Annotated in this window: 117 protein-coding genes, 2 tRNA genes and 2 pseudogenes; 72 read left to right on the forward strand and 49 right to left on the reverse strand. The window is 64.2% G+C overall.

Translation table 11 applies throughout. The features are described 5' to 3' along the window. The 6 genes from M3N53_13045 to M3N53_13070 form a co-directional block, all read right to left on the reverse strand. The coding region (locus tag M3N53_13045; GenBank protein MDP9069255.1) for a hypothetical protein at positions 1–906 on the reverse strand (906 nt) is incomplete at its 3' end. A gap of 235 nt (positions 907–1,141) precedes the next feature. Then, positions 1,142–1,876: a winged helix-turn-helix domain-containing protein gene (locus M3N53_13050; protein MDP9069256.1), complete on the reverse strand. Its 735-nt coding sequence runs from the start codon at positions 1,874–1,876 to the stop codon at positions 1,142–1,144. A gap of 49 nt (positions 1,877–1,925) precedes the next feature. Next, on the reverse strand, positions 1,926–2,735 hold the full coding sequence (locus tag M3N53_13055) for a hypothetical protein (protein MDP9069257.1): 810 nt from the start codon (positions 2,733–2,735) through the stop codon (positions 1,926–1,928). A 15-nt stretch (positions 2,736–2,750) separates the two neighbouring features. Further along, positions 2,751–3,047, reverse strand: a complete 297-nt coding sequence (locus M3N53_13060) for a hypothetical protein (GenBank protein ID MDP9069258.1) — start codon at positions 3,045–3,047, stop codon at positions 2,751–2,753. Positions 3,048–3,104: 57 nt separating this feature from the next. After that, on the reverse strand, positions 3,105–4,535 hold the full coding sequence (locus tag M3N53_13065; protein ID MDP9069259.1) for a heme peroxidase family protein: 1,431 nt from the start codon (positions 4,533–4,535) through the stop codon (positions 3,105–3,107). A 134-nt stretch (positions 4,536–4,669) separates the two neighbouring features. After that, positions 4,670–5,983: a helix-turn-helix transcriptional regulator gene (locus M3N53_13070; GenBank protein ID MDP9069260.1), complete on the reverse strand. Its 1,314-nt coding sequence runs from the start codon at positions 5,981–5,983 to the stop codon at positions 4,670–4,672. A 478-nt stretch (positions 5,984–6,461) separates the two neighbouring features. Between M3N53_13070 and M3N53_13075 the strand changes: the two genes are divergently transcribed. Together M3N53_13075 and M3N53_13080 are read left to right on the forward strand one after the other, a co-directional pair. Next, on the forward strand, positions 6,462–7,319 hold the full coding sequence (locus M3N53_13075; GenBank protein MDP9069261.1) for a hypothetical protein: 858 nt from the start codon (positions 6,462–6,464) through the stop codon (positions 7,317–7,319). 54 nt (positions 7,320–7,373) lie between these two features. Beyond that, a complete protein-coding gene (locus tag M3N53_13080; protein ID MDP9069262.1) occupies positions 7,374–8,894 on the forward strand; it encodes a hypothetical protein in 1,521 nt (506 codons plus the stop codon). Between the two features lie 13 nt (positions 8,895–8,907). Here M3N53_13080 and M3N53_13085 read toward each other — a convergent pair whose 3' ends face one another. Next, entirely contained in the window at positions 8,908–9,171 is a 264-nt protein-coding gene (locus M3N53_13085) for a hypothetical protein (protein MDP9069263.1), read from the reverse strand. Then, complete coding sequence (locus M3N53_13090; GenBank protein ID MDP9069264.1) at positions 9,168–9,575, reverse strand: helix-turn-helix domain-containing protein; 408 nt, start codon at positions 9,573–9,575, stop codon at positions 9,168–9,170. The genes M3N53_13085 and M3N53_13090 overlap by 4 nt, the downstream gene beginning before the upstream one ends. Positions 9,576–9,652: 77 nt before the next feature. Here M3N53_13090 and M3N53_13095 point away from each other — a divergent pair, with 77 nt between their 5' ends. Next, the gene (locus M3N53_13095; protein MDP9069265.1) at positions 9,653–9,928 is read left to right on the forward strand and encodes a hypothetical protein; all 276 of its coding nucleotides are present in this window, start codon (positions 9,653–9,655) and stop codon (positions 9,926–9,928) included. 599 nt (positions 9,929–10,527) lie between these two features. Here the strand turns inward: M3N53_13095 and M3N53_13100 are convergent. Further along, positions 10,528–10,809, reverse strand: coding sequence for a hypothetical protein (locus tag M3N53_13100; protein MDP9069266.1), 282 nt, complete (start codon positions 10,807–10,809; stop codon positions 10,528–10,530). Between the two features lie 1,447 nt (positions 10,810–12,256). Between M3N53_13100 and M3N53_13105 the strand changes: the two genes are divergently transcribed. From M3N53_13105 to M3N53_13120, 4 genes and pseudogenes are all read left to right on the forward strand, one after another. Then, positions 12,257–12,673, forward strand: coding sequence for a hypothetical protein (locus M3N53_13105; protein MDP9069267.1), 417 nt, complete (start codon positions 12,257–12,259; stop codon positions 12,671–12,673). Positions 12,674–13,404: 731 nt separating this feature from the next. Beyond that, positions 13,405–13,509: pseudogene (locus M3N53_13110) on the forward strand (single-stranded DNA-binding protein). A gap of 385 nt (positions 13,510–13,894) precedes the next feature. Beyond that, positions 13,895–14,347: a hypothetical protein gene (locus tag M3N53_13115; protein MDP9069268.1), complete on the forward strand. Its 453-nt coding sequence runs from the start codon at positions 13,895–13,897 to the stop codon at positions 14,345–14,347. A 32-nt stretch (positions 14,348–14,379) separates the two neighbouring features. Then, the gene (locus tag M3N53_13120) at positions 14,380–14,973 is read left to right on the forward strand and encodes a hypothetical protein (GenBank protein ID MDP9069269.1); all 594 of its coding nucleotides are present in this window, start codon (positions 14,380–14,382) and stop codon (positions 14,971–14,973) included. A 297-nt stretch (positions 14,974–15,270) separates the two neighbouring features. Here the strand turns inward: M3N53_13120 and M3N53_13125 are convergent, their stop codons facing one another. Both M3N53_13125 and M3N53_13130 read right to left on the reverse strand, forming a co-directional pair. Then, positions 15,271–16,296: a hypothetical protein gene (locus M3N53_13125; GenBank protein MDP9069270.1), complete on the reverse strand. Its 1,026-nt coding sequence runs from the start codon at positions 16,294–16,296 to the stop codon at positions 15,271–15,273. Beyond that, positions 16,293–16,718 (reverse strand): SigE family RNA polymerase sigma factor, encoded by a 426-nt coding sequence (locus tag M3N53_13130; protein MDP9069271.1) that lies wholly within the window; start codon positions 16,716–16,718, stop codon positions 16,293–16,295. Before M3N53_13130 ends, M3N53_13125 begins: the two co-directional genes overlap by 4 nt. 339 nt (positions 16,719–17,057) lie before the next feature. Here M3N53_13130 and M3N53_13135 point away from each other — a divergent pair, with 339 nt between their 5' ends. Both M3N53_13135 and M3N53_13140 read left to right on the forward strand, forming a co-directional pair. Then, the gene (locus M3N53_13135) at positions 17,058–17,471 is read left to right on the forward strand and encodes an ArdC family protein (protein MDP9069272.1); all 414 of its coding nucleotides are present in this window, start codon (positions 17,058–17,060) and stop codon (positions 17,469–17,471) included. After that, on the forward strand, positions 17,453–17,914 hold the full coding sequence (locus M3N53_13140; protein MDP9069273.1) for an ImmA/IrrE family metallo-endopeptidase: 462 nt from the start codon (positions 17,453–17,455) through the stop codon (positions 17,912–17,914). Before M3N53_13135 ends, M3N53_13140 begins: the two co-directional genes overlap by 19 nt. Here M3N53_13140 and M3N53_13145 read toward each other — a convergent pair. Both M3N53_13145 and M3N53_13150 read right to left on the reverse strand, forming a co-directional pair. After that, entirely contained in the window at positions 17,885–18,715 is an 831-nt protein-coding gene (locus M3N53_13145) for a hypothetical protein (protein MDP9069274.1), read from the reverse strand. The two genes, M3N53_13140 and M3N53_13145, sit on opposite strands and share 30 nt — an antisense overlap. Positions 18,716–18,909: 194 nt before the next feature. Continuing rightward, positions 18,910–19,518, reverse strand: a complete 609-nt coding sequence (locus tag M3N53_13150) for a hypothetical protein (protein MDP9069275.1) — start codon at positions 19,516–19,518, stop codon at positions 18,910–18,912. 308 nt (positions 19,519–19,826) lie between these two features. Between M3N53_13150 and M3N53_13155 the strand changes: the two genes are divergently transcribed. Together M3N53_13155 and ssb (M3N53_13160) are read left to right on the forward strand one after the other, a co-directional pair. Beyond that, positions 19,827–20,390 carry a hypothetical protein gene (locus M3N53_13155; protein ID MDP9069276.1) on the forward strand — a complete coding sequence of 188 codons (564 nt, stop codon included), beginning with the start codon at positions 19,827–19,829 and terminating at the stop codon, positions 20,388–20,390. Positions 20,391–20,589: 199 nt separating this feature from the next. Beyond that, positions 20,590–20,955: a single-stranded DNA-binding protein gene (gene ssb / locus M3N53_13160; GenBank protein ID MDP9069277.1), complete on the forward strand. Its 366-nt coding sequence runs from the start codon at positions 20,590–20,592 to the stop codon at positions 20,953–20,955. Positions 20,956–22,083: 1,128 nt separating this feature from the next. Here the strand turns inward: ssb (M3N53_13160) and M3N53_13165 are convergent. Then, positions 22,084–22,728 (reverse strand): hypothetical protein, encoded by a 645-nt coding sequence (locus M3N53_13165; protein ID MDP9069278.1) that lies wholly within the window; start codon positions 22,726–22,728, stop codon positions 22,084–22,086. Between the two features lie 54 nt (positions 22,729–22,782). After that, complete coding sequence (locus M3N53_13170; GenBank protein MDP9069279.1) at positions 22,783–23,505, reverse strand: hypothetical protein; 723 nt, start codon at positions 23,503–23,505, stop codon at positions 22,783–22,785. 523 nt (positions 23,506–24,028) lie between these two features. Here M3N53_13170 and M3N53_13175 point away from each other — a divergent pair. Beyond that, the gene (locus M3N53_13175) at positions 24,029–24,181 is read left to right on the forward strand and encodes a single-stranded DNA-binding protein (protein ID MDP9069280.1); all 153 of its coding nucleotides are present in this window, start codon (positions 24,029–24,031) and stop codon (positions 24,179–24,181) included. Positions 24,182–24,520: 339 nt separating this feature from the next. Here the strand turns inward: M3N53_13175 and M3N53_13180 are convergent, their stop codons facing one another. Then, complete coding sequence (locus M3N53_13180; protein ID MDP9069281.1) at positions 24,521–25,687, reverse strand: pentapeptide repeat-containing protein; 1,167 nt, start codon at positions 25,685–25,687, stop codon at positions 24,521–24,523. A 215-nt stretch (positions 25,688–25,902) separates the two neighbouring features. Here M3N53_13180 and ssb (M3N53_13185) point away from each other — a divergent pair. Together ssb (M3N53_13185) and M3N53_13190 are read left to right on the forward strand one after the other, a co-directional pair. Beyond that, a pseudogene (ssb, locus tag M3N53_13185) lies at positions 25,903–26,184 on the forward strand (single-stranded DNA-binding protein). A gap of 898 nt (positions 26,185–27,082) precedes the next feature. Next, the gene (locus tag M3N53_13190; protein MDP9069282.1) at positions 27,083–28,408 is read left to right on the forward strand and encodes a M20/M25/M40 family metallo-hydrolase; all 1,326 of its coding nucleotides are present in this window, start codon (positions 27,083–27,085) and stop codon (positions 28,406–28,408) included. Between the two features lie 248 nt (positions 28,409–28,656). On the opposite strand, the gene M3N53_13195 is transcribed toward M3N53_13190, so the two are convergent. After that, positions 28,657–29,502 carry an LLM class flavin-dependent oxidoreductase gene (locus M3N53_13195; protein ID MDP9069283.1) on the reverse strand — a complete coding sequence of 282 codons (846 nt, stop codon included), beginning with the start codon at positions 29,500–29,502 and terminating at the stop codon, positions 28,657–28,659. Positions 29,503–29,600: 98 nt separating this feature from the next. After that, complete coding sequence (locus M3N53_13200; protein ID MDP9069284.1) at positions 29,601–30,413, reverse strand: membrane protein; 813 nt, start codon at positions 30,411–30,413, stop codon at positions 29,601–29,603. 109 nt (positions 30,414–30,522) lie between these two features. On the opposite strand from M3N53_13200, the gene M3N53_13205 reads away from it, so the two are divergent. After that, complete coding sequence (locus M3N53_13205) at positions 30,523–31,020, forward strand: MarR family transcriptional regulator (protein MDP9069285.1); 498 nt, start codon at positions 30,523–30,525, stop codon at positions 31,018–31,020. A gap of 112 nt (positions 31,021–31,132) precedes the next feature. Further along, complete coding sequence (locus tag M3N53_13210; GenBank protein MDP9069286.1) at positions 31,133–31,801, forward strand: thioesterase family protein; 669 nt, start codon at positions 31,133–31,135, stop codon at positions 31,799–31,801. 25 nt (positions 31,802–31,826) lie between these two features. Here the strand turns inward: M3N53_13210 and M3N53_13215 are convergent, their stop codons facing one another. From M3N53_13215 to M3N53_13225, 3 genes are all read right to left on the reverse strand, one after another. Then, positions 31,827–32,471 (reverse strand): LysE family translocator, encoded by a 645-nt coding sequence (locus M3N53_13215; GenBank protein MDP9069287.1) that lies wholly within the window; start codon positions 32,469–32,471, stop codon positions 31,827–31,829. Between the two features lie 193 nt (positions 32,472–32,664). Continuing rightward, complete coding sequence (locus tag M3N53_13220; protein MDP9069288.1) at positions 32,665–33,063, reverse strand: response regulator transcription factor; 399 nt, start codon at positions 33,061–33,063, stop codon at positions 32,665–32,667. After that, entirely contained in the window at positions 33,063–33,812 is a 750-nt protein-coding gene (locus tag M3N53_13225; GenBank protein MDP9069289.1) for an alanyl-tRNA editing protein, read from the reverse strand. Before M3N53_13225 ends, M3N53_13220 begins: the two co-directional genes overlap by 1 nt. Before the next feature lie 48 nt (positions 33,813–33,860). Between M3N53_13225 and M3N53_13230 the strand changes: the two genes are divergently transcribed. The 11 genes from M3N53_13230 (at position 33,861) to M3N53_13280 (ending at position 41,616) form a co-directional block, all read left to right on the forward strand. Beyond that, positions 33,861–35,003, forward strand: a complete 1,143-nt coding sequence (locus tag M3N53_13230) for an acyl-CoA dehydrogenase (GenBank protein ID MDP9069290.1) — start codon at positions 33,861–33,863, stop codon at positions 35,001–35,003. Further along, positions 35,000–35,920 (forward strand): helix-turn-helix domain-containing GNAT family N-acetyltransferase, encoded by a 921-nt coding sequence (locus M3N53_13235; protein MDP9069291.1) that lies wholly within the window; start codon positions 35,000–35,002, stop codon positions 35,918–35,920. The genes M3N53_13230 and M3N53_13235 overlap by 4 nt, the downstream gene beginning before the upstream one ends. A 20-nt stretch (positions 35,921–35,940) precedes the next feature. Next, positions 35,941–36,672 (forward strand): maleylpyruvate isomerase family mycothiol-dependent enzyme, encoded by a 732-nt coding sequence (locus M3N53_13240; GenBank protein MDP9069292.1) that lies wholly within the window; start codon positions 35,941–35,943, stop codon positions 36,670–36,672. 385 nt (positions 36,673–37,057) lie between these two features. Then, positions 37,058–37,501 (forward strand): hypothetical protein, encoded by a 444-nt coding sequence (locus tag M3N53_13245; GenBank protein ID MDP9069293.1) that lies wholly within the window; start codon positions 37,058–37,060, stop codon positions 37,499–37,501. 74 nt (positions 37,502–37,575) lie between these two features. Beyond that, the gene (locus M3N53_13250) at positions 37,576–38,412 is read left to right on the forward strand and encodes an ATP-binding cassette domain-containing protein (GenBank protein ID MDP9069294.1); all 837 of its coding nucleotides are present in this window, start codon (positions 37,576–37,578) and stop codon (positions 38,410–38,412) included. Further along, positions 38,409–39,134 (forward strand): hypothetical protein, encoded by a 726-nt coding sequence (locus M3N53_13255; GenBank protein ID MDP9069295.1) that lies wholly within the window; start codon positions 38,409–38,411, stop codon positions 39,132–39,134. Before M3N53_13250 ends, M3N53_13255 begins: the two co-directional genes overlap by 4 nt. 224 nt (positions 39,135–39,358) lie before the next feature. Continuing rightward, positions 39,359–39,745 carry a single-stranded DNA-binding protein gene (gene ssb / locus M3N53_13260; protein MDP9069296.1) on the forward strand — a complete coding sequence of 129 codons (387 nt, stop codon included), beginning with the start codon at positions 39,359–39,361 and terminating at the stop codon, positions 39,743–39,745. 94 nt (positions 39,746–39,839) lie between these two features. Continuing rightward, positions 39,840–40,073 carry a DUF2188 domain-containing protein gene (locus M3N53_13265; protein ID MDP9069297.1) on the forward strand — a complete coding sequence of 78 codons (234 nt, stop codon included), beginning with the start codon at positions 39,840–39,842 and terminating at the stop codon, positions 40,071–40,073. After that, the gene (locus M3N53_13270) at positions 40,074–40,562 is read left to right on the forward strand and encodes a hypothetical protein (GenBank protein MDP9069298.1); all 489 of its coding nucleotides are present in this window, start codon (positions 40,074–40,076) and stop codon (positions 40,560–40,562) included. 179 nt (positions 40,563–40,741) lie between these two features. Continuing rightward, positions 40,742–40,969 (forward strand): hypothetical protein, encoded by a 228-nt coding sequence (locus M3N53_13275; protein ID MDP9069299.1) that lies wholly within the window; start codon positions 40,742–40,744, stop codon positions 40,967–40,969. Further along, positions 40,966–41,616 carry a hypothetical protein gene (locus tag M3N53_13280; protein ID MDP9069300.1) on the forward strand — a complete coding sequence of 217 codons (651 nt, stop codon included), beginning with the start codon at positions 40,966–40,968 and terminating at the stop codon, positions 41,614–41,616. The genes M3N53_13275 and M3N53_13280 overlap by 4 nt, the downstream gene beginning before the upstream one ends. Positions 41,617–41,620: 4 nt before the next feature. Here the strand turns inward: M3N53_13280 and M3N53_13285 are convergent, their stop codons facing one another. From M3N53_13285 to M3N53_13300, 4 genes are all read right to left on the reverse strand, one after another. Continuing rightward, positions 41,621–41,980: a hypothetical protein gene (locus M3N53_13285; GenBank protein MDP9069301.1), complete on the reverse strand. Its 360-nt coding sequence runs from the start codon at positions 41,978–41,980 to the stop codon at positions 41,621–41,623. Between the two features lie 57 nt (positions 41,981–42,037). Beyond that, a complete protein-coding gene (locus M3N53_13290) occupies positions 42,038–42,646 on the reverse strand; it encodes a hypothetical protein (protein ID MDP9069302.1) in 609 nt (202 codons plus the stop codon). Positions 42,647–42,856: 210 nt separating this feature from the next. Next, complete coding sequence (locus M3N53_13295) at positions 42,857–43,996, reverse strand: DPP IV N-terminal domain-containing protein (GenBank protein ID MDP9069303.1); 1,140 nt, start codon at positions 43,994–43,996, stop codon at positions 42,857–42,859. Further along, positions 43,986–44,486: a sigma-70 family RNA polymerase sigma factor gene (locus M3N53_13300; GenBank protein ID MDP9069304.1), complete on the reverse strand. Its 501-nt coding sequence runs from the start codon at positions 44,484–44,486 to the stop codon at positions 43,986–43,988. Before M3N53_13300 ends, M3N53_13295 begins: the two co-directional genes overlap by 11 nt. A gap of 244 nt (positions 44,487–44,730) precedes the next feature. Between M3N53_13300 and M3N53_13305 the strand changes: the two genes are divergently transcribed. The 6 genes from M3N53_13305 to M3N53_13330 all read left to right on the forward strand — a co-directional run bounded on the left by M3N53_13305 (position 44,731) and on the right by M3N53_13330 (position 47,587). Then, positions 44,731–45,009, forward strand: a complete 279-nt coding sequence (locus M3N53_13305) for a hypothetical protein (protein MDP9069305.1) — start codon at positions 44,731–44,733, stop codon at positions 45,007–45,009. Next, the gene (locus tag M3N53_13310) at positions 45,006–45,176 is read left to right on the forward strand and encodes a hypothetical protein (GenBank protein MDP9069306.1); all 171 of its coding nucleotides are present in this window, start codon (positions 45,006–45,008) and stop codon (positions 45,174–45,176) included. The genes M3N53_13305 and M3N53_13310 overlap by 4 nt, the downstream gene beginning before the upstream one ends. After that, positions 45,173–45,595, forward strand: a complete 423-nt coding sequence (locus tag M3N53_13315) for a hypothetical protein (protein ID MDP9069307.1) — start codon at positions 45,173–45,175, stop codon at positions 45,593–45,595. Before M3N53_13310 ends, M3N53_13315 begins: the two co-directional genes overlap by 4 nt. Beyond that, positions 45,592–46,473, forward strand: coding sequence for a bifunctional DNA primase/polymerase (locus M3N53_13320; protein ID MDP9069308.1), 882 nt, complete (start codon positions 45,592–45,594; stop codon positions 46,471–46,473). The genes M3N53_13315 and M3N53_13320 overlap by 4 nt, the downstream gene beginning before the upstream one ends. A 39-nt stretch (positions 46,474–46,512) precedes the next feature. Next, entirely contained in the window at positions 46,513–47,106 is a 594-nt protein-coding gene (locus tag M3N53_13325; GenBank protein MDP9069309.1) for a hypothetical protein, read from the forward strand. A gap of 82 nt (positions 47,107–47,188) precedes the next feature. After that, positions 47,189–47,587 carry a hypothetical protein gene (locus M3N53_13330; protein ID MDP9069310.1) on the forward strand — a complete coding sequence of 133 codons (399 nt, stop codon included), beginning with the start codon at positions 47,189–47,191 and terminating at the stop codon, positions 47,585–47,587. A gap of 263 nt (positions 47,588–47,850) precedes the next feature. On the opposite strand, the gene M3N53_13335 is transcribed toward M3N53_13330, so the two are convergent. The 4 genes from M3N53_13335 to M3N53_13350 all read right to left on the reverse strand — a co-directional run bounded on the left by M3N53_13335 (position 47,851) and on the right by M3N53_13350 (position 49,209). Next, positions 47,851–48,246, reverse strand: coding sequence for a hypothetical protein (locus M3N53_13335; protein ID MDP9069311.1), 396 nt, complete (start codon positions 48,244–48,246; stop codon positions 47,851–47,853). A gap of 65 nt (positions 48,247–48,311) precedes the next feature. Continuing rightward, positions 48,312–48,707, reverse strand: coding sequence for a single-stranded DNA-binding protein (ssb, locus tag M3N53_13340; protein MDP9069312.1), 396 nt, complete (start codon positions 48,705–48,707; stop codon positions 48,312–48,314). Positions 48,708–48,822: 115 nt separating this feature from the next. Continuing rightward, positions 48,823–49,023: a hypothetical protein gene (locus tag M3N53_13345; GenBank protein MDP9069313.1), complete on the reverse strand. Its 201-nt coding sequence runs from the start codon at positions 49,021–49,023 to the stop codon at positions 48,823–48,825. Positions 49,024–49,029: 6 nt separating this feature from the next. Then, positions 49,030–49,209: a hypothetical protein gene (locus tag M3N53_13350; GenBank protein MDP9069314.1), complete on the reverse strand. Its 180-nt coding sequence runs from the start codon at positions 49,207–49,209 to the stop codon at positions 49,030–49,032. Positions 49,210–49,416: 207 nt separating this feature from the next. On the opposite strand from M3N53_13350, the gene M3N53_13355 reads away from it, so the two are divergent. Next, complete coding sequence (locus M3N53_13355) at positions 49,417–52,650, forward strand: relaxase domain-containing protein (protein ID MDP9069315.1); 3,234 nt, start codon at positions 49,417–49,419, stop codon at positions 52,648–52,650. Between the two features lie 3 nt (positions 52,651–52,653). Here M3N53_13355 and M3N53_13360 read toward each other — a convergent pair whose 3' ends face one another. Further along, a complete protein-coding gene (locus M3N53_13360) occupies positions 52,654–53,871 on the reverse strand; it encodes a hypothetical protein (protein MDP9069316.1) in 1,218 nt (405 codons plus the stop codon). Beyond that, entirely contained in the window at positions 53,868–55,121 is a 1,254-nt protein-coding gene (locus tag M3N53_13365; protein ID MDP9069317.1) for a winged helix-turn-helix domain-containing protein, read from the reverse strand. The genes M3N53_13360 and M3N53_13365 overlap by 4 nt, the downstream gene beginning before the upstream one ends. A 466-nt stretch (positions 55,122–55,587) precedes the next feature. On the opposite strand from M3N53_13365, the gene M3N53_13370 reads away from it, so the two are divergent. The 11 genes from M3N53_13370 to M3N53_13420 all read left to right on the forward strand — a co-directional run bounded on the left by M3N53_13370 (position 55,588) and on the right by M3N53_13420 (position 67,834). Beyond that, positions 55,588–56,016: a hypothetical protein gene (locus M3N53_13370; GenBank protein MDP9069318.1), complete on the forward strand. Its 429-nt coding sequence runs from the start codon at positions 55,588–55,590 to the stop codon at positions 56,014–56,016. Beyond that, positions 56,013–56,309, forward strand: coding sequence for a DUF6112 family protein (locus M3N53_13375; protein ID MDP9069319.1), 297 nt, complete (start codon positions 56,013–56,015; stop codon positions 56,307–56,309). The genes M3N53_13370 and M3N53_13375 overlap by 4 nt, the downstream gene beginning before the upstream one ends. Positions 56,310–56,359: 50 nt before the next feature. Continuing rightward, a complete protein-coding gene (locus tag M3N53_13380; GenBank protein ID MDP9069320.1) occupies positions 56,360–56,956 on the forward strand; it encodes a hypothetical protein in 597 nt (198 codons plus the stop codon). Then, a complete protein-coding gene (locus M3N53_13385; protein MDP9069321.1) occupies positions 56,940–58,262 on the forward strand; it encodes a hypothetical protein in 1,323 nt (440 codons plus the stop codon). The genes M3N53_13380 and M3N53_13385 overlap by 17 nt, the downstream gene beginning before the upstream one ends. Then, entirely contained in the window at positions 58,262–59,749 is a 1,488-nt protein-coding gene (locus M3N53_13390; protein MDP9069322.1) for a type VII secretion protein EccE, read from the forward strand. The genes M3N53_13385 and M3N53_13390 overlap by 1 nt, the downstream gene beginning before the upstream one ends. Continuing rightward, a complete protein-coding gene (locus M3N53_13395; protein ID MDP9069323.1) occupies positions 59,746–60,978 on the forward strand; it encodes an ATP-binding protein in 1,233 nt (410 codons plus the stop codon). The genes M3N53_13390 and M3N53_13395 overlap by 4 nt, the downstream gene beginning before the upstream one ends. Next, the gene (locus tag M3N53_13400; GenBank protein ID MDP9069324.1) at positions 60,978–62,645 is read left to right on the forward strand and encodes a type IV secretory system conjugative DNA transfer family protein; all 1,668 of its coding nucleotides are present in this window, start codon (positions 60,978–60,980) and stop codon (positions 62,643–62,645) included. The genes M3N53_13395 and M3N53_13400 overlap by 1 nt, the downstream gene beginning before the upstream one ends. Positions 62,646–62,651: 6 nt before the next feature. Further along, positions 62,652–63,575, forward strand: a complete 924-nt coding sequence (locus M3N53_13405; GenBank protein ID MDP9069325.1) for a lytic transglycosylase domain-containing protein — start codon at positions 62,652–62,654, stop codon at positions 63,573–63,575. A 190-nt stretch (positions 63,576–63,765) separates the two neighbouring features. Then, positions 63,766–65,730, forward strand: a complete 1,965-nt coding sequence (locus M3N53_13410) for an ATP-binding protein (GenBank protein MDP9069326.1) — start codon at positions 63,766–63,768, stop codon at positions 65,728–65,730. Between the two features lie 162 nt (positions 65,731–65,892). Next, a complete protein-coding gene (locus tag M3N53_13415; GenBank protein MDP9069327.1) occupies positions 65,893–66,651 on the forward strand; it encodes a hypothetical protein in 759 nt (252 codons plus the stop codon). 43 nt (positions 66,652–66,694) lie between these two features. After that, positions 66,695–67,834 (forward strand): DUF4338 domain-containing protein, encoded by a 1,140-nt coding sequence (locus tag M3N53_13420; protein ID MDP9069328.1) that lies wholly within the window; start codon positions 66,695–66,697, stop codon positions 67,832–67,834. Positions 67,835–67,981: 147 nt separating this feature from the next. On the opposite strand, the gene M3N53_13425 is transcribed toward M3N53_13420, so the two are convergent. The 3 genes from M3N53_13425 to M3N53_13435 all read right to left on the reverse strand — a co-directional run bounded on the left by M3N53_13425 (position 67,982) and on the right by M3N53_13435 (position 70,541). Further along, positions 67,982–69,079, reverse strand: coding sequence for a site-specific integrase (locus M3N53_13425; protein MDP9069329.1), 1,098 nt, complete (start codon positions 69,077–69,079; stop codon positions 67,982–67,984). 111 nt (positions 69,080–69,190) lie between these two features. Then, a tRNA-Arg gene (locus M3N53_13430) sits at positions 69,191–69,263 on the reverse strand. A 66-nt stretch (positions 69,264–69,329) separates the two neighbouring features. Beyond that, positions 69,330–70,541 carry a hypothetical protein gene (locus M3N53_13435; protein ID MDP9069330.1) on the reverse strand — a complete coding sequence of 404 codons (1,212 nt, stop codon included), beginning with the start codon at positions 70,539–70,541 and terminating at the stop codon, positions 69,330–69,332. Between the two features lie 300 nt (positions 70,542–70,841). Here M3N53_13435 and M3N53_13440 point away from each other — a divergent pair, with 300 nt between their 5' ends. From M3N53_13440 to M3N53_13480, 9 genes are read left to right on the forward strand one after another with little or no spacing between them, the layout of a single operon-like run. Then, entirely contained in the window at positions 70,842–72,941 is a 2,100-nt protein-coding gene (locus M3N53_13440) for a hypothetical protein (GenBank protein MDP9069331.1), read from the forward strand. Continuing rightward, positions 72,938–73,927 (forward strand): ABC transporter ATP-binding protein, encoded by a 990-nt coding sequence (locus M3N53_13445; protein ID MDP9069332.1) that lies wholly within the window; start codon positions 72,938–72,940, stop codon positions 73,925–73,927. The genes M3N53_13440 and M3N53_13445 overlap by 4 nt, the downstream gene beginning before the upstream one ends. After that, positions 73,924–75,003 (forward strand): ABC transporter permease subunit, encoded by a 1,080-nt coding sequence (locus M3N53_13450; protein MDP9069333.1) that lies wholly within the window; start codon positions 73,924–73,926, stop codon positions 75,001–75,003. The genes M3N53_13445 and M3N53_13450 overlap by 4 nt, the downstream gene beginning before the upstream one ends. Then, on the forward strand, positions 75,000–76,604 hold the full coding sequence (locus tag M3N53_13455; GenBank protein ID MDP9069334.1) for a hypothetical protein: 1,605 nt from the start codon (positions 75,000–75,002) through the stop codon (positions 76,602–76,604). The genes M3N53_13450 and M3N53_13455 overlap by 4 nt, the downstream gene beginning before the upstream one ends. After that, positions 76,601–77,626 carry an AAA family ATPase gene (locus tag M3N53_13460; GenBank protein MDP9069335.1) on the forward strand — a complete coding sequence of 342 codons (1,026 nt, stop codon included), beginning with the start codon at positions 76,601–76,603 and terminating at the stop codon, positions 77,624–77,626. The genes M3N53_13455 and M3N53_13460 overlap by 4 nt, the downstream gene beginning before the upstream one ends. A 12-nt stretch (positions 77,627–77,638) precedes the next feature. Continuing rightward, complete coding sequence (locus M3N53_13465; GenBank protein ID MDP9069336.1) at positions 77,639–78,502, forward strand: DUF58 domain-containing protein; 864 nt, start codon at positions 77,639–77,641, stop codon at positions 78,500–78,502. Beyond that, positions 78,502–80,349 carry a VWA domain-containing protein gene (locus M3N53_13470; protein MDP9069337.1) on the forward strand — a complete coding sequence of 616 codons (1,848 nt, stop codon included), beginning with the start codon at positions 78,502–78,504 and terminating at the stop codon, positions 80,347–80,349. Before M3N53_13465 ends, M3N53_13470 begins: the two co-directional genes overlap by 1 nt. Then, positions 80,346–83,237 carry a VWA domain-containing protein gene (locus tag M3N53_13475; GenBank protein MDP9069338.1) on the forward strand — a complete coding sequence of 964 codons (2,892 nt, stop codon included), beginning with the start codon at positions 80,346–80,348 and terminating at the stop codon, positions 83,235–83,237. The genes M3N53_13470 and M3N53_13475 overlap by 4 nt, the downstream gene beginning before the upstream one ends. 58 nt (positions 83,238–83,295) lie before the next feature. Then, positions 83,296–84,672, forward strand: a complete 1,377-nt coding sequence (locus M3N53_13480) for an FAD-dependent oxidoreductase (GenBank protein MDP9069339.1) — start codon at positions 83,296–83,298, stop codon at positions 84,670–84,672. Between the two features lie 10 nt (positions 84,673–84,682). Here the strand turns inward: M3N53_13480 and M3N53_13485 are convergent, their stop codons facing one another. Both M3N53_13485 and M3N53_13490 read right to left on the reverse strand, forming a co-directional pair. Beyond that, entirely contained in the window at positions 84,683–86,020 is a 1,338-nt protein-coding gene (locus M3N53_13485; protein ID MDP9069340.1) for a prenyltransferase, read from the reverse strand. Continuing rightward, positions 86,021–86,506, reverse strand: a complete 486-nt coding sequence (locus tag M3N53_13490) for a pyridoxamine 5'-phosphate oxidase family protein (GenBank protein MDP9069341.1) — start codon at positions 86,504–86,506, stop codon at positions 86,021–86,023. An 81-nt stretch (positions 86,507–86,587) separates the two neighbouring features. On the opposite strand from M3N53_13490, the gene M3N53_13495 reads away from it, so the two are divergent. The 4 genes from M3N53_13495 (at position 86,588) to M3N53_13510 (ending at position 90,864) form a co-directional block, all read left to right on the forward strand. After that, positions 86,588–87,355, forward strand: coding sequence for an inositol monophosphatase (locus M3N53_13495; GenBank protein ID MDP9069342.1), 768 nt, complete (start codon positions 86,588–86,590; stop codon positions 87,353–87,355). Positions 87,356–87,359: 4 nt separating this feature from the next. Continuing rightward, positions 87,360–88,010 carry a class I SAM-dependent methyltransferase gene (locus M3N53_13500; protein MDP9069343.1) on the forward strand — a complete coding sequence of 217 codons (651 nt, stop codon included), beginning with the start codon at positions 87,360–87,362 and terminating at the stop codon, positions 88,008–88,010. 148 nt (positions 88,011–88,158) lie between these two features. Then, positions 88,159–90,048, forward strand: coding sequence for an ABC transporter ATP-binding protein/permease (locus M3N53_13505; protein MDP9069344.1), 1,890 nt, complete (start codon positions 88,159–88,161; stop codon positions 90,046–90,048). Between the two features lie 48 nt (positions 90,049–90,096). Continuing rightward, positions 90,097–90,864: a 3-hydroxyacyl-CoA dehydrogenase gene (locus tag M3N53_13510; protein MDP9069345.1), complete on the forward strand. Its 768-nt coding sequence runs from the start codon at positions 90,097–90,099 to the stop codon at positions 90,862–90,864. 72 nt (positions 90,865–90,936) lie between these two features. On the opposite strand, the gene M3N53_13515 is transcribed toward M3N53_13510, so the two are convergent. Next, the gene (locus M3N53_13515) at positions 90,937–91,164 is read right to left on the reverse strand and encodes a hypothetical protein (protein MDP9069346.1); all 228 of its coding nucleotides are present in this window, start codon (positions 91,162–91,164) and stop codon (positions 90,937–90,939) included. Positions 91,165–91,374: 210 nt separating this feature from the next. On the opposite strand from M3N53_13515, the gene M3N53_13520 reads away from it, so the two are divergent. Together M3N53_13520 and M3N53_13525 are read left to right on the forward strand one after the other, a co-directional pair. Then, complete coding sequence (locus tag M3N53_13520; GenBank protein ID MDP9069347.1) at positions 91,375–92,763, forward strand: TldD/PmbA family protein; 1,389 nt, start codon at positions 91,375–91,377, stop codon at positions 92,761–92,763. After that, entirely contained in the window at positions 92,760–94,109 is a 1,350-nt protein-coding gene (locus tag M3N53_13525; GenBank protein ID MDP9069348.1) for a TldD/PmbA family protein, read from the forward strand. Before M3N53_13520 ends, M3N53_13525 begins: the two co-directional genes overlap by 4 nt. Here the strand turns inward: M3N53_13525 and M3N53_13530 are convergent, their stop codons facing one another. Continuing rightward, positions 94,110–94,916, reverse strand: a complete 807-nt coding sequence (locus tag M3N53_13530; GenBank protein MDP9069349.1) for an undecaprenyl-diphosphate phosphatase — start codon at positions 94,914–94,916, stop codon at positions 94,110–94,112. A gap of 106 nt (positions 94,917–95,022) precedes the next feature. On the opposite strand from M3N53_13530, the gene M3N53_13535 reads away from it, so the two are divergent. Next, positions 95,023–95,691 carry a hypothetical protein gene (locus M3N53_13535; GenBank protein ID MDP9069350.1) on the forward strand — a complete coding sequence of 223 codons (669 nt, stop codon included), beginning with the start codon at positions 95,023–95,025 and terminating at the stop codon, positions 95,689–95,691. 139 nt (positions 95,692–95,830) lie between these two features. Then, a complete protein-coding gene (locus M3N53_13540) occupies positions 95,831–96,502 on the forward strand; it encodes a hypothetical protein (GenBank protein MDP9069351.1) in 672 nt (223 codons plus the stop codon). Between the two features lie 59 nt (positions 96,503–96,561). Here the strand turns inward: M3N53_13540 and M3N53_13545 are convergent, their stop codons facing one another. Continuing rightward, positions 96,562–97,356, reverse strand: coding sequence for an S-methyl-5'-thioadenosine phosphorylase (locus M3N53_13545; GenBank protein ID MDP9069352.1), 795 nt, complete (start codon positions 97,354–97,356; stop codon positions 96,562–96,564). Continuing rightward, complete coding sequence (locus M3N53_13550) at positions 97,356–97,700, reverse strand: FmdB family transcriptional regulator (GenBank protein MDP9069353.1); 345 nt, start codon at positions 97,698–97,700, stop codon at positions 97,356–97,358. Before M3N53_13550 ends, M3N53_13545 begins: the two co-directional genes overlap by 1 nt. Positions 97,701–97,805: 105 nt before the next feature. Between M3N53_13550 and M3N53_13555 the strand changes: the two genes are divergently transcribed. Then, positions 97,806–99,818, forward strand: a complete 2,013-nt coding sequence (locus tag M3N53_13555; GenBank protein MDP9069354.1) for a diguanylate cyclase — start codon at positions 97,806–97,808, stop codon at positions 99,816–99,818. 28 nt (positions 99,819–99,846) lie between these two features. Then, complete coding sequence (gene galU, locus M3N53_13560; protein MDP9069355.1) at positions 99,847–100,746, forward strand: UTP--glucose-1-phosphate uridylyltransferase GalU; 900 nt, start codon at positions 99,847–99,849, stop codon at positions 100,744–100,746. On the opposite strand, the gene M3N53_13565 is transcribed toward galU, so the two are convergent. After that, positions 100,743–100,928 carry a DUF4177 domain-containing protein gene (locus M3N53_13565; protein ID MDP9069356.1) on the reverse strand — a complete coding sequence of 62 codons (186 nt, stop codon included), beginning with the start codon at positions 100,926–100,928 and terminating at the stop codon, positions 100,743–100,745. The genes galU and M3N53_13565 overlap by 4 nt on opposite strands. 77 nt (positions 100,929–101,005) lie before the next feature. Between M3N53_13565 and M3N53_13570 the strand changes: the two genes are divergently transcribed. Continuing rightward, a complete protein-coding gene (locus M3N53_13570) occupies positions 101,006–101,356 on the forward strand; it encodes a DUF192 domain-containing protein (GenBank protein MDP9069357.1) in 351 nt (116 codons plus the stop codon). Here the strand turns inward: M3N53_13570 and M3N53_13575 are convergent. From M3N53_13575 to M3N53_13585, 3 genes are read right to left on the reverse strand one after another with little or no spacing between them, the layout of a single operon-like run. Beyond that, positions 101,351–101,554 (reverse strand): hypothetical protein, encoded by a 204-nt coding sequence (locus M3N53_13575; GenBank protein MDP9069358.1) that lies wholly within the window; start codon positions 101,552–101,554, stop codon positions 101,351–101,353. The genes M3N53_13570 and M3N53_13575 overlap by 6 nt on opposite strands. Positions 101,555–101,560: 6 nt before the next feature. Further along, positions 101,561–101,878 carry a hypothetical protein gene (locus M3N53_13580; protein ID MDP9069359.1) on the reverse strand — a complete coding sequence of 106 codons (318 nt, stop codon included), beginning with the start codon at positions 101,876–101,878 and terminating at the stop codon, positions 101,561–101,563. Then, positions 101,875–103,341, reverse strand: coding sequence for a leucyl aminopeptidase (locus M3N53_13585; GenBank protein MDP9069360.1), 1,467 nt, complete (start codon positions 103,339–103,341; stop codon positions 101,875–101,877). The genes M3N53_13580 and M3N53_13585 overlap by 4 nt, the downstream gene beginning before the upstream one ends. A gap of 161 nt (positions 103,342–103,502) precedes the next feature. On the opposite strand from M3N53_13585, the gene M3N53_13590 reads away from it, so the two are divergent. From M3N53_13590 to M3N53_13610, 5 genes are all read left to right on the forward strand, one after another. Then, a complete protein-coding gene (locus M3N53_13590) occupies positions 103,503–104,027 on the forward strand; it encodes a hypothetical protein (GenBank protein MDP9069361.1) in 525 nt (174 codons plus the stop codon). 34 nt (positions 104,028–104,061) lie between these two features. After that, the gene (locus M3N53_13595) at positions 104,062–104,688 is read left to right on the forward strand and encodes a haloacid dehalogenase (protein MDP9069362.1); all 627 of its coding nucleotides are present in this window, start codon (positions 104,062–104,064) and stop codon (positions 104,686–104,688) included. Continuing rightward, positions 104,685–105,284: a hypothetical protein gene (locus M3N53_13600; protein ID MDP9069363.1), complete on the forward strand. Its 600-nt coding sequence runs from the start codon at positions 104,685–104,687 to the stop codon at positions 105,282–105,284. Before M3N53_13595 ends, M3N53_13600 begins: the two co-directional genes overlap by 4 nt. 153 nt (positions 105,285–105,437) lie before the next feature. Next, positions 105,438–106,445 carry a hypothetical protein gene (locus tag M3N53_13605; GenBank protein MDP9069364.1) on the forward strand — a complete coding sequence of 336 codons (1,008 nt, stop codon included), beginning with the start codon at positions 105,438–105,440 and terminating at the stop codon, positions 106,443–106,445. Beyond that, positions 106,421–107,323, forward strand: a complete 903-nt coding sequence (locus M3N53_13610; protein MDP9069365.1) for a hypothetical protein — start codon at positions 106,421–106,423, stop codon at positions 107,321–107,323. The genes M3N53_13605 and M3N53_13610 overlap by 25 nt, the downstream gene beginning before the upstream one ends. A 266-nt stretch (positions 107,324–107,589) precedes the next feature. Here the strand turns inward: M3N53_13610 and M3N53_13615 are convergent, their stop codons facing one another. The 3 genes from M3N53_13615 to M3N53_13625 form a co-directional block, all read right to left on the reverse strand. Then, positions 107,590–108,573 carry a hypothetical protein gene (locus M3N53_13615; protein ID MDP9069366.1) on the reverse strand — a complete coding sequence of 328 codons (984 nt, stop codon included), beginning with the start codon at positions 108,571–108,573 and terminating at the stop codon, positions 107,590–107,592. A gap of 606 nt (positions 108,574–109,179) precedes the next feature. Beyond that, positions 109,180–109,407, reverse strand: coding sequence for a ribbon-helix-helix domain-containing protein (locus M3N53_13620; protein MDP9069367.1), 228 nt, complete (start codon positions 109,405–109,407; stop codon positions 109,180–109,182). A gap of 137 nt (positions 109,408–109,544) precedes the next feature. Next, positions 109,545–109,700, reverse strand: coding sequence for a hypothetical protein (locus tag M3N53_13625; GenBank protein ID MDP9069368.1), 156 nt, complete (start codon positions 109,698–109,700; stop codon positions 109,545–109,547). Positions 109,701–109,857: 157 nt separating this feature from the next. On the opposite strand from M3N53_13625, the gene M3N53_13630 reads away from it, so the two are divergent. Next, on the forward strand, positions 109,858–110,445 hold the full coding sequence (locus M3N53_13630) for a hypothetical protein (GenBank protein ID MDP9069369.1): 588 nt from the start codon (positions 109,858–109,860) through the stop codon (positions 110,443–110,445). Positions 110,446–110,575: 130 nt separating this feature from the next. Here the strand turns inward: M3N53_13630 and M3N53_13635 are convergent. Then, positions 110,576–110,648 (reverse strand) — tRNA-Ala (locus M3N53_13635). An 85-nt stretch (positions 110,649–110,733) separates the two neighbouring features. Between M3N53_13635 and M3N53_13640 the strand changes: the two genes are divergently transcribed. Beyond that, entirely contained in the window at positions 110,734–111,216 is a 483-nt protein-coding gene (locus M3N53_13640; protein MDP9069370.1) for an FKBP-type peptidyl-prolyl cis-trans isomerase, read from the forward strand. Positions 111,217–111,319: 103 nt separating this feature from the next. On the opposite strand, the gene M3N53_13645 is transcribed toward M3N53_13640, so the two are convergent. Next, the gene (locus tag M3N53_13645) at positions 111,320–112,855 is read right to left on the reverse strand and encodes a phospholipid carrier-dependent glycosyltransferase (protein ID MDP9069371.1); all 1,536 of its coding nucleotides are present in this window, start codon (positions 112,853–112,855) and stop codon (positions 111,320–111,322) included. Between the last annotated feature and the right edge of the window lie 39 nt (positions 112,856–112,894).

Below are 112,894 nucleotides of genomic sequence, written 5' to 3' on the forward strand. Positions count from 1 at the left end.
GTCCCAGGTCGAGTAGTTGTCGCAGGTGACGGGGTCGTCCACCGCAGGCAGGCACTTCGCGAGCCCGTCGTAGTCGTCGCAGGTGAGCGGGTCGTCCACCGGCGGCACGCAGTCCCAGGTCGAGTAGTTGTCGCAGGTGACGGGGTCTTCGATCGGCGGCACGTCGCAACCGCTATCGAGTATCACGCACGGGTCCGGGATCTGGCATTCACCGATGAGCGAGCAAGGCTCCGGGATCTGACATTCGCCGATGAGCTCGCAAGGGTCCGGGATCGCGGCTGCAGACGTCGTCGTCCCGGTCTCCCCGATGGTTGTGACCTCGAGCGTGCCAGCGTGGTCCGTAAGAGCCGCTTCGCCAGAATCCGTGGATCCGTCAGACGGTGGGGCGTCAGCGGACGGCGTGGTGTCTCCAGACGGCGGGGTGTCCCCGACGGGCGCGGTCTCTCCAGAGAGCGTGCTTTGATCAGCCGGCGAGGGTTCAGCAGACGGCGACGGTTCGACAGAGTTCAGCCCGGTAGGGGTGGGTTCACTAGACGGTGTCGGCTCGGCATTCGGCGAGGGCGAAGATCCAGCCTCCGGAAGCGCTTCCACGAAGCTCCCGCTTGGGTGACTCACGGGATTCGTCCGCACGATACCCACCAGCCGGTCGATTCCGTCTGTTCCCGAATAGGTGAAACGCTCTTCTGCCGGCGTTCCGGGTTCGAAGATCGCATCCCCACCCGAGGGATCGAATCCGGAAACGTCCTCGAGACGGATCTGCCCGTCCTTTGCAGGATCGGTCGGCGTCACCTCATGCACGAGGTTCGATCCAGTTCCCTGCGCCAAGGAGGTTGACTGGTCAAACGCCACCACACCGAATACCAAAGCCACCGCGACAATCAGCGCGCCGATGCGCCTTCCACCCATAGGTTCCCCGCCCTTTCCGCGTTCCGCCACATGGCGGAGATGGGATGACTACGCAGAAATGCGTAGTGCTACGGCAGGAGACAACGGGAGCAGTGGGAGAGTCGAGTCCAGAACGGGTCCAGTTCAGGTCCAGAACGGGTCCAGTTCAGGTCCAGAACGGGTTCGGCCACGAGGGAGCGGAACAGCGGCGGAGCCCGGGGCCGTACGAGAAACGGCTCGAACCTGTTTGCGACCCCTAGGTGTCTAGCGCCTCGGCGCTGGCGTCCGCGAGGCGGAACCCGCGACCGCGCACGCGCACCAGGAACTTCGGCGTCGACGGATCGTCCTCGATCAGCTGCCTGATACGTCTTACGTGCGATTTGAGGGCACCGAACTCGCCCACGCTGGATTCTCCCCAAACCCTGCGGCAGAGTTGCTCGGTGGTCACGACCGCGCCGGCGGCCAGTATCAAGATCTCCATGATCTTGAACTGGGACTCGGTGAGGTGAAGCGGTGACGAGTTCCACCTCGCGAGATGAGTCCGCGTGTCTAACTTCAGCGACCCCCACCGGATGGGATACGGGAGTGGCACCGGGCGAGCCATCTCCACCAGCGCCGTTCCTCTCTCCACGATCTGGCTAGGTGGCTGCTGCGGATCGAGAGCTAGGTCGACGACGCCATAGTCGTCCTCGTCGACATCGCCCAGAGCCAGGACGGGGGCGCCCGACGCGGCTCGTACCTCTTCGAGGCATCCTGAATCTTTGTCATGAGCGAAACAGGCGCCTAGCAGCACGAGGGCGTAGGTCTCGTTTCGCACCTGGTCGATCACCTCGGCGCAGGAGAAGGCGAGGCTGGGGGCGATGCGCGCGTTGCTGAACTCCCGGGCGAGCCTGCCGGCCGCGCCTGGATCTTCGAGGGCCACCAAGACACGCCTCCCCGGCGCCCCCGCCTCATCCGCGATCCTGCGCTTGAGATCTCCCTCTCGGGTCACGGGGAACACCTCCTCGCTCGGCTGTCGAGTCTTGCTCCGAGGCGTGCCATCAGTAAGCGACGACCGCATGGATCGACAGGTGATCCGACCACCTACCTGCGTCGTCTCCTGCAGGCAACGTCCCCGCCTGTTCGACCGTCACTGGACCTGTCCGCCTCTTCACGAGGAGGTAGTCGATCCTGTTGCCACCCTCCCGCGTGACGTGCTTCTTCAGAAGCTTCGGGTCCCCGTCGCAGACTTCGAAGACTGGATCGCAGTAGCCGAGATTCTGCGCCCCACGGGCCAGCCGAACGTTGACCCCGGAGTACCACGATGACCAGCCACGGCCCGTGCGATCGGACTCGTTAGCGTCGCTGCCCATGATCATGAGATCACCCGACCAGCTGGGTTCGAGCATCGCCGTGTTGGCCTTGGTGAAGTTCGACAACGGACGCGTAGGCGGCGCTTTCGGCTCGGTCTTGAAACTCGCGCATGTGACCCACCGCTTGGCGAGTCGATCGAACAGCCGCACCTGCACGGCGGGAGAACCGTCCGAGTCGGCGGCGCAACCCGGTCCTCCGAAGCCTCGCCAAGCGCGATGCCTCGCTCTCTCGAAGCGCTCCTTCCGCCACACCACCGCCGGATGCCAGCTTTCCGCGTAGCCGCGACCGTCCCAGGTGCCGCCGAGCTGCTTTCGTAGGGTTTCGAGGAAGAGCTCGCGCTGGCGGCGATCGGCGAAGTCCTGGATCAAGACGATGTCGGGCTTCAGCAGGGCCCCCCTCTTGATGTAGTCGACCCACCCCTCCCAACGATCCTCCATCTTGTGGATGTTGAAGTCGTAGAGCGAGAGCTTCTTGCCGCTGGGGTTGATGCGTCCCACGTGAGTCAGCCGTACCTAATCGGTTGGCGCGCGGGTCAGAAGCGCGTGCATTGGTTCGGCACGGCCACCCGAAGGAGGTCCGCCATGTCGAAGGATGCCGGGTCGCCAGCCTTGGTCGGCAACGTCGGCTGCTACGTCGATGTGTCGCTCGATGCGGGCGTCACCGTTCTCCTTCGCGGTCTTTTCGATCCGTATCCGCTGGCGGCCCTTGTTGATCCAGTGCTTATAACCCCCACCCGGGAAGTCCCACCAGCCGGTGAGCTGACAGCCCTTGGCGACCGCCTCGTCGTCGCACTCATCGAACCGCTTCATGTTCAACTCACTCCGACAGCGATGCTTCACGATGCGCACGTGTCTGGTTGACGCACCTCAGGCGCGGGCGAATGTCAGGAGGTCATGGATGCCGACGATGCCGTCCCCATCAGCGTCGGGGACAGTGGGATCCCAGGTAGGCCTTGCGTTCAACCAGCTCTGCTTGTCAAGCTCGATCAGGCCGAGCAGCACTTCACCAACGATGCGACCCCCCACCGCTCCGAGATGACGGCCGTCCGCCCGTTTCTCCGCTTCCTTGAGGATGTAGAACCACAGTGGCGTCGGGTCGGGTGCGCCCTCGAGCTCATCGCTTCGCAGAACCTCCTCGCTCATCGCGCGCGCGACATCCTGACCTGAGGGAAGCTTCAAGAGCTGGCCTTTCACAAGGTTGAGAAGCGCTAACGAGTCTCCTCCTGGAATCTGAGCAAGTGCGCGAACAAGTTTCGTGTTGATGAGGCGGCTTGGTTGCGCGGCACCGGCGGCGAAGAACAGAGACCAGTCCACAGTCCAGGGCGCCGGAAGCTCTCGCCGCCCGCGCAGATCCTGGAGTTCGTTCTGCAGGGGACCCGGAGTGAACAGTGGAACGCCTGTGGCATCTCCGTTCAGGTCGTAGACGCCGCGGATCATGCTGTGCCCGAACCTGTAAGCCGCTCCCGAGAACTCGATCGGCATGTAGGGGTTGTTCCTGGGTTCGTAGTGGCGACGGATGAAGTTGTCGATCCTGCCCTCGGGCCCGCCGCGTTCGACGAGTTTCTCGAATAGATCCGGACCGATGATTCGTGGCACGAAGTCATGAACCACGGCCCATTGGTAGTGCCACCGCACCCGCAGTTGGGCTTCCTCGAACTTGGCGTCAGCCGGGACCGACGGGTCCTGCATCACTTCCGCCGCGATCTTGTTGTGCAGCCGCAGGAAAGCAAGATGGAGCTGACCGATGATCGTGTTCTCGTCGTTACGGGGGTCGCCGAGCAGCGCCGTCTGATGCGAGTTTCGAGGCAGGTCCTCAACGCCCCTGCTGTTGGTCTCCACGAGCATCTGCATCCCGTGGGTATCCGGCACGTACTGGAACGGCTCGTCGATCGGACCTGAGCCGTATACGGAGTCCAGGTCGAGCGCCGGTGAGCGAAAGTTCCGAAGAGCGTCGCGATCGTTGACCCTCTGTGCACTCGTGACGGGGTCGAACGTGATGTCGTGATCCAGGAACTGTCCAAAGTACGTGTAGCCGGCCGGGAGGTCTGGGTTGTCCTGATCGGTCGGGGTCGGATTCGTACCCCAGCCTCCTGGTGCGGGGTCCTCGCCGACCATCTGTTCCGCAAGAGCCTTGAGAACGTCTAGCGGAAGCTCCGGCATCGGAGATAGCCGCCTGAACATGCGGCCGAAGACTCCCTCATGGATGGGCGACAGCGAGACCCGTTCGCTGCCACGCAGGATCTTCTGCCCGTGCAGCGGTGGGATCGGCGCCGGTGCACTGGGGTCTTGGTTGGGCATCGACGTCCTCCTGGGGGCCGGAGCTTAACAAAATGAGTTAAATCAGTTTACAAGCTCCGTGTGTGACTCAGGTCGCGCTTTCAGGCGACGGCTCCCCGCGGTGGCAGAGACCTTGGCGTTCGCGTGCTGGACTACTAGACCGCCAGGTCTTCGACCTTTGCGAGTCCGCTTCGGTAGATGCTGGCAGCTTCTTGATGACGCCCCAGCTCCATGAGAGCGTCCCCGAGGTACGCGCTGGCTGTTGCGATCGCGTCCCGCGCCTTTCCTTTGGTGTACATGGTCAACGCCTGGCGCAGCAAAGGTTCGGCCGCTTCCGGATCGTTCAGGTCGAGGTGACACAAACCCGCTTCGCGCAGCGCCCAAGCGCGTTCCATCGAGTCGCTCGCTTCGAGGAGAGCCAACGCCTCGTTCAGGTGACCCAGTGCACGATCGGGATGCCCTCGCTTGCGCTGGATCCGCCCGAGTAGGTTCAGGACGCGCGCTTTGTCCAGAGCGCTGGGGCTCACCTCCAGCTCCGACAACGCGTGCTTGGCTCTCGCTTCGGCCGCTTCGAGATCGTCCTCTTCTACTGCTGCAGTCGCCTGAGCGACGGCTGCTTTGGCAGCGGAATCGCGCCACCCGATCTGCTTGAAGAGCTCTTCGGCTCTGCCCAGAGCACGGATCGCCTCGTCCCGACGCCCCTGCTCCAGCAGGATCTGAGCCCGGTTGATGTTCATGCACGCGACATGTTCGGGGTCTTGGACGCGGGTCTCGAGTCGAGCCGCTTCGTCGGCGGCCTCCGCGGCGCGTTTCTTCAGGCCCGCCTCGAAACACGGGCCGATGAGATAGGAGTACGTCTGCAACAGCGCGCTCGGATCTGGAGCGTCACCTTTGCATAGCTCGATCAGATGGAGCTCGAGGAGCCGGATCGACGCGGCGAGGTCGTTCATCATGAAGTAGGTCCAAGCACGCCCCGTCACGACCGACGTCCGAACCTCCGGCGGCTCGTCGGCGAGTAGTTCCTCTGCCGCGACGAAGTGCTCTCTCGCTTGGGTCCAGTCAGCCGTTCTCTTCGCGAGCAATCCGAGTCCCTCATGTGCGGCCGCTTCGAGACGCGGCAGGCGCTGTCTCCGCGCCCGCTTGCGCAACCTGTCAAGCTCCTCTGCCAGCGGGGCGATCTCTCCAGAGTGGCTCTGGGCTAGGGCGCGGTCAACGTCCAGCTGGAGCTGGAGGTCGCGTTTGGGGTCCCGTCCTGTTATGAGCTGGTCGGTCGGGACATCGAGCCTCCGCGCGATGTGCTCGAGAGCCTCCTCCGAGGCGGTCCGCTTGCCCTTCTCGAGGTGGCTGATGTAAGCGGCGGTGTAGCGAGGGACGGCAAGCGCCTCCTGAGACAGCCCGCGCCCGAGGCGAAGTTGCTTGATCCGTTCTCCAACCGCCTCTGGATCCAACTGCGATGTCGTTCTTGCCATGTCTGCAAGCGTACCTAGCCCGTTGTTGACATAGCTCATAACTACTCTCTACCCATCGGTATAGATTCGAAGGGAGGTGAATCGATGCGCGCTCGAGTCATTGCGCTGGCCCTCGGGTTGGTCTCGCTCATGGCCACACCCGCGGGGGCGGGGGAGGACCCCGTCTGCACGATCTTGCGGCCCTGGTGCGGCTAGGCAGCTAGCGGGATCTAGCTCGCCCGGCTGCAGGCGGGGCCGGGCGGGCTACCGCTGGGGGAGAGGTTCGGCAACGCCGCTCAGGGGGAGCGGAGAAGGAGGCGGACAGGAATGAGACGGTGCATCGAGGAGAGGACGTCGTTCCCTGACTCGGAGTTCAAGTTGATAGACGGCCACTGGTACCACGATCCTCCGGGGCGCGACCCTCATCCTGCCGAGCGCCCCGGACCGAAAACTCCGCTGAGACCCCCTTTGCGCGTCGACCGCCCAGATGAGAACTCCGATGACTGATCCTCGTGTCACCCAAGCGTGGCCGTTCAAGGAATCGGACCGCCACGGGTGGCCTGGCGACGCGGACGTGACGGCGGCTGGATCGCTCGCGGAGAAGTTGCTTCCGGAATGGTTGTCGGTCCGAACGAAGAGGACCGAGGAAGAGATCGCTGAGAACAAGGCCGAGTTCGACGCGGACCTGGTGGTGGAGACCGAGTACTACAAGGCCGTTCTGTCAGTGGCGCAGGGAGCGATAGACAGGGCTCGAGCCTCAGCCGAGTTCGTGGAGAAGGCCGCTGGCGTAATCGTCACTATCTACACCGCTGTGATCGCGGCCTCGTACTCAGCCACCGAGAGGCCGCTGCCGCCGAAGGCGATGCTCCCGGCCGTTCTGTTGGGACTTTCTATCGCGTTGGCGGTTGTCTATCTTGCGTATCTTCCTGGGCCCGACGACGGGGATGAGGATGTCAAGGCGGCCGAAGGCAAAAGTCGTTCCCAGCGTTTCACGAACACCTTCGTCCAGTGGGCATCGGCCATAGTGGGCGAGCGCCGCCGCTGGCTGCGCGCGGCGGTAATCTCGCTGGGACTCGCGGTGATCTTGCTCCCAGCGCCTTTTGTCCGATTGGGCACTGAACCCATTCCAGGAACGAGCGCGTCGACCGACTGGCCGGCGATTGACGTGGTCGCTGGGTCCGAGGTCGCCCTACAAAAGATCCTTTACCAGGCGCAGGTGGACGAAGTCGTGGCCGCGCGGGCGAAGTCGGGGTCCGCGGTCCAGGAGCGCTACGACGAGCTGTGGTGGGTGGCGCTGGTGGGGTCTTTGGCGGCGATCTGGCTTGTCTCCGGCTGGTATCCAGGCGAGGAGCCGTAGGACCTGCGTTGGGCAAAGCCGAGGCATTAACAGGCTAGTTGAAACCTTCTCCTGATGCCAATGAACTTCCGAACTTGGGAGGAACCGGATCCAGCCGAACTTCTTCTGCTGTTCGACGACAAGGGGTGGGAGAACCTTTTCGATCGGTACGCGGGCGAGCTCGACCAAAACATCCCGTTGAAGCGATGCCTTGACGTCGCTCGCGCGGCCGGTGCAACGAGTGTTGTTATCGAAACCCGTTACATGGATCTCGATTATAGGAGCGAGTACTCCGCTTTCTACTCCCGTACCTTCGAGTTCATCCCGGACAGTGCTCACCGCCTTCACTTCTTCTCGATACCCTTGGCGAAACAGCAGATCTGGTCCCTCCCCCACGACATCGAGTACCTGGGCTTCATGGTCATTAGGCCATCTGAGCTAGGTCCTGTATGCCGAACTCTGCTGCGGCCACCGCCAGGTCTCGAAGGAGCTACGCGTACCGAGGTCAAGGCGACCGCAAATCTGTTCGGACAAGACTTGTCTGTTAGGGCCGTTCCCTTTGTTCAGCAAGACACGAGGTTAGGTCGTTGCGCGCATGCCGCGGCGTGGATGTGTCACTACATGGGTTATCTGCGAGGTGATGTTGCACGGCGAACGATGGCAGATTTCAGCTTGCTTGCAGAGCCCGCGCTTGGGATGGGCCGTCCACTACCGTCGGAAGGATTGACTGACCGACAGCTTGTGGAGCTATTTCGCCAGTTCGATCTACCTTGCAAGGTTTACAGCGTCCACGACTTGCCCGAAACCCCGGATGTACCGTGGACCGATCCCGATCCTCAACCGCCGGCCGGAGACCCTCCACCCCATCCCGGCACATGGGATACCCGTCTAATAAGAATCTCCTGTCGGTATCTGAACTCCGGCTATCCCGTGCTTGTGGCTACGAAGAACCACACGTTCGTTCTATGTGGCTATGAAAGAGAAAGACGTGCCGGACAACGGGACTGGATCACATTCTTGCGACACGATGATCAGCGCGGACCTTATTTGCGCATCAATGACGTAACCAAAGACGTCGATCCGGGGACGGGAGACGTGCTTGGTCCCTGGGAGAAACTAATAGTTCCCCTTCCCGAGAAGTTGTGGATGTCCCCCGAGAATGCCGAGATTGCGGGTGGGAGGGCGCTGCTAGAGATGGCTCAGCATGTTCGAAAGGGCATCCCAGATGCCGCCGAGGTCTTCGAGTTGTTAGCGACGAAGCGATTCGCCTTACGGACCTACGCGCGGCCGGCGAATATCTTCAAACGCGAACTAGAAGGTCGCGTCGATGAGGTCGTCCTGCGGGAACTTCGGCTGGCGCGGTTCTCAAGGTATGTATGGGTTGTTGAGTTGGTTGACCGAGCCCGTCGAGAGAGGGGCGAACCGTGTGTCGTTGGAGAGGCCGTGATCGATTCCACGTCTAGTGATGATCATCCCCAGGCCCTTGCCGTGCACGTCCCAGGTGCGGTCTGGGTTTCATTGACGGACGGAGAGTCTCGAGGACCTTCGCGGTGCGGTCCCGATCCATATCAAAGTGGGGGCGTAGGCCCTCCGTGAAGATGGAGTCGAGCTAGCTCAGTCTGAGATTCCCACCACTTGACTCAGCGCGTCGACGCGCTTCGGAGATTGTTTGGAGGTCCTTGCGCATCTTCTTACGCTCTTCGGGAGACATTAGTTCGAAGGGATCATCGAACTTAAGTTCCTCGACCTCTGTCAACTCCGGCGCAATGCTGTCCCGCTTGTCCTCCTCAGCGGCCATACCCCTCCCTGCCGAGAGCCGATAGGGCAGTGCGCTGACAGGATAAGCGCTAAACGGGGCCGTGATCAGGCTCATTCTGCTGAAGAAGAATCCATGTTTTCGCTGGCCAGGATGGCGTCGTAGATAAACCTCCATCGGGCAGCGCTTTGAGGCTGAGTGCCGCGAATTCTCAAGCTCGCGAGCTTCAGCACCTCTGCCTGAGGCAGATTCCGCTCTTCCGCGAGCTGTTGAAGCCCATCTGGTACGTCAGAGGGCAGATCGTGTTCACGAGACCCAAGTGGGCCCAAGACGTCCTCGAGCTTTCGGACTGTGTCGGCCCCGGGTCGCTTGCTCCGCCCGAGCTCAAGAGCGCTCAGGTACGCGCGAGACAGACCTGTCCGTTTCGCGAGGTCCGCCAGGCTCCACCCGAACTCCTCCCGGGCGGTCCGTATGCGAGCAGCAAGCTGCTCTGTTGCGTTTGAAGACGAGTTCGTCTGCAATACTTGACACCTCCGGGAATCGATGCGATGCTGTCTGCAATTGTAGACAGGAGTGTCCTCGAAAGCAAGGAGCTGAGATGAGTAACAAGATCCTCATCACGATCCGGGCAACCAATGGAACGCCTTGGGAGACTTCGGATTTCCAGCTAAATCAGAAGGTTCAAGTAGTCGTGAAGCGTGCGGTCCGCCACTTCGTTGAGGCTGGGGTGATGTCTGCTGGTGATTACAGCCTTGCCTTGGTCGTCGAGGGCAGAGCAATAGAGCTCGCGGACGATGCTTCCTTGGAGAAGGCCGGCGTTGTTCCTGGCGCAACCTTGGCACTCATGGCGAGGGGACCACAGGTCGACGGCTAGATGCGGCTATCGCTCACACTGAAGGTTCTTGAGAAAGAGGTTGAGCTTGCCAAAGCCCAACTGGAAGGGGTGCCGGGCAAGATCGAAGTCTGGCGTGACGGCACGAACGTCTATGTCAGCTTCGATCGTGGTCGCGGGGGAAGACCCGGAGTCTTCCGTCTCGACTGTTGGAATTACGACACGCAACCTCCGTCGGTTTCCATGGTTCACCCCATTTCTCTCGCTGAACTCCCCATGGAACAGTGGACACCAGGAGTCCCCCACAGTATTCATCCGCTAACGAACAGACCTTTCGTCTGCATCCAGGGGGTTGCCGAGTACCACTCTCACCCATCGCATATTGATGACAGTTGGGATCGATATCGGACCCGCTTTCGAATTCCTCAGGCTATCCACAAGCTATTGCAGAAGGCAGGTGTTCTTGCATGAGGCTGCATTTGAATCGCGCAGTCTTGAGTGACGCGGCGCAGATATTCGAGGCCGCCGGTGCACACGGTTGCGAAGCCACGGCAATGGTGGCTGGGCGAGTCGAGGGAGAAGACGCGCGTGGCACGCGTCTCATCGTGCCTCATCAGATCGCACGAACCGGGCTTGGGTGTTCAGTCGAAGTGACTGCTCAGGGCAAGCTCGATCTCGTCGCTGCGCTTGAGAAGGACGAGCGATACGTCGCGAGGATCCACTCCCACCCCGGTGAAGCGTTTCATTCCGACGTTGACGATGCCAACCCTGGCCTTACGGCTCAGGGGGCGTGGTCGATCGTTGTTCCCTATTTCGGCCTTGGTTTGCGCCGTGGGATCGGAGTATGCGCGATCTACGTGCGCAGAGGAGACGAATGGGTCGAACTCTCGTCCGCGGAAGTAGAGAGTCAGGTCTTGGTTCATGAATGACCCACGTGTCGAACTCGTATCAAAGATCGCCGGCGAGTCGGGAAACCTCCCCGCTCTTGTTGCTGACCTCGATCGCACCGAAATTGCTATTCGTACATCCCGACATCATGGGGTTCTGGGTCTAAGTATCGCTAACCTGATTTCCCGACTGACTCCTCGAGTGCGAGTGGAGCTGGAAGCGCCGGCCTCTTCAAGCACCTTTGTGGATGAGATGGCGTTGAAGTTCACGCGTGCGCTCCCCGAGTTCGGCTCATCGCCATCCAAGAGGCGACTCACGGTTGATGTTGGCTTAGGTGGTCCCAACGCGGACCTTTACGTCTCGGCCGACGCTTGGAATATGCGCCTTAGTGGGAGACCTCACCAGACTCTGCATGGAGAAGGTCCGGCGGTTGTCGCTTCGAGCGCTCTAGCAGCAGGGGAGCTCTTTAGGAGGGTCGTACCGATCCCTGGTACGCACCTGGGGGGTGGCGACGTCTTGGAGTGGAACCTCATCGATTACACGCTTTCGATAGTGCCCCACCAGAACCCCCGCGGTCCTGTCAGTGCGACATGTTACGGAGCAGGCTCAGTTGGTTCTTCAATCGCCTATTGCCTGATCCTCAGCAACGCGTCCGGAAGTGTGACCTTTGTGGATGCTGACTCACTCAAATCCCGCAATCGTCTCCGCTATCCGCTCTGGATCAGACCTTCGGAATCAGGAACAAAGGTCGGGTGGCTTCAGCGACATTCGACGCCGTACCTATCCTTCGTGGGAGTTTGTCGGTCTGCGGCCGAGCACATCCACACACAGGAAGAGGCCACGCGACTGGCGGTATCCGCCGTTGACACGGTCTCAGCTCGTCGGGATATCGCCGACGCCCTGGCTCGCCGAACGCTAAATATCGGTGTGGATGCCTTGCAGTTTCACGTCAGTCTCCACGGCTTTTCAGACGGTCTGGCGTGTGTTTACTGCCCCTACGTCGATTTGGGAGACCAGGTGAACGAGGAAGCCATGTACGCGCGGCTGACAGGTCTTCCACCTGCTCGAGTGGCGGAGTTGCTGGCTGGAGCGACTCTAGGATCTGCCGACTTGGCCATCATGATTGACCTCGGTCGCGTGGGACAAGGTGACGCTTCTGAGCTGATGGGTGGCCGCATACAAGACGCGGCGAGACTCCGCTTGTACGCGCAGGCCAACGTCTCGCTTGGACAAGAGACTTTCGCCATTTCCGCCCCGTTCGTGTCAGCTCTTGCCGGTGCGATCGTCGGCGCGGAACTTCTGAAGTCAGGCGCCGCCCTTGAGTCGTGTGCGCTCGACAGACGGGTGGATGTGGACATGTCTGGTTTCCCGACGGGGTTTCAGTCGCGACCTCCCCAGGACTCGTCCGGACGTTGCCTATGTCGAGACCCTCTTCGAGTGGGCCAATATCAAAGTCTGTGGGGTCCTCGGTAATGTGGAGTCATGTCGAAACCCACTCGAAAGCAAGTAGAGCTTGGGGCGGCCTTCCTCGCCGGGGCGGCAGCGATCGCGCTCGCCGTGGCAGGCAGGTGGGTATTCGCCCCCTCCGATATTCAAGCCGATGCCTCCGTCTGGGACGTGATAATCGCCGACAGGACTACGCTCGGTTTCTTGCGCTTGGCACTCCTGATGCTGGGCTTGTTCACGGTGGTAAGCATCCCCGCCCTCATGGTGGCAGGTCGGTGGATAAAGGGGTTCTCAGCGAGTGGATTGACCGCGGATGATGCGAAGGATGCAGAACTGGCACTTAAGGATTTGCGAGACCAACACGATCGCGTCAAGAAGCAACGAGATGAATTGTTGACCCTGCTTGACGAGGTGACCTCTCCACCTCATGAAGAAGCCGGAGGAACTTCGTGACTGACGAACGGGAAAAAGAGAACAAGGGTGACCCTCGAGATGCGGATGACCTTCGCAAGCGTCTCCGCGACTTGGCGCGAGAGATACGTGACACTGATCGGCAGGGCGGAATCGTTCTAAGCGAGGTCGACCGCGTCGAACGTCGACTCCGTGAAATTAGGACCAATCAGTGAGGTTTGGCAGGGCGCCCCTCGCCCGCTATCGGCACAGACTCTCCGTCCCAACTGACATTCTGTTGACATTCCCTCTCCGAAATGGATGGGGAGAGATCGGGTTGACCCGTGGGCTCGGATGACTCTCGATGGACTTTCTAGGCGCGATTGGCTGAAATTAGGATCGCTCGGAAAGTTGCTGCGCGGCCTTGCAAAACCGTCGTCCTAACGGACTTGTGGGTTCGAGTCCTACGCCCTCCGCCTAGCGCCTTGGTCCTACCCGCAGTTACGGGCTTCCTCGAGAAGCGCCCTCACCTAAGAAGTGTCGATCCGGGTTCGAGAGGTGTTTCGTCTAGCCCTCACATCCCTTCTTCTCTGAGCGATGCTGCGCGCCAAGCTCAGCCATTCCTGCTGACGCAACCGTAGTCCGCTCACTCCTCCACGCAACCGCACGCTGCGCGCTCATGAGTGCTCGCTCGACTGCCTCGTCGGTTGCGTTGCGTCGTCCGGGCGCGGACTTGTTCCGGTGGCGTCGGAACGGTTTCGGGCGCAGCCAGGTAGCGCCCAGGAAGAGAGGTAGTGATGAACCAGGTCGCTTTAGTCGGAAACATCACCGACGATCCCGAGCTTCGCTACACCCAGAGCGGTGCGGCCCTCGCAGGCTTCACCGTCGCGGTCAGCCGCCGCGCCAGCCACAACGGCGAGTGGCAGGACCAACGACGGGTTCTTCCCCTGCACGGCATGGCGCTCGGTCGCCGAGAACGCAGCGCACACCCTCAAGTGACCGGCTGCCCAGCGACAACACGCTGACGCGACACACGGAGTTTTGTACGTGTCTAGTCCGATCGAGTCAGAAGGAACCATACGTGTCTAGTCCGATCGAGTCAGAAGGAACCATACGTGTCTAGTCCGATCGAGTCAGAAGGAACCATACGTGTCTAGTCCGATCGAGTCAGAAGGAACCATCCGTTTGAGCCATGGTGCTCGATACTAGACCTTAACTACCGTTGGCCCTCCAGTTTAGGCGCGGTAGCAAGGAGGGAACTGGAGAAAAATCAACGTTCGGCTGGTGGCGGTGGCCGCCGCTCTCGGCTTAACCAGCGTCTTTGGGCTCGCGCACGCGCAGCCCGGGCAGTCCGGCTCTCCGGGGGAGCGCCCGCCGAAGGGCCCTTACGTGAACTTTTGCCCCACGCCGGATCAGGTCGAGGCGCATCTGGCGGAGTACGGCTTCGATTACAAACCCACGGTGGCATGTACAGCAGAGGGTCAAATCGGCCCGTCTTCTTCGGGGGAAGGGGCGCCAGACCCGGGTTCCGCTGAGGAGGCGAACAATGCCGCCATGGCCCGAGAGAAAGCGTTTCTGAAGGGCCTGACCCCAGGGGTCGATGCCGACGGGGATCCGACCACGCTCGAGGGTATTGGTCCTGACGGCCAAGAGGTTGTCATTTTCGTTCAAACAACGCAGCCCGAGCGGTTCGAGGGCATGACCCCGGCAGAGTTCGCAGAACAGGTGTACCCATGAGGGGGGGCGAAAGGGAATTGAAACGGGGTCGCGTGTTTGCAGTAGTCGGCATCTTGATGGTGCTGTCGGTGTCGGCGCTTGCCATCGACGCGGTGTATGCAACCAATCGAATTTCCGACGGACGGCACTGGGGACAAGGGAGTTTGTCCCGAGAGTTCGTAACCATCGTGGATAACACCGACTCAAAGTGGCCGGTCTACGCAGCCGCCCTAAAGTGGGACGAAGCTCCAAAGATCGATGTCGTCTACAAGTACGGCACCTGCAGCGGCAGCTACGGGCACTGCGTCGGGGTAGGGGTGATCAGCGCGAGTCAGTACCCGTATGGTGGCTGTCTCGACAGCGGCGGGTATGCGGTTGTCTCACCTTACTCCTCAAGCAACAACCACATTAATCCGGATGAGTCGTTCATCCGCTTCAATGGGGACTGCGGCCGAGATGCATTCACGAACCGGGACCGCAGAGCGCTCGCCTGTGAGGAAGAGGGTCACATGATCGGTCTCGACCACGCGAACTACGACCTCTACTCCAGTACCTGCATGGCTAGTGGTCCCATCACTAGGTTGAAGGAAACGCCCCGGCAACACGACTTCGACCTCGTGGACTCGATCTACACGCACGGGCACTGACCTCTGCGACAAGTAGGGCATCTAATCTGGACCACTCCCGTTTTCGGAAAGATTCTGCTGTACTTGGGAACCCCGCCGCAACGGCGGGGTTCCCCCTTATTCTTCCCGCCCCGGCCTGTCTTGATACCCGCTCACACCTACCAGGCCCTTCACTCAGGAACGCTTAAAGGCGGGCGGGTGGTTGATGGCGTTCCCTGCCTGAGACTCTGTTCTTAGTTCTTGGTTCTTGGCGTCTGCGACGAAGCCCTCCGCGTTTCTAGTAGGGCGCGCTCATCCTGCCTCCCCTCTTAATCGCTACTAGAGGCTAGGAAGGTCTGGGCTGAACTCAAGTCTGACCGACGGCTCGTCACCGCTGATCTCATCGTGGGGCCAGGTGGCTTTCGCAACGTAGCGCTTGCCGTCGAGCACGAGTTCGACTCTGTATCGGAACGGTCCCTCACCAAGCTGCGTGGCTTGTCGGCCCATGTCGTCGGGTCCATCCCAGTAGAGGCTGCCCTCCGGACGGCAACGTGACCGCGCCAGCTCCGCCTCGAACGTCAGTGACTCGCCCCTTGCTGCTTTCACGGTGATTGTTGCCGAGGCTTGCTCGGGAGTCTCGGCAAGATTGTCGAGCGCCAGCTCGATGCCATAGCTGTCAGGGTTCCGAGCGCTCCCCGCCAGAATCGCTGTGCGAGCCTCCGGCTCTGGCAGTGAACCGTCTTCGGGCGTGGTCCACCGGAAGGTGACCGAGAGGCTTCCGTCACCTTTGCCGAACAGCGTGACGTCGTACGCGCCCGCGTATCCCGCTGGTCGCAGCACCAATTGACCCTCTCCCGTGTCCTCCACTGGGACCTGCTGGACCCGTCCACATTTCTCGCCGGCGGGAGTGAAGAAGGCATCGAAGGACCAGTCATCAAGTGGGAACTCCACGAACACTTCCTCGGGGGAGCCGACGTCCGGCGGCTCGGGCGGAGGACCGCCACTGACACACCTGTTCCCGAAGCAATAACTCCAAGCGGTGAGCTCGACGGTTTGATCCGAAGACCTGACCGTGACGGATGGCGGTGTGTTCCGGTCTCGTTTCGTATCACCTGGAGGCGACGATCCCTCGGGAGTTGGCGTCGTGACGGGTGCCAGGTCGACGCTCAGCTGGTCGTCTTGGATGACCTGGGACCCGACGAACACCAACATGACGCATGCGACGATGCCTAGGCTCGCCCCAGCCATGAGCTTTGAGCGACGGCGTTTCGCACGGTGGAGTGTCTCGGGGGGAAGCGCGGCGCCGGAATCGACAGCGTCCAGTCGGCGCTTCAACGCGTCGCGGATGCGGGGATCGTCGTTCATGCCTCATCTCCTTGAAGCTGCTTCCTGAGTGTTTCGCTCGCTCGATGGTTGAGAGACTTCACCGCTGACACGGAACAGCCGAGCACGTCGGCCGTTTGAGCCTCAGACAGATCTATGTAGTAGCGGAGGAACAGGACCGCGCGATGTCTCACCGGCAGGCTCAGTAGAGCGGACCAGACCTGGTCTCGGTCGCCGATGTCAGGAGCTGGCGCGGGTTTATCGCCGGTCAGGCGCTTATGGATGTCGCGATCGCGACGGACCCGTCGGCCGTGGTCGCGTGAGAGATTGATGACGGTGCGATAGAGATAACCTGCCGCGCGTTCCGGATCGCTTAACGTGAGTACGCGACCACCCAATCGTACGAACGCCTCCTGCAGGAGATCCTCCGCTTCATGCGCATCCCCCGTGGCCAGATAGGCCATGCGGCGGACCCCAGGGGCGTGGGCCACATACAAGTCGTTTAGGCGTTGATCGGTGGATCTCGTCACGGCGCCTTGAAGACCCTTTCGCTGGACTGCAGGTATTGAATCGCTCATGGTCTATACACGCAGACGGACCCGCCGAGGTTTCGGTTTAGCTCGAAATCGAAGTACCTCGCAGCCCCAGGCAGCCCCCTCTCGGCGGCTTCGCAAGTCTTAGCGCCGGCGCTCCGGCGTCAAGGGCGCTCCTTCGTCGCGTCCCTGCGGGATTTACCCCCTTGACCCCCTCGCGTAGCCGGCGCTCGTGCGGCAGGCAAAGCCGCCGAGCTAAGGAGGTACGCGATGACCAGCAAGACCGAGAACCGGAACGACAAACTCCGAGCCGCTCACGACAAGCTCCAGGACGCTGTCGCCGAGATCGTCTCCGGCGACGACTGGAAGCGGATGCTCAAGATCGCATCCAAGTTCCACCGCTACAGCTTCAACAACCACCTGATGATCTTCCTGCAGCGACCCGACGCAACGGTCGTCGCCGGCTTCAACCGCTGGAAATCCCTTGGTCGTTCAGTGAAGAAGGGCGAGAAGGGCATCGCCATCTTCGCCCCCTGCCGATACAGGACGAAGGTAGAGAACCACGCCGGCGAGGAGCAGACGGTGCAGCAGATACGTGGCTTCCGTGTCGTCTACGTCTTCGACATCTCCCAGACGGAGGCGACGACCTGCGGGACCTGGACGCGGTGCGGCCGAAGCTCCTAGACGCGGACGCGCCCGAGGGCATCTGGAACGCACTCGTTTCCCAAGCCGAAGCGGCCGGCTTCGAAGTGATCCGCCACCGGCGTCGGAGTGAGAACGGCTACTGCGACTTCTCGAGCAAGCAGATCGCGGTGCGCCCCGATGTAGCACCGGCTCAAGCCGTGAAGACTCTGATCCACGAGCTCGGTCATGCGCTCCTCCATTCGGAGGGCCCGGTGGCGAGTCGGGAGGTTGCCGAGGTAGAGGTCGAGTCGGTGGCCTACATCGTTTGCGATGCGATCGGGCTCGATACCGGCAACTACAGCTTCCCCTACGTGGCCCGTCGGGCCGGCGGCGCAACCGACGTCGTCAGGCAGACGGCCGAACGAGCGATTGGCTGTGCGAAGCAGATCCTCGAGAGCTTAGAGGTTGAGTGCTCAAGGTTGAGGGACAGGCAAGCCTCGTGAGGCCAACTCCGTCTTGAGGATCTCCACTTCTCGTCTCTTAGGCGGAGCGGCGGCCGATGCCGTGCTCATGGCGATGACGAAGGAATCCGCTGGTCCTTCGTACACCTTGACCTGCCGATAGGCCTTGGGTTTCGTTTCGGTCGGGTACGGCTCGCCACCATGACCGAGGTGCATGAGCTGTCTTAGGCCGAGGTGCTCGAGTTGCTCGTACCAAGGGGCGCCGAAAGCAAAGATCCAGGTTGTCCCGAGTGAAGCAATCGGCTCCCAGACGAATTCCCTCACGACCTTCGGGGGCGGCCGCATACGGGAGCCTTGAATCTTCTTCGAGTGCCACGGATAGAGCTCCCAATTCACCATGCGCCGGTGTTCCAGGTTGTCGTCGGCGTACCAGTCCTTCATGAATCGATAGCGCGCGTCGTGGAAGACGTTCTTGCCCCAATCCGTGATGTCAGCCTCTCGTAGGTAGGGCCACGTGGCCGCCCAAGCGGTGTACGAGCCGAGGGCGCGTATCTCGTTGGCGTAGGTGCCGTTTCGGGCCTGCGCCGTCGGACGGGGAGCGCCTGGGTTGAGTCCCATAAAGACGATCTTGTGCTCACCTGCGAAAAGATCTCCGAGGTAGGGCTCAGGCATGACCTGCGGGTCGACAGCTCCTTCCCCGATCCCCTTGTAGGAGTCGAACCAAGCGTCTAGAGGTGCGTCGAGCGGGAACTCGCCCGCGATGTAGCGATCGATGATGTTGTCCCAGAACGCTGCGAACTCCTTGAGGTCCTTAACTGGCCCCACCTCCCCCGTGTGACCCACGATACGCGCAGGGTGTGACACGACCGCCACGGGCGCGGATGAGCCTGACACGACTGGTCCGCTACCCATTCGGTCACGCCGGCTGCCGTTCTGTGACGGCGCCAAGTCATGCCCGCCGCTGTGTCCGCCCTCAGACGGTCACTTCGTGCTGCGTCTTCGGGCGGTGGGTCGGGCTTCGCCCGAAAGGTCAAGGGCTACGAGTGGCGGCCCTCGATCTTCTTCCAGGCCGCATACTCAGCTGCCTCTATCTGGGCACACAGGGCCTGGTCGTGTTGGATGGGTCGAGCCCTCTGCGTGAAGGTAACCAGGGCGTCGTCGTCCCAGTTCCACCCCAGGACGAGCACCTCCGCGCGAGGTGTCTGGACGCGGAAGATCCTGAGTTCCCGGTGTTCGTCGAATGACGCACGTTCGACCCATAACCCCTTGTCGAAGGCGACCGCTTCGAGAGGTCGACGCTGGCCCGCTTGGAGCATTCCGTGCGGACCCTGCCTGAGTCGCCCACGGCCGATGTTCTCAACGAAGTTGGCAAGTTCGGTCTCGTAGGAAGCTTCATGCAGCAAGAAGGTGTGAGGCGGCGAGCGTTTGGTCATGCCCTCTGCGCCGGTGGAGATGATCTCGATTTGTCGGTCTGGGGTTTCGACGGCCAAGTCATCGTCGTAACTCATCGTTATTGCGAGGGCATGCTTGCGGTCGCCCCAGACGCCGCGGACCATCACGTCGCCCGTCCAATCTGAGGGAGGGACCGCGTACACGGGAAAGCGGGCGTTTCGCAACGTCTCTATCGCTTGTCGCGCCAGGTCCACGGGCTCACCTTGGCATACCTGCGGCAGACGTTCTTCTTGGCGGCACGTTAGGGGCGGCCGCTCCTTCGGTAAACCGTGAGTCCTGCGCGTCCATGGATGCTCGGACCGGCTGCGCCGCCGGTTGACCTCGTCGCTATCTCCGCCCTGAGACACGGGCCGTAAGAACGTCTAAGCGCCACGGAAGGCGCGAAGGAGGTAGCAGACTCCCGCCCTCGGTCGACTCGCGTTGGCTCGCTGCACCTCGGGCGGCGGAACACCGAAGGCGGGAGGATTGCATGCGTGGATGACCTGTGGGGGATTAGACGCTGATGGCTGTGATTGGCGAGACGCGCTACGGCGGGATTTACGAGGGTGGACCTTGGGCCGCCTTCGATGTGTCGGCGACAGGAGCAGACCCGCTGGAAGGAGGGGAACACGTCGTGGTGCCCGGTTTCTCCGCTTGGCATACGCAACCCGCCGTTCCCCAGGAAGCATTTGGTGGCGACTCCTTCGCTATTGAATGGTGGATGGCGGGACCCTCTGTACTGGTCGGCGTGGGTGACGATGCGACCCAGGCGCTTTCCCATCTGGAGCATCTCCGACGGCAAGCCGAAGAGGGAGTCGAGAAGGTGCGTCGTTACGCGACTGGACTGAGGGTGGGGATCGCAGGGTGCGCGCACGATTCGATGCGAGCTGATGATTGGTCACCTATTCGGATGTCAGCGATTGTTCGTGATGCTCGGCTGGAGCCGAATACAAGTCGGTTCGGATCAGCGTTACCAGCGCAGTGGATCTACCTGGTTGAGTTCGATGACGCCCTGACGTCTGAGGTGCCGGAGCCCTTCCTCCGATTCGATATCTCCGAGTGGCCTGGTCACTTCACTCTCACCTGAGCGCTGCTGCCCGAGTCAGCCATTCCTGCTGACGCAACCGTAGTCCGCTGACTCCTCCACGCAACCGCACGCTGCGCGTCCATGGATGCTCGCTCGACTCATCGTCGGTTGCGTTCCGTCGTTCGGGCGCGGACTTGTTCCGGTGGCGTCGGAACGGCTTCGGGCGCAGCCAACAAGCGCCCCAGGAAGAGAGGTAGTGATGAACCAGGTCGCTCTAGTCGGAAACATCACCGACGCTCCCGAGCTTCGCTACACCCAGAGTGGCGCGGCCCTCGCGAACTTCACCGTCGCGGTCAGCCACCGCAGCAAGCACAACGGCGAGTGGCAGGACGTCAACGACGGGTTCTTCCGCTGCACGGCATGGCGATCGGTCGCCGAGAACGCAGCCCACACCCTCAAGAAGGGCATGCGAGTCTTCGTGGCGGGCAAGCTCGTCCAGCGGAACTTCGAGGTCGAGGGCCAGAACCGGACAACGATCGAAGTTCAGGTCCAGCACGTCGGCCCCGATCTCCAATTCGCCACCGCCACGATCCAGAAATCGAGCGCTGAGACGCAGGCTTCCTAGGGATTCCAGGTCTTTGAAAGAGCCCGGCAAAGCCGGGCTCTTTACGTTTAGTTTTCGGCTTAGCCGTCGAGAGCAGGAAGCGGAGCGAGTCGCTCGAAGACGGAACTCGCAGGACGACGGCAACAAGCGTCAGTCCGTCGAGATCCAGGTCACCCACGTGGGACCGGACCTTCAGTTCGCTACGGCAGAGGTAGCGAAGAGGAGATCCGATCAGCAGGCTCCCTCGCGTTCGATTTCTGAAAGAGCCGGCAATGGCCGGGGCGGGGTCTTTCCAATGGTTTGGTTCGCCATGAGGAGCCAGCTAGCTACTCTCTCGCGAAGCCTTGTCGGGTATTCGCGCTCTCAACGTACCCGGTTGAGTACACGTACCAGGCAACATACGTCAGAATGTCGAGATCCAGGTCCCACGCAGCTGGACGGGATGTTTAGCTCTCGTCTCAGAGGTAGCTGGACCACCTTGGTCAGCTGTGGCTCTGCTTGCAGCGGCATCATCCTCGTTCACGTCGAATCGATTCCGAATCCCTGTTCCTCCTGCGCCAGCATGGGAGCGTCTTCTTCGCGAGCAGGGCTTTTTCGAGCAGGGCTACAGAGCCTTGGTGCGAACCAAGGTCACTAGGACGGAACTGGCGTGGTCACAGAACGATGACCGCACGCGAACAGCCCCAACCTTTCCTTTCCCTCGAAAGTACAATTCGCCCTCGAATCCTTCGTTCTCGCTCATGACGACATCGAAGTCAGCCGCTTCGACAGAGTCCCGATACAACGCGAGTGCGTCGTCGACGGAATGTGGCAGATTGAGCGCTACGCTTGTTCCGCCGGGGGGCCTAGCGAACTGAGTCAATTCTTCGCCTGCTCCGGGGGTGAAGAATCGCGGCAGGTTCTTGTCAGATACCTTCATCGGGGAGGGAAGTCCGCAGGCGTGTTCCCCTCTGAGGGTCCTGGACGGTTCGGAACCGCACGCTCCCAAGACTGCATGGAGAAAGAACGACATCAGCCACAGCGCCAGGCGACGGCTGTGCAAAGGCCCCACCGTCAGACCCGTCTGTTCAGCATCTCACCTGGGAATCCGACACCGGACGTGAAAACCTGGCCCGAATAGATCCAGCTCCGGAAGCGCCAAATGTCTGGTCAGGGAAGCGCTGCTGCGCGGCTCAATAGGGCAATGGTGAAGGCCGAATCCTGAGGCGCGCCATCCGTGTCAAAAATCTTTACCTGCTCGACGATCTTTCCCTCAGCATCACATACGGTTTGGCTAGACCCGAACAGAGGAAGGTTCGACTTCACGCTCACCACAGTTGCGTAGCTGGTTCGCGGGGAGGGCTCACCCGCGCACGTAATGCCGCTCGCGAAGCGTACTTGGTAAGTGCCGACACCAAGGCGCTTTGCGTTAAAGCTCTGAATGCGGCACTCACCGAGCGCCCCGACGTATTGGTAACCGAAGACTCCGGAGTAAGTGGCGCCTGGATCCTCGGGAACAATCCCCGCAGCTACGACAACTCCTTGATCGCAGGTGGTGAGGTAGTCAGAAGGCGGACGCCCGCCCAGCCTCGCCGAGTTTGGTGCCTTCCTGATGATGTTGTTTGGCAACCTGCCACTGTCGTCTGTAGCAACCAGTTTTGAGTCTCGGTTCGTGCTGGCAGGGCCAACCGCGTGGAACCCGTCAACTTTGTGCGCATTGCGAGCAAAGTCAACAACGGATCTTGCTACTGCCGGAGTTGAAACTCCTACGACAAAGATCGCTACAACCACCAGCCACGACTTCTGCGCCCCCACGATTCAACTCACCTTTTCTATTGACATTCGACCAGTTCGCGCGCGCCAATTGAGCTATCCACAGGCAAACCCCGGATTGGGCTCGAAGACCACCGCGCCCGCTGAGCGCACCCGCATCGCCTGGTGGTTATCCGGTCCCAAATTCCTATAGACAGAGCACGTAAACGCGGGGCTCCATTGTCCGAACTCATTCTCCGCGACGTAGCTGTTGAACCACGTGTTCCGTGAAGAAGACGCGTTATACCCGGTCGATTCTGCCCACGGAACCATCTTGACGTCTCGGTTCACGACCGTCGACAGATAGACCCACTGGCTCGTGTCGTAGCGGTAGTACCAGAGGTCCCAATGTTCGTCGCCGCCGGAGGTCATCCAGAAGAACATGATGTCGGACCCATAGTTGGAGATGTCGTGCAACGACACGTTGCTGTCACTGCGACAGTCGTAGCCCCACATCGAGATGTGCCCCGTATCACTGCGTTGTGCGACCAATTCCAGGCACTTTGAGAAGTCCTTGGATTTGGAGTGAAGAGAGGAGTGCTGGGTCGTTCCCTGGAAAGTCCCGGCATTGCAATCCTTTGCCGGAGGAATATGACCTACGTATACAACCGAACTCAGCGTGCTCGCAGCCTCCTTGTAAGGCGCCATGTCTTGTCTGTCAAAGAGTCCGACTTCATCACATGTATCGATGAAGTGATGGGCGCTGGCGGAATCCTGGGTTGCAGAGATGACGGTCAATGCTGCGAGAAGCAGGCTCAGGCCGAATGCTGGACGTCGCATGGATAAGCGCCTCCTAGGCTCAGGGACTTGGAACCGGGGCGGGCCTGAAGGTTGGGCACTCAGGGAGTCGCCGTTGCCTAAGCCGTTCCCGCATCGATTGGCTCGCCGCTTGATCCTCTGCCTCTTGCCAGTTTCCTCTGTGCGCCGCCCGACACGCTTCGGCGTCGTCTCCCTGTGTAGACGGAGTCTCGCCCTGAGGTCTGTCGGGATGGCCGGGTCGCATGATTTCGTCGATTGCGGGCTCTTGGGCCGGGTCGGCCGACGAGACGCTTTGACGGGGGCTGGCCGAGGTCGCTCTACCGAGGAAGCTGGATCCCACTAAGACTGAACCCACCAATACAAGCCGGGGTATCCCCGCCAACATTTTTTTTCCGGAACCGGGGGGCAGTCTCATCAGCCACCTCCTGCAGCTACGTTAACTATAGTAGTCGTATTTTGTATAGGAGCTGTTAAGCCCCTGTCAACCAATGCGAGCACAGGGCGCTCGGTCGCCGAGAACGCAGCGCACACGCTCAAGAAGGGCATGCGGGTCTTCGTGGTCGGCAAGCTCGTCCAGCGCAACTGGCAGGACAATGACGGCAACAAGCGTCAGAGCGTCGAGATCCAGGTCACCCACGTGGGTCCCGACCTTCAGTTCGCTACCGCAGAGGTAGCCAAAGCCACCGCAGGGGTTTGAGTTCGGCCTCGGACAAAAGCTCCTCGACCGAGGAAAAGCAGAGCGCGTACCGTCGTCATCGCGGAGATCTTTAACCGCACAAGCCGGTCAGTTCGGCTGCAGGGGACCCGCCACTTGCGTGCATATCAGCCGAGCCCCGGCTTGGCCCAGGTTTGATGCGTGGTCCACGGTCGGACCGAACCTGACCTGCGTCTCCGGCCGAGGAAGCAGGCGACGTAGCCGGCCGAATGGCGAGACAACAGAACATGTGCGGGGAATGATGGACGCTTCCTTTGCCGGATTAGGACGAACTCGGCCCCTGCTCAGCAGGTGCCGATAGTCAGACCAGGTCGCGTCGCGTCATCGTTGGTTCTCATTCCGCAGTTCGGCGGCATAGGCATGACGAGATTCGCTGGTCTCCCAGTCCACGTCTGCGAATAAGAGTTGTTCTGACGTTAGATTCTTCACATGGTAAAGCTTCACAGCAAACAGGTCGGCATCTTTGAGATCAGCTCCCGCGAAGTTCGACCCCGAGAAGTCAACCTTCTTTAGGATTGCGCCTCGCAGGTTTGAGTCTTCAAGTCGGCATTCAGTGAAGTAGCTAGACTCAACCCGAGCGCTGCTGAAGGTCGCCTTAGAAAGATCTGCTTTGTCAAAGAACACCTCTCGGAGCGTCGCACGGCTAAATGATGCGTTTCTCGCATGGGCTCGTTCGAAGCTCGAGCGTTCAATGGTCGCATTGTGGTCGAATTTGGCCTCGCCCAAATCAGCGTCCGAGAAGTACCCCACGATATGCCCACTGAATCGGCACTTGGATAACTCGGCACCCTGAAAGTTCACTCCGTCCATGACGACGTTCGTGAAGTCGGATGCCGCAAACCGCGCGTCATATGCGACCGCACCGACGAAGGAACTTCCGCTGAACCTCGCTCCCCTATAGTCGCCCCCGTGGAAGTCGACGCCGCTGAGGTTTATCCGGCTGAGGTCCATTACGTAGTCGGGGGGATCTCTTCGTGCGTCGCGTCTGCCGAGGACTGTTACAGCGGCCTGGACATCCGAAGCCACAGGTGTGACAGCGTCGCGCGACGGCAGCTTGTCTGGGTGGAAAGGAGCGCTGTGCTGCAGGAAGGCGGTCAGCAAGCTGATTATCTGGCGATGGTGCTCTATCGAAAGGCGCGCTAGTTGCTCAAGCGCAAAAATCCCACCGACGCGGATGTCTGGTCGTTCATGAGCCAGGTGGTCAATCGCGCGGTTGAATCGCTCCGTCAACTGGCTCTCTCGTGCGAGCTGTAACTGTTCGGCCGCGGCAAGCGCGCCACGGATGAGTAGCAAGGCGCCCCCGATCTGCAGAAGGACGCCTCGCAGGTTGTTCTGAAGGTCGATCCTTGTGGCCCCTAGTGCAACATCCTCCTTCGTGATGATCAGCGGCGGCAGGAGAAGGATCAGTAAGAAATACGCCACGGCGACGGCTACGGAGAACACGAACAGCCGTCGTCTAGTCGCATAGCGTCCATCTACCGGCTTCATCGGTCACTATCGTAGCCAGAGCTGGGGCGTGAAGGCGCAGCCGCGATGGTCGGCTGCCATAGGCAGGGTGGGTAGGCGACACCGCGTCAGTTCCCAGGTGACCTCAAGCTTTTGCGGATCCCGAACGCGGGTCTTAAGCAGGTAGCTTTAGAGAAAACCTCAGCGACGATCCCGAGCTCCGCTACACCCAGAGTGGCGCGGCCCTCGCAGGCTTCACCGTCGCGGTCAGCCACCGCTCCAAGCACAACGGCGAGTGGCAGGACGTCAACGACGGGTTCTTCCGCTGCACGGCATGGCGCTCGGTCGCCGAGAACGCAGCGCACACCCTCAAGAAGGGCATGCGGGTGTTCGTGGCCGGCAAGCTCGTCCAGCGCAGCTTCGAGGTCGAGGGTCAGAAGCGGACCACGATCGAGGTCCAGGTCCAGCATGTCGGGCCCGACCTCCAGTTCGCAACGGCGAGGATCCAGAAGGTGACGACCGAGACAAAGGCTTCATAAGAACTTCGGTTTCTGAAAGAGCCCGGCTTCGCCGGGCTCTTTGCCTTTGCTTTGGAGTTTTCGGTTCTCGCCATCGAGAGCAGGGAGCGGAGCGAGTCGCTCGAAGACGGATTCCTAAGACAACGACGGCAACAAGCGTCAGAGCGTCGAGATCCAGGTCACCCACGTGGGACCGGATCTTCAGTTTCAGTCGGCCGAAGTCAAGAAGGCGACTTCGCCCGAGGAGAACCAGACGGCATAGATAATCGCGTTGGGAGCGCCTCCGGCAGAACGCGCGGAGGCGCGCTTACGCTGGGTCGGAGTCGGGATAAGAGATGAAGTCGAGAAGACTTCCGTCGGGCTCTCTGAAGTAAACGCTCTCTTCCAGTCCGCGAACGCCATTGCGCTTCAGCCGGGCTTCGGCGCGTGTTCGGGGGTCCTTTGGCTGCGTCCTCGGTCCGGGAGAGCCAAAGGATATAGCGAGCGTGGATCGTCAGACGCCTCCGATTTCGAGCGGAGACGTCTGGTCTTGAAGCAACGTTGTGTGTTGACCGATGTCACCCTCTGTTATGCGTCCTCAATGGTAGGTGGTGTGGTGGGAGCTCTGTTCGGACCAACCCTGGCTTTGCTTTCGAGCTGAGCGGCATCGCCGTAGCGATAGCGGCCGCCTGAGCGATCCGCCTGTACATAGATGGTTGCCGGCTCGTCGGGGAACAGGTAGCCAGCTCGGCAATCTTTCCCTTGGTGCGGAACATGAGCTTTGGCTGGTGCGCCATGACCCCATCGTACGCGCGTGACAAACCCAGCGAATAGGCGTTGAGCTCAGCCTGTTTCATTACGCCGCGTTCGACGCGGGCGAACGTGGGCTGGTGAATCGCGACTCGCACATCGCTCACGGCCGCTCATCTAACCTGGCACGATGCAACCTTCACCCCTGCTCCTAGAGGAGCTCTTCGACTACATCCGCATCCCATCGATCTCCTCAGGGCATGGTGACCCCGCGGAGCTATCCAGATGCGCCGAGTGGGTTCGGGACAAGATCGTTCGTGCCGGAGGCTCCGCCGAGGTGGTCGAGGACCTAGGCAACCCACTGGTAGTAGGGGAGCTGAAAGCGGCCGATCCGGATGCCCCGACCGTCATGATCTACGGGCACTACGACGTGCAATCGCCAGATCCGCTCGATGCATGGACGACGCCCCCGTTCGACCCGCAGGTACGCGACGGCCGTATCTATGCCCGGGGCGCCAGCGACGACAAGGGCAACTTCTACCCCCTCCTCTTCGCGGCATGTGATCTCGCGATGAAGGGCGACCTGCCTGTGAACGTGCGCTGTGTCATCGAAGGTGAAGAAGAGGTCGGTGGCGACAGCATCCTGCGATGGCTGGCAGCGGACGAGCGCGGGGCGGATGCTGCGATCGTGTTCGACTCGGACATGCTCGATGCCAGCACTCCCGCTATCACGCTCGGTGTGCGCGGGATGGTGGCGTTCGCCGTTGATATCAAGACCGCCGAACGCGACCTGCACTCCGGGATGTATGGAGGCGTCGCGCTCAACGCGGCTCACGCAGCTGTACAGATGCTCGCTCAGGTGCTTCCAGGTCCCGACGGATTGCTGCGTGACGAGCTTCGAGCGGGCATCAGCTCTCCCAAGCAGGAGGAGCTGGAGTCGTGGGCGAGCTTCGCTCCGGGAACCCAGGTGATCGCCGAGGCCGGCGGGCGTCCTATCGTTGACGACGCTGCTCTTCACTACTACGAGCGCAACTGGGCCGACGCGTCGTTGGATGTGAATGGCATCTCGAGCGGCGACGCTGTCCAGAAGCGGACGATCGTTCCCGCCACCGCACAGATAAAGTTCACGATCCGGCTAGCGTCCGGTCAGGACTCCCGAGCGATAGCGAGCAAGACCGAGGAGCTGCTCCGGTCGGCGATGCCAAAAGGCGCCGAAGTAGACATCAGGTGGCAAGCGAGCGACGCCGCCGTCTTCGACCCGAACGACGCTGCGCTCCTGCTCGGGTTCGAGGCGCTGGAAGAGGCAACTGGCACCCGACCCGCACTGAAGCGCGATGGTGGGTCCATCCCGGTGCTCAAAGGGTTCTATGACCGCAACATCCCGACGATCTTGAGTGGTTTCGCCCTGGCGAATGATGGCATCCATGGGGTCGATGAGAGCTTCCGCCTCGACAGCTTGGCCCTATCCGAGGCGGCCTCTTACAAGCTGTACGAGAAGCTCGCCAAGCTTCGATAGGTTCTGGTCTTGTTCGATGAACCACTACCAGGTTCACCGCTTGCGTCTCGATTCCTGAGACGTGATTCAGGAGCATGTGAAGTATATCGGTCGCATGTGGACGCGTGGTCGGGCAACGGATGCTCTTATGCAAGGTCCTCCGTTTGAAATTTAACCGCTGCTGCGAAGGCTCAGCGCGCAATAGGTCAACGACCACCATCGAGCCGTGTGGTGAGGCGTGACGGTGAGGGGAACGAGCCGCCAGGGTGCTAATTGATCCTGCGCGGCGCGTGATATCCGATTCCTCGCTCTTGAGCTGTTCGACGCACGATCGGAAGCACTTCTTGTGCCAGACGTTCGACCTGCCGCTCTGGCTCGTCTCCTGCAGGGCTGAAGTTCATCGCGGTGAAACCTAGATCCGTGAAGCTGATGAGCTGCTCGGCAACGTGCTTGGCCGATCCCGACACGACCCCCTCTTCGGAGAATCCAGCATCTTGTATGCGGAAGTCGAGGTTGTAGGCGAGCGTGATCTCATCGGGCCTTCGTCCCGCTGAACGCGCCGCTTCGAAGATCCGATTCCGCATCGCAGGAACGTCCTGCGGGGTCGCCATCGCGAACGTCGGGATCCAGCCGTCGGCCACGCGCCCTGTGACCGCGAGCGAGTGTTTTCCGAACGTTCCCAACCAGATCGGAATGCGGTGTGCGGGCTTGGGTTCGAGCTCAGCGTGGTCGGTGTGGTGGTGCTTCCCCTCGAAGGTGAAATTCTCGGAGCTCCACAGGCCCCGGATTATCTGCACGGCTTCTTCGAGACCCTCGATCTTGTCCCTTGGCGATGCGGGAACACCTAGCCCGAAGGCCTGGAACTCATCGTCGGAGTAGCCGCCTCCGACTCCAAGGATCAGCCGGCCTTTCGAAAACCGGTCCAGCGACTCGGCCATCTTGGCGACCATCGCCGGCGGCCGGTAGGGCACGCCGAGCACCCGGCTCGCCACCTTGATACGCGTTGTCTTGGCGGCTATCCACGTGAGCATCGTCCACAGTTCGTAGCTCGGCGTGCTGCCGCAGGGGTGATCGTTCGCGGAGATGAAATCGAAGCCGAGTGCTTCGGCACGCATCGCGTCTGCTACCGGGTTGGCCCCATCCGCGGCCGTAGTTGAGACATTTACGCCGAACAACAACGACCTCGGCTGCTTCTCGTGCTTCGCGGACGAGGTCATATGCGCCCGCCGGTGTAGCGGGATTTCTCTGCGGAGGAAGTGGTGCCGAGTTGACCGCGGCGTCCCCATCGCTGCGCTGCTTGAGCGGCGCGCCTCACTCGATGGCGGTTCCTCGCTCGTCGGGGAGGTTCCATGCCGAAGAGGCGGAAGGAAGCATTGATCGCGGGACCTATCGCGATGGCGAACACGGCGGTTCCAGGACCAACGCGCCCGCCCATCAGCGCACCGGCCGCGAGGACACTGCCTTCGATCAGCGCGCGCGACGTGCCGGTGGACACGTGCAGCCTTCGACCAGCAGCGAGCATGAGGCTGTCTCTCGGCCCGGCGCCCAATCCTGCGCCGATGTAGATCGCGGTGCCGAGCGCGATCGCTAGCACGCCGACGAGCAACGCCATGAGGCGGGTGAGTATGTGCGCAGCTGGGAGCGAGTCGAGGCCGCCCGTGAAGAGAACGAGGTCGGTGAAGGCACCGACGAGCAGGACGTTTGCGATGGTGCCGGGTCCGGGCTTCACGCCCATGACGGCGCTGCCCAGCACGACGACGACCGAAACGATGACGACTGCAGCGCCGAAGCTGAAAGCGGTGTGCAGACGCAGCGCGTCATGGAGGACATCCCACGACGACACGCCGAGCTCTGCGCGCACCATCAATGCGATGCCGGCACCGAAAAGCCACAGCCCTGCGAGCAGGCGGGTCCAGGTGTGGACGATCGTCTCCGCCGAGGACTCCGGCGAAGCAGGCTCCCGCCGCCACCGCGCCGGCACCTGAGAGCGGGCGCCCCGGGCGAATCTTCGGTCTGCGATGGCCATGCGATCTCTTCCTTTCGGCGTTTGCGGTCGGGGGCGCAAAAGTCTGTGACATGTCATAAAATAACACCGGATGCGTGACATGTCAACTAAAGCAGGCTAACCTTGTCGCATGGCAAAGCCGCGCTGGTTAACTCCTGCTGAGGAGCGGGCATGGCGTGCTTACCGGCGGATGCGCGCTCGGCTCGACCTGCAGCTGGCGCGGGATCTCGCGAATGACTCGGGGTTGTCTGAGGCGGACTACGACGTTCTCTCCACGGTTTCAGAGGCGCAAGGCCGTCGGATGCGCCTGAAGGATCTAGCAGCTTCGATGCTGTGGTCGTCCAGTCGTTTGTCCCACCACGTGGCGCGGATGCAGGAACGGGGATTGGTAGTCCGAGAGGAATGCGCCTCGGATGGTCGCGGAGCAGTCGTTGCGTTGACGCCGGAGGGGTGGCGGACTATCCGTGCGGCCGCTCCCGCGCACGTTGAGTCGGTGCGCCGGCACCTGATCGACCTTCTAAGCCCGCAAGAGATCGACACCCTCGGCCGGATCGCGGAGAGGGTAGTGAAGCATCTGAGCGAAGTAGACCTGGAGCGCGCGCCAGAGCGTCTTGATCGTAGTGGTTGAGGCTTTTTTCCGAACCGACGGCGAGCGTTTCCTCGCTACCGCGTCAGCGGCGGGTCCCTGGGACCCCGCGTTTCAGGCTGCCGGCGTCGCGGCCGCTTTGTTAGCGCGACAGATGTCGCGCCTTGCGAGCCCGGCGCCGCGACGCATTGCGAGGATCACCTGCGAGGTCCTGCGGCCGGTTCCCGTCGCGGCGCTCGAAGTGGCTGCTTCGATTGTGAGATCAGGCAAGAGGCTCGACTTGGTGGAGGCGAGGTTGGTCGACGAGACCGGTGCTGTAGTGATGGTTGCCTCTGCATGGCGCCTCCCCGATGAGCGGATCGACCTTCCTCAGAAAGCGGGGGGCGAGGTACCGGACGCTTCGGTGGCGAGCGCGAGCGAACGCGACTTCTTTCCGGTCTCGTACGATGTCGGCTACCACACTGCCACCGATTGGCGTTTCGTGCGCGGCGCGTGGCTGGAGCCGGGGCCGGCGATGGCATGGACGCGCAGTCGGGTGCCGCTGGTAGAAGGCGAGAACCCCAGTTGGATAGAGCGCCTCCTGATCGCTGCCGATACTGCGTCAGGCATATCCGCGGTCCTCGACCCGCTGGTCTTCTTCTTCAAGAACGTAGATCTCACCGTCGAGGTGGATCGCCTTTCGGATGAAGAGTGGGTAGGTGTTGACGCTGTTACCGATCTGCCCGGTACGAACGTCGGCTTTGCGAGAGCAACTCTGTTCGATAGTCGCGGGGCGGTTGCGAGGTCGTCGCAAACGTTGCTCATTGCGGCTCGGGAAGATTGACTCGGAAACGGCGCTGTGGATCCGATCAACTGGCGGTCGTTCCCGGGCGGGTTCCGGAGAAGGCAGCGCCCGCGCCGAGAGCGATGTAAACGCCGCCACTGACCTTGCCGAGCCAACGCCGCACGTTGTCGCGGGTTTGCAACCAGGCACCTACGGTGCCGCCCGCCAACGCGAACGCGCCGTCGCTGAGCGCGGCAACCAGCGTGAAGCAGATGCCGAGTATGACAACCTGTAGGGCAACGCCCCCGCGGGCCGGATCTACAAACTGGGGCAAGAAGGCGAGGAAGAACAGGGCTACCTTGGGGTTGAGGACCTGGACCATTACGCCCTCCCAAAAGAGTCGCGAGTGCGACCGGAGCGCTGACGTCTCGCCGAAGTCGGCACCTCCTTCAGCCAACATGCGAATCCCGAGATAGACGAGGTAGGCCGCCCCCGCGTATTTCACGACGAGGAAGGCAGTGGCAGATGAAGCCAGAAGAGCGGATAGCCCCAGTGCGGCAGCGGCGATATGGACGAGGCCGCCGGTTTCGATGCCGAGCATTGAGACGATGCCGGCGCGCCGTCCTTGGGAGACGCTGCGTGTGACGACATAAACCACGGCTGGGCCAGGAACGATCAGCAGAGCGAAGCTCGCGACGCTGAAGACCAAGAGCGTGTGCGGGTCGGGCATCGGATGATGATTTCAGAATCGCCCCCAGGCTGCCACTCGTGGCCCTGGTTTCGCGTCGAAACGCAGCCGTTCCCTGCTCGCACAACGCGTAGCCGCTAACTCCTCCACGCAACCGCACGCTGCGCGTGAGGGGCGACCCTCGGTCGGTCTCGCGCCGCGCTGCGACCTCGCGCCGGTGCGACCCCGGGCCGCGTCAGGAGGTCGTGGAAGATGTCCGGCGCGACTGCCCCCGTGTCTGGTCGAGCGCCTCGAGCTCGTAGGTCAGCACGTCTCGTTCGTCTCCTTTCACGATGTATCCCGAGGCGCCGGCTTCTCGCATCCGCTCCCTTGTGTCGAAGTCGATACACGACGACAGGGCGAGGACCTGGATAGAGGGATAGAGGCGTTTGATCTCGCGCGTAAGAGCCACACCGTCGATCCCTGGCATGTTGACGTCGGTCACGACGACCTGGGGCCGCAGGGCGGACAACATCTCAAGTGCCTCCTCCCCGCCACCTGCCTCCGCTACGACTGTGAAGGTCGTCTGACGCTCGATCAGTCGCCGCACGCAGCGACGGACTTCGGGGCTGTCGTCGACGAGGAGGATGTTCATCAGACGAAGCGCACCTCGCTGGCGCCGACGGGCTGTTCGACGAGAGCTAGGCGGATACGCCGGTTGTGGCGCCCTTTGTTATCGATCTTGGCGATTCTGACCGGCGGGGACATGGCCGTGTTCGCGATGTGCGTCCCGCCGCACGCTTGCTGGTCGAGCTCGAGTATCTCAATCGTTCGGAGCCGACCGTCCGAAGTCGGCGGCGGCGCCACCGAACGGCTGCGGATCATCCCGGGTATCGCCGCCGCCGCCTCTGCCGCCATGTATATCGAGCGGACATCGGGGCCGCCGCGGATCACGTCGTTGATGTCGTGCTCGATGCTCCGCAGGTCTTCGCTCTGTGCTCCGGGTAGGTCGAAATCCATCCGCGCGGTCCCGTCGCCATAGATCTGGGCTCCCGTCACGAGCGCTCCGTCGAAGCGCTGAAAGACGAACGCGTTGAGGATGTGCGTCGCGGTGTGGAGTTGAGCGACGCGCGCCCGGTGGTCGCGGTCGATCCTTACCACCACCGCGTCCGCGACCTCTTCGGGTGTATCGAGGACATGCCACCACACGTCGCCCTCTTTCACGACGTCGCAGATCACAGCCGCGCCGTGCCGGTGCTCGAGCGACGCCCGATCACAAACCTGTCCGCCGCCTCCTGGATGGAGAGCCGAGCGTGAAAGCACCACGGCGCCCGGACGGGTCTCGACGACGGTGGCCTCGAACTCGACGAGGTTCGGCTCGGAATGGCAGAGGTAGTCGCCCATCACCTGTATAGTAGCCTAAGTCAACTAAATCCTTGACGGAGGCTACCATTGGTCCCGGTTCCTTCTCAGGCCTCCGACGCCAGCGTCCACGACGTCGGGCGAGCAGGCGCATCTCTGGCTCGGGAGCTGGCCCGGGCGCGTTCGCACTCAGAGGAGGTTTCGCGACGGGTCCTGCGGACGCTGGCGTCGGCGGGCGCCGCCGATCTTGGGTTCGTCCGTGGGGAAGGTTTTCAGCGTGGTGACGTGGCAGTGGCGATCGCGCACATGAGGAGTCTCGCGGAGGCCTCAGCGACGGTGGCATCTATCTACATGATCAACACCATTCTTGCTGGGGCGCTAATCGAATGGGGTGGTAGCCCGCGCCAGAAGGCGAGCCTCCTCCCCGCAATCCATTCCGGGACGGAGGAGTTCGCGTTCGCGCTGACGGAGCCTGAGGCGGGGTCGGATGCCGCGTCCATCCAGACGCGAGCGCTAGCCGTCGAGAGCGGGTACGTCCTCGACGGACAAAAGCGTTTCATCACGGGCGCCGCCACGGCTGATCACATACTCATCGTGGCCCGAACGGGGGAAGCGCGAGCTTTGACGATCTTCGTCGTGCCTCGGTCGAGTGACGGTCTCTCGGTTGAGGTTCAGGACAAGCTTGCCCTGGAGAACCACGCCTCCTGCCGCGTCGTGCTGGAAGGTGTGCGTGTCGGCCACGACGCTGCGCTCGGTGAGGGCGACGGCGTTGATCGTGCCTGGGCTTTGCTGCGGCGTTCAGGCGCTCTCGAGCGACTCGTCGTCGCGGGGCTGGCGACCGGCATGGCGCGAACGGTCGTGAGCCGGTCGATCGAATATGCGCGCAATCGGCAGCAGTTCGGGCAGGCGATTTCTTCGTTCCAGTCGATACAGCACACGCTGGTCGACAGCGCCTGCACGCTGCGCGTCATGGAGCTGCTCGTCGACGATGCCGTCGAGGCGTGGGAGCGAGGCGACGACCCGACGCAGACGGCGTCTACTGCCAAGTACCTGTGTTCTCAGCATCTCCAGGACATAGTGGCGATGGGGATGCGCGTCCTTGGTGGCCGCGCGTTCTTCGACTTTGAGGACATGTCGCGTCTGTACCGCGAGGCTCCGTTGACGCTTTATGCCGGCGGCACGAACGAGATTCAGAAGAATCTCGTGGCGCGCTCGCTCGGCCTCACGGCATGAGCAGTGCCGACGAGCGGGTCGCGGTTGTGCGGCGGTTCAATCGGTCCTACACGAAGGTCTTGGGGCTGCTTCGAGACCGCCTTCTCGAGACGCCGTATTCCTTGACCGAAGCCCGCGTGCTCTTTGAGCTTGCGCAACGTGGCCAAACCGATCTCAGCGAGCTGCGCCGGGAACTCGACCTCGATGCTGGTTATCTCAGCCGGATCCTTGGGCGCTTCGAGGAACAAGCGCTTGTCGAACGTACTCGCTCGACGGCCGATGCGAGACGGCAGGTCATCCGGCTCACCGAAGCCGGTCGCGACGCGTTCCAGGTCTTGGACGCGCGCTCCGGAGACGAGATCCGAGCCCTGCTCGTCCGGCTCAGCGAGGACCAACAGCGCCGGTTGATCCGAGCGATGCGCGAGATCGAGGACATCGTCGCGCCTCAGGATTCACTGAGAGCAGTGGTTCTACGGCCACCGCGATCGGGTGACTTCGGATGGGTCGTTGAGCGTCATGGCGCGATCTATGCGGCGGAATACGGATGGGATGAGACCTTCGAGGCACTCGTTGCCCGGATCGTTGCCGATTACATCGACCGACGCGACCCGAAACAGGACGCGGCGTGGATCGCGGAGGTCGAGGGCGACCGCGTCGGTTGTGTGTTCTGTATGAAGAAGACCGACGAGGTGGCACAGCTACGTATCCTTCTGGTAGAGCCGAGCGCCCGCGGCATGGGCGTTGGCGCCCGGTTGGTCGACGAGTGCATCCGCTTTGCTCGCGCCGCCAGCTATCGCCGGATGATGCTGTGGACCAACGACGTGCTGGACGCCGCGCGCCGCATCTACGAGCGCGCCGGGTTCAAGCTGGTCGAGGAGAATGCCCACCATAGCTTCGGACACGACCTCATAGGGCAAAACTGGGAGCTGGAGCTTTGAAACCGTCTGAGGTTCCGGACGTGTTCGACGCGCTCGAGGCCGAGCAAGACCAGCTCGCGGTCGCGCTCGCGTCTTTCACGGAGGCGCAGTGGCACAGCGCTTCGGGATGTCCGGGATGGCGCGTCGTAGACGTGGTGCTTCACCTCGCCCAGACCGAAGAGCTGGTTATGCGTTCAGTGCGTGGTGATGAGTGGCCGGCCGCGGGGCGTCTCGCAGGCGAGACTGCAGATGAAGCGGCGGCCCGCTGGGTCGCTGCCGAGCCTGAATGCGAGGCGTCAGCGGTCTTCGAGCGTTGGAACAGTGCGCGACGTGATGCCGCGAAACTGTTGCGTTCCGCCGCGCCCGATCGCGCGGTGCCATGGATTGCAACCGCGCTCAAGCCACGAACGCTCGCGACCACCAGGCTGTCCGAGCATTGGATACATGCGCTGGACATCCTGGTGCCGCTTGGGATGGGCTATCCCGAGACCGAGCGTCTGTGGCATGCCGCGTGGTTGGCTCACCGGACGATTCCTTACGCGTTCCAACGCGCCTCTGCGGGTGATCCTCCCGGGGTGCGTCTCGAACTGCGATCGCCTGGCGCGGCCGTGTGGGAGTTCGGGCCCCATGCAGCCGACTGCCGCATCACCGGTGCTGCAGCTGAGTTTTGCCGCGTTGCGGCGCGTCGCAAGGATGCGGGCGAAGCGGTGTCGCTGCAGTTGGAGGGCGACCGGGCTCGAGTAGTTCTCGAGCTCGTTCGTCTGTACGCGTAGCGCGGCGTCGCGTTCCCGTTCGTGATGTGGTTCGCCGAGCGGTCGTCTGCTGCTGGTAACTTGAGTGACGGGCTGCGACAATCTGGGGCCTCCGGCTCTGCGTCGAACGCGGTCAGTTCTCCGCGACATTGACCTTGGTCCATGCGACCTCCTCGTAGGGGCCGCTGCTGCGCGCCGAGAACAGCCGTTCCTGCTGACGCAACCGTAGTCCGCTAACTCCTCCACGCAACCGCACGCTGCGCGTGAAAGGCCGACCTCACACGGTTCTCCTACATGGGCTGCGTCTTCGGTCGGCGGGTCGGCCTCCGGCCGAAAGTTCAAATCAGGAGCCAGGGTTGTCTAGGGCGCTTGACAAAGACCGCTCTCTGTCTAGTAAGGTAGACGCATGGCCCGAGATCTGAAGCGCCTTGTCCAGGACGTCAAAGGAGCGCGCGCCGAGTTCGAGGCGCGTCTAGACGATATGGATGCGGCCAAAGAGCGCTACTACGAGAGCGTGCGCCGCCTCTACAAGGCCGGTATGCCGCTCCGAGAGATCGCTGACACCGTAGGCGTGAGCCATCAACGCGTGCACCAGATTGTAGGAGAGGAACCGGCTCGATCACGTGTGAAGCGCGCGGTTGCGAAACGAGCCCGTGCAGGTGGGGCCGCTCTGCTACTCGTTCTCGGTGGCACTTGGGCAGTGGCGAGCAGCGGTCCGCAACAGCCGCGCGCCGACGCGCTCGGTGATCTGGAAGATGCTCGCCGCTTCCTCGAAACGTCACTGCCCGACGAAGCTCGGGAGTTCATCGTGCCGCGCCTTGACGGGATGGTGGAGCAGGCGAATCAGTGACGGCGACGTCCTCGCCTGACCAAGTCGTCTTCGCCGTTGAACACCTGACTAAGCGCTTCGGGAACAGCGCAGCCGTGGACGACCTGTCGTTTCAGATCCGGCGGGGCGTCATCGCCGGCTTCCTCGGACCGAACGGCGCAGGCAAGACGACGACGATCCGGGCTCTGCTCGGCCTCGTTCATCCGTCCGAAGGAGCTGCATCGGTGTTCGGACAGCCCTACCGAGAACTGACACGTCCTGTTGCAAAGGTCGGCGCGGTACTCGGTCCCTCCGGTTTCCATCCGGCGCGTACCGCACGGAAGCATCTCGAGATCGTGGCGACCGGCGCGGGAATAGATCGTTCGCGGGTGGACGAGACGCTCGCGCTCGTTGATCTCGAGGACCGGGGCAACGATCGGGTGGGGGCGTATTCCCTCGGCATGAAACAACGCCTTGCTCTCGCCGAGGCCCTGCTCGCCGACCCTGAGTCTCTCGTCTTGGATGAACCGGGAAATGGTCTCGATCCCGCCGGTATGCGATGGCTGCGCGGCCTGCTAAAGGAGATGGCCGCACAGGGCAAGACGATCCTCGTGTCGAGTCACCTTCTGTCCGAGGTCGCAGAGATCGCCGAGGAGGTCGTGGTCATCCATCGTGGGCAGCTGATCGCTCACGACACCGTGGCGGAAGTGACGGCGCGCCGGCGAATCGTGCGCCTGCGCGCGGAGGAAACGGAGCGCCTCCGCGATGCGATCAGGGGCCGGGCGACCGCGGTGCAACGCGAAGGAGACAACCTCCTCGTCGAAGGCCTTGAGATCGAAGAAGTGGGTCGCATCGCCGCGGCCGCGGGCTGCGTCGTGCTTCGACTTGAAGAGGTCCGGCCCGCGCTCGAGGAGGCGTTCTTCGAGCTTGTCGAGGGAGGGGCGGACGCGTGAGAGCCCTGCTGGTTGCGGAGTTCAAGAAGGTTGTCTCTGTTCGTGTCAATGTGATTCTTGCCGTTGTAGCGGTGCTGCTCGTGTGCGCGCCGACGCTCGCTGTGTTCCTGGGTGACCTAAGCGTTTCTCAACATGTCGTAATGCGGTTCATCGACGACGGGGCCATCGTGTTGCTCGCGCTGGGGGTCATGGCAATGACGTCGGAGTTTCGGCACGACCTCGTGTCCGGGCTCTTCCTCATCGAGCCTCGGCGCTACCGGGTCCTGGTCGCGAAGCTTGTGGCTTATGCGGTTGTCGGCGCCGGACTCGCGCTCGTGATGTCGCTGGCGCATCTCGTATCCGTTCAGGTGGGCGTTGCTGTGAGCGGCGATCAGCTGACACTGTCGGGTGGCACTTTGTGGGCGGCTTACGGCGGTTTCGTGCTGGGCGGTGCGTTGTGGTGCTCGCTGGGAGTCGCGGTCGGCTCTGTTGTGGTGAATCAGGCCGCTGCGCTGGGAGTGACCTTGATCTGGGCAGCCGTGGTGGAACGAGTGGTCGCAGCGCTATGGGAGCCAGGTCGGTACTTGCCGGGCTCCGTTCTGTCGGCTCTTGCGGGTTCCTCGGTTGCGACCGACCCCGTTTCCGCGATGCCGGCCGCATTGGTCCTGCTGACCTACGTGCTCGCCTTTGGAGCATGGGCTTGGCAATCTCTGCATGTTCGGGATGTCACCGCTAGTCGGTAGTTGGTCATCACCTTCTTGCCGGCGCTGCAGCGCGCCGAGTTCAGCCGTTCCCGCTGACGCAACCGTAGTCCGCTAACTCCTCCACGCAACCGCACGCTGCGCGCTCATGAGTGCTCGCTCGACTTCGTCGTCGGTTGCGTTGCGTCGTTCGGGCGCGGACTTGTTCCGGTGGCGTCGGAACGGCTTCGGGCGCAGCCAAGAAGCGCCCAGGAAGAGAGGTAGTGATGAACCAGGTCGCTCTAGTCGGGAACATCACCGACGATCCCGAGCTCCGCTACACCCAGAGTGGCGCGGCCCTCGCAAGCTTCACCGTCGCGGTCAGCCACCGCAGCAAGCACAACGGCGAGTGGCAGGACGTCAACGACGGGTTCTTCCGCTGCACGGCATGGCGCAGCAACGCCGAGAACGCAGCGCAGACGCTGAAGAAGGGCATGCGGGTCTTCGTTGCCGGCAAGCTCGCCCAGCGCAACTGGCAGGACGAGGGCGGCAACAAGCGCCAGAGCGTCGAGATCCAGATCACCCACGTGGGACCGGATCTTCAGTTCGCTACCGCAGAGGTAGCCAAGTCCGCCGCAGAGGGTTCCCCGGCCCCTGCGGCGGCCGCCGGGTAGTCCCCCTCCTTCTACCCGGCACGTTCGGAGCCCGGCTTCGGCCGGGCTTCGACGCGGTATAGACGGGGAAACGCATTAAGGAACGGAGGAAAAGATGAGCCGGATCGTTTACGAGGTCTCCCCAAACGGCGGGATGTGGAAGGCCCAAAGGGATGGCGAGTTCTTCGGACAATGGCCGACGAAGGAGACCGCGGAGGCGGCAGCGAAAGGGGCGGCCCGAGAGGAACACGACGGTGGAGCTTTGACTCAGGTGAGAGTGCACAAGTCGGATGGAACGTTTGATTACGAGGCCACCTTCGGAGAAGACCCCCGAGGCATCCCAGGCTAAGTGGCAACGGTCGTCTTCGTCACCGGTATCCCGAGTTCGGGGAAGTCGGCGGTGGCCAAGGCTCTGCTACAGCTGGACCCCGCCCTCGAGCTCGTGGAAACCGATGTTGAGATTCGCAAGGAGGGGCTCGGTGCAAGCACGCTGTTCAACGCGAGGCGCATCTTCCGGCGCGTGTTGGACAAGATCGAGACCTTGAGCCAGGACGCGTCCGTGGTTGTCGACGGATCTTTGCCGGCGACCTACGTGAAGGAAGCGAAAGAACGTTTCGGTGACAAGGCGCTCTTCGTGACGCTGCGAGTAACTGAATCGGAGCGACGCAGGCGCGAGCGGTCCCGCCGAGATCGCTCGCCGATTCAGTGGAACGAGCGGATGACGAGCCTCGGTGGAGGGCGAGAGCTCTACGACCTGGTGATCGACTCGACCGCGACGAGCCCTGACGATGCTGCACGACAGATCCTTAGGGCTGCCCGGGAAGTAGGCCTCGACTAGCTCCTGACACCCTTCGCTCGACGGCTGCTTCTCTTCTAGCGCACGGCACTTCGGGGTCAAGGCGGCTCCGGTACCGCTTCGCTCCTTATCCTCGCCGCCGCCTGCGGCGGTTCCCTTGACCCCTCCGCTGATGCCGCGCGCTCCGAGGCGACGAAAGCCGTCGACCAAAGGAGGGCGCAATGGCACTGCTCGAGAAGGAAGTCACCCGCTTCGCCGAGTCCCTTGACGACTACGACCACGTATCCGTTGTCGATATCGGAGGGTCGGGACCTCACGGTTACTGGCTCGTGGTGCGAGACCACCGCTTCGATCGCCGTTACGAGATCTCCTCTCACTGCGACTACTGGGACTTCATCGCCGCTCTAGTGGGTCACCGCCAGTGCGTCGCCCTGAAGGAGGTGGCGTGATGGTGAAGCTCTGCTATTGGTGCCGCGAGCCGCTGCCTCCTCTCCCGGAGGATGCGAGCTACGTCCAAGAGATCAACCATTACGCGCACGAAGAGTGTCTCGAGGAACGCGACGAACGTAACCGGGGTATGGATCGGTTGCGAGCCGGCATCGTCAAAGGATCGATCGACTTGATACCCGGCGCCGTTCGCAAGGCAGTTCTGGATCGCATCAGGGCGTCTGGGTTCGCGCGTCGCTGCCCGTGCCTCTACGACGCCGAGTACGGCTTCCAGGGACACGAGTCACAGTCTTTCTCGAACTACGACGAAGTTGCCGACTTCGACGAGCGCAACAGCGTGAAGTCCTGCGAGCTCTGCGGGGGTTCGGGCAACTACGACCCCCTGCCGAAGCTCGTGGAGTTGACCGACGACAAGGCTGCCGAAGCGTGGATCGCTGAAGAACTTCCCCGGAGCTCCGGTCCTTGTGACCTCTGGACCGGGTTCCCGGAGAATGGTTGGTACTACGACGCGCTCGGCTACAACCGCTCGGGCAAAGGTGATGTACGAGGAGTAGCGATCTACAACCCGGACCTGATGCAGGGCGGCGTCATCACCTGGCTCGAGATCGCGGACCTTTTCCGGCCGCGCGTCCAGAGCAGCCTCTTCTGAGCGGCTAAAGACGCTCCTCGGGGTGCGCCTTCAGCCATAGGAGCGCGAGCGCGGTCTCATAGACGAGATCGATCCTGTAGATGGGCGCGATCCGTCCTCGCAGCATCGCGTCGTTCGCTGCGAGACCTGCGGCCGCCGCCAGGCCGATCCACCGTTCCTGGTTGGTGACCTGGTCTCGGGCGGCCGCGGTTAGGAGCGTGGCGCAAACGAGCGCCATCCAGCCGGCATGTGCGTTCAGGATCCAGTCCTCCGCGTCGAGCTGATGCGCCCGCCGGTAGTGCTCTCGTCGGGTGAGAGCCCATGCGCTGAAGTAGCCGTAGGACGAGGCCTGGATGAGCGCGATCGTGCGGGGGCGAGGCCACATGTTGTGAGCGTAGGTGACGGAAAGACACCTGCCATAGTTTGTGGACCTAACTTGGTCCTAGATCTTGTGGGTCCTCCACTGCGTGAAGTCAGCGCACGCTCCGTAACCACCGTCGCCGTGAGGGTCTGGGGCAGCACAAGAGCTGTTCTGGTTCTGTTGCTCGAAGCTCGTGACGGCCCTCCACTTCCAGCGGGTGATGCCCTTGCGCAACAAGCGGCGAGGGAACGCGGTATCGAGGCTGTGTTTGTCTCGGCGGCCGACGCTGGCGGAGCCCACCAGCTCGTCGTCGAAGTAGGTGCAGTTCTTGTACATGCGTCCGAGCATCTCGAACTCGCTGTTGGTGATAACCAGGCACCGCTCTATAGCGCGGTCAGCGTCGAGGTCGAACTCGAAGGAGATGAAGTTGTGGTTGCCTGAGACGATCTCTCGCTCCCATGCCTCGTAGGTGACGAGGCGGTAGCGGAGCTCGATCTCCTTAAATTCCCTTTGGGGGTGGGTCTGGAGTAGATGAGCGACACGATGACGCTGGCGGGCAGCAACGATGTCCAGTGGCCCCGCGGAGTCGTCCTTGTCCAGCTCCGTCTTCTCGTGAGTCATTCCAGCAGGCATCGTCGCGACTAGAAGTACGGCTACTGCCGCCGCTCCCACAACCCATTTCTTTCGCACTACTGCCCCCCTTCACCGTTCTTCCAGATTAGAACGGAAGATCCGATCCGCGGCTCTGATTCTGCAGCCATCGTTGGCTCCACCGTCGCCACGTAGCCGACCTTCCATGCCTCCCGGTCGACGGCTGGCTTACGCCTAGCACCGGCCGCTGTGCGCGCCGCCAAACCGCGTCTTCTACCGCCTCCTCCCATGCTTGCATCAGGTCTCGCGTTACGGTTTCCACGCTATGCCTCTCAGCATCTCGAACACAGGACTCTGCGCCGCCCTGGTCCCGTCGAGGTCGACGATGAGCACCCTGCCTGCGGCGCGACCGAGCTCCTCGTCCAGCACGACAACAGCGAGTTGATCACCGGCGGGCGACCACACGACGTCGCCGACCCGAGGTCCGCGATACGAATCACCGTCCCCGCCAGCTTCGGGACTCTCGCTTGAGGTGCTGACTACCTCGATCTCGCGTGGGCCGTGCGCGCCCTCCTCGAGCAGGTAGACGGACCTCGAGAACGAGCGGCTGAACACGATGGTCCTGCCGTCGGGGGACCAAGACGGCCATCCCTCAACCTCGTCGCCGTTGGTTATCTGGCGTTCCTCGCCGCTTTGAAGATCCACCGCATAGAGGTCGACGGTGGCCTTCCGGTTAGATGCGAACAGGAGCTCAGTGCCATCAGGCGACCACGCGGGGAACGCGTCAGGCCCGGGATTGGTGGTGACCTGCTGGAGGCTCCGGCTGTCGATATCGAAGATGTAGATGTCACCGTTGCCGCTGCGGTCGCTGACGAATGCGATGCGCTTCCCATCCGGCGACCACGCGGGCGATGTGTCGGTCTTCTCAGAGTGTGTGGTGCGTGTGACCGTCCCTCCCTCGGCCACGCGCGAGTCGGTCGCGATGAACAGCTCCATGTTGGGGTTCAAGGTGTCGGGATCGCCTTCCTTCACGTTCATCGAGAACGCGATCATCGACCGGTCGGGTGACCAGGCGGGCTCGGCTTCGAAGCCGATCGGAGAGGCGTCCAGAACCAGCTCTGCTCGCCCCGACTCATCGAGCGCGTAGATCGTGTTGTCGCGCCCGGCTTCTGTTCCAGCCTGGAGCTGGCCCGCGACCAAGATGGGACGCGTGGAGGAAAGGGTGGGTCCTCGCTCCGCCGGTGGCAGCCGACGCCTGTGGTCACTCGATAGCAGCGTGGCCCCGCCGCTGACCGCTGCTACGGCGAGCGCAATGAACATGAGCCCGAGCGACCCGTTCACCATGAGACGCCGCTTCTTTCCCTTCCTGATAGCAGCGACCGCGTCCAGCGTCGGCGGGGGAGCGGCCTTCATCTCCCGTTCGAAGATGTCGCGCAGGTCATCGGTCATGGTCTTCTCCTAGCGAGCGCCTAAGGGACGCCCTCCCCTGGGATAGATGAGCTTTCACAGTCCCCTCGCTTATCTGCATGATCTGCGCGATCGAAGCTACGGAGAGGTCCCCCACGTAGTAGAGGACCAACGCCTTGCGCTGTCGGGTCGGCACCAGACGCAAGGCGCGCGAGAGATCGGTCCTGGCCGCTGCTCCCTCGGCGTCTTGAGCGGAGTGGATTTCTGGAGCAGGTGCGACCGCCCGACGGGGAGCAGGCTTGGAGGCGTTGAGGGCCGTGACGATGACCCACCCCGCGGCCCAATCCTGCTCGCTGAGTCTGCGCCAACGTGCGTAGGCGCGCGAGAAGGCTTCCTGCGCTGCGTCGAGGGCCTGGTCTCGATCCCGCACGACCAACCACACCGACCTGTAGACGCGCTCGAAGTGCTCTCGGTAGAACGCGTCGAACTCCAGCGCTCCCCCTTCCGCCACTAGTTGCTGCGCATGTTGCATGACAAGTAAAGCGCTGAGGGGCCTGTGCGGTTTAGCCGCGTGTCGTAACCAATCTTCCACAGCCTCCCGGTCGACGGCCCGCTTTCTTCTAGCACCGGCTGCTCCGGCGTCAAGGGCGCTCCGTTCCTCGGCTGCGCCTCCGGTACTCGCGTCACTGCGTGATGGCTTCGCCACCCTTGACCCCTCCACTGATGGCCGGTGCTCCTCCGGACGGCGAAAGCCGTCGACCAACAGGGAGGCAGACGTGGAAGAAACCATCGGCTACGAGGCTCTCTTCTCTCGCGAGGAGTGGGACTCTCTGGAGCTCGCCGAAGAGGCGGATGGGGGGGCGGATGACCGGCACGGAGTCACGATCTGGTACCCGCCGGGTGAGTTCGCCGGCAACGAGGCGCGCCACGAGCTCGAGTGCAAGCGCTGCGGTTACATCGGTGCAGCAGACGGTGCCGACGAGGCGGAGGTGATGGCACGTCTGCACGAGTCCTTCGTAGCGACGCTGGTCGAGAGCTGGAGCGTGGAACGATGAAGCCTCACACCTCGCCCGATCTGGGTGATCTCGTGATCGTGCTTCTCGCGTCGACGCTCGCGGGTCTGCGTGACCGGCTGGCCGATGATGGTTTCGACAAGGCCTCCGAGTTGGCTGCAGAGCTGACGCAGCGCTGCGACACCTACCTGGTGGGGGTCGGGTCGTGAACGCGGTGGATCGCAAGACGATCAAGATCATGCTCGCCTGCCTCGAGCTCGAGGTGGGAGAGCTTGCCGATCGCATCGGCTATGACCAGGGTTATGTCGTGAACGTTCTCAACGGATTCACGAAGGCATCACCCGGTTTCCGTCGCGCTTTGGGTGACACTCTCGCCTCCCTCATGCTGGGCCCGCACGCCGACAGCGTCAACGAGACCTATTCGCCGGAGCCGCTGGTGCGTCTGATCGAGTCACGCGCCGCGCAGGCCCCGAGCAAGCGAGAGTTCTACCGGGAGCTCGGAACGAACGCTCAGGCGATCAGGAACCGCAAGTTCTTCGACGGGATCTTCGTCGACCGCATCTGCTGCGCGCTCGGCGTGCACCCGTCGTCAGTCTATGGGATCGAGTACGAGCGGGAGGCTTCGTGAACGTGTTCCGGGAGGCTGCACTCGGTTACGCGCACCGCGGCTGGCGGGTGTTCCCGCTGCACGGCATCGTCAACGGCGCTTGTACCTGCGGACGTCCCGAGTGTGGGAGTCAGGGGAAGCATCCGCTTGTGCGGCGCGGCCTCTACGAAGCGACGACGGACGCGGCGCAGATCGACCGATGGTGGCGCCGGTGGCGGAGCGCCAACGTCGGCATCGCGACGGGCGCTGATTCAGGCATCGTCGTGATCGACATCGACCTGCCGGCCGCGAACGTGTCGCTGGGGGCTCTGCTCGAGAAGGGCCTACCGACCACGCTCACCGGCTTGACCGGCGGCGGTGGCGTCCATCTCGTGTACGCCTCGCGAGATCCAGAGCTTGGCAACAGCGCAGGTCGTCTCCCAGGCCTCGACGATGAGCTTCCTGGGATCGACTTGCGCGGCAACGGCGGTTACATCGTCGCGGCTCCAAGCGTCCACCGCAGCGGCAGCTGCTACCAGTGGCTTGAGGCCAACGTTCCAACGACCGGTGCACCGCCGTGGCTGAAGCGTCCGGAGCGGGCGCACAGTGAGCTGGCTGAGCTGAAACCACCGATGTTCGACGGTGACGGCACTCCTTACGGTCTCGCCGTACTGCGCGACGAGGTCGAGACGCTGGGTGCCGCGCAGGTGGGAACGCGCAACCACCAGCTGAACCGGGCGACGTTCGTTCTGGCTCAGCTTGTTGCCGGCGGCGAGCTGCTCGAGGGGCCGGTACGAGAAGCCGTCTTGTCCACGGCTCTAGCGATAGGCCTCGACGAAGCGGAATCGCGCCAGACCATCGACAGTGCCTTCGAGGCCGGCTCCAGAGCGCCGCGAGTTGCCCCTCATCGCATGGTGTAGGGGAAGGCTGACCACCGACGCCGCGGTGAACGATTTCGGGTGGAGGAGGCCTTGGGGAACATCCAGACCCTTCGCGCTGTTCGAGCAGGCACAGGGGTGCTTGCAACTGGAAACCAAATCGGTGCTGCCTCTCGTATCCAGAGAAAAGGATCAATCACTCCACCGAAGGGCACCGTCGTGAAGAAAGCCCCCGTACTGACAGCACTCCTAGGTCTGACACTCGCGTTCTCCTCTGTTGGGTCGGGTATGGCCCAGACGCCCCTGCCCAGGAGGGTGGCGTCTTTGAGCGGAGACCATCCAGCCGCGATGAACCCTGATCGGAACGGGAGCGCTCGGGTGGTACTGAGACTAGATCGACCTAGCGCAAAGGTTTGTTACCGCGTCGCATTCGAGAACATGGTCGTTCGAGGTGTCTATGTCTACAGGAACGGTGCCGACGTGAACGACCCGTTCGTAAAGTTGTATGACGAGGCACCGACGGCGGATTCTCCGCTTAAGGGATGCGTTACAGAGACCGGTGGTCAGGTCGATCGACTCAAGATCCGGAGGCTGAAGCGTCACCCGGCCCGCTTCTTCGTGAAGGCTTTCGAGTACGACGGAAGCGACATCACCGGCACGCTCGGCAGGCCCTAAGAACCCATGAGCTGATGTGGTGCCGACCGCTCCTCGCCTCATCTGCTTAGCCCTGATACCACCACGACTGAGAGGATCCACAATGAAGCGCACCCTGATACTCGCCGCGTCTCTTACCGCCCTGTCATTGGGCAGCCCCGCTCAAGGCTTTTCTGCGCCGACTTCTCCGACCTGTGATGGGAAGCCCGCGACTCTCGTGTTCCCCACTACTGCAAGCTCGTCGTCCTCAATCGAGGGTACGGACCGTGATGACGTCATCGTGACGGGACCTGGCACCGAACAGATCCGAGGCATGGGTGGGAACGACACCATCTGCTCGCGCGGCGGAAACGACACCATCTTCGGCGGGAGGGGTGACGACAAGCTGATCGGCGGCACGGGCAGGGACGAGCTCGCCGGTAGGAAGGGGCTCGATCGGGCGCTCGGCGGCCACGGTCGCGACCGCTGCTCCGCCGAAAGAGAGCGCTCTTGCGAGCGTTGACGGTCGTCTCTTCGAGCTAGGGGCCTAGAGGGTAGAGGGCGGGTACGAGAACACCCTCCGCCGTCTGGCTTAACGGTAGATGTTCGGCCCCGGGTCCTGTCCTTCCGACATCAGGAGATTGGGTTGAACGTCGCTCTCCCATAGTCGTCGCTGATCAGGGGTCAGGTGCGCAAGGCCTACCTCGAGGCATCCCACGATCCCTTGGAGACTGGCTGACAACTCTTCTGGAGCCTTCTCGTCGTCCACGGCTTCGAGCCTAGTTCTCATCGAACATGGAAGCCGAGCCTCTTGCCGATCCGGGTTCCATCGACACGCCAGGTGACCGTGAAGGCGCCCGGGCCACGCATGCTCGGCCACTGCTTGAACCACGCCACGCTGCGCCCGAAGGTGCCGTCGGCGCGGGGTCGCAAGCGGTACGGCGCACAGCACTCGTAGTCCTCGCGGTGGCTGTACACGCACAGGTCGAAGACCTCGAAGTAGCGGGCTGCAGTGACTATCCGCAGCTTGCGCACGCGGTCGACCTTGCGGGCGGACTGACACAGATCGCCTGACTCACTGCAGTAGACGTTCGGTTGATGGTGAGCTCTGGCGGAAGCGCTGATCGCGATCATCGACGCCGCGATGGTCGTGACCAGTAGCGACCTGAGAATCAGTGGCATGTTCGGCTCCTAGGGGGAGGGCTGCGGGCAGGATCGCGGGTTCCCACCCGCAGCCATGGGCGGACCTAAGCGGGCTGTGCTGCGGGAGCGGCCTCCGCCGAGTCGTTGGCGTTGATGACCTTGCGAACGTCGAGCACCGGAGCGATCGACTCCACCCGGATCTCGATCCTCGAGACCGTCCGGCTGTTCTCGCCGTTCGTCTTGAACTTCTTCTGCCGCAGCGCCCCGGTCAACTGGACCTCGGTGCCCTTGGGGCAGGTCTCCGTCAGAGCCAGGGCCTGACCGCCGAAGGCCTCGCAGTCGAAGAATCCATCGAGATCGTCCTGGAAGCCGGCATCTCCCTTGCGGGTCGTGCGGTTGACCGCCACGGCGAAGTTCGCCACGGGGGTCCCGGTGGTCAGGTACCGGAGTTCGGGATCGGCCACCAGCCGGCCCACCAAAAAGACCAGGTTCTTGTTCACAGCTGCTCCTTTCTGGGTGCCGCCGCGGCACCTTCGCTGGCGTCATGTAGGCACCGGAAGGGGAGCAACTCAATTTGAGAAGTCTTTGAGAAAACTTGAAGAAAACTTGGTGGGCCTATTTCCGCCGCCTGGGGACCGCCAAGACAACTTCCCAGACGCTGCGACCGCTGTCGGGATCGAGGATCTGCTCGGAGCTCCGGACGTCAGCCCAGCGGGCCCCGGCGGCGATGGCTCTCGAGATCGCCCTCGCTTCGGCGAGCTGCCGGTCGAGGATCTCGACGTGGATCGTGCGCAGCCGGTGCCGCCGGAGCCTCATGCCGGCCTAGTACCGCCGGCCTCCCGTGACCGCTCCGAGCGTCTTGAAAGCGACAGCTACCGCTAGGAACACCACGAGCCCGAGAGCCCACAGCACCCGCCGCAGTCCGAAGACCTTGACCGCCATGAGGAACATGACGCCGTAGCCGATCACGAAGACGACCGCTCCGAGCTCCTCGCGTGTCACCACTCACCTCCCAGGAAGAACCACTTCCCGAAGAGGCTAAGGACCCCGTGAGACATCTCCAGTGGCCGACATCACAGGCTCAAGGTTCCTCCGATCTGCGCGAAGCGCTGAACGAAGCACACACTTGCACCCTTGGTGCCGCCCACCAATTCTTCTCAAAGTTTTCTCAAATAGAACCGGCCGCGATCCCGTGCTTGATTCAGGGGCGTGCTCAATATCGGAAAGCTCCGCCGGGGCGGCGAGAACTACTACCTGAACTCGGTCGCCCGAGGGGTGGAGGACTACTACCTCGGCTCCGGTGAAGCTCCCGGCTACTGGCTCGCGTCAGGCGCGGCCGATCTGGGGCTTGAAGGTCAGGTCGGAGAGAGTGGGCTTCGGAACGTGCTGCGAGGCGCGGACCCTTTCTCGGCGGCGCCGCTCGGCAAGGGGCCGACGCGAGAGCGGGTTCCGGGGTTCGATCTCACCTTTCTGGCCCCGAAGTCGGTGGCGCTCCTACATGAGCTTGGTTCGAAAGAGGCTTCGAACGAGGTCGTGAATGCGCATGACGCTGCCGTCGCCGCCGCGCTCGGATACCTCGAGAGGCAAGCTTCGGGCGCTCGACGCGGCAAGGGCGGCAAGACCGCGATTGCCTCCAAGGGGTTCATCGCGGCGGCTTTCCGGCACCGGACATCGCGCGCTGGCGACCCGCTCCTCCACACCCACGTCCTGGTCGCGAACCTCATCCGTGGCAGCGACGGCAAATGGGGGGCACTCGATGCCAAACACCTCTATCGGCACGCCAAAACGGCCGGGTACCTCTACCAGGCGCAACTCCGCAAGGAGCTCACCCGCAGGCTGGGAGTCGAGTGGTCCCGCGTCCACAACGGCGCGGCAGACATCGAGGGGATCGACCGGACCGTCATCCGCGCCTTCTCCCGACGCCGCCTGGAGGTCGAAGCGGTGCTGGCTGAAAGGACCGACGCCAGTGGCCGCGAACGGGAGGTGGCCGCTTTGACGACGCGACAGGCCAAGGACTACAGCGTGTCACCGCAACGTTTGCTGCCGCAGTGGCGCGAGAAGGCGGAGCAGCTCGGGCTCCGGACCGAAGTGCTGGAGCGAACGCTGCAACGCACCCGCGACGCCGCGATCACGCACGATGAAGCCGCTTCGATCATGGATCGGCTGGCCGCCCCAGGGGGCCTGACGGAGCAGCAGAGCGCGTTCACGCGCCGGGACGCGATACAGGGCCTTTGCGAACAGATGCAGCAAGGTGCGGACGTCGCTGAGGTAGAGGCGCTGGCCGATGCTTTTCTCGCTTCCGACCTGGTCGTCCCGCTCGCTGCTCGCGAGGGTGGTGTTACCGAAGTGGGCAGCCGGCGAGTTTCTGAAGGTCGGCTCTCGTCATCGACTGTCGAGAGCGTCTACTCGACCGCCGACATGCTCTCGGTCGAGCACCAGGTCGTGGAACGCGCACTGGAGCGACGCTTCGATGGCGTCGGTCTGGCTGAACCCTTCGCCCTTCACACAGCTATTGCGCGCCGCCCGACCCTGTTCGACGACCAGCAAGCGATGGTTACTCGCCTCACCACCTCAGGTCTGGGGGTCGAGGTGGTCGTGGGCAAGGCAGGAGCAGGCAAGACCTTCGCACTGGACGCTGCGAGGGAAGCCTGGGAGATGTCCGGCACTCCGGTGATCGGCTGTGCACTAGCCGCGAGAGCCGCGCAGGAGCTGCAAGTGGGCTCCGGCATCCAGAGCTACACGATCGACGCCCTGCTGATGGACCTGGACCACCCTGAAAGCGCAGGGCTTCCGAGCGATTCAGTCCTCGTGGTCGATGAAGCGGGCATGGTCGGGACGAGGAAGCTTGCGCAGGTCTTCCGCCACGCCGACCAGGCGAACGCCAAGGTGGTGCTGGTTGGCGACGACCGTCAGCTGCCTGAGATCCAGGCAGGAGGTGCCTTCCGCGGTATCAAGAACCGGCTTCCGGCGATCGAGCTTTCGGAGGTCCGCCGCCAGCCGTTCGGTTGGGAGCGCGAGGCGCTCGACCTCATCCGCGAGGGCCGCTCGGAGGAAGCGATCGCGGAATACGAAGAGCGTGGCCGCGTTCACGTGGCGACCTCTGCCGAAGATACGCGTCGCCAGCTCGTGGCTGATTGGTGGAGCACTCGGGACGAAGCCGAGCCTGGAGTCATGATCGCGGCGCGGCGGTCAGACGTCGCAGACCTGAACGACCGGGCGCGGGCGCTGATGAGGGCGCAAGGTCGCATCGACGACCACGAGCTCGAGGTCGCAGGTCAAAGCTTCTCGGTCGGTGACCGAGTCATGACGCTCAAGAACACGAGGCGTCTGGGGGTGATCAACGGGACCCGCGCTACCGTCCAGGCGGTTCATCACGATCGAGGCGAGCTCACGATCCGGCGTGAGGACGGCACCGACGTCACCCTGCCTGCGAGCTACCTCGAGGCAGGTCATCTCACGCACGCCTACGCGATCACCGGACACAAGGCCCAGGGGATGACCACGCAGAAGGCGTTCGTGCTGGGCGACCAGACCTTGTACCGGGAGTGGGCCTACGTCGCGATGTCGCGCGGCAAGGAGAACAACTCGCTCTACGTCGTCGCCGGCATCGATGCTGAACGATCCGACGCCGGAGGCCAGGTGGAGCGGATCGTCGACCCGACGAAAGAGCTCATCCGCGCCGTAGGGCGCAGCCGGGCCAAGGACCTGGCACTGGACGTCTACGAGCACGCCGAGATAAAGAACCTCAGCTACAAGGAGCTCCGAGCTGAGTGGGAGCGTCTCGGGCAGGAGCTCGGTGGCGTGCCAGCCGACGCAAGCGCGGAGGCGGCACGCACGGAGGCGGAGAAGCGCGATCTCGAGACTGCCATCCGGCGAGAGAAGGAGAGGTCGCGAGCGGCGAGAGCGGAGCTTGCGGCTATGAGTTTCGTAGCTCGGCGCCGCGAGCCGCGAAGGGCCGCGCGCCTGCAGCGACGGACCGCGGACGCGGACCGCCTCGTCGCTCGCATGGAGAAGGAGCGGGTGGGACTAGAGGAAAGACAGGCCACGATAGACCGCCAGTTAAGGGATCGGGAGGAGTGGCTGATCGACCACGCGCCACAGGTCCGGCGTCGGTTCGCATTGGAACGAGAACTGTGGTGGCGAGAGCATCAGAGCGCGCTGGCCGCTGAGGTGGCCATGCCCGATTACCTGGTGGCCACGGTGGGGGGAAGACCCGAGACGCCTTCGGAGAGGGGCGCGTGGAAGCAAGCTGTCAAGGCCGTGGAGACCTACCGGCAGCGCTGGGGGATCAATGACCAGGCGTCGGGTCTCGGAAACGAAGCGCGCGGCCGCGCGCAGAGGAGCGACCGCGCTGAGGTCGAGCGCCGTCTCGCGCGCGAGCACGATCCAGAAGCTTCTCGAGAGCGTGAAGCGCCTTCGCTCGAACGGTCCCTTGAGCTGTAGTTGCTAGCGCTCGCAGGAGTCCTTGGAACCGCTTCCGCCCTCCTGCCGACACAGGTCGCGCCCAGGTCCTCCAGAGAATGAGTCGTTGCCTGCCCCACCCACCAAGCGGTCATCTCGCTGCCCGCCGTCGAGCCGGTCTGGCCCATCTCCTCCGTACAAGACGTCGGCTTCGCCTCGTCCATAAAGCGCGTCGGCTCCCATGAAGCCGAACGCGGTGTCTCTGCCGGAGCCCGCATAGATCACGTCGTTGCCGACTCCGCCGCGCACGTCATCACTTCCCGCGCCCGCATCGATACGGTCGTTGCCCGCCCCTCCGAGCAATTCGTCCGAACCGCTGCCGCCTGTGAGCTGGTTCGGGTGACCGTCTCCGAGGATGCGGTCGCTGGCGGGGGAGCCGGTCACCATTTCGACCAGCGATACCTGTTGCGTGGCCGGAGTGAGACCTTCCCAAGAGACGACGCCCGTCCCGAGATTCACCGTGATCCCAGCGCGGACCTTGAAGGCTTCGAAGGTGATGCGGTCGCCGTTTTCGTGTGGGCCCCCGCTTAGGAGGTCGTCGCCGAAGCTCCCGTGGAACGTGTCATCGCCGCCGTTGCCGATGAAGCGGTTGTCTGCAGGGTTGCCGGCGAACATGTCTGCGTGCGCCGATCCGTACACGCCTTCGACATCGGCCAAGCCTTCGACCGCTACGAGCGTGTCCAGCCCATGCCCGCCTTTTGCCGTGAGGCCTCGGAGATCGACAACTACTCCGGGCGAAGGAGCCGCGTCGTAACGGATGTAGTCGGTGCCTCTGCCACCGGAGAGGAGATCGTCTCCCAGCCCGCCGACGATCCTGTCGTCTCCGTCGCCACCCATGAGCTGATCCTTGCCTGACCCACCTGTGAGCGTGTCGTCGCCTAGGTTCCCGCTGACACTGTCGACACCTGGACCTGCCTTGACCTGGTCGAAGCCATCGTCGCCTGAGACCGCGTCATTACCGCTTCCGGCACAGATCTTGTCGTCGCCCCCCCGTCCGTCTATCTGGTCGTTGCCACCCCGGGCGATGATCACGTCGGGACCAGATGTCCCCGTGATGGTGTCGTTGCCGCTTGTTCCGATCAACTCCGGATCGGTGGCCGGATCGCCGAGGCAGGTTGGTCCCGCAGCCGCAGGACTTACCAGCGCTCCAGCGACGAGCAGCAGGCTTAGCTTGATTGCAAGAAAACGCTGCTGGTGGATCACAGCGACCTCCCGTACCCGATGACGGAACCCTGCCAGCCGCGGCGAGTCGCCTCGGCTTCGCTTGTGCTGTAGAAGAAGTCGCCGTCTCCGTTCGTGGAGTACCAAAGGGTGACCACCTGAGACGCCGGCTCAGTTCTCGGCGTCGCCGAGATGAAGATGTAGGCCGTTCCCTGGTTCGTAGAGATCGCCCGCGTCCCTTCCTCCTCATAGCTATAGACGCGAGCGATGGCTCCGCCCTCGTAACCCATGGCTTCGTGCTCACTGGCCGCGCTGGCCTCGATCGTGACGAAGTGGTCTCCCGTCTGGTGATTGACCAGGTGGTAGAGGTAGCGCGTAGGTGCCGGCGGGTAACTCGGAGGCGCTGGTTTCTTAGATGGCGCCTCCCGCGCGGGTTCGTCCGTTCCCCCTTGGTTCCCGCTCGTCGGGGGCTGCGACGATCCTTCGGTGGATCCGGCGTCGCCGTCCGGGAGCACGCCGCTTGGGCCCTGCCTCGACCCTGACGCCACCGGAGGTACGGCTTTGGGCCTCTCGCCCCGCTTCGGCTTGTCCGGAGCTTTCCGGCTCGACTTCGTGGGCTTCTTTCTGGCCTCACGTCGTCGAACTGCGTCTCCCGAATCCGGGTCATCTCGGGCCGCGGCTTCGTTCCGGGCCGCCTCCCGCTCGCGGGTGGAGAGCGAATAGCCCGCGAGCCACGATCCCCCGAGAAGGAGGCTCGAGATCAACAGGGCAGCGATTAGGACCGACGGCCTCACGATTCGACGGCGCGGACCAGTGTCTGCTTTTGGAGCTGCTTTCGCGACGGCGTTCCAGCCCGGCTCCACCTCTCCCCCGGACCCGGCGGGTTGAGGCTCCGCCGCTGTTGCGTCGCCTGGCTCGACCACGACGGGCGGGATCTCGTCCTCCAGGGACGGCGGCGAAACTCCCTCTACGACTTGCACCGCCGAGTGGTCCAACGCAAACCCCACTCCTCGTCGGTTCCGCACGATGCTGCGATCGTGGTCACCGATCAGCTTGCGGATGCTCCAGATGCGCCAGTGAAGATCCTGAGCGTCCATGTAGGCGCTGTCACCGAATGCCTCTTCGAGAAGCTCCTTACGCGAGACAACTTCTCCGGCACGCGCCGCAAGCACGGCGAGCAATGAGAACTCCACCGGCGGGAGCTCCACCCTCTTGCCGTCCACGATTGCGGTACGAGCGGCTAGCTCGATGACCAGCGACGTCGCCCGCGCGGGTGTGGTTCCGGCGTCCATCCGTAGCGACCATTAGGCGCGTCCCTGGTAATTCCTACCTGCGGCCCCGAACTGCCTTCGGAATTCTCGATTCCCAGCCCCGCCGGAAGGCCTCCAAGACTTCTCAAAGTTTTCTCAAAGACTTCTTAAATACAGATTCGCCCCGTTGTGTGCGCATATGAGCGTCGTATACGACGCACGAAAGGACGGACATGGAGCTTCCGGAACCAGTACCCGTCGGGATACGCAGAGCCAGTCGCGAGCTCCCGACCCTCGTCGACCTGGCAGCAGACGGTTCCTCTGTGCTGATCTCCCGACGCGGTCGACCGCTGGCGGCGCTGATCTCGACTGCCGACTACGAACGGCTTCAGGAACTGGAGCGGCGGGACCAAGGCCTCCAAGCTGTCTTTCGTGGCCACGGGATCCGCATCGCTCCGTGGACGACGCCGAAGATCCTCGAGGCTCTTACTCGCTTAGGAACCGCCTCATGACCAAAGGAGCCTTCGACCGGGTCCCTTGGTGGGAGTTCGACCCGGAAGAGAAGCCCGTCCCGGTCGCGGCCGGTGGCTGGGGACCGGCCGACGAGGCCGAGCTGATCGCGAACGCTGAGCGACAAGCGATCATCCGCGAGGACACCGAGCCTGCCCTCGTGACGCTGTCTCAGCTGGCTGCGGTTCAGGAGCCCGCCCGTTCACCCTCGGGTGTCTCCGTGACCAGGCGCGCTGTTGTCGCCGCTGCGCTAACGCTGCTGGTCGGCTGCGCTGGCACGTTCTCGCTCGGATGGCGTCACGGGCGCTCCGCAGTCCGGGCGGACGCCACTTCGATGACTCGCACCACACCCAGTCACTCCCACACCGATTCACTGACAGGTTCGGACCTGCGCGAGAGAACAGGCGAGAAAGGAGACCGACGATGAAGGGCATGGTCACGCTGGCCCAGAAGGTCAACTTGAATCCGGACCCGGACAAGCTCCCGGGAGGTGATGTCCTCCAGAGTCTCACTAACGGGATAGCCGGCTTCGCTCTGATCTTCTGCCTGATCGGCCTCGTCGTGAGTGCTGGTCTCTGGGCGCTCGGGTCGAACTCGAACAACTACCAGCAGACCTTCGTTGGTAAGCGCGGGTTCGCCGTCTGCGCGATGGGGTCACTGTTGATCGGTGCAGCCGCCGCCATAATCAATTTCTTCTACGGCGCCGGCACGGGCGTGTGAATTCGATGCGGTCAACGAACTCCGAATCGCCGCGACGACCCCTTCTCCTGATGGGCGTTGTGGTTGTTGTCGCCTTGTTGCTCGGTTTGTGGATCGGTCGTGCCCTCGCGCCTCCGCAAGAGGAGGCGTCGCCACGCCCACCTAGCGCAGATGCAACAAAGCTTAGTGAGCATCCGCAAACGGAAGAGGGGGCAATCGCGGCGGCCACAGAGTTCTCTCGAGTTATCGCTGATGTGTCCACGGATGAGGATCAGTACCGCGAGGCGATTCGAGAGGTTGCAGCACCAGATTGGACGTCGAAGGCTGAGGAGCTGGCAGACAACACTCTGAGTTTCCTTGAGGAGAGGTATGGGTCGGAAGGAACGTTCTCGTTCGTCCCAGCTCGTTACCGAGTGGTCGAGTTCGCAGAGAACGCAGCGACTGTCGATCTGTGGGGAGTGACGCTGGCAACTGGGCCAAAGATCGTCGGAGTCGAGGAGACCTGGATAACCGGAACACTCGAATTGGTGTGGACCTCAGACGGATGGCGCGTGGCTGGCCAGGACTCGGCAACTGGCCCGACCCCCGAACTGGTGCGATCGGAGGACGAACGAGGGGGTAACCCGCTCTTGGACTTTGAGGAGTTTGGCCATGCGCCGACGCCTTAGCGTCCTAGTTGGCGCATCGGCCGCTGTGGTTCTGGCCGCGCCGACACCCGCCGTGGCGGCGCCTGGGAAGTGTGAAGCATTCTTCGCCTTCGACCCTGTTTGCGAACTGGGCAAGAGGGTCGCGGGGAAGGCCGGAGAGATAGCGACGGCACCTGTCCGATACGCAGCTGGGAGCGCTGTCGATGCCGTCACCTCATGGGTGTCTGACACAGCCCAGTGGATTCTTGGAAAAGTCGTCGGCTTCATCGACCACTCGACGACGCCGGGTTTGGAAGCAGATTGGTTCGACGAGCGCTACCAATTCATGGTTGGGCTAGCTGCGCTCGTGATTCTTCCGATGCTTCTTATCGCGACCGTGCGAGCGGTCGTTACTCAAGACATCTCGCAACTGGCGAGGTCATTCTTCGTTTACTTGCCAGTAGCAGTCCTCGGAACCTTCCTCGCGGTCCATTTCACGCAAGCACTACTGAGCATCACGGACTCGATGAGCGCTGCTGTCGCTCGTAACGTGGCCGGGGACGTGTCCGAGATCTTCGATTCGGTGGGGGGAACGCTCTCAGGGGCGGGAGCAGTAGGAGGCCCAGTAGCTCCTTCTTTTGCGATCTTCTTCGGAGCTCTTCTGCTGGTCGTCGGGTCCTTCTTCGTGTGGCTCGAACTCCTCATCCGTTCTGCCGCGGTGACCGCAGCCGTCTTCTTTCTTCCGATGATCCTTGCGGGCTTGGTGTGGCCGGCCGCGATGCGCTGGACGAAGCGTCTGATCGAGATTCTCGTCGCGCTGATCCTGTCCAAGTTCGTCATCGTTGCTGTGATCAGTCTCGCCACCGCGGCCTTGGCTGATCCTGGGGGCGGAGGGTTCGGGACCGTGATGGGAGCCGCTGCACTGATGCTCATGGCTGCGTTCTCACCATTCGCCATCATGAAGTTAGTGCCGATGGTCGAAGGCGCTGCGATCGACCACCTCCAAGGCAAGGGCCGCGCTCCGATCCAGTCGCTGGGGCCCAACGCTGGGGTCAACCAGGCGATCTCGGTGATGCGTGCGAAGACCAGAGGGCGTTCGGGCCAAGGGTTGGCCGTCGCCGGTGCCGGCATAGGCGTGGGGTCATCCGCCGTAGTTGGTGCGGGTGCCGCGGCAGCACGTTCCGCCCAAGCCGCGGTGAAGACTCCAGGATCGAAGGTCGAACGACAGGTCCCCGGCAGTTCCAAGGGTGTCGAGCCGCCAGCCTCGTCGGGTCGCAGAGCCGGTGGTGGTAACACCCCATCGAATTCTCCGGCGAAGCGTCCGCCTCGCACTCAACGACAAGACTGATGGCCGACGTTCCTCGATACAGGTTCGGTCCTCTTGAGCGCAGGGGCGTGCTCGCAGGGTTGCGCAGCGCGCAGCTGGTCATCCTCGGAGTCACAGGTTTCTTGGTGGTCGTTGTTCTGCGCGCTCTCCCCCCTGCATCCGGATTCCCCGTGGCGATGACAACTCTGTTGGTGGGAGTGGGCGGTGGCTTCGTGCCAGTCGGTGGCAGGACGTTGGACGAATGGGTCCCCGTCCTCGCCGGGTGGATGCGGAGAACGCTCACGGGAAAGCGCAGGTTCTTCTCGCGCGCGCCTGAGTCGGGGCAGACGGTCAGCTTCGAGGGGCAACCCAGCTTCCCGCAGCAGATGCGAGAGATCGTCTTGTTGTCGCATGAGGTACCTGGAGCTGGCCTCCGGATCGGAGTGCTGAAGGACCGTAGACACGGCACCTACACCGGGATCCTTGCCGCGCGCGGCAAGTCCTTCGCCCTGCTGGACGGACCCGAGAAGGCGCGGCGACTTTCGAGCTGGGCGGGGATCCTTTCGGGGCTAGCTCGTGAAGGTGGGACCGTGCATCGCATCCAGTGGATCGAACGAACGGTTCCCGACCCCGGAAACGAGATCGGTGAATACCTGAAGGAGAACGTACGCGTTCCTCTGGATTCAGCAATCGCCCGCTCGTACCTCGAGGTGGTGGACCAAGCCGGCCCAACCACCCAGGAGCACGAGGTCTTCATCGCCGTGCAGATCCATAGCGGTCGTTGTAGTCGCGCGGTCAAAGCGGCCGGCGGAGGAGACTCCGGAGCCTGTGAGGTGCTGCGTCGGGAGCTCGCGGCGGTTTCTTCGAGCCTCATGGGGACGGACATCGCAGTGGAGGGCGCATTGACCCCTCGCCTTGTCGCACACGTATTGCGGAGCGCCTTCGATCCCGACAGTCGACAGAAGATCGCGAGCATCGCGTCCAAGGACCCGGAGCGAGTTGGCACTGCGGTGGTCAACGCGGGCCCCATGGCAGCAGACGAGGCATGGGCGAGCTATCGCACCGACTCAGGTTGGCACGCGACCTATTGGATCTCAGAGTGGCCGCGGATAGACGTCGAGCCCGACTTCCTAGCGCCCCTGCTGCTTCGCACCGAGGCGATGCGGACGGTATCGCTCACCATGGAGCCCGTAAGTCCGCTGAAGGCGATCAAGTCGGTTGAATCCGCGCGCACCTCTGCGGCTGCGGATGAGGAGCTTCGCCAGCGCGCTGGGTTCGTGACCACGTCGAGACGCCGTAAGGAACAAGACTCGCTGGCTGACCACGAGCACGACCTATCCCAAGGTCACGCCTTCTACCGTTTTGCTGGATTCATCACGGTGACCGCGGCTACGAAGGAAGAGCTCGAGAGCGCCTGCAGCGAGGTGGAAGAAGCCGCCGGTCGATCGTTCCTAGACCTTCGGCGCCTGGGCGGCGAGCAGGCACTTGCCTTCACCTACACGCTTCCTCTGTGTCGAGGCCTTAAATGAGGGGCCAGCGCGGACATCGGCTGACCACTGCGCATCTGCAGGCTGCCTATCCCTTCGTGGCCGAAGGTGGTCTCGGCGGCCGAGGAGCGTTCATCGGTAGGGACCTCTTCGGCGGATCGTTCACCTACGACGCGTTCGAGCTCTACGAGCAGGGAGTCATCACGTCGCCGAACATGGTGATAGCGGGCCAGCTCGGTCGTGGGAAGTCCGCCCTAGTAAAGACGCTGTGTCTCAGGGAACAGGTCTTTGGCCGACGCGTCGTTGTCATGGACCCGAAGGGCGAGTACTCGCAACTCGCCGCGTTCTGCGACACGAAGGTGATCGATCTCCGCCCTCGTGGGCGTCTTCGGCTTAATCCATTGGACAAGCGCATCGCCCATGAGGACCAACTCCGTCTGCTGCAGGCGATCAGCGCGGCAGCTCTTGATAGGCCACTCAAACCGCAAGAGAAGACGGCGCTTGAGAGAGCTCTTGAGCAGGCGACGGGGAATGGAGAAGCGACACTCCCGCAGGTGGTCGACGCACTGCTCAATCCGTCCGAGGACGCGACGCTCAATGTTGCTGCGGACCGGGGCGCCTTGATCGAGTGGGGACGAGAGGTCGCTTTCGAACTACGTCGTTTGGTCACGGGTGACCTCAAAGGGATGTTCGATGACAAGACCTCACGGTCGATCGACCTTGGTGCCGACATGGTCGTACTCGATCTCTCGGCGGTCTACGACTCCGATGCGCTCGGGATACTCATGACCTGCGCTGCGGCGTGGCTCCAAGGTGTTCTCGCCGAGTCGTCGGATCGCAAGACCATCTTCGTCCTCGACGAAGCCTGGGCGATCCTGTCCAACCTCGGCATCGCCAAGTGGTTGCAAGCGAGCTTCAAGCTCTCGCGCGCACGGGGTCTGCAGAACATCGCGGTGATGCATCGCTTCTCTGACCTCGCCGCGACGGGCGCGCAGGGCAGTCAGCAAGAACGGGTAGCGCGCGGACTTCTCTCCGATACCGAGACTCGGGTCGTGTACGCGCAACCTCATTCGGAAGTCCAAGCCACTAAGGACCTTCTTGGACTAACCGATACCGAGGCGGCGCTGCTGCCTCAGCTCGAGCGAGGAGTCGCCTTGTGGAAGATCGGCGAGCGGTCGTTTCTCGTTTGGCATCTGTTGGGCAAGACCGAGCGCGCGCTGATCGATACCGACGCCAGGATGATCCAGCAGCAGTTGGCGGGGATCGCGTGATGAACGGTCCCTCACGACCTCTGCCCCGCCCTCGCGAGGAGGGTTGGGAGAACACCGCCTTTGTCGCCGTCCTGGCCCTGATCGGTTTGGGCCTTGTGCTGTGGGCGACCGGCGAGGTGTCGGGGCTTATCGCCAGTGGACAGTTCACGGGAGCGAGGTTCTCGCAGATGGGGAAGGTATTGGTGAACCTGCCCGAACATGCGACTGACCCGCGCCTTGCGTGGCCGCGTCGAGTGCGCGCTCACATGGGTGGTCCGTTCATCTTCTACGGCATGCTCGTCGTCCTCATCACTGCGGCCGGGTTCATCGCGCTGTTGCTGTATCGGCTCTTCAAGGGCTCCTTCTCCGGGAGCGCGCGCTCATCGTCGTGGGCGACACCTGGCGACCTCCGCCCATTAGTCGTCAGGACTCCGGAGCCTGGTCGACTCACGCTTGGTCGTGTGGGCTCGAAGCTAGTTGCTGCCGAGGAGCGTCAGAGCGTCATCGTGCTCGGTCCGACGCAGTCCATGAAGACGACCGGGTTCGCGATTCCCGCGATCCTCGAATGGGAGGGTCCGGTGCTTGCTACCAGCGTTAAGTCCGACCTGCTACGCGACACCCTGGAGATGAGACAGAACCAGGATGACGTTTGGGTCTATGACCCGACCTCGTCCACATCACAAGGATGCAGCGGGTGGTCGCCTCTCGCGTCGTGTGGAACCTGGCACGGCGCCCAGAAGACCGCGTCATGGCTGGCAGGAGCTGCCCCTAGTGGCTCGACCGGGCTTTCGGATGCTGAGTTCTGGTATCAGGCGGCGGCCAAGCTCCTGGCACCTCTGATGTTCGCAGCGGCGCGCTCCGATGGGTCCATCGCTGACGTTGTTCGATGGGTGAACCTTCAGGAAGAGCGCGAGGTTCTGAAAGCGCTCCAAGGCGCTGACCAAGGTGCGATCGACGCGGCCCAGGCATCCTTCAAGCGAGACGTTCGTCAGAAGAGTTCCGTCTACACGACGGCCGAGACGGTTCTGGCCGCGTACGAGGACCCGATCGTGGCGAAGTCTGCTGAAGTGAGTGACATCTCACCGCACGCCTTCCTCGAGCGCGGCAGTAGGAAGACGTTGTATGTAGTTTCACCGTCGCATGAGCAGAGACGACTCCGCCCGCTCTTCGAGACGCTCCTTCACACGGTCATCTCGTATGCGTACGAGCGCGCTTCGCAAGATGGGCCGCTCAGTCCACCCTTGCTGTTGGTGTTGGACGAGGCAGCGAACATCGCACCGCTGCGAGACCTCGACGCTCTGGCCTCCACCGCCGCCGGACATGGCATCCAGCTCGTGAGCATCTTTCAAGACTTGGCGCAGATCACGAACCGTTACCGGGAACGGGCGCAGACGGTGATCAACAACCACCGCGCCAAGATTCTGCTGTCAGGAATCTCGGACACGCAGACGCTTGAGTACGCCTCTCGGTTGCTGGGTGATGAAGAGATATTGCAAGCGTCGATCACCCGAGGGGCCCAGGGAAGCCGTTCGACCACGGAGTCCACGTCTCTTCGCAGCATCGCTCCCGCGAACGTGTTGAGAGGGATCCGGCCGGGCGAAGGAGTCCTTGTTTACGGACACCTTCCTCCTGCTCGACTCACTCTCCGACCCTGGTTCCAAGAGCGCGGCCTTCGTCGAGCTTCGTAGCGACACATGAAGCGAGTCTCGCTCGTCTCAGCGATCCTCGTATTTCTCCTTCTCTTCCCGCTCCTCTTGGTGGGAGTGCTGCTGTCTCTGTCTGGGGACCAACCGTCGCCGTCCGAGCTCGCGCTAAGTGAGATCCCTCACGAGCTGATCGGCGTTTACGAAGCCTCCGCAGCAACCTGTGAAGGTTTGGATTGGACGGTGCTGGCCGCTATCCACAAGGTCGAGACGAGGTTCGGCACCGGGCGCGCAACGTCGAGTGCGGGCGCGCAGGGGCCGATGCAGTTCATGCCTCCGACGTTCGAGGCTTACGGGGTCGACGGTGACGGGGACGGACGGGCCGACATCAACGACGTCGACGACGCGATCTTTAGTGCGGCGAACCTGCTGTGCGCGAACGGAGCTGGAGATCCAGAGCGCCTGGCAACAGCTGTCTGGAACTACAACCACTCTCAGGCATACGTAAACGAAGTCCTAACCCTCGCCGCGAGCTACGGCGTCATCTCGCTTCCAGAGGGCGTGGCATACGCCGCGGCCACCGACCTCCTGCGAAACCCACGCGTAGTGTTGACACCCAATGCCCGCGCTGACCTGGAAGCTGGTGCGGTCGATGAACGGCTGGTCTCGCTTCTCTCGTGGATCGCACAACGCCACACCATCACGATCTCGGTCTTCAAGACCGGCCACAGCAAATACACGCGCTCGGGAAGCGTTTCAAATCATTACTACGGGCGCGGCGCCGACATCTTCATCGTTGACGGTTCGCCAGTGAGTAGCAAGAACGATGCCGCCTACCGGGTCGTGCTGGAGATCGCTGGACTGGAAGGCGCTCTGCGCCCGAGTGAGCTCGGGCACCCTTTCGGTGCGGTGGGATTCCCCGGCGGTTTCACCGATGCCGATCACCGCGACCACATCCACTTCGGATTCGATTGATCGTCTGTCCGAAACTGCTGCTTGGTCGGCTACAAGTACCCGTAACCGACTCGCGGCCACGAGCCGCCATGACCGAGGAGGTTGATGTGCAGCAAGCCAGGGCACCTTGATCCACCCAGGCCGCTTCGGCGGCCGCCTAGCACCATTCCATCCAGCGGCCATGCGCCGCCAAGACCAGGAGGACGAAGCGATGAGCACGGACAAGCTAATGACAGAGATAGAGCGCCAAGAGAAGGTCTTGGCAGCTCTCCCAAGCGACTTCACGTTCCCGCTCTTTAACGCGCAGCGCGCACTCGAATCTCAGAGGAAGAGTGCCTACCGCAACACCGCTGCCGCAGGCCGAGAGATCGTCGATAACTCGATCGAAGCGGGAGCGACCCGCGTCGACGTCATCTTCCGCCAGGAGCAGGGACCTAGTGGCAAGAGGAATGTGACCGAGATCGCATTCATCGATGACGGTTCCGGAATGGTGCCCAAGATGGCCCAGTACGCACTCTCCTGGGGTGGCGGCACGCATCATGAGGACCCCGACTTCATCGGACGCTTCGGGTTCGGGTTGCCGAACGCATCGATCAACCAGGCGCGACGTGTCGACGTCTACACGAGGGTGCGTGCCGAAGACCCGGTAATGCGGGCCTACCTCGACATCGACCAGTACAAGAAAGATGGGATCCAGAAGATCGAGGATCCGCAGCCGGCGGATCTTCCCGCCTGGATTGAGGACTACATGTCTCGAAATGGCCTCGCGCTGGACCATGGGACCGTCGTCGTGTGGTCGAAGTGTGATCGGTTGTCGAAGCGGACAGCCGCCTATCTCAAAGATCACATGGTGGACGACTTCGGCGTCGTGTATCGCTACCTGCTCCGAGGAAGCGGCCAGGACACGAGCCTCTTCAAGTTCGATCTGATCGTCGAAGGGGTTCAGGTTCAGCCAGTCGATCCTCTATTTATCCATCCCTGGGGTCGCTACTACGTCCCACCGGAGGACGGTGGAGCGCAGCTGACGTTCGAGAGGTCTCTGCCCGTTGAACTAACCCGCGACGACGACACGGGGGAGGCCAGCCTGCGTCTCCTCGGCGAACCCGAGGACATAGATGAGGCTTCAGGGACGATCGGCACGATCTACGTTCGGGTGTCGCGCCTCCCCGTCGATTTCGCCGTCGGCAAGGGGACCAAAGGTAGAGATGTCTCCGATGCCAATCGTCGTTGGATGATCAGACAGCCTCGTCGGGGGATGTCTTTCGTCCGAGCCGGTCGCGAACTCCAGACAGTCGACCTGTTCCCGCGCTCGCCGTCGGATGTTGCGAGCGGGCTGGGGAGATGGCCGTTGCTCCAGTCCTACGCGTATCACTGGGGGATCGAGGTGCAGTTCGGTCCCGAACTCGACGATGCGTTTGGCATCACAAACGACAAGCAGGGCGTACGACCGATCGAGGACTTCTGGCGGGTTCTCACCGAAGCCGAGGTCGATGCCGCTGTGCGGCGCGAGCAGCGGTGGCAGACGGAGCAGAGGGATCGGACGCTACCGAAGCCTCGTCCCGACGCGGGACCGTCTCCGGCCGAACTCGCGGCGATGGCGGCCGACGCGGCTACTGGTCAGACGCGCCCGCACCTCCCGCCGCACCGTGCTGATGAGGCAGAGCAGGAGTTCGAGCGGCGGGTAAAAGCGGCCACCCCGGGTGGCACTCCCGAGGCATCGCAAGAGGCCCTAAAGGAAGAGGCCCGCGCTGCCGCCCTCGAGGAGAAGAAACGTCATCGCTATCGCGTTGATTACGTCGAGGTGCCGAGCGGTCCGTTCTTCGAGCCCAAGTGGGACGGCCCTCAGATCCTCGTCGAGATCAACAAGGAGCACCCCTTCTACCGGGTTCTCTACGGAGATCTCCTTCGCCTTCCCGGTGGCTCACGTGCCAAGGAAGCGGTCGACGTCCTCTTGATCACTCTGGCCAAAGCCGAACTCGAAGCCGAGGAGGAGATGGCGCTCTGGTACACGGCCCAGCGCAAGCAGCGTTGGAGCCCGTACCTGGAGACGGCGATCGAGGCGTTGGCTCAGCGCCTCCCGTGGTCCGAGGACTTCACGGCGGAGGCCTCCGAGGAGGTCATCGCGGCTGAAGCCGAGGAAGCCGCGCCCGAAACGCACTCGGCCGAGGCTTCATAGTTCAACTATCAAGGCTGGGCTCGGTGCCGGTCCAGGAAGCTGGCGCCGGGCCCAGGCCGTGAACTACTATCGAAACAAGCGCCGGTGCGGCGCGGCCATGAGCCGCCACGACCACCAGTCACCGCAGCGGTGCAACGACCGCTGAGGTGAATAGGAGGGTGGATGGCCACCGGTGCTTCTGGGCCGTCGCGCGTCGACGGCGCCGCTCTGATCGATTGCTTGAACGACGTACCTTCCGCGCTCGCGGTCCCGCATCGCTTGAACCGAGATCTTCGCGCCCATGTCAACGCCACGATCCCTGGTCTCCGCAACGGGATCGACGACGAGATCGTCCAGCAGACCTGGATACACCTCGTTCGCCTCGACAGGCGACGAATCCGCAGGTCGCGCGATGTCGTCGGTCTCGCGAAGTGGTTCTTGCGTTCGTACGCGGTACGAGAAGTATTCGACGGATATACCCCGCCGGGCCGGAAGAAGCGTGAACGGCCGGCTGTGGGCGAGTTGCCGCCGCTGTCGATGGATGCCGAGAGTGGGGACGGCGTCATGACCATGGCCGAGGTCTTGGACGCGTCGAGATGCTTGGGCGAGGGTGTGGACCTCTGCGACGCTGCCCTGGCTCGGGTGGCGCTTGCTCGCGCCGCGAAGACCGCTCCGCCTTTCGTCGCTCAGGCCCTCGCATTGATCTACTACGAAGGTCTGTCCAACAACGCTGCCGCAGCAAGGGTCGGGGTAGATCACAAGACGCTCGAGAGGGCGATCGCAAGCTGGGCCACTGCCCAGGGTCTTAACGTCGACGGTCCTGGGCCCGGTCTCGGCGCGCCGAAAACTGTCGCACCCCGTAGGCATAGTTCAGGTAGAAGGACGGACTGCGCCCGGCCAGTTCCGGGGAATTCGCGGTCTGACCTGGTAAGAGTGGCGTAGACCATGCCCCGGTTGGTGCAGGTGGTCCCATGATTCGGGAGGTATGCGGCGTTTGCCTGACTGGCGAGAAGACCACCTGCGACGATGGGTTGTCCGCGAACTGAAAGAGGCGGGCTTCCACTACCGACGCGGCCGAGTCATCCCCCCCGATGTGACGAAGGAAGGCATCCGACGTCTCCACCTTCGGCAACGCGTGTCTCTACTCACTCGCGCCTGGCCCTTCATCGAGGAGTGGGAGGACCTACTGATCAAGTCCTTCGCCGAGGGAACCGAGGTCTTCCCGGACGAGATCAATCCCGAGGTCGTGCAGGTCGAGACGAAAGAGCAGGCCGCGCTCTTCCGATACGCGAGCCTCCAGTGGAGTGTCCCGGTCTCGCAGGGTTACGGACGCCGCACGCGTTTTCTCGTCATGGATCGCAGCAACGACAAGCTGATCGGCATCTTCGCTCTGGGCGACCCTGTGTTCAATCTCCGAGCGCGAGACAGCGTCATCGGCTGGGATCACAAGCAACGGAGCAACCGGCTCTACAACGTCCTTGACGCATACGTCTGCGGCGCGGTCTCTCCCTACCGAGAGCTCATCGGTGGCAAGCTCGTCGCGATGGCGGCAACGTCTGATGCTGCGCTCGACTTGATCGCCAAGAAATATAGGGGAAATGTCACTGTGATCCGTAAACAGCTGAAGAGTGCGCGCCCCGTGTTGATTACGACGACGTCATCCCTCGGACGGTCGTCGATCTACAACCGATTGCGCTTCCAAGGTCGGTTGCTCTACCAGCCGGTCGGGTGGACCGAAGGGTACGGGCACTTCCAATTTTCCGAGGAGCTGTTCGATGCTCTTGTTGATTTCGCCCGCACTAGGGGCGAACTGCGAGGCAATCGCTATGGGTGCGGACCGAATTGGCGGATGAGGACACTTCGGGTCGCGCTCACGAAGCTTGAGCTCGATGATCAACTGGTGCGGCACGGAATCAAGCGGCAAGTGTTTCTTGCCCCTGTCGCGAAGAATTGGAAGGAGTACCTTCGCGGCGAACGGAAGGTCGGTCGGTGGTACCACAACGATCTCGCCGAGATAGCCGCACACTACCGGGATCGCTGGGGCGTGCCCCGTGCCTGGCGCAACCCGACCTACCTCAGTGTCGAGCGCGATACTCTCCGCCTCTCGAATGAACTAGCGAAGTGACATAGCGAGACGAACGTCGTCGCCGTGGAGCGCGCTAGCCCCCTTGACGGGTTGTGCCCTCGTCAGAATGCTCGATCGGTATCGGACGTCGAATGAGTACCGCCGCCTGATCTAGCGCTCGGCCGCACAGACCATTCGGACGTTGGCTTATTGCATGATCTCGTCGAGCGCGTTTGCGACCTGATCCTGCTGATCGGGCAAGAGGTGACCGTAGCGGTCCAGGGTCACCGAGATGCTGCTGTGACCCAGGTGCTGCTGGATTGCCTTGGGATGGGCACCTTGGGCTATCAATAGTGAAGCGCAGGTATGGCGGAGGTCGTGGATGCGCACCGATCGTGGGATGCCTGCAGCGTCGAGCGCCGGCCACCACACTCGTCGGCGGAAGTTCGGAAGCCGCAGGGGTTCGCCCTCAGGCGAGGTGAAGACGAGCGCTGCCTGGTCCTTTCTCACGTGGTCCTCGAGGTGCAGTCTCAGTTGTTCGTTTAGCGATTTCGGCAAAGCGACCTGGCGCGACTGGTGCGTCTTCGTCGTTCCGAAGTGGAGCTGTCCGTCGACGTCCGATAGCGATTCGGACACGTCCAGGCGCCGGCGCAGCACGTTGACCCGTTTCCGTCGCAGCGCCGCCGCTTCGCCCCAACGCAGCCCCGCGTACGCCAACACGTAGATCAGCGCCTTGTATTGGTCCGGTACAGCGGCCGCTACGCGCTTGACCTCGTCGGCGGAAAGGAACGACATCTCTCGCACCACCGGCCGCGGCAGCTTGACGCCGATACAAGGAGAGCGGCCGATATAGCCGGACTCGACGGCGCTACGGAAGACCGCCTGGACAAGGAAGTAGACAGAACGCACCCGGGACGGACTCATTCCAGCGTCGGAAAGCTCGCCGACGAAGCGGCGGATATCTACAGCCCTCACCTTGGCGAGGGGAACGTTCCCAAACACCGGCAGGATGTGGCTTCGGAGAAGACTGCGATATCCGGACAGCGTGCTCGGCTTGAGTCCGGGCGCGCTCGAGATCAGCCAGTCCTGCGCCCACTCGAGGAACAGCGTCTTGCCCAGAGCCGGGTCGATGTAGCTCCCCTCGTCCTTGCTCACCTCGACCTTGCGCGCGAAGCGTTCTGCTTCGTCGCGAGTACGGAAGGTCCGGCTCTTCTCGACCCGATCTGGATCGCGGTACCGCACCTGCCACGCGTGGGCGGCCTTACCGCTCGCCTTCTTGCGTGAGACCTTCCTTACGTGCGCCATCGCAAAACCCCAGGTCGCTTGCGGACTTTTTGCGGACTTTTTGCGATTTCAGGATATGACGAAGCTCTGACAAAAGTCCAGAAATAGCCTCTGACCTGCGCTTTTAGCTCGTGCCCCCGGCAGGATTCGAACCTGCGACACCAGGTTTAGGAAACCTGTGCTCTATCCCCTGAGCTACGAGGGCCTCGAGTCAGAGTCTAGTAACCGCCGTGTTTGCCACTTGTTAGGCCGCCTCTGACCGCGGTGGTGGTTACTTGCCCGCCGTGATCCTGTAGACGTCGAGGCCGCGCATGATGTCGTTCGAGTAGATGTAGGGCCCCTTGTGGAACTTCGACGACCACGAGTCGCCGCCTTCGGGGATGAACCAGCCGAGCTCCTTCACCCCGTTCCCGGTGGAGCCGAAGGTCGCGCCGACCTTGTTCGTGATGTCGAGGTAGCGGGTGCCCGCTGAATACCAGGAGATAGCCAGCGTCTTTCCGTCCGGGGAGATGTCGAAGACGTGGGAGGTGCAGGAGGCGGGACCGCCCTGGTCCTCGGACGCGAACACGACCTCGCCGGGTTCGTAGATCCCGCGTAGCACGAGCCCGCGGCCCTGGACGATCTCGTAGAAATACAGCGCGCCGCCGGGGCACGGGTAGGGGGCGCCACCGGCCGCTTCGTCTCCGACGACCACCCACTTCGAGTCCGGTGTGAACTTGGCGTCGTGCGCCAGGTAGCACCCGGGACAGCCGGTCGCACCAAGCAGCACCGGGTTCTCAGGGTCGCTCGTGTCGTAGAGGTGGACCGCCGTGCGAGCCGCGGTGACCATCATCGAACCGTCTTTGTTGAACGAGACATCGTGCGGAGAGTGCGTCGGGTTCAGGACCGACTTCACCAGCTTCGGCTTCGCCGGGTTCTTGATCGACCAGATCTGGATCTCTCCCGGCTTCGCCTGGTCCGAATCCGAGTTGTAGACATACGGCGCTTTGGGGTGGGCGGTGACGTTGTGGGAGCCTCGTGGGATCTCCGCGACCCCGATCGGCTTCGGCTTGAGCGGGTTCGAGATGTCGATCGTCATAAAGCCGAGCTTGCCGACCATCAGGCAGCTGTCGGGCCCTCCGGCCGAGTCCGCCGCCATGATCGCCGTCTTCAGGTCGTGGCTCAGTTGGACGTCGCCCTGGTTGAGGTTGCACGGGAGCTTCGCGACGATCTTCGGCTTCGCGGGGTTGTCGACGTTGACCACATTGAGGCCTCCCGGCGGACCGTCGCTGCCGACGGTTCGGGACGTTACGAAGCCATATTCGTGCCCCTTGATCGTCGCGAACTCCATGTCGGTACCCGAGCCCGTCGGCAGGTTGGCGATCAGCTTCAGCCCTTCGCCTTCCCCCTTGAGCGGGGCGGAAGCGGGGCCCGCGCCGGCGCTCGACCACAGTGATGCGAGCAGCAGCACGGCCGAACCGAGAGCCAGCTCTTTCGTTCTCATGGCAGGGACTTTTCGACCCCGGCATCACGTTTCCTGCGGAGGCTCGCCCAGGATGATGGCCGGTCGGCGGCGGTGTTCTGGGACCGGGAACCTACGGCTGGACGTAGCTCGCCCGGCACAGAAGGAAACCTTTTCGGCGCCTCGGTCGTCCATACTTTGCGTCTTCAAGAGAATTGGGGGGCGGGGCTGGTTACGCGGGGCAACAGCATGAGGAGGGGCCGCGGCGGCGCGCCGACTAGGAACTCCGCTCGTGGACGCTTCTGCAGGCGAGCGTTCGCCGTCGCTGCGTGCTCTCTGTCGATGCTGTTGCCGGCTGCTCCCGCGACCGCGCAGGAGGGCGTGCAGGTCGCGATCGTGGTCGGGTTCGAGAACCGATACGTGGAGGGCCGCTGGCTTCCGGTGTCGGTGACGGTCGAATCTCCCCAGGCGATCTCGGGGGACCTCGAGGTCTCGTACGAGAATCCCGACCAGTCGCTGTCCCTGCACACGATGCCGATCGAGGTCCCGGGTGGAGGACGCAAGCAGTTCGATCTGGTGATGCCGGCCCCCGCGGCGCCGCAACAGATCGCCGCTCGGATCGTCTCCGAGGACGACGTCCTGGGGGTCGATGCGGAGGCCCCACTTCGTGTGGCCAACGCGGATCTGGTTGGCGTCCTGGGGACGGCGGTCCCGCCGGCGATGGAGGGGATCGTGGCGGAGCCCGCCTTGGTGGACATGATCCCGACGACGCTGGTCCCGGAGCAACTGAGTCTCGGGGCGTCTGCCCTGGGACCTCTTTCTTACGTCGCGGCGGATGACGACGCGATCGACGCACTGGCGCCGGACCAGCTCGATGCTCTTTGGGGCTGGGTCGCCACCGGCGGTCGGCTGCTCGTCGGTTCTGAAGGGTTTGACCCACAAGGCGGGACACTGCGGGTTGGCGGCAGGGCCGTCGAGCCTCAGCGCCTCCTGGCGGACGGCCGCCTGGGGATCGACGAGAGCGGTCTCGGCGAGACCATCCTCGCGGCAGGAGATCTACCCAACCTGCCGCGTCGCGTCTTCGAGGCGGCGCTCCGGGCGGCCCCGTTGCGCGGCTCGAACGGAGCAGACGAGTTCTTCAACGACTTCGGCCCGTCGCCCGAGGGCGAGCTGATCCGAGCCACGCGAGGCGATGACTTCCAACTCGGTTGGTTCGTCGGGTTCCTCGTGATCTACCTGGTGATCGTGGGCCCGCTCAACTATCTCGTGCTGAAGCGCCGCGGCCGCAAGGAGCTTCTCTGGGTGACGATCCCGTTTTTCGCCCTGGCTTTCAGCGGCGTGGCGTACGGCCTCGCTCGTGGTTCGCGCGGGGGTCTCGTTGCCAAGACGGCGGGGATCGTGTTCGCCTCTGAGGACGGTGGTCATGGTCACAGCGTCGCCACCGTCTCGTCGGGCACCGGGGGCACCCGCACCTTCACCTTCCCAACGAAGGCCGCGGTGGCACCGCCGTTCCTGTCCTCGTTCGGCTCCAACCAGACGGGCTCCACCCGGATCACGAGCAGGGGCGCCGAGGTCGCCATCGAAACCGCACCCTTTTCCGCCCATGCCGCCAGAGGGACGATCGAGGACTTCGATGGTTTCGTCGAAGCGACGATCCGCCCGGCCCCGGGAGGCGCTGCGTACGAGGTGACGAACCGGACTCCCTACGAGCTGAGGCAGGTGACGATCCTCAACAGCGGCGTCCCCACCTTCACCGACGACCTCTCCCCAGGTGAGACCGCTCGAGGTCTCCTCGATGTGGAGCCTCCGCGGCGGCGGGTGATGTTCAGGGGTGGGGTGATCCCCGGCGGAGTTCGGCGTGCCTTGACCGCGGAGCTGCGCGAGCTCCTTGGTCCGAGCTTCTTCAGCCGTCCCGTCGTGATCGCAGACGTCCAGAAGTACCAGCTCGGCATCGAGCTGGAAGGAACCGACCAGGGAGTGGCGGGCCGGATGATGGTCGCGTCTCCTGTTTCGTACGACGATCCCGGCGGCGAGCTTCGGGGTGTCGGCGCCGGCAGCACGAGCATCGTCGCCACCGACGGCGAGATGCCGCCCTACAACGTGAACGCGCTGGCTCTGGAGGGCTTCCAGGAGGCCGTCTTCAGCTACCAGCCACCCGCGGCGCTCGATCTGGACGCGATCACCGGCGGCAGGGTCTCCTTCGTGACGTCGGGGCCTCGTCACGTTCTCGAGACCTACAACTGGAGGACCGAGCGGTGGGTGGAGATCCAGGCTCCGCGGATGCCGGGGTCGGGTGGACCGCGCGGAGGCGACTTCGCCGGCGTTACAGCACTGGACGCGTCGAGCTTCTCCGAGAGCGGGGAGGCGTACTTCCGCCTGCGACCGAACCGGCACCCGTTCACCGAGATATATCGCTTCGAGGTCGAGCCGGTGACGCGGTGAGCGCGCTCGCCGCGCCCGATGCGGCTGTGGATGTGACGTCGGACTCGCCCGCCGCGGTCGAGACGATCGCGCTGCGCAAGACGTATGGCTCGCTCGTCGCGATCGACCACCTCGACCTTCGCGTCCCCGTCGGGACCATCTATGGGCTGATCGGGCCGAACGGCGCCGGAAAGACGACGGCGTTCTCGGTGCTGTCGACCCTGCTGTCGCCCTCTTCCGGGGCCGCGGCCGTGCTGGGCGTCGACCCCGTGCGCGATCCGCAGGAAGTGAGGAGGGTGCTGGGGTACATGCCCGACTTCTTCGGCGTATACGACGACGTCAAGGTGCACGAGTATCTGGATTTCTTCGCCGCCGCATATCGCGTTCCCGTGGCCAAGCGGAAGACGATCGTCTCCGAGCTGCTCGAGCTCGTCGACCTGTCTCACAAGTCGGAGTCTTTCGTCGACTCTCTGTCGCGCGGGATGAAGCAGCGACTTGGGTTGGCGCGCGCCCTCGTGCACGACCCTCAGGTGTTGATACTCGACGAGCCGGCCTCCGGGCTCGACCCGCGCGCTCGCGTGGAGCTGCGCGAGCTGATGCTCGAGCTGCAGCGGATGGGCAAGACCGTGTTGATCTCTTCCCACATCCTGTCGGAGCTGGAAGAGGTCTGCACGTACATCGGGATCCTCGAGGCCGGGCGCCTGCTCGTACAGGGCCGCCCCGGGGATATCGCGGCTTCCAGCCAGGGCGGTCGCAACTACCGGGTCCGGTTGGCGCGCGCCGAACAGGCCGCGCAGACGAGAGCGATCCTTCAGGAGCAAGAGGGCGTGACGGCGGTCGAGGCGGACGACGCGATCTGCACCTTCTTCATGCAGGGGGACGACGACGCGGCCGCGGCCATGCTGGGCGCGCTGGTCCGCAGCGGCGTGTCCGTGATCGAGTTCACCGAGACACGAACCGGGCTCGAGGACCTCTTCATGAAGGTGACCAAGGGGATCGTCCAATGATGATCAACCCGGTTCTGGGGCGCGAGATCAAGGAACGTATGCGCTCGCGGCGTGCCGTCGTCATGTTGATCGCGTTCCTCACCTTGCTCGCGGTCATCCTCTATCTCACCTACCGCGGCGGCCTGATGATGATGGACGATCGCTTCAGCCCGTTCGCGGGCAACACCGCGTCGCTCGGGAGAGTCATGTTCGAGTGGTTGCTGTTCTTCCTCGTGATGTTCGTTGCCTTCATCGCGCCCGGTGTTGCCGCCGGCAGCATCGTGGGAGAGCGCGAGCGCCAGACCCTCCATCCGCTCCAGGTGACCCTGTTGACGCCCCGGTCGATCGTGCTCGGGAAGCTCGGCGCGTCGATGGCCTACGTCACGCTGCTGGTCGTGGCAACGGCCCCCTTGTTCGCGGTGCCTCTGGTGTTGGGTGGCGTCAGTCCGTGGCAGGTGCTGCGCGGCTTCGTCGTGATCCTCGCTCTGGAGATCGCGCTCGCGTCGATGGCGATCTACATGTCGGCCGTGGCCAAACGCGTGCAGTTCGCGATTGTCGCGGCCTACGGTCTGGCGCTCTTGCTGCTGGTCGGCACGGTGGTCATCTTCGGGGCGGAGGTGCTGTGGCGCTCGCAGCAGACCCCCAACGCCGACGTGTCACAGGAGGCGTTGTCGGTGTACCTCAACCCGGTGGTCGCGATGGCGGACGCGGTGACGGATACCGCTGGGACGTCGTTGCCCACGCCGCTGTCGGCACTCGGCTCCTATACCCGCCAGCGTCAGCTCTCGTCGGTCGAGCGACGCGGAGAGGTTGGCATGGTCGGGCGTGGCGTGGTGGTGGAGGACTTTCCTCCGCGCGGCGGACGGGTGCCGGAACGCGTCTTCGTCGGGCCGGGAAGCGATGTCGTGATCGAGGGGCAACCGGGCTTCCAGGGGTTCGCCAACCACCAGCGACGGGGCAGCGAGTTGCCCGCGATCAGGATGTGGATGATCCACGTTGCGTTCCTCTTGTGGGTCAGCTTCGGCGCTCTGTGGCTGGCTTCGATCCGACTGAGGACGCCTGTGGTGAAGATCGTTTCGGTCAGGCGAAAGAAATGAGACCACCGCGGCTCCACGCTGCTCTGGAGACCTGGCTCGCCCAGGTGCGCCGGCGCGTGCGCGTGCGGCGCGGGTTGCTGTGGATGACTGCGGGAGCCGTGGCTTGGGGCGGGGCCGGTGCCGGAGTGATGTTGCTCGCGCGGGTCCGTCCGCTTGGGTGGGAGGAAGAGGTCGTTCTGGTGTCACTTCCCCTCGCCCTGATGGTGCCGTTCCTCGCAGGAGCACTGCAGAAGCTCCCGTCGGAGTTGGTGGCGCGGGCGGCCGACCGCGATCTGGCCGCTGCGGACCGGCTCGGGACGGCGGTCGAGTTCGCGGGGGGAGACGGCGCAGCCCTGGCCGCGCATCAAGCGGCCGATGCGGCGCGCTACGCGATCGCCCATGACCCGAGACGGGCCGCGCCGCTCCGGGTCCCACACCGTCGGATCTGGATGGCGGCAGGGCTGGCGGCGGCGGTGGCGTTGCTGGCCTTCGTCGAGAACCCGATGGACGCGGTGCTCGAGCGGCAGGCGGCTGAGCGCAAGCTGCTCGAGCAAGCTGCCCAGGACGTCGAACGAGGCGCGCGCGAGGTAGACGCTGCGCCCATCGCGGAGGAACAGAAGCGCGAGCTCGTAGAGGAGCTGGATCAACTGGCGCGAGAGCTACGCGATGCGGCCTCGATCGAAGAGGCGTTGAAGGAGCTGTTGCAGGCGCAGCGGCGGCTCGCGGCGATGCAGGACGGCGACCACATCGCGACGAAGACCCTCACGAGCAGCTTCGAGAGGTCGCTGGAGAACGATCCGCTGGCGCCGGGCCTGTCCGGCAGCGCGCAGGAGCAGCTCCGAGAGCTAGCCGCCAAGATGGACCAACTCGGCGCGGGAGAACGCAACGCCGCGGCCGAGAGGTTGCAACAGCTGGCGGAATCCGTCCAAGCGATGGACCCCGAGCTCGCCGCGGCTCTCGCCGCCGCCTCCACCGCCCTCTCGGACGGTGGAGACCCAGAGGCGCTGGCCGACGCCGCCAGCGCGCTGGCGGCAACGCTGGGCGCGATCGCGGCGCAGGAATCCGTCGCTGCCTCCGCCGCCAGTCTCGGCGCCCTCGGCGATCAACTGGCCGCGGCTCAAGCCGCGCTCGCGCAGGCGGGCCAGGGTCAGGGTCAAGCCGCCGGCGAGGGCGAGGGAGCCGGCGCAGGCCAGGGTCAAGGTCAAGGGCAGGGCCAGGGCGCGGGCGGACAGAACCAGGGCACCGGCGTGGGCGCGGGCGGAGCGGCCGGGACGAATGCGAACAGCGCGACCGGTGCGACCGGCGGCGCGGCGCAGCCCGATGGCACCGGGCGGAACGCCTCCAAGCCCAGCGACGACGCTCCCATCTTCGATCCGATATTCGGAGACGAGATCGCGGAGCGGCTGCGCGTCGGCGGCAACAACCAGGGCGGTCGCGACACGGAGCTGGGTACGCAGATCGGAGCCGGCCGCGATGGCCACATCCTCATCCCCTACAGCTACGTCTATCCGGAATGGTCCGCGCGCGCGGCGCGCACCGTGGACACGCTTGCCATCCCCGCGTCGCTGCGCTCGTTCGTGCGCGCTTACTTCCGTTCTCTCGCTCCCAAGGAGACTTCATGACGCAAGAGGCAGCCGGTGTCGGCGCGGTGACGCCGGAGCGGTACCAAGCTGCGGCTCACGCCGTCGAGGCCGAGGTCCGCAAGATGATCGTGGGCCAAGACAAACTGATCCGCGAGGCGATGGTCTGCTTGCTCGCCGAGGGTCACGCTTTGATCGAGGGGGTCCCCGGCCTCGGCAAGACCATGCTGTTGCGGACCCTCGCCGACGCGCTGGACCTCGAGTTCTCGAGGATCCAGTTCACGCCGGACCTGATGCCCGCCGACATCGTGGGGACCCAGATCTTCAAGGAGGACGAGGAGGGACGCCGGAGGTTCGAGTTCGCGCAAGGTCCGTTGTTCGCGAACCTCACGCTCGCCGACGAGGTGAACAGGGCGACGCCCAAGACGCAGTCCGCTCTCCTGGAGGCGATGCAGGAGAGAGCCGCCACCGTCGCGGGCGAGACGCGCCCGATGCCCCGGCCGTTCTTCGTGATGGCGACTCAGAACCCGATCGAGATGGAGGGCACCTATCCGTTGCCCGAAGCTCAGCTGGATCGGTTCCTTCTGAAGATCCTGGTCGAGCCCCCTGAGCCGGCAGACCTGGTCTCGATCTTGGAGCGCACCACGACGGGCTACGAGCCCAACGTCGAGCGTGTCTTGGACGCCGCGACGCTGCGGCGGATGATCGCGCTCACTCGCGAGGTCCCCGTGGCGACTCATCTCGGGCGCTACGTCGCGACGCTCGTGGCGGCCACCAACCCCCAGCGACCCGAGGCACCTCCCATCATCCGTCGCTACGCACGGTTCGGATCGAGTCCGCGCGGGGCACAGGCGCTCGTGCTGGGGGCGAAGGTGAGCGCGCTCCTGGACGGCCGCCTGAACGTTGCAGAGGAGGACGTCGTAGCGGTGGCACGCCCAGCCCTGCGTCACCGGCTGATCCTTTCGTACGAGGCTCTCGCCGACGGCGTCGCTCCCGACGCGCTCGTGGACGCGGTCCTCGATCACGTGCCGTCTCCGGTGAAGGAAGTGGAAGCGCTCGGATGAGAGCCGTCAGAAGTGCTGCTCGAACCTGAGTTGCTGTCGCGCCTCGAGCGTCTGTCCCTTGCCACGCACGCGAGGACGGCGGGCGCCTACCCCGGCGCGCACCGCAGCAAGCGCCTCGGCAGCTCCGTCGACTTCGCGGACTGGCGTGCCTACGTCCCGGGCGACGATTTCCGCCGTATCGACTACCAGATCTACGCGCGGCTCGACCGTCTGCTCGTGCGCCTCTACGAGGCAGAGGACGAGGTCTCGTTGCAGATCGTGCTCGACGCCACCTCGTCGATGGGCTTCGAGGACAAGTTCGAGACGGGAGCGCGGCTGGCCGGGGCACTGTCTTATCTCGCGGCACTGCACGGCGACCGCGCCCGGGTGTGGGTCGTGGATGCGCACGGGATCAGGCCGAGTCCGTGGGCGCGGTCGCGCGATTCGTCGATCGCGCTGTTCGGGTGGCTCGAGCAGATCGAGCCTGGGGGCCGCTGCGACCTCCCCACCGCGCTGAAGCGGTTCGCGAGTGCGGGTGGTCTCCGCGGCGTCACCGTTCTCATCAGCGACCTCCTCACGGACGAGTGGGAGGCGGTGTTGCGGAGGCTCACGTCTCCGGGCGCCGGCGGCGCGCTCCTGCAGGTGCTGTCGCCTGCGGAGATCGACCCACAGCTGCGCGGCGACCTCTTGCTGGTCGACTCGGAAGCCGGTGCGACCGTCGAGGTATCGGTGTCGGACCAGGTGCTCAGGCAGTATCGCCAGCGCACGCAAGACTGGCTGCGGCGCGTGCGCGAGACCTGTCGGCGGCGCGGTCTTCACTACGAGCTCGTTGCTCCCGACGACGACCTCGGCTCCTTGCTGATGGTGCGGCTGCGCGAGGGAGGTCTCGTCCGCTGATGGACGGTCTCCTCGCCCCCGCCGCGCTCGTGTCAGGGTTGCTGGCGGTCCCGATCCTGATCACCTACATGCTCAAGGCGCGCCGCCCGAGGAAGGTGATCCCGTCGACCTTTCTATGGGACGCCGCCACGAAGAACGTCGCTGCGAGCCGTCCCTGGGACCGTATCCGCTCGAGCGTCCTGTTGATCTTGCAGCTCCTGCTGCTGGGCGCCCTCGTGCTCGCCCTTGCGCGGCCCTATCGTGCGGCGCCGGGGGTGGCGGGCGATCACCTCGTGTTGGTGATCGACGCATCCGGGAGCATGGCGGCGACCGACCATGCTCCCTCGCGCATCGGCGCGGCGCAGGCCGAAGCTCTTCGACTGATCGAGACGATGGAGGCAGGGGCCACGGTCAGCGTGGTGGCGGCGGACCAGCGACCTCGGGTGCAGATCTCCTCTACCGCCAGCCGGGACCAAGCGCGGCGCGCGGTGGACGCGGTCGCCCCTACGGAAGCCGAGGCCGATTTCGCCGAGGCCTTCCTTCTCGCCGAAAGCTTGGAGACGCCCGGGCATCCCGCGACTATCGCGCTGGTCACGGATGGAGGGCTGTCTCCGGAGGAACGCGAACTGATCCCGCCGGGAACCGTGGTGCGCTCTGTCGGCCGCTCCGCCGCCAACGTGGCTGTGTCGGCGCTCGAGGTCGGCGACGGGCCGACGGGGTTCCGCGCCTTCGTTCAGGTGCACAACTTCTCGTCGTCGACCGAAGTGGTCCAGCTCTCGGTCGAGGTGGACGACGTGGAGTTGGCCGATGCATCGATCGAGGTGCCCGCCCGCGGTACGGCCGAGCGCGGGTTCGACCTCGGCCCCCAAAGCGGCCGCGTCGTTGCGTCGATTGAGAGGCAAGACGAGTTGCCTCAAGACGACGCTGCCTATGCGGTGTTGGAGCGGTCTGCGCCGCGCCGCATCCTGTTGGTGAGCGAGGGCAACTTCTTCCTCGAAGCCCTGCTGGCTCAGATTCCGGGCGCGGAGGTCGAGGTGCGGTCCGCGACGAGCGACGGCTCGGGGTTCGACCTCGTCGTTTACGACCGGGCCGTGGTGCCCGACAAGGTGAAGGCCCCTGCTCTGTTCATCGCGCCGAAGGTGCCGCCGCGCGGTGTCGATCCGCGAGGTTCGATCGCGGAGCCTCAGATCACCTACGTGGCGAGTGACGACCCACTGCTCGAGCAGGTGGATCTGTCGGAGCTCGCGATCGCGCGAACGGCAGACGTGCGCGTCCCGGGAGCTCGCACGATCATCGGCTCGAACGATGCGCCCCTCGTCGCCACCTGGACCGACGGGAGCGTCCGGCGGGCTTACATCGGGTTCGCCTTGCACGAGAGCAACCTCCCGCTGCAGGTCGCCTTCCCGATCTTCGCCGACCACCTCCTGTCGTGGCTGACGGGATCCGAGGCGCCATCCGCACGGTACGCGGGCGAGCGCATCGAGGTGGCTCCTCTTCCCGGTACGAGCGTCATCGAGGTCGCCATACCGGGCGGCCGCGGCGAGCGACTCCTCCCGGGGCAAGCTCTCGAAGAGACCTCCCGCGCCGGCTTCTACACGTTCACCTTCTTGAAGGATGACGACGTGATCGGCCAGCGGACGGTCGCGTTGTCGTTCCCTCCGGCAGAGTCGGATCTCACGCCACGAGAGGTGGCGGCGCCTCCGGACGCGGAGCGACCAGGGCTGACGCGCACCGCCCGGCATCCTGTGGTGGCGTGGGTCCTCGCAGCCGCCCTGCTGTTGCTGTTGGTGGAGTGGTGGTGGGGCCACGGGCGGCCGGGCGCGCCGCGCTTCCGGTGGTGGCCCCCCACGGAGCGGCGCCCCGCGTGAGGTTCGCGCAGCCCCTCTGGCTCATCGCTCTCGCGGCGATCCCGCTGCTGTGGGTCATCCAGAGGCGCGGGATCTCTGCCGTGTCGCGCCGCCAACGAACCGTCGCCTCGGTCGTGCGCAGTGTGATCGTGGCCGCGATCGTCCTGGCGCTCGCGGGTCTCGCTGTGGTCCTGCCCGAGAGGAGCCTCGCGACGATCTTCGTCGTCGATGTCTCGGACAGCGTCGGCGCGACCGGCCGCAGCAAGTCCGAGACCTTCGTCCGCGAAGCGCTGGCGGCGAAGCCTCCCGAGGCGCTCGCCGGCGTCGTCGCGTTCGGCGGCGACGCGCGGGTAGAGATGACTCTCCAGGACGAGCCGGAGCTGATCTCGATCGCTAGCCGTCCCGATCCGTCCCACAGCGACGTCGCTCGCGCGTTGCGCCTGGCGGCAGCTTTGATGCCCGACGGGGGCCGCAGGCGCATCGTCTTGATCTCGGACGGACGTGAGAACGCGGGCGACGCGCGCCTGGAGGCGGAGTCGCTCCACGCGCGCGGCCTACGCGTGGATTCGGTCGCCATCGAGGGAACCTCCGGTCTCGACGCGGCGGTCGTGGAGATCGACGCTCCGTCTCGGGTTCGGGTTGGTGAATCCTTCGATGTGGAGGCGACGCTGTCGTCGAACGCCGCTCTCGAAGCGCAGGTGACCCTTCGCAGGGGGAGCAAGGTCGTGCAGCGACGCGCGCTGTCGTTGCAACCGGGTCAACGCAGGATCCGCTTCGGTGGTCGGGCGTCGCGGCCCGGCTCGCTCACCTACTCACTCGAGGTCCGCAGCGGCGAGGACTCGGTGCCCGAGAACGATGCCGCCGCCGCGCTCGTGCTGGTGGGGGGCAAGGCGAAGGTAGCGATCGTCGAAAGCTCTCCCGGCGAGGGGGCTGCGCTCGAGACCGCCTTGAAGGCGCGCGACCTGGTCGTCGAGCGCGTTCCGATGGCGCGCTTCCCCGGCGGCGAGGAGCTTGCGGCGCTCGACTCGATCGTGCTGGTAGACGTCCCTGCCGGAGCCCTGACCGACGCCCAGGTAGGCGCGCTAGAGGGATTCGTGCGCGACCTCGGCAACGGTCTCGTCACCGTCGGCGGCGAATCGTCGTGGTCGCTGGGTGACTACCGCGGGTCCGAGCTCGAGGCCTTGTTGCCGCTGAACAGTGACATCAAGGACCCCAGGAGGAGGCCGGCGATCGCGCAGGTGCTCGCGATCGACACCTCCGGGAGCATGTCGGCCTGTCACTGCAACCCGGAGGGCGCGGGCATGCGCGAGGAAGGAGGCGTCAACAAGACCGACATCTCTCGGTCGGCGGCGGCGCGAGCGGTCGAGGCGCTGACACAACAGGACGAGGTAGGCATCCTCGCTTTCAACACACGCTCGCGCTTCGTCGTCCCGCTGGCGCAGCTGCCGCCGGACGACGTGGTGCGCGAGGGACTGGAAAGCCTGCAACCGCGGGGCGGCACGAACATCCCGCAAGCTCTGCGGGCGTCGGTCGAGGCTCTCAAGGCGTCGAAGGCGTCCTTGAAGCACATCGTCATGTTCACCGACGGCTTCACGGATCAGAAGAGCCTGGTTCCCGCGGCGCGCTGGGTGCGCAAGCAGGGGATCACTCTGTCCGTCCTCGCGACCGGCGAGGGTACCGGTGACGAGCTGGCGCGGATGGCGGATGCGGGCGGCGGGCGCTTCTACGAGGGCCGCAACCTGCACGAGATCCCCGAGCTCTTGATGAACGAGGTAGTGATCGCGACGAGGCGTTACGTCAACGAGGGCATCTTCTATCCCAAGATCACCGGCTCCTCGGCCGCCACCGACCCGCTCAGGAGGACCCCGCCCCTGCTCGGGTACATCGGCACGTCTCCGAAAGCCTCTGCGTCGGTTCTCCTCGCGGGCGGGAAGTACGACGACCCCTTGTTGGCGACGTGGCGGACGGGGCTCGGCGTGGCGTCATCGTGGACGTCGGATGCGAAATCGCGCTGGGCCCGGCGCTGGGTCGATTGGGACGGTTTCGCAGACTTCTGGTCGTCCGTCGTGCGCGAGACCCTTCCGGCTGCGGCCCGCCCCGGCTTCTCCGCGCAAGCCACGGCGGGGCGCGCCGGGATCGACATCACGGTCGAGGCGGAGCGAGAGATTCCGGAGGGCACGACCGCAACTGCCCGCGTCGTTGGACCGGACGGCAGCAGCGATCGGATCGAGCTCGGTCGCTCGGGCTTGTCCGCGTTCTCGGGCACCGCGCCCTCGGGCGCCGCGGGGACGTATCTGGTGTCGGTGGCTTTGGAGGATGACGGCCAGGAGCTTTATCGCGAGACGGTGGGCGCGGTGCAGTCGTACTCGCCGGAGTACCAGCCGGGGCCCGCGGATCAGACGTTCCTGCGCGAGGTCGCGAGCCTGGGAGGCGGACGCTACGGCATCCAGCCCGCCAACGCCTTCGATCCCGGACTGCCTTCGGGGCGCAGGACCGTCGAGGTGACCTCGTGGCTGGTTCTGCTCGCAGCGTTGCTGTTCCCGCTCGACGTCGCGTTGAGACGGATCATCATCACGCGCGACGAGATCGCAGCAGTCCAGGCGTGGAGGCCCAGCTTCTGGCGGGACCGCGCCGGCGATCCCTTCGCTCCTCAGCAGACCCACGTCGGCGGGCTCTTGACGAGGAAGCGTGCGACGCGGGTGAGACCGAGGGCCGGAGCCGAGACGGTGCGGGCTCCGGGCGCCGCGGACGCGGCACCTCCCCCAGAACCAGCACCTGCCGCCGAACCGGCACCGAGCGCCGCGGGCTCCGCGCCGCGGGCACCGTCTCCACCGGCCGCTCCCGCCGCGGACGACACGTCGCACGTGTCGGGACTCCTCGAGCGCAAGCGCCGGCTGCGCGGCGATTGATCACTCGTCTCGGCGATGTGTAGGTCTCTTCAACGGCCGCCGCCTTTAGGGTGACCGGATGCCAGAGCGGCTCGTTGTCATCGGTGGCGACGCCGCGGGTATGGCGGCCGCCTCACAGGCGCGCAAGCGGCGGGGGCCGGACGACCTCGAGATCCTCGCTTTCGAGCGCGGCAACCACACCTCTTATTCCGCCTGCGGGATCCCGTACTACGTGGGTCACGTCGTCGAGGACTTCCAAGACCTGATCGTCCGCACCCCGGAAGAGTTCCGCAACAAGCAGTCGATCGACGTGCGGATACGTCACGAGGTCACCGAGGTCGACCTCGGTGTCCGGACCGTGCACGTTCGCGACCTGGACAACGAGCGGGAGTTCACCCAGCAGTTCGACCGGCTGGTTGTCGCGACGGGCGCGACGCCGCTGCGTCCGCGGCTCGACGGCTCGGATGCGACCGGGATCTTCGGCGTGCAGGTCCTTGACGACGGTCTTGCGATCGAGCAGTTCCTCCACAATGAGGACCCGAAGCGGGCGGTGGTTGTCGGCGGCGGCTACGTCGGCCTGGAGATGGCGGAGGCGTTGGTCGAGCGCGGCCTAGATGTCACGCTGGTGGAGCGCGCTCCGCACCCGATGTTGACCCTGGACGAAGACATGGGCGGGCTGGTGACCGATGCGCTCACGGCGATCGGTGTGGAGGTGCGTGTCCGCGAAGGGGTCACCGGGTTCGTCTCCGACGGCGGGTTCGTCACCGGCGTCGCAACCGACCGGGGCACGATCGACACCGATCTCGTCGTGCTGGGTCTGGGGGCGCGCCCGAACTCCGAGCTCGCACAACGGGCCGGGATCCCGATCGGACCCAGTGGCGGGATCAAGGTCGATCGCAGGATGCGAACCGAGGTCGACGGTGTGTGGGCCGCGGGCGACTGCACCGAGAAGTTCCACCTCGTCTCGCGGAAACCAGTGACGATCGCTCTCGGCACGCATGCCAACAAGGAGGGTCGCGTCGCCGGCATCAACATCGGGGGCGGGTACGAGACGTTCCCAGGTGTAGTGGGGACCGCGGTCACCAAAGTTTGCGGGATCCAGATCGCACGGACGGGGCTGAAAGAGGACGAAGCCGCGGCGGCGGGCTTCCGCTACGTCAGCGCGACCGTCGACTCCACCACGAGAGCCGGTTACTTCCCTGGCGCGGCGCCCATAAAGACGAAGCTCATCGTCGAGCTCAACTCCGGAAGGCTGCTGGGCGCGCAGATCGTCGGCAAGGAGGGGGCCGCGAAGCGGATCGACGTTCTCGCGGCGGCTCTATGGAACGAGATGACGGTGGACGAGATGCTGAACATGGACCTCAGCTACGCCCCGCCCTTCGCCCCCGTGTGGGACCCGGTTCTCATAGCGGCGCGCAAGGCGTGGGAGAAGGTCGAGGACAACCTGCGTCGGTAGCGCCCGTGGGCTACACGAAGATCGCGATCAGGTACCCCATGCTGAGCGCAAGGCCGGCGAACAGGTGCAGCATGATGTTCTTGGCCATCCCGTCCATCAGCTCGTACGGGCTCTCGTAGTGTGACGTGAGTGCCTTGTGGACCTTCAGCGCGAGCGGGATCGTTCCGAGGGCGAGGAGCGTCCATATCGGCATGATGCCGGTGAGGGCTCCTATCGCGATCAACGCGAACGCCACGACCACCGAGGCTGCATAGCCCTTGATGATCGCCTCCTTCGGCAGCCTCACAACGATCGTCCGCTTGCCGGTCTTAGCGTCGGCAGGCTTGTCCGGCACCTGGTTCACGTAGAGCACGAGCATGATGAAGATCGCAACCGGAAGAGAGGCGTAGAACGCTTCGAACGTCAGTCGCTGAGCTATCACGAAGTAGGTGCCCAGGACCATGATAGGGCCGAAGCCGAGCGCAACCGCGATCTCGCCGACCCCCCTGTGCACGAGCTTCAATGGCGGCGCGGTGTAGAAGATGGAGAGGAAGACGCCGGCGATGCCGATCCAGAGAAGCTCGATCCCCCTGGTCGCTGTGAGGTAGAGACCTATCCCGATGCCGACGGCATAACAGGCGATCGAGACCAGCCGCATGGTTCTCAGGCTGACCAGCCCGTACTGGATCATCCGCGAGCCACCGCTGAACATGGTCGGGTTCGCGTTCGCCGTATCCGCTCCGCTGGTGGCATCCGACACGTCGTTAGCGACGTTGAGCCCGAGGTGGATCGCGGAGCCGCCCAGCAACGCCAACGCGAACAACCACCACGCCGAGAACCCGTCGTTGCGCGCGACCATCGCACCCAGCAGGATCGGTACGAAGGTCGCCGTTAGGAACGGGACGCGGGTCGCAAGGAAGATCAGCCAGCCCAACGACATCTTCGTCTTGACGGGCTCGCCACGTTCCTCGCTGAGCTTCTGCATGTAGCGATGAGCAGACGGAACGCTTCGCTCGCACAGTTCGAAGAAGTGGAGCCGGTCCTCGTCCCAGCCGTGGGTTCGTTCCGGCTTGACCTCCAGTGACCCGTTCACCTTGGTCACCTTGCCCCACACGCTGACGTAGCGGCGCTGGTCGTAGCCGACGCCGGGGTAAGGCCGCACGTGGCTGAAGGTCACGTTCACCTCGGCCCCCTCGCGCGGCTCGACCGGCACCTTCGGCCGCTCGAGCCGGATCGTGCCGCTTGCGGCGTCGGCTCTGAAATCCGCAGCCACGTTGATCGGGTATCCGTCGTCGCCCACGTACGCGATGACGGCATGGGAGAACGTCGAGATGTCGTCGAACAGGTCCTTCACAGTCGAGGTCGCCATCTACGCCGCCACCTCTGCTGTGAACGTCTGCGGGGGCAGGTCGGTCCTTCCATCGCGCCAGATCAACCCACGTCGCGGGGTTACCTCGATGATCGACCGCTCCCAGAACAGTGGCATCGCGAACCGCTTCTTGATGAGGTCCTTGATGATCGGCTCCTTCGCGATCCAAAGATCTCCGATGCGACCTTCCCAACCCGAGTGGAGGTCGTCCTCGATGATCCGCGCGTCGCCTTGGATCGTGGCGCGACGGAAGGGCTCGACCGCTGCCGCCACGGGATCGGTGATCGTGAGCGAGACGCGCGGGTTCTTCTTCATGTGCTCCAGCTTCCTCGAGAACAACACGCTCGACGTCATATAGATGAGGTTGCCGTCGTAGAGCGGGATCAACGGGTACGTCACCGGGCGGCCCTTGGGGTCGACCACGGTCAGCTCCGCGACGAGCGCGGCGTTGAGCAGCTCCTCTACTTCTTGCGGTAGCACTCCCATGCGATCGAGGATAGTGGTCCCGTTCCGTTAGCTCCTGAACACGCGACCACAGGTTTTGAACGACTCCTTAGGATGCAGCGGGTGGGCGAGCTTCTCGAGATGGCGATGATGGCCGCTTCGAGTGCAGCCGACATCCTCCTCGACTTCTACGAGGCTCCCGCACAGGGCGTGAGGTCCAAGTCGACGGCTACGGACCTCGTCAGCGACGCGGACCGAGCCGCAGAGAAGTTCCTCCTCGACTTCTTCCGGCACGAGCGCCCCGAGGACGGGATCCTGGCGGAGGAGGGCGGAGGCCGTTCCTCCACCTCCGGCATCACCTGGGTCATCGACCCGCTCGACGGAACCATCAACTTCCTCTTCGGGATCCCCGTGTGGTGCGTCAGCATCGCGGCGCAGGACGCGGAGGGCGAGCTGGTCGGCGTCGTATACGACCCCAACCGAGAGGAGATGTTCGCCGCGGAACGCGGTGAGGGGGCAACGGTTAACGGCGAGGCCGTGCAGGTGTCGCAGCGCGATGAGTTGTCAACCGCGTTGATCGGCACAGGGTTCTCTTACGACGCCGACGCGCGGGCTCATCAAGCGGAGTTGTTGAGCCGTGTCCTTCCCCGCGTGAGGGATGTCCGGCGCGCGGGCTCCGCCGCGATCGACCTCGCGACCCTCGCCTGCGGGCGTTTCGACGGGTTCTACGAGGCTCCGATGGAGCCGTGGGACAAGGCTGCAGGAGTCCTCCTGGTGCGAGAGGCGGGTGGGATCGTCAGTGACCTGCCCGCGCCGAAAGGTCTGTCTTCCGGCGTTGTGGCGGCAGGCCCGAAGCTCCACGACGCGCTGCGTGCAGCGGTGGTCCAATAGCGAGATGGATCTAGTCCACCCGTCGGTAGACAGCTACCTCAACGAGCTTGCAAGGCGTGATGACGAAGCTGTGCTGCTCGAGATGGAGCAGCTCGCGCGCGACAACGGCTTCCCGATCATCGGCCGGCTCTGCGGGCAGATGCTGGAGCTGCTCGCTCGCTCGATCGGCGCGCGCCGCATCTTTGAGATGGGCTCCGGCTACGGCTACTCCGCCTACTGGTTCAGCCGAGCGACCGGGCCGGGAGGCGAGATCCACCTGACCGATACCGATGCGGACAACGAGACGAAGGCGATCGACTTCTTGACGCGGGCGCGGCTACACGAGCCCGTGCGCTTCCATGTCCAGACCGCGTTCGACGCGTTCGACGAGGTCGAGGGCGAGTTCGACATCGTCTACTGCGACATAGACAAGGATGGTTATCCAGAGGCATGGGAGCGTGCGCGGACACGTATCCGCGTCGGCGGCATGTTCATCTGCGACAACATGCTCTGGTCGCGCCGTGTGACGGGCGCCCCCGATGCCCCCGCAGACGTCCGACCGGGCTGGACCGAAGCGATCATGGCCGCGACGCAGGCGATAACGAGCGACCCCGGCTACCGCTCCATCATCGTCCCGCTGCGCGACGGGGTGGTCGTGGCGCTGCGCGTCACCTAGCCGGCGACCGCTTACGCGCAGAACGTGCGTTTAACGCACGTTCTGTACGACAGCGCTGGTACGCGCCCGGAGCAGGAATAAATGGGCTCGTCTCGCTGTCCTAGAGTCGGGGACGGAAAGGAACCACATGCCGCCATCGCATCGCCTGGTGCCGAAGGAAGTGCCGGATACGCCGGCGCGGCCGGGGACGTTCAGGCGCATCGTTCACATCTTCAAGCCATACCGGCGCAGGGTCAGCCTCGTCGGTCTCCTGATCCTGATCACCGCCGGCCTCGGTCTGATCAACCCGTTGCTGATCAAGTCCGCCTTCGAGACCTTGCTTTCGGACGGCCCCACCGAAGAAAAGCTGCAGAGGCTGTATTGGATCGTCGGCGTGATGGTCGTGACGCCGATCGTTACGGGGTTGCTCGGGTTGTGGCAGACCTACGTGAACAACTTGGTCGGCCAGAACGTCATGCAGGACCTGCGGAACTCGTTGTACGCGCACCTCCAGCACATGCCGCTGCGGTTCTTCACCTCGACGCGGACGGGCGAGATCCAGTCCCGGCTCTCGAACGACGTCGGGGGCGTGCAGAGCGTGTTGACCGACACCGCGTCCAGCATCCTCTCGAACATCGCGACCGTGGTCTCGACGCTGGTCGTGATGTTCATCTTGTCGTGGGAGCTGACGCTGTTGACGCTTGCGATCGTTCCCCTGTTCCTGGTGTTGAGCCGGAAGGTCGGCATCGTCCGACGCGACGTCTCCGGGCAGACCCAGGAGTCGCTGGCCGACCTGACCGCGCACATGCAGGAGACACTGTCGGTGTCGGGCATCCTGCTCTCGAAGGCGTTCGGACGTCAGAGCTACGAGATCGATCGCTTCCGGAAAGAGAACCACCGTCTGTCCCAGCTCGAGATCAAGCGCACGATGGTGGGCCGCGGCTTCTTCTCGCTCGTCGGCATCTTCTTTTCCATCACGCCCGCCTTCGTGTACCTCGTCGCGGGATACCTGCTCTTCCGCGGGAGGCTGGAGCAGAGCCCCGAGGAGCTGGTGGCGACCGTCGCTGCGTTCACCACCTTGCAGAGCCGGCTCTTCTTCCCGATGGGGCAGTTGTTGAACGTCAACGTCGAGATCCAGTCGTCGCTGGCGCTGTTCGATCGCATCTTCGAGTACCTCGACCTCGAGCGAGACATCACGGACCACGACGGCGCGATCGAGCTAGATCCGAAGGAGGTGCGGGGCGAGGTCCGGTTCAACGACGTCTGGTTCCGCTACGACCGCCCGGGAAAGGAGCGCGGTCAGGACGAGCGTCTGTGGACGATCGGCGGCGTCGACTTCAGCGCCCGCCCCGGGGAGCTTGTTGCATTGGTGGGGCCGTCCGGCGCAGGGAAGACGACGCTTACCTATCTCCTCCCGCGGCTCTACGACGTGGACCGCGGCAGCGTCGAGGTAGACGGCATCGACGTCCGGGATATCCGCCTGGAGTCACTCGGCGAGGTCCTCGGGATGGTCACCCAGGAGACCTATCTGTTCAACGCGACCGTGCGGGAAAACCTGCGGTACGGCGATCCGGAGGCGAGCGACGACGATCTCGTGGCGGCGGCGAAAGCCGCGCACATCTACGACCGGATCATGGAGATGCCCGACGGGTTCGACACGCGCGTCGGTGAGCGCGGCTACAAGATGTCCGGCGGCGAGAAGCAGCGACTGGCGATCGCCCGTGTCGTTCTGAAAGACCCGAGCATCCTCATCCTGGACGAGGCGACCAGCGCTCTCGATACGCACTCCGAACGCCTCGTCCAGGAGGCGCTGACCCCCCTCATGAAGGGGCGTACGACGCTGGCGATCGCGCATCGCCTGTCGACGATCCTGGCCGCGGACACGATCCTGTACCTAGACAAGGGTCGGATCATCGAACGCGGCTCGCATTCCGAGCTTCTTGCGCGCGGAGGCGCGTACGCGGCCCTCTACCGCGAGCAATTTTCCGATGGCCGTGTCGAGACGCGCTGTGAGGATGGACTGGTGCTGGCTAGTGGAGAGGTCATACCCGAGGCGTGATCTGGCCCGAGCGGTAACGTCGGGTATCCACAAAGACATGGAGGCTGAATGAACGTCGAGGGCAAGGTCGCGCTCGTAACCGGTGGCGCATCGGGACTCGGACTCGCCGCAACCAAGGAGCTGCTACGCGCGGGAGCATCGGGGGTCATAGTCGATCTCCCGACCTCCGACGGTGAAGTCGTCGCCAAGGAGTTGGGAGACAACGCCCGGTTCGCGCCCGCGGACGTGACGTCGGAGGAAGACGTTCGCGGCGCGGTTCAGCTCGCGGCCGAGACTTTCGGCGGCCTCCACGTGGTGGTTAACTGCGCGGGCGTCGGCTTCCCGGGACGCGTGTTGACGCGGGACGGCGGCGCGATCGACCTCGACCGCTTCGAGTTCGTCGTGCGCGTGAACCTGATCGGGACCTTCAACGTCTTGAGGCTCGCGGCCGCGCAGATCGCCTCGCAGGAACCGGAGGACGAAGAGCGCGGCGTCATCATCAACACCGCCAGCATCGCGGCCTTCGACGGACAGATCGGCCAAGCCGCTTACTCGGCCTCCAAGGGCGGGATCGTCGGGATGACACTGCCGGTAGCGCGGGATCTAGCGAGCCGGCTGATCCGCTGTGTCGCCATAGCTCCCGGAACCTTCGACACCCCGATGCTCGCCGGTCTACCCGAAGAGGCTCGGGTGAAGCTCGCCGAAGGGATCCCGCATCCGCACCGGCTCGGCCGGCCCGAGGAGTTCGGCCTCCTCGTTCGCCAGATCGTCGAGAACCCGATGCTCAACGGCGAGGTGATCCGCCTCGATGGTGCGCTGAGGATGCCTCCCAAATAGCGTTTTGCTCGGCTTTTGTCCCGGAAAACGGGAGGTTCCGCGACCAAAACCGGGGGGGCGCCGGGCCGGAAGTTAGCTGGAGGCGTCTACGAGGTGTGGCGCGGGGACCTCGGCCAGTTGGATCCTGCTCTCCGCGCCTTCGGCGCGATGTGCGGCGTCGTTCCTGTTGCGATCGATCTCTTGCTCGAGCTCCCGCCACTCCTTCTCGGCCCACCGGAGCTTCTCGACGGCGGAGGCGAGGTCGAGGAAGTGGACGGGCACGATGGATGCACGGGGCCGGAGGTAGGCGTCACCGATCAAAGCGTCCAGCTCCCGTCTCGCCTCAACCAGCCGGGCTCGGATCTGACCGAGCCGTTCGCCCTGCTCGGCGGTGTAGCCGTGCGCGTCGATGCTCAGGTCGAACTCCTATCGGTGGTCGCTGCGGGGACCTTCAGGTTACATCGCCGCGTCGGCTGTGCACAAGGGCACGAACCCCCGCCGCCGTCGCGGGAGCGGCCTTATCCTCCCCGGATGCTTGACGAAACCCTGATCCGGTCGACGCTCGCCGAGGCGCTGGCGGAGGGTGGGGACCTGGCGGAGCTGTTCGTCGAGGACCGCTCCTCCACGGCTTTGCGCCTGGAGAGCTCCCAGGTCGAAGACGTCGCTTCGGGCCGCGACGCCGGCGCTGGGATCCGGCTGATCGCCGGTGACCGCTCCTCGTATGCGTACACGAACTTGCTTACGGAGTCGGGGCTCCGGGAGGCCGCGCGCGCTGCTCGCGCTGGGATGGGCTCGGGCGGAGCGGTGTCGCCGGCCGACCTCCGCCGGGTGGAGCCGGGCACGGCCAACCCCGTACGGATGGCTCCGGAGGAGGTGGACCCGTCTGAGAAGGTGATCGCGCTGCGCGCTGCGGACGAGGCCGCTCGCGCCGCGGGGGCCGAGGTGCGCCAGGTCGTCGCCTCCTACATGGACGTTCGCCAGCGGGTCCTGATCGCCAGCTCGGACGGCCGTCTCGCCGAAGACGACCGGACGCGCGTGCGGTTCGCGGTGCAGGTGATAGCGGGCCGCGACGGCCAGATCATGACCGGGTTCGAAGCGCCCGGCCACTCCGGCGGATTCGAGCTGCTCGAGGAGAGACCGGCGGCGGAGCTCGGCGCGAGTGCGGCCGCGAAGGCGATCAAGCTCCTCGACGCGCGGCCCTCGCCCGCAGGCGAGTTCCCGGTCGTGCTGGCCCCCGGCTCGGGCGGCGTTCTCATCCACGAGGCCTGCGGGCACGGCCTCGAGGCCGACACGCTGGTCAAGGAAGCGAGCGTCTATGCGAACCGCAACGGCGAGCGTTTCGGGAAAGACATCGTGACGATCGTCGACGACGGTTCCGACCCGGGGGCGTGGGGGTCGTTCGGAGTGGACGACGAGGGGACGCCGTCGCAGCGAACGGTGCTGTTCGATCAAGGGGTGCTGGTGGGGCACATGAGCGACCGGCGTTCTGCGCAGAAGATCGGTCACCCGCCGACGGGCAACGGGCGGCGGCAGTCATACGCGCATCTCCCGATCGTTCGGATGACGAACACGTACCTCTTGCCGGGGCCCGACACCGCGGAAGACATCATCGGTTCCATCGAGCGCGGTGTGTACGCGGCCACGTTCGCCGGAGGCGAGGTGAATCCCGCGACGGGCAACTTCGTCTTCGGGATGTCTGAGGCCTACATGATCGAACAGGGGGAGATCAGCTATCCGATACGCGGCGCGAACCTCATCGGCAACGGGCCGCAGGTGCTGGGCGTGATCGAGGCGATCGCAGCGGATTTCGATCGCAAGGAAGGTGTCTGCGGCAAGGACGGGCAGCACGCCCCAGTGACGAACGGGATGTCCACGGTCCTGCTCGGCAGGATGACCGTCGGGGGGACCGAGGCCGGATGAGCGAGTTGCTCGAGGCCGCGGCAGCCATCGTCGAAAGAGGCCGCGGGGCGGAGGAGGTCGAAGCCTTCCTCACCCACGAGCGGGAGTTTGAGGTGAAGGCGTACATGGGGGAGGCCGAGACTGTGTCGGCCGCCGAGCCCCGAGGCGCGGGCGTCAGGCTCCTAGTCCACGGTCGGGCGGGATTCGCCTACACCACCGACCTCACAGATGGCGGCCTGACTGCCGTGATCGAGCAGGCCCGGGCGAACGCGCGGCACGCCACCGAGGACGATGCCATCGCTCTCGCCGCTCCCGGGTCGGAGCTCCCGGAGCTGCATGGGCTATCCGACGCGGCCCAGCCCGCGGTCGAACCGCGCGCCAAGGTCGAGTTCGCGATCGAGCTGGAGAAGGCGACGCGCTCGTTCGACCCGCGCATCCGCACAGTCGAGGAGGCGGGCTATTCGGATTCCGAGAGCGAGATCGCGATCGCGACCTCTTCGGGGGTGGCGGCGACGTACCGGCGGACCGATGCGTGGTGCTACGCAGTCGCGATAGCCACCGAAGGAGACGACACGCAGGTGGGCTTCGAGTTCGCGCTCGAGCGAGGCATGGCCGCTCTGGATCCCGAGCACGTCGCCGCGCGCTCCGCAGCAAAGGCCCTCGACGTCCTCGGGGCGACCAAGATCCCTTCGGCCCGCATGCCTATCGTCTTCGACCCGTACACGGCGGGACAGTTCCTCGGCGTGATCGGCGGCGTCCTAACGGCGGAGGCGGTTCAGAAGGATCGCTCGTTGTTCGCGGGAAAGCTCGGCGAAGCCGTGGGTGCCGGCTCGCTCACGTTGATCGACGACGGGCGAGCCGGAGGGGCTCCGGGAGCGGCTCCGTGGGACGCGGAGGGCACGCCGACGCAGAGGACGCCGGTGATCGAGGCAGGGACGCTCACCTCTTATCTGTACGACATACCGAGCGCACGACGAGAGGGCCGCGCCTCCACCGGGAACGCAGCGCGGGCGGGATTCAGATCCGCCCCCAGCCCGGCGCCCTCCAACATGGCTTTCGATCCCACCGGAGAAACCCGTGAGGCCCTGTTGCGCCGGGCCGGGAGGGGCTTGCTCGTGCAGGACTTCCACGGCGTGCACTCCGGCGCGAACCCGGTCTCGGGCGACTTCTCCGTTGGCGCCACCGGGCGGCTCGTCGAGAACGGGCAGCTCGGTGCACCCGTGAAGGAGGTCACGATCGCGGCCCCCATGCTCGAGATCCTGAGCGGGATCGTGGCCGTGGCAGACGACCGCAGGTGGCTTCCGTTCGGCGGCTCCTACGCAGGCGCCACCACCTTGGTTGCCGAGATGACGGTCGCCGGGCTGTAGCTAGATCAGCGCCAGGAAGACAAAGGTCGCGATCACGCAGTAGATCGCGAACGGATACAGGGTCCTTGTCTTGAGATAACGGATCAGCCCCCAGATCGCGGCATACGACGTGACGAGGGAGGCGACGAATCCCGTCGTAGCGGCGCCGACTCCCACAGAAGATCCCGCCAGGTCCGGGACCTCCACGATGGTCGCGCCGAGCAGTGCGGGGATCGCGAGAAGGAATGCGAACCGAGCGGCGTCGTCGCGGTGCATCGCGAGACCCAGTCCGGTTGCGATGGTCGCGCCCGACCGAGAGATCCCGGGCAGGATCGATACCGCTTGGGCCACGCCGATCGCCACCGCGTCCGCGCTCCGGAGGTCCTCGAGGGTACGCAGCGAGCCTCCGGTGCGTTCCGTCCTCTTCTTATGGAAGCGCAGGAGCTGTTCTGCTCCGACCAGGATCACCGCCGTGATCAGCAGTTGGAGCGCGGACGCCTGCGCGTTCGCGAACTGCTCCTCGAAGTAGTCGGCCAGCAACAGCCCCGCGGCCGCCGCGGGGATGCTTCCGACCGCGAGCAACAACACCATCCGGCGGGCAGCCTCGTCGCCCGAGAAGAATCCTTTGGCCACACCGATCAGGTCGCTCCAGAAGTAGATGAGCAGCGCTATCAGCGAAGCCGCGTGCAACAAGACGTCGAACGCCAGCCCCGGCTCCTGCCAGCCGAGCGCCTCCGGCACGAGCACGAGATGCCCAGAAGAGGAGATAGGGACGAATTCGGTCAGACCCTGCACCGCGCCGAGAACGAGCGCTTCGAAGGTGGACACGGCGCGGGAGCATAAACGTGTGCTCGCCTTGCAGGAATGTGCTGGAACAAGGGCGAACCCGGGGGGGTACAGCGGCTTGAAGAGCCCGTGTATCAGGAGGTCAAAAGTGAAGAAGACGTGCCTAACCGTCGCTCTAGGGCTGGCGCTTTCGCTGGTCGCGGGCGCAGCCTTCGCCAAGTTCGAGCCGAAGTTCGAAGCGACGTTGTCGGACACGAAGGTGAACGCCAACCCGGCCCTCGGGTTCCACCTCGAGTTCGCCGAGGACGACGAGGAGATCGGCGACTTCAAGGCGATCATCCCGAAGGGCTTCAACATCGCGGGCGACGCCGAGGTGCCCGATGGTGAAGAGATCGGCGGCGGGACCGTGGAGATCGCCGCCGGGCCCGACTGTCGCCCAGGTCCCGAGGGTCAGATCCCGGTCAAGGTCCCGGTCACTGTCAATGCGACGATCTTCGAGAGGGCCCGCAGTGACGACGAGGCGGACTCGGGCGTCCACGCGGTGTGGTTCCTCGACCTGGAGCCTCTCAACCGGGTTCGCCTGCTGGTCACCGGCAGCCCCACCACCGGCTGGACGATCCAGGGGGCCCCGACACCGAGCGACAACACCTGTAACCCACTGGTCGTGGACCTCGCGATCAACGCGCAGTCCGAGTCCGGCGTCCCGATCCTCACGAACCCCAAGAAGGCGGGCAAGTACAAGTTCCTCGCCGAGATCGCCAGCCAGGACTCGCCCGCCGTCGCGAAGTTCAAGCAGGTTTTCAAGATCACGAAGTAACGCTCTCACCGGCACCGAGGACGAACAAGACGGGCCCCCGTCCGGGGGCCCGTCTTCCTTTGGGTGCCTGGGGGACAGGGATGAGACCCGGCGCGGCGAAGCTTTTAGGAGCTGGACCGTTCCTTAAGGAGGTACCCCGATGGGAAGTGTCAGGAAGATATCGCTGGGCGCTCTCGCGCTGGTGGTCGCCTTCCCCGCGCTCGCAGCGGCCGGCGACTTCAGCCCGGAGTTCTCGTTCACCCTGTCCGACACGCGCGTCAAGGCGAACCCGCAGATGACCCTGAAGCTCGCGCAGGAGAACGGCGAGGAAGAGCTCGGCCACGTCACCTTGAAGATCCCGGCGGGGTTCAAGCTGCCGCCTGATGCCGCCGTCCCGAACAACGACCAGATCGGCACCGGAAGCATCACGATCGCGGCCGGCCCCGGTTGTCGCCCCGGTGCGCCCCTCGGTGACGCCAAAGCGCCGTTCACCGCCCCCGCGACCCTGAGAGAGCAGGACCGGGCAGACGACCAGGCAGATGCGGGCATCTATGCGGTGTGGGTGCTGGACATCTCCGGCGTCACCAAGGTGCCCCTCGAGATCCGTGGCTCGAAAGCCACCGGCTACACGATCGACGGCGACATCCCGCCGAACGACAACACCTGCCCGCCGTTCAGCTTCGAGCTGAAGGTGAACTCGCAGACGGCTTCCGGCGTTCCCGTCCTCAAGAACCCGAGGTTCACCGGGGGTTACAAGTTCGTGTCGACGTGGACGAGCGCCGACTCGCCAGCGGTCGTGACGATCCCGCAGAGGATCAAGATCACGCGTTAACGCAGAAGCTCACACACACACGTGAAGAGGGGGTCCCTGCGGGGGCCTCCTCTTTGCGTCTAGCCGCGAGCGCCCTGGAGAGCCGTGCTGCAAGGGCAGTTGCGCTCGGAAGGGATCCTTGGGATCAGCGCGAAGAGAAGGTCCTTCAGCTTGTCGTTGTTAGCGGTGAATACCTTCAAGACCTCTTCGTGGCTGACCTCGGCGGTTTTGCCGGGCACGCCGACGTCGTAGTCCGTGATGAGGGAGATGTTCACGTAGCACATCTCGAGCTCCCGGCAGAGATAGGCCTCCGGGTACTGGGTCATGTTGACGACCTCCCAGCCCGCGTCCTGGAACCACTTCGATTCGGCTCTCGTGGAGAAGCGTGGCCCCTGGATCGTCACCACCGTCCCGCGGTCGTGCATCGTGATGCCCTGATCGCTGCCGGTCTTGAGGGTCACCTCGCGAAGCTCGGGGCAGTAGGGGTCGGCGAAGCCGATGTGGGTCGTGATGGGACCGTCGTAGAAGGTGTCCTTCCGCCCACTCGTTCGGTCGACGAGCTGGTCGCACACCACGAACTCGCCGGGCCGGACCTCTTCCTTAAGCGATCCCGCGGCGCACGGGCCGACGACCCGCTTCACGCCCAGCTCCTTGAGGGCCCACACGTTCGCCCGGTAGTTGATCTTGTGAGGGGGCAGCGTGTGGCCTTGCCCGTGCCGTGGAAGGAAGGCCACGCTGCGCCCGTGGATCTCGCCGACCGCGACCGCGCCCGACGGCGGTCCGTACGGGGTGTCCACCTGCACCTCTTGAACCCCGTCGAGGAAGGAGTAGAAGCCGGATCCCCCGAACACGCCCACTTCTGCGGACGGCGGCATCAGGCCGATCCCGAGGCTTTAGAGGGCTTGTCGGCGGCCTTGGCGGCCTCCCTGGAGGACGGCTTGCCGTCGCCGGAGGAGGACGACTTCGATTCGCCCGAGGACGATGAGCCCGAGTCGCCAGTGGACGACTTCGAGTCGCCGGAAGACGAGGACGTCGAGGCCTTCTTCTTGGCGTCGGTCGAGTAGAAGCCCGAGCCCTTGAACACGACGCCCACGGGCGAGAAGAGCTTCCTCAGCTTGCCTCCGCAATTCGTGCACACCTCCAGCGGCGGGTCCGTGAAGCTCTGCTTGGCTTCCGTCCGCTCGCCGCAGGCGGTGCACGCGTATTCGTACGTGGGCATGGGGGGCATCCTCTCATCCCGGTAAAGTCCGGGTTCGAAGAATCCGAAAATCAGGACAAAGGGTCTCCAGGCGCCGAAGCCGCCTGGACGGAAGGCTGGAGTCACATGTCGCTTCAGCGGCGGCTAACGCTGTTCTTCGTACTCATCGTCATCCTGCCGCTTCTCGCTGCCGGATTCATACTTCAGCGCGTGATCGTGGGCGAGATCTCGCGGCGCGCTGTGCTGTCGCTTCGGCCCGCCCTCGACGCGACCGTGGCCATCTACAACCGCCAGGCCGACTCTCTGGATCGCAGGGTTAGAAGCTCGGTAGAAGACGACCCACGGTTCGCGCGCTTCTTCGCCGCGAACGACCCGACCTCTCTCGACGCATATCTCGAGAACCGTCTCGACGAATCACTCGACCTAGACTTCCTGCTGGCTCTGGGGCCGCGCGGCGAGGTTCTGGGCTTCGCCTCGAAGCCGCCCACCTTCCTCCCGGGTTTCCGTCCTCCTGCACCCAGCGTGATCGCAGAAGCCGAACCGGGCGCGAGCAAAGGGTTCCAGAGAACAGCGGCGATCCCCGTTGCGGTGCGAGGCCAGGGACGACAAGGACACATCATCGGCGGGTTCTGGTTGGACGAAGACCTCTTGTTCGCGGCCTCTCGCTCGGGGGTCGACCTTTCGATCGTGTCCGAGGATCGCGTGGTCGCCTCGACGGCTCGCATCGGCGCGTCGTTTGAGGCCCAGGTGGACTACCTGAACCCGTTCGAGCTCGACCTGGGCGAAGTCTCGGAAGCAGCCGCCACGAAGTTGGGCGGCGGGATGGGGATCGTTGCGTCCACACCCGCTGCTCCGATCGGGCAGTTGTCGCGTCAGGTCTTGAACTCGATGCTCGCGCTGCTGGTGTTGGCGCTTCTTGCTACCACCGGTCTCGCGTACCTTCTCGCGCGGTTGATCACGCAGCCCCTGGACGAGCTCTCGGAGGGCGCGCATGCGATCTCCGAGGGTCGTTTCGACCACAGGATCCCGGTCCGCTCCAAAGACGAGGTCGGCAAGCTGGCGGTCGCATTCAACGAGATGACGGGACAGCTCAGTCAGACCATCTCGGCGCTGTCTTCTTCGCGCGATCAGATGCAGAGGGCCGTCCGCCGCGTGGGGGAGACGTTGCGCTCGACGCACGACATGAAGCAGATGCTGGATTCGATCCTCAACACGGCGGCGGATGCTGTGAACGCCGAGGCCGCCGTGCTGTGGATGTTGTCTCCAGCCCGGGGCGAGTTGCATCCGGGCGTCGCGCGAGGCATCGAGCTCGATGCGTTGGGCCGGGTGAAGGTAGGTGACGGGGTCGTCGGACATGTTGCCGAGCGACGAACGGGTCTGCTCGTGCCGGACGGGGCAAGTGCGGCCGTGTTCTCTCGGCACGAGCCGCGGTTCCCTGTTGCCGCCGCGGTCCCGGTTTTCACGCAGGACCGCGTGATGGGTGTTCTTGCCGCCTACCGCAAGGACGCTTCGCGTCCGTTCGCACAGGAGGACTTCGACACCGTGGCGTTCCTTGCCGAGCAAGGAGGGGTGGCGGTCGAGAACGTTCGGCTGCACGAAGAGGCTCAGCGACTGTCGCTCACCGACGGGCTCACGGGTGTGTGGAACCGTCGCTTCTTCCAGATGCAGTTCCGCCAGGTTCTCGCCACCGCGACGCGTTTCGATCGTCGCTTCAGTGTCTTGATGATGGACCTCGACCACTTCAAGCAGGTGAACGACAGGCACGGCCACCAGCGCGGTGATGCGTTGCTGATCGAGTTCTCCCACCGCGTGACGCAACTGCTGCGTGAGGTGGACACCTTCGCCCGCTACGGCGGCGAGGAGTTCATCTGCTTGCTGTCGGAGACCGATGTGCAAGGCGCGATGACGACCGCGGAGAAGATCCACGACGCCATCAAGGGCACGCCCTTCGGCAGCATGGACGACGAGCTGATCAACCTGACCGTTTCGATCGGCGTTGCCGCGTACCCCGATCATGGCGACTCTTTCAGGTCACTGGTGGAGGCTGCGGACCAGGCGCTGTATCGCGCGAAGCAAACGGGGCGCGATCGCGTCTGCTTGGCCGGCCAGCCCAACCTCTCTCCGGTCCCCCTACACTGACCCCTCCCGATCGACAGGAGGGGCTTCAGTGGCGGTACGCAAGGCGGTGATCCCTGCGGCTGGGCTCGGCACGAGATTCTTGCCCGCGACGAAGTCACAGCCCAAGGAGATGCTCCCGGTCGTCGATCGGCCCGGCATCCAGTACGTCGTCGAGGAAGCCGTGCGCGGCGGACTCGACGACATCCTGATCATCACGAGCCGCGGGAAGACGACGCTGGAGGACCACTTCGATCGCTCGCTGGAGCTCGAGCATCACCTGGAGAAGAGCGGCAAGATGGACCTGCTCGAAGAGGTTCGCAACATCGCGCAGATGGCGGACTTCCACTACGTGCGTCAGAAGGAGCCGCTGGGGTTCGGGCATGCGGTGCTGATGGCGCGGGCGCATGTTGGAGACGAACCGTTCGTCGTCATGGTCGGTGACGAGATCGTCCCTGATCCGCGCGGCGACGAGCCACCTCTGGTCGAGAGGATGACAGAGATCTACGAGAAGCAAAACGCCAGCGTGATCGCGGTGCAGGAGGTGGCTGCCGCGGACATCCCCGGTTACGGCGTGATCGATCCGGAGGACACCGCAGATGGCTTCGTCAGGTTGCGCGGGATGATCGAAAAGCCGGCGGTGGAAGACGCGCCTTCGAACCTCGCCTCGCGGGGCCGGTACCTATTCACCCCCGCCATCTTCGATGCGATCGAGCGAACCGCCGAAGGGGTCGGTGGCGAGATCCAACTGACCGACGCGATCAGGCTGCTCGCGGAGGAAGAAGGCGTATACGCATACATCCACGAGGGTCCCATCCTGGACGTCGGAAAGAAGCTGGACTATCTCAAGGCCACGATCGAGCTGGCGCTGCGACGCGACGATCTGGGCGGGCCGTTCAAGCGGTGGCTGCTGCAGCGCGTCCAGACGCTGGAGTCCGGGACCGGCGACTAACTAGGCGGTGCGTCGCTCCCGTGCGGCTCTCCGCCCTTCGGACGCTTGAGGTATCCGGTCGTTCCGGTGGCTTGGCTCTCCACCACCTGGACCAACTCCCACCCCTCTTCGCCCCACTGGTTCAGGATCTCTTGGAGGGCGTGCGAGATCAACGGGACGGTCGCGTACTCCCACTTCTGCAAGGCGTGGTCACCCCTCTGGTCGCTAGATGTGGCTCCTGTAGTTGCCGAGCCGCCGCGGCGGCGTCAACCTACTTCACATGTCTCAGAGGCTCCTTCTACCCACGCGCGACCTGGTTCTAGCAGAGAGATTGTCCGCGGCGACGACGTTGTCTCGCCGGCTGCGCGGGCTGATCGGCACGACGCTAGAGCAGGGCGAGGGACTGCTCCTGATGCCGTGCAAGCAGGTGCACACACTCGGCATGAGGTACGCGATCGACGTCATCTTCTGCGATCGCGACTGGGTCGTGGTCGAGGTGGTCCGTCACATGAAGCCGCGCCGTGTCGGCCCGGTGGTGTGGCGTGCAAGGTGCGCGATCGAGCTTCCGGAGGGGGCCGCGGACCAGGTGAAGAGGGGAGACCGGCTCGTGCCGGACCCTGACGGGCTATAGAGGCGGCTCGTCGAGACCGGTCTGGAAGACCTCCTCGGGAAGGAACAACCAGATCCCGCCGCGCTCCTGCGGGTTCTGTTCACCGAGGAACCTCAGGGTGTCTTCGCGCGGACCGTTCGTCGTCCCGTGCATGCGGATGGCGCCCCGCTGCTCGAGCTCTTCGATGATGTCTTGAGTCGGGTGACCGTCGATCTCCATCGCGACTCAGTCTAGGTGGTGGCCGCCTCGCGTCGGATACGTGTCGCGCGCTGCACTGAAGACCGCTGCGGATGCACACGTCAAGAACACGATGCCGCAGATGAAGAACACGCCGAGGACGTAGCGGCCTATGTCCGCAGGCCACCTCACCGTGATGAAGGCGAACAGCGACGCGATCCCAGCCAGCGCCGAGAGCGCCATGCCCGTGATGAAGACGCCGTGCAGGCGGCCGGGCCGCGTTGGCGGCGCGGGGTCGGGGCCGGGGTCGAACTCAGCGGGGAGTCGAACGACCTTCTCGGGTTCGGACCGGTCGTCGCTGCTCACCGGCTGCGCTTCTCGAGAAACGAGATCAGGGTCCGCGTCGCGACGCCGGTACCGCCTTTGGGTCCCCGGTTGTCATCTGACTCGGAGCGGGCGGGACCCGCGATGTCGAGGTGTGCCCACGGGATGTCGTCGGGGACGAACTCTTGGAGGAAGAGGGCGGCGACGATCGAGCCTCCGTACCGAGTTCCGATGTTCTTGAAGTCGGCTACCTCGGAGTCGATCTGCCGGCGGTAATCCCCGTACATGGGCATCCGCCACAGCGGCTCGCCGGCTTCTTCCGCGGCGGCCTCGATGTCGGACGCCAGTGCATCGTCGTTGGAGAACAAACCCGCCACGTCACGACCGAGCGCGATCATGATCGAGCCGGTGAGCGTGGCGACGTCGACGATCGCGTCGGGCCGCTCCTCCGCTGCGACCGCCAGCGCATCCGCGAGGATCAACCGCCCCTCGGCGTCGGTGTTGAGCACCTCTGACGTCTTCCCGCCGTAATGGGTGATGACGTCGCCGGGCTTCAAGGCCTTGCCGCTCGGCATGTTCTCCACCGCCGGGATGTACGCCGTCACTTCCAGGCCGATCCCGAGGCGCTTGACGACGCTCATGGTCGCGATCACGGCGGCGGCCCCTGACATGTCCGTCTTCATCGTCTCCATGTTCTTTCCGTCCTTCAGCGACAGCCCGCCGGAGTCGAAGGTGACGCCCTTTCCGACGAGGGAGACGCGCCCGCCGGCATTCTCGGGCCGGTAGCGGAGTTCGATGAAGCGAGGCGGTACGTCCGACCCTTTCGCTACAGACAACACGCCGTTCAGCCCGCGTTGCGCGATCTGCTCCGGTTCCAGCACCGTGCACTCGAGACCCTCCACGTCGGCGACCTCCTGGGCGCGCCGCGCCAGAGCGTCGGGTGTGAGGGTCGCGGCCGGCTCGTTGATGAGGTCTCGCGCGAGGAGCACCGCTCCGCCGATCGCGGCCCCTCTTGTTGCGGCGTCGTCGCTTGCACCCAGCAACAGGACGCGCTGGATCTTGGTCGGGTGGGGGTCCGTCTTGAAGGTGGTGTAGCGGTACGACGCGAGTAGGAATCCCTCCGCGACCGCGGATGCCGATGTCGCGTCCGATCGCTCGTGCAGCGCTGCCGCGATGACGCCGCGCTCCGCGACGCCTCTGGCCGCCGCCCCCGCCGCCCGCCGCAGCTTTGCTGGAAGGACCTCGTTCTGGGGGCCGAGTCCCGCCACCACGACCGTCTTCGCGCCCAGCCGGCGCATGGTCGCGATCGACGCCACGTCGCCCACCTTTGCCTTGAAACCGATGTCTTCGAGGTGCTCCGCCAGGTATCCGTCCAGCGCCTCATCGACCTGCGCCGCGGTCGGACCGAGCGCGAACCCGTCGTCGGTCCGGTAGGCCGCGACGACGAGCGCGTCGCAGACCACTTCGGTGGCGGATTCCTCCGAAGGAACGATCTCGGGCGGCATCTACGGACTCCTTGTAGTCGGGGTGTCTGTATACCGGGCCGGAGCCCGCGACCCCGCGCGACGGGATCAGTCAGAGATTCTGCGCGGCAATCCGGAGACGGCGGCGGGTCCGGGTTTAGCTTGAACCGAGACACATCCGGCTAGGGCTTGGGGAAGCGCTGTTGGCGATCTGGTTCCTCCTGTTCTTGGCGCTGATATGGGCAGTCGTGTTCCTGCCCGGGGCGGTCCGGGCGAGGCAGCGGACCCCTCTGTGGGCCGCGGAACGGTTCAAGCAGCTCATGAGCACGATCGCGCCACCGCGACCCGCTCCCCGACACGCGGTGCCTCGTCGTGCGGCCGGCCGTCGCGGGTCCACTTCCGGCAGATGGATCGTGGTCCCGGTTTCGGAGGAGCGAGCGCGAGAGCGGGAGGCATTCCGCCGGGCTCAGCGGCGCCGGAGGCGGTTGCTCGCGCTCCTGGTGGGAACGGCCGCGGTTTCGGCGATAGCAGCGATAGCTGCGCGCGGTGTTTGGGTCGACCTGCACCTCATGATCGACGGGATCCTGGTCTTCTACGTCGCGATGTTGTTCGAGCTCAAGCGCCGCCGCGACGAGCGCTTCGAGAAGGTTCGGCCGCTGTCTCCGGTGGTCTGGAACGAGCCCCGAGCTGTTCGCTCTGCTGGCGCCGGTGGGGGACACGACTCCTAGCCACTCCCGGGACCCCTTTCGGTAGGGTCCGCCGATGGAACTCGGCGATATCGGCGACGCCGTCAGGCAAGATTTCGACGCCAAGACCGCGGCCCGCGAAGAGGGTCTGGCTGCGAGCCGCCTCGCGATCCGCTCGTGCGGAAATGCGATCCGGGCCCTGCACCGCTACGAGGCGCCACGCGCGGACGAGCTCCTCCAGGATGCGAAGTCGGCGCTGGATGAGGCCCGCTCCGCTCTAGGGCCTCACCCAGAGCTACTGCACGCCGGCTTCGTCCATGACGCGGAGAAGGAGTACGCGGAAGCGCGGATCACGCACGCGCTCGTGACGGGGGCCGCGTTCCCGTCACTCGAACAGGTAGGGGTCGGCACCGCCGCGTTCGTCAAGGGGATGGCGGAGGCTATCGGCGAGGTTCGCCGCCACATCCTCGATCTGATGCGCCGCGGGGAGCTGGAGCGGTGCGAGGAGTTGTTGTCGGCGATGGACGAGATCTATTACCTGTTGACGTCGATGGATTATCCGGACGGGATCACGTTGGGGCTCCGTCGCCTGACCGATGTCGCGCGCTCGATCATCGAACGGACCAGGGGCGACTTCACCACTTCGACCATCCAGAGCAGTCTCCGGGATGCACTGGAGCGCCGGATGCCAGACGCGGGATGACGCCGAGGCAGCTCGGGGTGACGGCGGTCGTCGTCGCTCTGGTCCTGGCGGGCATCGTTGCACTGCTCGTGACGGGAGGGCCGCCTCCCGGCGAGCAGGCGAAAGACCCCACAGGTGACGTCGAGATCGGCGATGGTGGCGATGCTCCGGGAGACGCGGCCCTCGCCGACATCACGTCCGCGCGCGTTTACCTGAACGCGAGTCAGGTGGTTTTCGAGGCGGAGATGGCGGCGCCGATCCCGCGCTCTTTGAGGGGTCAGGCGATGACGTGGCGTTGGGAGGTCCTCGAGGCCGGGATTCCGGCGTGGATCGTGTCCGCGAACGTCAGCGTGGACGATCCGACAGCCAACGTGCTCGAGCAGGGGGACGGTCGCTACGCCGCATCCACCATCGATCAGACACTGCCGGGGGGTGTGGACTACAACGGGAACACGATATCCGTCCGCCTTAACGCTCCACAGATCAAGGGGTTTCCGGGCCAGTTCACCTGGCGACTGACGACGACGCTGGATGCCAACCGCCGCGACCCGGCGTCGGCCACCGCGACCGACTCCGCCCCACACAGCGGTCTCGGTGAGTACCCACCCCCGGCCTAGGCGCCTTCGGTCGTCGGTCCTGTCGCTGGACGTGTGTGCACAAATCGCGCCAACGTCAGCTCGCACAGGCAGATGCAACGGTCGAGACGGTCCGTGCGTCTACCCAGCATGATTCCTGTGGGCGCCTTGAGCGTTCGAGTGCTCTGTACCGGCTTGGCATGCGCGGGTTTGCTGGCCGCTCCGTCCACTCACGCCGCGGCCACGTACCCCGGCGAGCCCGGGCGCTTCGCCTATACCGCCGAACCTGACTCCGCCACGAGGCGCGATCTGTTCACCAGGCGGTTCGACGGGAGCGGCGTCCGACGTATCACCCGCACCCCCCGGTACGAGGACCTGGATCCTTCGTGGTCCGCGGACGGGAGGCGCATCGTCTGGAGCTGCTACGGGCGCAACACGCGATCCGACCCATACTTCGGAGCCGACGTGTGCGTCGTGCGGAAAGACGCGTCTCACTTGCAACGGTTGCGTCTCGAGGAGGAGGCGAAATCTCCGGCCTTCTCGCCCGACGGCCGTCGGATCGCCTACATCGCCGACGGTCCGGACGACGTGTGTGCCCTGCCTGCGCCCGGATCCAGTTGCAGGTTCCCGAACGACGAGATCTTCTTGATGAACGTGGATGGAACAGAGCGAGCGCGCTTAACGGAGAACAACGTCGGGGAGGCAGATCTAACATGGTCTCCCGACGGCTCGGCCATCGCTTTCATCGCGCTGAACGAGGAGGGCGAGGGGGGCCTTTACAGCATCGAGGTCGCGACGGGCGAGGAGCGGGTCGTGGCCACCGACGTGCACGTGCCGTACTCCTACTTCAAGACGGGGTCGTACCTGACCAGTGACGTCGACTGGTCGCCGGACGGCGGTCTGATCGCTTTTCGCCGGTCGGTCGGCGATTCCACCCAAGTCTTCGTGACGGGACCGAACGGTGAGAACCAACAACAGGTCACCAGCGGGCGGTTCGTCTACAACCTCAGTCCGGCTTGGTCGCCGGACGGTGAACGCTTGGTTGTTCACTCGGCGACGGAGGAAAGCGGGAGCCTCTGCATCCTTCGATACGCGGGCGAGACGGTCGAGGTGTATCCGTGGACGCGGAACGAAGACGTCACCTGCTCGCGCCGTCATGGCGACGAGTTCCAGCATGCGTGGCAACCGAGGCCTACAGGATGAAGTCCCACGGGTGGCGCAACTTCCGCGCTCGCGCCCGTGGCGCGGCGATCCGTCTTGCGGCGTTGTCTATAGCCGTTGCGGCGATCGCGGTCGGCGTTCCTTCATCTGCCGGGGGTCGGCCAACTTGCTTCGGGGCGACGGCGACCATCGTGGGCACTTCGGGTGACGACTCCGAGCTCAACGGCACGCCGAACCGCGACGTGATCGTGGGACTTGACGGGAACGACATCATCCGCGGCCGCGGCGGCAACGACCTCATCTGCGGCGGAAGGGGCGGCGACTCTGCGAACGGAGGAGACGGCAACGACCGCATACGTGTTGTCGAGTCCGCTCGCGGCGGCGCCGGCGACGACGTGTTGAAGGCGGGAGAGAACTTTTCGGATCTCCGTGGAGGAGGCGGCGACGACCGGTTGATCGCGCTTCAGCCGGATGCAGCGCACGACGAGGGTGGCGTGGCGCTGTGGGGTGGGAGGGGGAGCGACTATCTGCGAGGCGACGTGGCACCCGACAGCTTCTCGCCTGGGCCCGGTCGCGACACGGTGATCGGGGGCCGGGGGCGGAACAACACCGACTACCTCGTGTACCGCGATTCCAAAGGTGCGGTGACCGTCGATCTAGGCAACCACATAGCTACGGGCGAGGGGCGCGACGTCGTGAGAGGGATCGAGGGCGTCATCGGGTCACGCCACGACGATCGGTTCCTCGGAACGGACTCGCGAGACATCGTCGACGGCCGCGACGGCGACGACAGGCTCAGCGGCGGCGACGGCGACGACCATCTGGATGGCGGCCGTGGGAGTGACACCCTGAGAGGTGGTTCGGGCTCGGACACGTGCCTCCGAGGCGAACAAACGTCTGGCTGCGAACGTCTCGAATAGGAGGCGGCGCTCCGGCCAGATAGCCGCCACTGCCGCTCTTCGTTCGTCCGTGCTCGTCAGGCGACCACCGTTGCGCGAGGAAGGAGAGTGCCGTCGCCAAAAAAAGCAAGGGGCCCCGGGGAAGTCACATGCTCTAACGGGTGGGGCTTCAAACGGGCTGCGCGGCCCGGCTCGATCGAACAATGGCGACACCAAGAATTACGACGCAAGTGCCGCGAGCCTATGGCCGAAGGCATCGGAACATGCCTTCATCTTGAGAGCTGCCTCTAGCGCGGCTGCCAGTCGGGAGTTACGAGCCAATAGCCGTTGTAGAGGAGGAGACGGCGCGAGCTTCCATCCGCCTTGATCGCGAACAGGGCCAACGTGTTTCGATACACGTCCACCACGACGATCTCCGAGCCGTCCGGGGACCACGCAGGGTTCGTCGCGTTCGCCCTACGTGTCGTGCCTACCAGCGTCTGCTGAGTGCCATCTGGAGCCATCGTGTACAGGTTGTAGGAGCCACCTCTGGTGTCATCGTTCTCGAAGCGCGTGAACGCTATACGGCTGCCATCAGGAGACCAGTTCGGGTGCCATTCGGTAGATGGGTCTGTAGTCAAAGCGAGCGGCATCTGGCCGTCGGGATCGACGCTCCAGACATCCCAGTTACCCGATCGATGAGTAGCAAATGCGATCCGGCTGCCGTCGGGAGACCAGCTCGGATCCTCATCTCGTCCGGGACTGTGGGTCAGTCGGGTGAGATCGGTGCCGTCCTTGGCAATCGTGTAGATCTCGAAATTCAAATCACTGTCGTCATTGAGCGGATCCCCCTCTATGTAGCGCTCGAAGGCTAGGTGCGCTCCATCAGGAGACCACGCAGGCGAGCCGTCAACAGCCGCGCCGGACGTGATCTGCTGCACGTTGCTGCCGTCGCGGTTCATGATGCAGATGTCGCCCCGGCGGTCGGCCCTGCCCGCGCCCCGACATTCATACGCGATTAGTTTGCCGTCCGGTGACCAAGAGGGGCTCGTATCCCAGGCTCGATGGGTAGTGAGTCTGCGCATCCCCGTCCCGTCTGGCCGCACCGAGTAGATGTCAGATGAGCGACCTACGCGGGCAAAAACGATTCGGCCGTTGTTTCCGGGGAACGCGGCGTCGGCAGAGGGAGCCAACACGGTTGCGACGGTGAACAAGCACGCCGCCATGACGGATGCAAGTCGTCCGCATTCACCAATCACGCGGCCCGACTCGTTGAGCCAGTGGATATTCACCCGGGCCTGAAGGCATCTGGGTGTCCGTCGGGTCTGGTCACATTCCTCAGCTTGGAAGAAGCAGCGACGCGGTAGAAAGCCCCGAAATTGGCCCGCACAACCTTGTAAATGCCGGCCAAAGCAGAGCGGGGCCGCCACTACCGGGGTCGTCTGAGGGAGCCACATCATGGCGACGACAAGAATGCTGGCGTGGCGCAGTGAAGTCCTCATGTCAAATACTTATCCGCCCGGAACCCTCGTCCTGCCGGCCCGAAGAAGCCCGACGAGCTAGACACATTTCAGAGGGGTTTGCGGCGGTCGACCGGCGGCCTCGGCCTGCCACGGGTACGAGGAGGATGCTGAGTTTTTGCTGAGTCGACCTTCCGTTGGCGTCTCTGGGCGCCAGTTCGGAAACTCGCTCTGACCAGGGAAACAACCGGTGGACCAGAGGAGATTCGAACTCCTGACCTCACCCGTGAGAGCCGTGCGAGGCCGATCTACGCAGACTTACGTCGCTGCACGTTCAAGACCAACTGTGCAGGTCACGCTCCATTTTCAGTCCACAGCGACTGCCAGCGATTTCCGTTGAATTCCGTGGGTGATGTTGGGTGTTTGTTCGACCGAGGATCAGCTTGCCTGAACGTAGGTGCGAAGAGCTTCCCGGATGACTTCCGAAACACTTACGCCATCTCGCGATGCACGCAGGAGCAACTCCTTCTTCAGCTCAGGATCAAGTCGAACCGATTCCACGCTCGCCGGCCCCGACCCCATCGCCGGCCGACCTCCAGCTCGCCGACGCCTGATCTCGTCGAGGTCGTAACCGGCCTCGGCCTCATCCGCGAGTCTCCCGATCATCTCGTCATCGACTGAAGTGCCGTTTTCAGCTTCCCGTGGTCTTTGGGCATCCTCTTAGCTCCCCGGTAGGTACCGCCCGTACTTCTCTCGCATCTTCATTGCGTGGATGACGGCTGGTCCCTGCGGGCGGTCGAGGATCACCAGCTCCAACAGATTCCCCGCTCGATCCGGACCAGAACCAAGAATCGCAATGGGTCGTCTCCGATCTCCTCGATCACCAACGCGTGCTCCACGCCATGCTGCATGTCCTCGTCATCGATGCCGTGGCGCCGGCTCGACGGGAGGATCTCCACAGGAGAATCGTACTACGAAACTGCCCCCATCACGAGGGGCACCATTGCCAGGCGCGAAGCTCCTTTCGTGGACTTCGCTAGGGAATCTTTAGAAACCCTGCGAGCGGCGCGATTTCCTGTCTATGCGGTGCGCCCATCGCATTGGCCTGGAGATGTCATGGTCGGCGGGGTGGCGGGTGAGACAAGTCATCCTCTTTCTATCCATATGCGCTACGACGACGACCTCCTTGTGGAGCGACCCGCTCGGCGCGTTCAGATAACGTCCAGCGGGATCGAAGCGCTCAGCAAGAAGGCGCCACAGGAACGCTTCCTTCTTTGGGAGCATTCGTATGCCTCTACTCTTCAAAACTTCGTCTACAACATCACGCCTGACCGGTTCCCGGAGAGACCGATCTTCGGCACGGAGCGATTCAACGCGCAGCTGATCGATGGCAAACGAGTTCCCCGCGTGGTCCACCTTCCCAGCGCTGGACCGCGCAGGTTCATAGATGCCGTCCCTTTTCGGGACGGATACAAGATGGAGCGCATCGCGTTCGATGAATGGCCCGCGCTCCGGCTCAATCGGCTACAGATGACCGAGGTGGAGGTCCTCATACTGGCGTGGGGCTGGGACGACGAACCGCTCCTCGAGTTCGCCGCTGCCGCACGCCCTATCACAAACGACCTTTTATCGGAGATCGGACAAGCCGAATTCGATGCTTGGAAGAAAATCAACAAGCGCAAGCAACGCGACCAGGGTCCCTAGCGCGCGGAGCTTTCGCATCAGCTAGGACTTCCCTTGGAGATCGGGATTAGCTCCGATGTTGGGGATTTGTTGGGGGAATCAACACTGCCAAAACCTCGCGAAAAAAGATATGGATTGAACTGGGCTTTTGTGGACCAGAGGAGATTCGAACTCCTGACCTCACCCGTGCGAGGGGTGCGCTCTACCAACTGAGCTACTGGCCCGCGGAAGCTCAAGCATCCTAGCGGCCGCGCCTGAGCCTCCCGCTTGCGTCCGGTCGCAGGTTTCGCCTCGGATAGGGTCGCCTGCATGTCCAAGATGCGCTCGTTCACGTGGCTTCTCGCGCTGGTCTTGCTCGTGTTCGCAGCCTGCGGTGACGACGCAGCAGAGACCCCGCCCGCGGCGGAGACCACGCCCGCGGCGGAAGCACCGCCGGCCGGCGACTGCGAGGAGGGGATCGTGGAGACGGAGTCCGGCCTGAAGTACGAAGAGACCGAGTGCGGAACGGGTGAAGAAGCGGGTCGCGGCGACACCGTGATCGTGAAATACAAGGGTGCGCTCGAGAACGGCAAGGTCTTCGACGAAGGGGAGCTCCCGCCGTTCCAACTCGGCAGCGGGTCGGTGATCCCCGGATTCGACGAGGGCATCACGGGCATGAAGGTCGGCGGCTCGCGTCAGGTGACGATCCCGCCCGACCTCGGCTACGGCGCTCAGGGGGTTCCTCCCGACATCCCCCCGAACTCGACCCTCATCTTCGACATCGAGCTGGTCGAGATACAGGCCCCGGCGTAGCAACCCAGGCTGAGGCGAGACCGCGTCTTCGGGATATCGTATCTCTGCCGGCCAGCGGCAACCACATCCCAAAGAAGCGCCGCCGAACGGTATCTAGCTTGGTCTAGATCCAGCACCACCCCGTCGGCGGCAGGTCCTCCGCTGTTCCCGTCGTGAAGGTGGTGCGGGTCGACACCTTTCCGTCCAGCGTCTCCGTCACGACCGCGGTCGCGGGGTCCGCCGGTGGCTTCTCGCAGTTGTCGAACACCCATATCCGCTTGTCCCACTCCGGTTGCGGCAGCGGGACCTTCGTCAGCAAGGGGTAGTAGAAGACGAAGAACCAGAGCGCGGCGGCCGTGAACAATCCGATCGCGGCGATCGCCTCCCACGAGCGACCGATCCGCGACGCGATGTAGCCGAGCGCCAGGCACATGAAGGGGACCGTCGGTAGTAGATAAAAGAGGAAGACCGCGCTCCTGTCGGACAAGAGCCCGGAGATCAACCACGGCGCGTACGTGAAGAGGAAGCCGGCCAGGATCACCCCCTCGGGCCGCCAGGGGTCGCCCCGTCTCACCCACGCGGCGACGACCGCAGCCAGCGCCAGCAGCGACGTCCACCACACGAACGGGCTTCCGGTGGCGAAGATCTCCTTGTAGTCGCCGTTTGGGTTGGTCTCGAAGTAGTAGGAGACGGGCCGCTTCAGCGCCAGCCACGACCACGCCGGTGATTGGTACGAGTGGTTGCTCTCGAGCTCCCGGTGGAACCTGAACATGCACTGTTGCTGCTCGACGTACCGAACGACCCAGGACCCGTTCCGATCCGGGCAGAGCCCGTCGCCGGGCGGAAGCGTGCGGCCGATGTAGGTGGCGGTGTACACGAGTGCCGGGACGACGATGAACCAGACCAGCAACCCGGCCCCCTCGCGCCGGAACGTGTTCAGGATGGGGCGAGGCTCCTCCCTCTCCCGCCGCGCCTTGATCTCCCAAGCGACGGTCAGCACGATCAACATCACGAGGAAGAAGCCGCCGGACCACTTCGAAGCCACCGCGAGCCCGGCGGCGATACCGGCCGCGATCCGCCACGGCCGCTGCAGCAGCCTCGGCCCCGCAGCTTCGCCCCGCGCTCCCGCGAACAACCAATCTCGGTCGTACACCAGGAACAGGACAGCCGCGACGCCGAACAGCGGCACGAACACGTCGAGCATCGCGATCCTCGACTCCACGAAGTGGAGGAGGTCGATCGCCAACAGGCCTGCCGCCAGAGACGCGCCCAGCGTGGAGCGCAACAGTCTCCTCGCCAGCAAGAAGAGCAGGGCTACTGTGATCGTCCCGGCCACCGCAGCCGAGATCCGCCACCCGAAGGAGTCGTAGCCGAACAGGCGGATGCCGAGCGCGAGCAGCCACTTCGCCAGCGGTGGGTGTACGAGCGTCGACTCGACGTCGATCCCACAGAGCGTCGGCGCCGAGGTGACGTACCAACATGCGTCCTTCGCGTAGTAGGTCTCGTCGAACACCAGCGACTTCGGGTCGTCGAGCCGCACGAGTCGCAGCACCGCAGCGGCAACGGTGATCCCGGTGAGGGCGAAGGTGTCGGCGCGGCCCCATCTAGAGGGGCCGCGTTCGGCGCGTGGATCTGTCTCGGCCCCCTCGATCGCCTCCACGGCAGAGCAGCATAGTTAGTGTCGCCGCGGTATCGGACC

The organism is Actinomycetota bacterium, from assembly GCA_030776625.1.
In the GTDB taxonomy this organism is placed as follows: domain Bacteria; phylum Actinomycetota; class CADDZG01; order CADDZG01; family WHSQ01; genus MB1-2.

Bases quoted from the DNA above. Each gene is read 5' to 3' on its own strand.
- M3N53_13135 (MDP9069272.1), top strand. From the start codon at position 17,058: ATGACCAGCAAGACCGAGAACCGGAACGACAAACTCCGAGCCGCTCAC.
- M3N53_13555 (MDP9069354.1), top strand. From the start codon at position 97,806: ATGTCGCTTCAGCGGCGGCTAACGCTGTTCTTCGTACTCATCGTCATC.
- M3N53_13180 (MDP9069281.1), bottom strand. From the start codon at position 25,687: ATGAAGCCGGTAGATGGACGCTATGCGACTAGACGACGGCTGTTCGTG.
- M3N53_13455 (MDP9069334.1), top strand. From the start codon at position 75,000: ATGAGACCACCGCGGCTCCACGCTGCTCTGGAGACCTGGCTCGCCCAG.
- M3N53_13510 (MDP9069345.1), top strand. From the start codon at position 90,097: ATGAACGTCGAGGGCAAGGTCGCGCTCGTAACCGGTGGCGCATCGGGA.
- M3N53_13335 (MDP9069311.1), bottom strand. From the start codon at position 48,246: ATGCCACTGATTCTCAGGTCGCTACTGGTCACGACCATCGCGGCGTCG.
- M3N53_13065 (MDP9069259.1), bottom strand. From the start codon at position 4,535: ATGCCCAACCAAGACCCCAGTGCACCGGCGCCGATCCCACCGCTGCAC.
- M3N53_13200 (MDP9069284.1), bottom strand. From the start codon at position 30,413: ATGGCCATCGCAGACCGAAGATTCGCCCGGGGCGCCCGCTCTCAGGTG.
- M3N53_13190 (MDP9069282.1), top strand. From the start codon at position 27,083: ATGCAACCTTCACCCCTGCTCCTAGAGGAGCTCTTCGACTACATCCGC.
- M3N53_13080 (MDP9069262.1), top strand. From the start codon at position 7,374: ATGCCAATGAACTTCCGAACTTGGGAGGAACCGGATCCAGCCGAACTT.
- M3N53_13405 (MDP9069325.1), top strand. From the start codon at position 62,652: ATGAAGCGAGTCTCGCTCGTCTCAGCGATCCTCGTATTTCTCCTTCTC.
- M3N53_13420 (MDP9069328.1), top strand. From the start codon at position 66,695: ATGCGGCGTTTGCCTGACTGGCGAGAAGACCACCTGCGACGATGGGTT.
- M3N53_13415 (MDP9069327.1), top strand. From the start codon at position 65,893: ATGGCCACCGGTGCTTCTGGGCCGTCGCGCGTCGACGGCGCCGCTCTG.
- M3N53_13540 (MDP9069351.1), top strand. From the start codon at position 95,831: ATGGGAAGTGTCAGGAAGATATCGCTGGGCGCTCTCGCGCTGGTGGTC.
- M3N53_13330 (MDP9069310.1), top strand. From the start codon at position 47,189: ATGAAGCGCACCCTGATACTCGCCGCGTCTCTTACCGCCCTGTCATTG.
- M3N53_13220 (MDP9069288.1), bottom strand. From the start codon at position 33,063: ATGAACATCCTCCTCGTCGACGACAGCCCCGAAGTCCGTCGCTGCGTG.
- M3N53_13525 (MDP9069348.1), top strand. From the start codon at position 92,760: ATGAGCGAGTTGCTCGAGGCCGCGGCAGCCATCGTCGAAAGAGGCCGC.
- M3N53_13375 (MDP9069319.1), top strand. From the start codon at position 56,013: ATGAAGGGCATGGTCACGCTGGCCCAGAAGGTCAACTTGAATCCGGAC.
- M3N53_13630 (MDP9069369.1), top strand. From the start codon at position 109,858: ATGGTCGGCGGGGTGGCGGGTGAGACAAGTCATCCTCTTTCTATCCAT.
- M3N53_13400 (MDP9069324.1), top strand. From the start codon at position 60,978: ATGAACGGTCCCTCACGACCTCTGCCCCGCCCTCGCGAGGAGGGTTGG.
- M3N53_13070 (MDP9069260.1), bottom strand. From the start codon at position 5,983: ATGGCAAGAACGACATCGCAGTTGGATCCAGAGGCGGTTGGAGAACGG.
- M3N53_13380 (MDP9069320.1), top strand. From the start codon at position 56,360: ATGGGCGTTGTGGTTGTTGTCGCCTTGTTGCTCGGTTTGTGGATCGGT.
- M3N53_13345 (MDP9069313.1), bottom strand. From the start codon at position 49,023: ATGAGGCTCCGGCGGCACCGGCTGCGCACGATCCACGTCGAGATCCTC.
- M3N53_13175 (MDP9069280.1), top strand. From the start codon at position 24,029: ATGCGGGTCTTCGTGGTCGGCAAGCTCGTCCAGCGCAACTGGCAGGAC.
- M3N53_13210 (MDP9069286.1), top strand. From the start codon at position 31,133: ATGTCGCGCCTTGCGAGCCCGGCGCCGCGACGCATTGCGAGGATCACC.
- M3N53_13245 (MDP9069293.1), top strand. From the start codon at position 37,058: ATGGCCCGAGATCTGAAGCGCCTTGTCCAGGACGTCAAAGGAGCGCGC.
- M3N53_13395 (MDP9069323.1), top strand. From the start codon at position 59,746: ATGAGGGGCCAGCGCGGACATCGGCTGACCACTGCGCATCTGCAGGCT.
- M3N53_13585 (MDP9069360.1), bottom strand. From the start codon at position 103,341: ATGCCGCCCGAGATCGTTCCTTCGGAGGAATCCGCCACCGAAGTGGTC.
- M3N53_13130 (MDP9069271.1), bottom strand. From the start codon at position 16,718: ATGGCCTATCTGGCCACGGGGGATGCGCATGAAGCGGAGGATCTCCTG.
- M3N53_13225 (MDP9069289.1), bottom strand. From the start codon at position 33,812: ATGGGCGACTACCTCTGCCATTCCGAGCCGAACCTCGTCGAGTTCGAG.
- M3N53_13100 (MDP9069266.1), bottom strand. From the start codon at position 10,809: ATGAACCAAGACCTGACTCTCTACTTCCGCGGACGAGAGTTCGACCCA.
- M3N53_13265 (MDP9069297.1), top strand. From the start codon at position 39,840: ATGAGCCGGATCGTTTACGAGGTCTCCCCAAACGGCGGGATGTGGAAG.
- M3N53_13440 (MDP9069331.1), top strand. From the start codon at position 70,842: ATGCTGTTGCCGGCTGCTCCCGCGACCGCGCAGGAGGGCGTGCAGGTC.
- M3N53_13195 (MDP9069283.1), bottom strand. From the start codon at position 29,502: ATGCGTGCCGAAGCACTCGGCTTCGATTTCATCTCCGCGAACGATCAC.
- M3N53_13155 (MDP9069276.1), top strand. From the start codon at position 19,827: ATGGCTGTGATTGGCGAGACGCGCTACGGCGGGATTTACGAGGGTGGA.
- M3N53_13450 (MDP9069333.1), top strand. From the start codon at position 73,924: ATGATGATCAACCCGGTTCTGGGGCGCGAGATCAAGGAACGTATGCGC.
- M3N53_13170 (MDP9069279.1), bottom strand. From the start codon at position 23,505: ATGCGACGTCCAGCATTCGGCCTGAGCCTGCTTCTCGCAGCATTGACC.
- M3N53_13300 (MDP9069304.1), bottom strand. From the start codon at position 44,486: ATGCAACATGCGCAGCAACTAGTGGCGGAAGGGGGAGCGCTGGAGTTC.
- M3N53_13365 (MDP9069317.1), bottom strand. From the start codon at position 55,121: ATGGACGCCGGAACCACACCCGCGCGGGCGACGTCGCTGGTCATCGAG.
- M3N53_13105 (MDP9069267.1), top strand. From the start codon at position 12,257: ATGTCGAAACCCACTCGAAAGCAAGTAGAGCTTGGGGCGGCCTTCCTC.
- M3N53_13460 (MDP9069335.1), top strand. From the start codon at position 76,601: ATGACGCAAGAGGCAGCCGGTGTCGGCGCGGTGACGCCGGAGCGGTAC.
- M3N53_13310 (MDP9069306.1), top strand. From the start codon at position 45,006: ATGAAGCCTCACACCTCGCCCGATCTGGGTGATCTCGTGATCGTGCTT.
- ssb (MDP9069296.1), top strand. From the start codon at position 39,359: ATGAACCAGGTCGCTCTAGTCGGGAACATCACCGACGATCCCGAGCTC.
- M3N53_13295 (MDP9069303.1), bottom strand. From the start codon at position 43,996: ATGACCGATGACCTGCGCGACATCTTCGAACGGGAGATGAAGGCCGCT.
- M3N53_13575 (MDP9069358.1), bottom strand. From the start codon at position 101,554: ATGGAGATCGACGGTCACCCGACTCAAGACATCATCGAAGAGCTCGAG.
- M3N53_13235 (MDP9069291.1), top strand. From the start codon at position 35,000: ATGAGCAGTGCCGACGAGCGGGTCGCGGTTGTGCGGCGGTTCAATCGG.
- M3N53_13435 (MDP9069330.1), bottom strand. From the start codon at position 70,541: ATGAGAACGAAAGAGCTGGCTCTCGGTTCGGCCGTGCTGCTGCTCGCA.
- M3N53_13490 (MDP9069341.1), bottom strand. From the start codon at position 86,506: ATGGGAGTGCTACCGCAAGAAGTAGAGGAGCTGCTCAACGCCGCGCTC.
- M3N53_13500 (MDP9069343.1), top strand. From the start codon at position 87,360: ATGGATCTAGTCCACCCGTCGGTAGACAGCTACCTCAACGAGCTTGCA.
- M3N53_13600 (MDP9069363.1), top strand. From the start codon at position 104,685: ATGACGCCGAGGCAGCTCGGGGTGACGGCGGTCGTCGTCGCTCTGGTC.
- M3N53_13485 (MDP9069340.1), bottom strand. From the start codon at position 86,020: ATGGCGACCTCGACTGTGAAGGACCTGTTCGACGACATCTCGACGTTC.
- M3N53_13385 (MDP9069321.1), top strand. From the start codon at position 56,940: ATGCGCCGACGCCTTAGCGTCCTAGTTGGCGCATCGGCCGCTGTGGTT.
- M3N53_13075 (MDP9069261.1), top strand. From the start codon at position 6,462: ATGACTGATCCTCGTGTCACCCAAGCGTGGCCGTTCAAGGAATCGGAC.
- M3N53_13470 (MDP9069337.1), top strand. From the start codon at position 78,502: ATGGACGGTCTCCTCGCCCCCGCCGCGCTCGTGTCAGGGTTGCTGGCG.
- ssb (MDP9069277.1), top strand. From the start codon at position 20,590: ATGAACCAGGTCGCTCTAGTCGGAAACATCACCGACGCTCCCGAGCTT.
- M3N53_13215 (MDP9069287.1), bottom strand. From the start codon at position 32,471: ATGCCCGACCCGCACACGCTCTTGGTCTTCAGCGTCGCGAGCTTCGCT.
- M3N53_13275 (MDP9069299.1), top strand. From the start codon at position 40,742: ATGGCACTGCTCGAGAAGGAAGTCACCCGCTTCGCCGAGTCCCTTGAC.
- M3N53_13410 (MDP9069326.1), top strand. From the start codon at position 63,766: ATGAGCACGGACAAGCTAATGACAGAGATAGAGCGCCAAGAGAAGGTC.
- M3N53_13480 (MDP9069339.1), top strand. From the start codon at position 83,296: ATGCCAGAGCGGCTCGTTGTCATCGGTGGCGACGCCGCGGGTATGGCG.
- M3N53_13085 (MDP9069263.1), bottom strand. From the start codon at position 9,171: ATGAGCCTGATCACGGCCCCGTTTAGCGCTTATCCTGTCAGCGCACTG.
- M3N53_13285 (MDP9069301.1), bottom strand. From the start codon at position 41,980: ATGTGGCCTCGCCCCCGCACGATCGCGCTCATCCAGGCCTCGTCCTAC.
- M3N53_13520 (MDP9069347.1), top strand. From the start codon at position 91,375: ATGCTTGACGAAACCCTGATCCGGTCGACGCTCGCCGAGGCGCTGGCG.
- M3N53_13595 (MDP9069362.1), top strand. From the start codon at position 104,062: ATGGAACTCGGCGATATCGGCGACGCCGTCAGGCAAGATTTCGACGCC.
- M3N53_13095 (MDP9069265.1), top strand. From the start codon at position 9,653: ATGAGTAACAAGATCCTCATCACGATCCGGGCAACCAATGGAACGCCT.
- M3N53_13640 (MDP9069370.1), top strand. From the start codon at position 110,734: ATGTCCAAGATGCGCTCGTTCACGTGGCTTCTCGCGCTGGTCTTGCTC.
- M3N53_13370 (MDP9069318.1), top strand. From the start codon at position 55,588: ATGACCAAAGGAGCCTTCGACCGGGTCCCTTGGTGGGAGTTCGACCCG.
- M3N53_13545 (MDP9069352.1), bottom strand. From the start codon at position 97,356: ATGCCGCCGTCCGCAGAAGTGGGCGTGTTCGGGGGATCCGGCTTCTAC.
- M3N53_13570 (MDP9069357.1), top strand. From the start codon at position 101,006: ATGTCTCAGAGGCTCCTTCTACCCACGCGCGACCTGGTTCTAGCAGAG.
- M3N53_13620 (MDP9069367.1), bottom strand. From the start codon at position 109,407: ATGATCGGGAGACTCGCGGATGAGGCCGAGGCCGGTTACGACCTCGAC.
- M3N53_13390 (MDP9069322.1), top strand. From the start codon at position 58,262: ATGGCCGACGTTCCTCGATACAGGTTCGGTCCTCTTGAGCGCAGGGGC.
- M3N53_13425 (MDP9069329.1), bottom strand. From the start codon at position 69,079: ATGGCGCACGTAAGGAAGGTCTCACGCAAGAAGGCGAGCGGTAAGGCC.
- M3N53_13125 (MDP9069270.1), bottom strand. From the start codon at position 16,296: ATGAACGACGATCCCCGCATCCGCGACGCGTTGAAGCGCCGACTGGAC.
- M3N53_13550 (MDP9069353.1), bottom strand. From the start codon at position 97,700: ATGCCCACGTACGAATACGCGTGCACCGCCTGCGGCGAGCGGACGGAA.
- M3N53_13205 (MDP9069285.1), top strand. From the start codon at position 30,523: ATGGCAAAGCCGCGCTGGTTAACTCCTGCTGAGGAGCGGGCATGGCGT.
- M3N53_13060 (MDP9069258.1), bottom strand. From the start codon at position 3,047: ATGAAGCGGTTCGATGAGTGCGACGACGAGGCGGTCGCCAAGGGCTGT.